Below are 96,600 nucleotides of genomic sequence, written 5' to 3' on the forward strand. Positions count from 1 at the left end.
CCTCCCTTGGGAAAAGATGTGACATGACCGCGCTTGACGGGGTAATGGATTCGATGCTGCAGGCCCCCTGCTTGTAGTGAAGCTCTTTCGCGCCATCCATTTCTCTCCGGGCGGTTGGAATCACAAACCTTTCGTTATATTTGGCAACAGCGAACAATCGGGTCATCTCTTCAATTTCCTCCACCGAAATTCCCGCCTCCTCCAAAAGCTGGCTGTGCCTGAGATCATCCATGCCACCGACGGCTTGCTCCCGTCTGTGTACACGCATGGCGGTCATTTTAAGCAAAACCCTGCGGACGACAGAGGTATCTCCTGCCGTAAGCAGAGATGCCAGATACTCCATCGGAATCCGCATCTGATCGACGGCGGGAATATAGTGATCGGTCTGAAGCTCGTCTTCTTCAATATGGTTCATAATCGGGCTAAGCGGCGGAACGTACCACACCATAGGAAGCGTACGGTATTCCGGATGAAGCGGCAGAGCAACCTTCCACTTCATGGCAAGCTTATAGATCGGCGAACGCTGTGCCGCATCGATCCAGGAATCGTTGATCCCGCTTCTTCTCGCCTCCTTGATCACTTCCGGCTCGAAGGGGTCAAGAAACACCGAAAGCTGGGATTCATACAAATCCTGCGGATTCTCCACGGAAGCGGCCGCCTTGGCCCGATCCGCGTCATAAAAGACGACGCCGATATAGCGGATCCGGCCCACACAGGTTTCCGAGCAAACCGTGGCCATGCCCGCTTCTGTCCGCGGGTAGCAGAAATTACATTTTTCCGCCTTGTGCGTATTCCAGTTGTAGTATACCTTGTGGTAGGGGCAGCCATTGGTACAGAATCTCCACCCCCGGCAGGCGTCTTGATCCACAAGTACGATGCCGTCCTCCTCCCGCTTGTACAGAGCTCCGGATGGACAGGAAGCCACGCAGGAAGGGTTCAGGCAGTGCTCGCAAATGCGGGGCAGGTACATCATGAACGTTTTCTCATACTCCATAGCGATGTGTTCCTGAAGCTGCTTGACATTCGGGTCCATCGGTACAATCTCGCTTCCACCGGCCAGGTCGTCATCCCAGTTCGGGCCCCAGTTCGGCTTGTCCATATATTCGCCGGTAATCAGTGATACAGGCCGCGCGACCGGAAGATGCTTCCGCTTGGGACTATGAATCAAGCTATCGTAATCATAGGTCCACGGCTCATAGAAGTTGTCCAGGCTGGCCATATTCGGATTGTAAAAAATATTCGCCAGCTTGGTGATCGGCCCCCCCGCCCGGAGTGCCAGCTTTCCGTTTCGCAGAACCCACCCGCCTTTAAATTTCCTCAGGTCTTCCCATTCCCGAGGATAGCCGGGACCCGGGCGGGTCTCCACATTGTTGTACCACATGTATTCCGTTCCGGGCCGATTGGTCCAGGTGTTCTTGCAGGTCACCGAACAGGTATGGCAGCCGATGCATTTGTCCAGGTTCATGACCATGGCGACTTGCGCTTTAATCCTCAAGCCAGTCAACCTCCTTCAGCGGTCGGATGATTGTCATCGTATCTCTCTGACTTCCCGTCGGCCCGTAATAATTGAACCCGTAGCTCAATTGGGCATATCCGCCGATCATATGTGTCGGCTTCATCGTAATCCGGGTCACACTGTTATGGGTACCGCCGCGCTGCTTGGTGATGGAGGTGCCCGGCACGCCAAGCGTGCGATCCTGAGCATGGTACATATAAGCGATTCCCTCCGGAATCCGGTAAGTCAGCACCGCTCTTGCAGCGATTACTCCATTCCGGTTGTATACCTCAATCCAATCGTTGTCTTTGATCCCGATCGAGGCCCCGTCTTTTTCGTTCAGCCAGACGACCTGCCATCCGCGGAACAGCGTCGACATTTGATTGGTGTCGGTAAACATCGTATGAATTCCCCATTTTTGGTGCGGGGTCAAATAACGGATCGTGATTGATTTCCCTTTCACCGGCACTTCTTTTTCACCCTTAAAAAAAGGAACGTGCTCCAGCGGCGGCAAATAAAGCGGCAGCCCTTCACCAAAATCCAAAATCATCTCATGGTCCAGATAGAAGCTCTGTCTGCCCGTTAAAGTACGCCACGGAATGCTGTACTCCGTATTTAAGGTAAAAGGCGAGTATCTCCGATTGTCCTTCTCCAAGCCGCTCCAGACCGGAGTTGAGATCGTATGCCGGGGCTGCGCAGTAATATCCAGTAGCGTGAAGGCCTCTTCTTCCCGCGGTTTGGAGATGTCCTCCAGCTTTTTGCCGGTTTTGGCCTCTATCGAACGCCAGCCTTCCACGGCCCGTTCCCCGTTCGTGGCGCCAGACATCAGCAAAATCGCTTCGATCACCTGTTTATCGCGGAACAAATCCGGCTGTCCTTTGCCGATCCCCTCATGTTTTGATACCCCCAGCCGCTTCATGAGCTGGTCGTACACCTTGTCACCGGGAATTTTAATCCCCTTTGTTCCATAGCCCTTTTTAATGTTCGGTCCGATGGTAATCATTTTTCCATACACGTTCGGATAGTCACGCTTCACCAATAAAAAATGGGGCATCGTTTTGCCGGGCACTGCCTCCGTCTCCCCCTTGCGCCAATCCCGGATTTTTCCGTGAACCTGGGCGATTTCATCCGGAGTGTCATGGCCGAGCGGTGTCATGAGAACATCTTCACAGGCTGGCAAATGTTTCTCTGCCAATTGGGAGAACGTTTTGGCGATTTCCCGAAAAGCGTCCCAATCGCTTTTGCTTTGCCAAGGCGGTTCAATCGCCGGATTAAACGGATGGACAAACGGATGCATATCCGTCGTGCTTAAATCGTATTTTTCGTACCAGGTCGCTGCTGGCAGCACGATATCCGAAAACAGCCCTGAACTCGTCATTCTGAAATCCATGCTGATGAACAAATCGGTTTTGCCTTCCGGCGGAACGTCATCCGTCTTCACCGTCTCCGGCCGCCACGAATGGCTCGGGTCCGTCAGCACCTGATTGTCCGCCCCGATCAAATGCTTGGCAAAGTACTCATGCCCTTTACCGCTATCGCCAAGCAGATTGGACCGCCAGTTGAAAAAGACACGCGGGAAATTATTCGGATCATTAGGGTGCTCTACCGCAAAATCCAGTTCTCCCTCTTTAACCATTCTCGCAATTTCCTGCACGGCTTCCTGGTCGTCCGAAAACCCTTTTTCCCGAACCTGTCTGGCCACATCGATGGAATTCTGGCTGAATTGCGGGAATGAAGGCAGCCACCCGAGCCTTACGGCCAGCGCATTGACATCCGCAGGATGCATATGGTTAAAACGCCCGCCCCAGGATGGTTTCTGCTCCTCATTGACCCTGGCCTCATAGCGGAACTGCTCCGTCGCGAAGTAGAAGAAGGATGTTCCGTTTTGTAACCGGGGAGGCTTGATCCAGTCTCCCGCAAATGCAATTTGCTGCCACCCCTCAACCGGCCTTACCTTTTCCTGACCCACATAATGGGCCCATCCGCCGCCGTTTACCCCCTGGGAGCCCGTGAGCAGCACTAGATTCAGAATGGACCGATAGATTTGATCGCTGTGGTACCAGTGATTCGTTCCCCCGCCCATAGCGATCATCGATTTTCCGCCCGTCTTGGCCGCATTTTCGGCAAACTCCCTCGCTACCTGAATGCAATGGGATTTCTTAACGCCTGTAATCGCCTCCTGCCAAGCGGGAGTGTAGGGCTTCAGGTCGTTATAATCAGCCGGATAATCGCCCGGCAGTTGCTGTCTAGGTACGCCCACATGAGCCATCATAAGGTCGTAAACCGTCACGACTTTGAGCGTCATGCCTTCCGCACTCGGCAAATGTTTTACCGGAACTCCACGCCGGACCGTCCCTCCTTCCGCTTCTGCAAAATAAGGAAAGTCAACGAGAGCCACTTCATCCGCTTCATCAATAAATGACAACAGAGGGTCCATCGCGGTCCCGTCGGGATTTTCGAGGTCCAGGTTCCACCTGCTGCCCTGATCCCAACGGAAGCCCTGACTGCCGCCCGGAACCGTCGGCGCTCCTGATGCGGCATCCCAGACTACCGTTTTCCATTCGGCCAGCTCCTGGGCATCGCCCAAGTCGGAGGCACGAAGGAAGCGGCCCGAGCGAAGCGCACCGGCATGTTCCTCCAGAATCACGAGAAAAGGCAGGTCGGTAAATTTTTTCACGTAATTCATAAAATAAGGGACTTGCTGATCCACGTAGAATTCTTTGAGAATGATGTGGGTCATGGCCATGGCAAGCGCGGCATCGGTCCCGGCTTTGGCCGGCAGCCAAATGTCCGCGAACTTTTCATATTCGGAATAATCTGGGCTGACCCCGACCACTTTGGTGCCGTTATAACGGGCTTCCACCATGAAATGCGCATCAGGAGATCGGGTTTGCGGAATGTTGGTCCCCCAGATAATGAAATACTTGGTGTTATACCAGTCGCCGCTTTCCGGCACATCTGTTTGTTCTCCCCAAACCTGCGGCGAGGCAGGAGGAAGGTCTGCATACCAATCATAAAAACTGAGGATGGTCCCGCCAATCAGCGACAGAAAGCGTGTCCCTGCCGAATAACTCACCATGGACATGGCCGGGATCGGGCTAAAGCCGACGACACGATCCGGACCGTATTGCTGAATGGTATGGATAATAGAGCTGGCAATCATCTGACAGACATCATCCCAATCCGCCCGGACAAAGCCGCCTTTCCCTCTGGCCTTGACATACCTGTCGCGCTTTTTGGGATCGCTGACAATGTTTTTCCAGGCCATAACCGGGTCCTCTACAACTGCCAGCTCCTCACGCCACATTTCGTACAAATCGCCGCGGATATAGGGATACTTCACCCGGATCGGACTATAGGTATACCAGGAAAAGCTTGCCCCGCGCGGGCAGCCCCGGGGTTCATACTCGGGGAAATCGACTCCCGTGGTCGGGTAGTCCGTTTTTTGTGTTTCCCAGGTGATAATGCCGTCCTTGACGAAAACATTCCAACTGCAGGACCCGGTACAGTTTACGCCATGTGTCGACCGAACGACCTTGTCATGCTGCCAGCGGCCACGGTATAGGCTTTCCCAATCCCGAGATCTGGGGCTCTCCTCGGTCCATCCCTCATTAATGGCCTCTCCGCGTTGCAAGTATTTCAACGCTTCAAGCAGCTTGTTTTTATGTTCAGCCATTGCACAGATGCTCCTTTCCCTGCTGGTTTACCGGGTTAAACCTTTCCCCCGTCAGTTTGAAGCTGTCTTGTCCCGACTGAAGTTCCTCCATAAACACTTCCCAATCCGCTGCGTTGCAAGCCGCGATAATCAGGCGCTGAAGCTCGTTCAGATCCTGCAGCTGACAGATTTGTTTTTGCACAGACTGCGGCATTCCGCCGAATCTCATCTCAAGCAAGGCAAGCAAATCATTCCGATCATCCCGGACAAACTGTTCTGTTTCCACCTGATTCATCTGGTTCGCCTTCTTTCGTAGCCATTTTTCCAACCCATTCCGCCGACCTTTGTTAGAATTTCATCATTTTAAAATAATCAGCAATCATCGATTTCTTAATCTTTTCCGCCGACTGTTTAAAAAAGGTCAAGACCTCCTCGTCGCCGTCTTCCATCAATGTCCAGGAAAATTTCCTGCTGGTGACCTGCCCCAATTCCTCTCCAAATCGGAGGTAGACGGTAATACCTTGATCATCGGTCCGGCCACCCGCCTTCACATCATAAGGATGGAGGTGGAGCATCTCAAGCTCTTGTACCAGTAGCCGGTACAGCCTCGGTTCCACGGATTGAAGCGGTTTGTCGGGAAGCATCGCCGCCAGAGTATAGGTCTCATTTTTCATGAAGAAGTCCCTCCACTTCTTTTTCCAGCATGTTCATTTCATCCCGGTTATGCAGCTCATCAACGACAATCAAAGCCTGAAAACGGGCAAGAAGCTCGCCTCCCACCTTGCCCTGCGCCAGCAGTTCCCTAATCTCACCGACAATTTCCCGCATTAATTGATGATCGCGAGTCAGGGAAATAATGACGTTCTTCAACTCCCGCTTGATGCCAACTGCCTCCACGTATAATCCTTCCTCTTCGCTGGCCGCGTGCTGAAGCGTACGCCCCTCCCAATGCTCCACCGTGATGTAGGCGATTTCCTCCGCCTTGTCCAATTCGCCTTTTTTTATACTTCTGTCCAACAGCTCGGTGAGCTCTCTTGCTTCGCCTAAGGCCGCCTCATGAATCATCGAATGACTGTCCACATGTCTCAGTGCGGGTCCTGACATTACTCCCCCGCCTCCTTTCCTGTTGCTTTTTTTGAGAATTGATTTTGCGATAGCCTGTCACCTTCACCTTCCCCGATTACGGAGTCAGCCTGCGAAAGGTCACTGAATATAGCCACATAATGGGTGGCATTCTGCTCGTTCGTGATTGCCGTTACGGAGAGCCATTCCCGAAAAACCTCCCCGCTTGCCTTGCGGTTGACGATCTTTCCCTGCCATTTTCCGGTGGTCAACAAAGTGTCCCAAAAGGCATTATAGAAAGAGCGATCATGGAAGCCGGAGCTGAGTATATTGGGAGTTTTGCCGATCACCGCTTCTTTCGGATATCCGGTGACCTCGGTGAAGGCGGCGTTTACGGTATGGATCACGCCCTTGGCATCAGTAACCATCACGGCATCGGCTGTGGACTTGATAATATCCGATGCAAACTCCAGCTTGTTGTTGAAAAATACCCACAGAACAAGTATCAGGCTGGCCAGCGAAGCCTCGGACAAGGCCATAAAGCCGATTGCGTAGTGGCCTGTCCACCCAAACAACAGGGTAAGCAGCAGTGGAGGAAAAAAACCGCCCAGACCGCCCGCGGCAGAGACGATCCCGCTGGCGATGCCCCCCTGCTTGGAAAAGTAAAGCGGGACCAGTTTGAACACCGCGCCATTCCCGATACCGGCGCACATGGCTACCATCAAACAGCCCAACGTAAAAAGAGGCATGGTCAATCCGAAAGAGAGTAAAACTCCTGACAAGGTTAGCCCGGAAAACACGAACATAAGAACTACAAAGGGGTTAGACTTGTCGGACAGTATCCCGCCTACCGGACGGAGAAAGGTCGCCAGGGCGATAAAACCCGCCGTCCTGAGTCCGGCATCCACCTTGCTTAATTCAAAATAGCTGACCAGAAAACCGGGGAGATAGATTGTAAAAGCTACGAAGGAGCCGAAGGTGATGAAGTAAAATATGCTGAAAAACCACAGCTTTTCGTTGCGATAAACCTGCTTGAGCTGATCCTTCCAGGAGCTTCGTACGCGTTCTTCGTGCTTATCCCCTAAAAACAGATTCAGCAGAGCGAAAAGGGCCAGCAAAATCAAAAAAAGCTGCAGGGCTCTTGACCAGCCGATCGCATCAGCCACCCACGGTGCGCCGAAGGTAGAGATGGCCGTACCCAGGTTCCCGATCCCGTATATCCCGTTGATGGTGCCCTGCTTTTCTTTGGGATAATATCTGGGCAGTGAGGTCACACCGACCGAGAACGTAGCTCCGCCTATCCCAAGAAAGAAGCCCCCGACCGCCAAATCCAGAAAAGTATTGGCCTGGCTCAAGTAATAGACGGGAACAAGCAGAATAAAGAAGCTGACCGTATTCATCAGCCTTGCCCCGAAGCGGTTGGTCAGAATCCCCGCCGGGATTCGCAGCAAAGAGCCCAGGATTACCGGGATCGCGGTGGACCACGCTCTTTGTCCAGCCGTCAACGGAATATCCTGACTTATGTAAGAAATCAGGGAAGAGATCAAGACCCAGGCCATAAAGGAGACAACCAGACTTAAGGTTTGCAATGGCAGTTGAATTTTTTTAACCATTTAGAGCTCCCCTTTGGAGATTATTCTCATCACAAACATAGGATATAGTACCCATTTTTGACAAACTACTCACCTTTCAAACATGCGATATGGGGAGATGCCAATCATGTGATCCAAACGTTTTACATGTTCGGCTATACTCGAAAAAGTATTTTCGGAAGATGCTGTAGCTGTCGAGGCATAAATCAGGTCAACTTTTTTGGAGACAAAAAAGGACTATTATGGCAGCATCTGACCATAATAGTCCCGTTTTATAGCAATTGATTTATATTTTTTAAAGTTGTATTCCGCTTTATTTTTTGTGGGCTAATAAGAGATTAACAATAGTGTCCAGTTGAAGCTCCAACGAATAAGGGTCCTCCATAACAAACTCATCGCCTTTATCACTGAAAGAACCGTACATATAAACCTGTCCTTTTTTTACTGCCGGCAGGCTCTTCCATAGCTCGCTATTAAGAACTTGATTGGCCCCTTCATCCTCTGAGCCATATACAAAGATATGATCCCCCATATACTCAGGCAAAACCTCAAGCGAAATATTTTCAAATCCCTCTTTCATATTCAGAGCTTTTTTCGCAGGAGGCAGCTTCAGCATCTGATAGATGGTTGAACTTCCGTAATTTCCGCCCTCTGCAGCTAAAACATAGATTGATTTATTCGCAACTTGCAGGATGGAAACCGTCTCACCCTCTTTAATTACACCTTTAATCTTTTTTCTGGCCTCGGAGACCTTCTTTTCATATTCCGTAATCCATTGTTCTGCTTCTGTCTGCTTCCCAAAGATTTCACTGATTCTGCGGAATTTATCCAACGGCCCCGCTGTAGATTGACCCTCCCAATATGGCAGGAATACAGTGGTGCCCACTTTTTGGTAACTATCAATATTCTTTTCTATCGAACCTATGATTAAATCCGGTTGGAGAACCGTCAGTTCCTCCAAATCCATGGGAAATTCGCCAAGATCCTTGATTCCAGCCAGCTTCTCTTTTGGAAAACCCGATTGGTCGATCCAAGCCTCATGCAGCATAAAACTCCTGACCCCTACCGGAATAATCCCCAGCTTCAAAAGATGACCCATATATTGATCAGAAGCAACTCGTTTCGGGTTAGCCGGTACTTCGACGTCCCCTTTTAAAGTCTTTACCGTTCTTGTTTTTGTTTGCACTGCCGCTTGTCCATTATCTTTAGATAGAGCCGATGTCTGGTTCGTCTCGGTTTGTTGGCCTCCATTGGTATTGGTCGGAGCTGAACAAGCTCCCAGCACCAACGATAAGCACAACATGATCATCATTGATGTTATTTTGACTCTTCTGTGCATGAATAGATCCCCTTCCGAATGATACCGATATTGATAATCAATATCAGTATAACGTGTGGAAGGTGTCTTCAGAAGGGCAGATTTTAGCACTGTTCGGGGCATATCCTGACCTTGATTCCTGTAATAATGTTCCCGCTCTTTTTTAAAGCGAACGGGGGATAGTCCCTTGTGTTTCTTGAAGCTTCGGCTTAATGAATGAGCATCTGGATACCCTACACTCTCCGCAATTTCTTGCAATGTGGCGTCTGTATGCAATAACAGTTCCACCGCTCGATCTGTCCGTACCTGACCCAGGTAATGAATCGGACTGGTATTCATTTTTCTCTTGAACAGTCTCGATAAATGCCCGGTACTGCACTCTAGCTCCTCGGCAATGGATTCAAGCGTTATAGATCGGTTGGAATACTCGCGAATATAGGCTACGGCCTGCGCTACCAAATCTGGCTTAATAGGCTGGACACCTTGTCGATGCAATTGCCATAACAGCTCATATACAAATTGATGAAATAAGGCCTTAACGCGCAGTTTACCGAGTCCAGATGCCTCGCGCCATGCTTGCTCCAACAGCTTCACATTATCATATAGCGGCAGCGAGTTATGCGGAGCAAAGGCATACTGAATCTGAAAAGGGTTTTCCTTCTCCAGCAATTGCACAATCTCCTTGCGACAGGGCAATGCCAAAGTTGCCTTGTACAGAATCATATAATATTCAAGTTCATCCTCCGTAATGATGCTCAAGCTCATTCCTTTTCCACCATGCAGTACATGGAAACGCTCTACCCTATGAATATTGTCATCCAACCGCACACGTGCGCTCCCACGCACGGCATATAAAAAAGTGCTGGCGGGAAGTCTATAGCTTCGCAGTTCCTCCCCTTTTTCCATCTTCTTATGGCGAACATCCATCACTTGTATAAATACTTGGTTCCAGAGCAAAATGTGATCGTTTAACTTCATTGCTTTTGTCCAGCCCCCGATCCAAACCATCCACGTACCTGATCGCATTCATATTCAAACTATAACCCATTATAGTTGATAATTATTCTCACAGGCAATGAAGTGATTTCGTACGGAACCTCTACTTTGTACTATCCATTTTTCGGACCGCGTTCTCCGCAGCTTCCATGATTACTTCTCCCAGTGTGGGATGTGGATGAATGGTTAGAGCCAAGTCCTCCACGGTTGCTCCCATCTCGATAGCCAGAGCAAGCTCTGAAATGAGCGTTGACGCTTCGACACCCACGATTTGCGCACCCAGTATGATTCCCGAGTCCTGCTTTGCTACGATTTTGATATACCCCTCTGCTGCCCTTAGTGCCAATGCTCTGCCGTTAATCGTAAAAGACGCTCTGCCAATGACAATCGGCATGGCTTTTTCCTTGGCTTCTGTTTCACTTAGGCCGACACTGGCCAACTCCGGTTCAGAAAAGACAACGAGCGGTATGGCTTTATAATCCACTTTAGCAGCTTGACCTGCAATCGCTTCTGCCGCAATCTTCGCTTCATAGGAAGCCTTATGGGCAAGCGCTGGACCCTCCGTAATATCTCCAATGGCAAAAATATGCGGAATAGCCGTTCTACACTGCTCGTCTGTCTCGATCAGTCCCCTGCTCGTTACTGGCAAGCCAATGTGCTCCAGTCCCAACCTCCCATCCGTATTGGGTTTTCTGCCTACAGTAACTAATACAAACTCTGCGGTAACATGATGCTGCTCCTGATCTTTTGAATAATGCAGCGTAATCGTATCCGCATCCTGCACGACTTTTTCGGCTGTCGCCCCGGTTACGATATTTACACCATCTATTTTCAGCTGCTTGACAACGGGGGCCACAAGATCCGCTTCAAATCCCGGCAGTATCCGCCCCCCTCCCTCCAGGATCGTTACCTTAGTTCCAAATTTGGCATACATCTGTCCAAGTTCAATGCCAATATATCCACCGCCTATCACGATCAGGCTGGACGGAACCCCGGGAAGTGAAAGCGCTTCTGTAGAGGACAAAATACGCCCGCCGAAGGGAAATGCTTTTAGCTCGATTGGACGGGAACCGGTTGCTAATATGGCATACTTAAAGGAAATGGTTTGTTCCGCTCCATTTTGCTTGATGATGGCTGTATGCTCGTCAACCAAGCTTGCCTCCCCTTCCAGAACACTCACACCTGCCGTTTTCATTAAATAGCCGACTCCGCCTGCCTGCTTATTCACAATCCCCTGTTTGAAAGCCTGAGCATTCACGAAGGACGCTGCTGCATCTGCCTGATTTAACTGCCTGAGTACCTCATAGCGATGTGCTTCGGCAATCAAAGCTTTGGATGGAATGCAGCCAACGTTCGTGCAGACTCCACCTAGCTGACTGCGTTCGACAATCGCTGTTTTCATTCCAAGCTGAGAAGAACGCAATGCCGCCACATAACCTCCCGGACCTGATCCAATGACCAGTGTATCTACAGATTCAAGCTTGCTCATAACTAATACCTCCTGTTAAAATAGCCTGATTTAAAATATGATGAATATAATATATTATATCCATCATATTTTAAATACGTCAATAGTCGTAATCAGCCATGCTGAAGTTGTCGTTACAGGAAAACAAATTGACACGTTTTATTATGATGAATATAATATTTTGATGTTAGCATTATGAACCCGTGGAGTGATTACAATGCCTTATCCAAAAGGCCATAAGATGAAAGTGCGGAGTAAGATCGTTGCAAGTGCTGCCCAGGCTTTTCGCGCCAACGGTATTCACGATGTAAGTGTGCCCTTTATTATGAAAGGGGCCGGATTAACTCACGGCGGGTTTTATTCACACTTTGACAACAAGGAACAGCTAGTCGCCGAAGCCTGTCGCTATGCCGTCAGTGACACCCTCGCACTGCTTCAGGAGGCCGTTGACCAAGAAAAGCAAGCTCCAAAAATCAGTGTTGTCATAGACTACTATTTAAGCACCCATCACCGTGATCGAACAGAAATTGGCTGTATTATTCCTGCCCTTTCCGTAGAAATAGCCCGTTCTTCCGAAGAAATCCGGCAAATATTCACGCAGGAGCTGGAACGAATGATTACGTTTATCTCCAATTTGACGGGAATGGATCTGTCAAAGGGTCGCGCATTGTTCAGCAGCATGGTTGGTTCTCTTGTGCTTGCACGTTCTGTTAATGATCCTGAACTGAGCGACAGCCTCCTCTCGGCAGGCAAACAACACGCCAAAGCGCTGGTTAATGCCTGAACAAATGCCTTTTTTATGAATAGCCGTAGCTAAATGTGAACCTGTTTTAGGTACACAAAAAGCCGCTAAACACCAATCACTCCTTGGTATTTAGCGGCATTTCCCTATGGGTCTAAGCTCAAAACGGGGATAGCGATTTATCAGAGATTCGAAGTCTGCACTCGCCAAATGTCCATTATGTTCCAAATCGTTTACGGTATCCACACTTCCGGCACAGCTCTTCCACCGCTTCTCTTCTGGAAAACCCGTAATACAAACGGTTTGCACGCTCCCCTTCCACAATATCGGTAAAAGATTGCTCGTGCACATTACCCAAATTAATAACGCCTTCGCCATCAAGACAGCATGGGACAACTGTTCCATCCACTAATACAGCCGCCTGGCTGCGAAGCGCATGGCAAAAGCCTTTGCCATCATCCTCCGGGGCACTCAGGCTAGGCCATTCAAATTCGTGATCCTGATTCAAATAAATATTGGGGGCAATTTTAATCCCGCTCCCAGGTATCACCTTTTCCTCAATCCGGTAATCCAGTCCAAACTCCTGCTCCAGCTGCTCAAGTGTCGCCCGGTTGCGCTGACGCTCCGCATTGGTCAAATTATCCGGCGTCAGGTTCCAGAGACGGAACGAAATAATGACATTATGCTTCACAGCTTCTCTGACAAACGTGAAAATATGGCCCAAATATCCTTCCCGGTCCACGGAGCCTTCATGCCCGTCAAAGCTGTGAAGAGAAAAGTTCATCTGCCGCAGTGCCGGTTGCCCAAGCAGCTTATGTCCGGTCTTGGGCAGCAAAGTACCATTGGTCGTAATATTGACCTTTAAGCCCTTCTCATGAGCACTTTCCAACAAAAGATCAATTTTCGGATGAAGCAGCGGCTCTCCTTTTACATGCAGATAAATGTAATCTGTATGCAGCTTGACCTGATCAAGCACGTTCCGAAAGACTTCCGGATCAATAAATTTTTTGACACGCTGTGTCTGAGGGCAAAAGCTGCATGCAAGATTGCAGATACTTGTGATCTCAATGTATACCTTTTTAAAATTTTTCAACATGATTTCCCCATTCTAACCTTCATCCTGAACATCTTGTTATGCTCATTCATCCAAGTCCTATGATTATAACGGGTTATTACGAACAGGTAAATCATTTATGCTCGCTCACTTACACAGCTTCTGCTGTCCTCCATTCGCTATTGACCTTAGGTCAGACCTAAGGTTTATAGTGAAGTTATTCAACTACACAGTAAGGAGTCCTGTCATTGAAAGAACACATTACGATTAGCCAGCTTTCACAGCTTATGAATGTTTCTGTGCATCAGCTGCGATATTTTGAAGAAAAAGGGATACTGTATCCGTCATACACAGAAAAAAATCAATATCGAATGTACGGACTTCATGAAATTTATCAGCTTTCCCATATTTTATTGCTGCGTAAATTAAATATCCCTGTCGGACAGATTGAAGAATGCCTGACTTCGTACGCTGCCGATGATTACAACCAGCTTTTAGAGAATTCGCTGCAGAGGGTACAGGATGAGATCGCTAGCTTGAAACAGCTCGAACAGTTTATTCACAAGGTGCTAAAAGAACATCATAACCTCACCCAGCAAGACAATGAGTATAATATCAGGCTATTAGGCACCCGACATTTAAAGCTATGGTTTGCATTTGAAAATGATCAAGAGCTCACTGCCAGGGATCTATTCGAACAACGGCCCGCACCACCTCAGTTATTTGAAAATGATCTGCATTATCTATCTGATTCTGGACAGGTGAAGCTATGTTATGAAACGACAGAAATGACAGATATGGCTGACTATATTCTGGAAGAAGGCAGCTATCTTTACAAGCATTTTTCCGTCACTGAAGACGCTGAGCTGGAGAATGAAATCCACCAACTAGAGCGCTATGCAGCTCAGCACCAATATGAATGCCAAAGTAAAATCATTTTAGTAGAAAAATCCTATCTCTCCATGTTCGGCAACAACAAGCTGCAATATGAGATTCAAGTCAAAGTAAAATAAACTTCTTGGAGGGCGGGAGGCCGTTACATGAATCCAGAATCAATTGACATTGTTCCTTATCAAAAGCAAGACTATGAAGCTGTATGCAAACTCTTAGTGGAATCATTTAAAGCGAAATTTCAAGCTCTTGTTACACTGGAGGATCAGGATATACAGCGGTTACTCATGAAGGTCTGGGTTCAAGACCCTAATCCTTCAACGATGAAGCAATTTGTAGTTAAAGAGAACCAGGAAGTCGTCGGTGTCCTCTCCCTCAAATGGAAAGCACCCTCCACTTCGCTCCCTAAAACAAAACCCATTTCTTGGACTCCACTCGTAAAACAGTTTGGCTACTTCAATGTGCTCAAGTTTTGGATAGGCATGCATGCGCTGGAATATACGCCCGCCGCAGATGAGTGTTATATTGATCATTTGGCCATTCGCTCAAGTCATCGCAATCAGGGAATAGGACGACGTTTTCTAGCTTTCGCACAGCAATTTACGATTGAATCCGGTTTCCATGTGTTGACGCTTCATGTAGCACATAAAAATCAAGGGGCTATCCGTTTGTACCACAAACTAGCCTTTGAAGTAGAACAATCCAAATATAATGCGCTGCGGCATTTTGGGTTCAAGGAGCCTGTATGGCATCTGATGAGTTGGAAAGGAACGAAACTGCATTCAAGGAGAGAGCATCATTGAAAAAGACATTTAAGCTTACACTTGCTATTACAGCAGGCTTGGCCGTTGCCTTAATATTGCTTGTTCTTTATCAAAATTCCTACAATATGACGGAAAAACAAATACAAATTGAGACTCCCAAAGGGATGTTAACGGGGACATTAGCTTTGCCCAAGGATTACGCTGGAAAGGTTGGATTGGTTGTTTTTGTCCATGGGGATGGTCCTATCAATGATACATATGATGATGGATACAAACCACTGTGGGAAAGGTTCGCTTCCAAGGGGTATGCCTCCTTATCACTGAACAAGCCCGGTATTAACGGCGCTCCTGGCAATTGGCTGGATCAAAGCATGGAGGACCGCGCACAAGAGATCAAGTATGCAATAGACTGGGCGAGGACCTTACCGATGATCGATAAGCAAAAAATCGGCCTATGGGGAGCCAGCCAAGCAGGATGGGTCATTCCGAAGATCGTTAAAGAGGAGCAAGACATTGCTTTCAGCATCCTTGTATCGCCCGCCGTGAACTGGATTACACAAGGGCAATTTAACACCAGAACAGAGATGGAACAAGCAGGGGCTACTCCGCAAGAAATTACAAAGAGATTGGACTACAATCAACAGATTTTGCAATTACTAAAAAAACAAGCTTCGTACAAGGAATACCTGAAAATAGCCGACCCCAACAATTTAATTTCCAAAGAAAGATGGCGTTTTATAGGCAAAAATTTCAGGTCTGATTCCACCGAAGAATTAGGCTACTTCCATTCTCCTGTACTATTGGTTCTGGCTGGAAAAGATATTAACGTTGATGTAAAAGATACCGAACGAGTATATCGACAGAAGGTGTCTTCAGAGCTGCTGTCCGTTATTCATTTGCCTGAAGCCGACCATTCCATGATAAATGAGAAAATCGCACATTCCAAATCTCTAACTTTTTTAACAGCCGTATTTGCCCCCAGAAAATTGGTGAATGATGAGTATTTAAAAATCCTCGCCGATTTTGTCGGTCAACGCTAGCACGATTATGTCCATTCAGCAAAAGGTAAAATAACATAATCCACGTAGGTACTCCCGCATTTCTCTCAGGGCTACACATGTGGATTATTGTTATGAATACCAAAGGGCTAACAGAGATTTCGTTTTATCTTGAGTATTCACTTACCTCAAATGTTAGGATACGATCGTACAGCATGTAGTCTTTTCGGCTGCTAAATGGGCCTTTGTTGTTATCGTGCTTATTGATCGCGTATGAAGCCGATCCTGTCCCAGCTTGCTTACCCTCATACCATGAAATGAAGTCATTAACTTCTTTCATGCTTAAGTCAAATTCCTTCTCCATACCAGTTGTCATAGTGACTACCAGCATTGCACGATCTCCCACCGGGTTATCGGGTTGAGAGGTGCCTGGATCTCCCGGTTGACTTGGAGAGGTTCCGTTATCAGCAGGCGTATATTTCTCAAAGACTGAAAAGTAATTGGAGCTATTGGATCCGCCCGCAACATATATCGCATTATTCAAGCTCACTGCCGACAAAAGCCCCCTTGCAGTTGGCATGCTAGGTACAGTAGACCAAGTGTCTGTCTTGGGATTGTATTTTTCAACTTCATCTGTTGCCGGTCCGCTTACTTTATCAGTTGCAGTATTACCTCCAATAACATATATTTCATTGTTTAAAACTGCAGCTGTTAATCCCGTGCGTTTGGTGGACATTGGTGACTTTGTTGTCCAAGTATTGGTCTGAGGATCATATTCTTCTACAGAAGAAAGCAATCCTGCTGAATCATTAACACCACCTATCGCATATACCTTTCCATTGATTAAAGCAGATGTGGTATATCTGCGTGGAGTAGATAAACTAGCCTTTGCAGTCCAGGTGTCGGTACTTGGATCATATTCGTAAACATCTGCTGATGCATTGTTATAAATATTGAATCCACCAATTACAAGCAGCTTTCCATTTACAAATTGAGAAGCATAACCAGCCAAATCTTTAGGAAATGATTCTCCTTGTTTCCATTCATTTGTCACTGTATCATAAATATCTAATCTTCTGTTTATAGGCTCGCCACCTGTAATGTATATCTTCCCATTATATACAGCAGCGCTTACCGTTCCTCTTGCCGTTGGCAGCTTCCCCTTTTGCGTCCATGTTTTAGTTTCAGGATCATAAACGTCAATTGTGTCATAGAATTTATTCGCATCATGTCCGCCTATTGAATATATTTTTCCATTAACAGTTACCAGGCTTACCCTGTCGATTTTTTTCGTTAAATTGGTCTCGCTCGTCCAACTTGTTTGCTCAGCAAATATTTGTGTTTCTGTTGAGAAAAAAGCTAAAAGAATTGTGAAAAATATAAGAATTCGTTTCAAATCCTATTCTCCCCTTTGTTTTTTGTATTCATAAGATTATCCGATTCCATCTAAAGAGTCTAAACATTAATTTACTAATATATATAAATAATGTATATATTTTCATTTTTATTTTTAATGACATACTTCTGTTATTCCTAAATTAGATCTATTAAACAAAAAAACGACATCGCTGTCGTTTTTTTAATAATGGATAATATAAAACTCAAACTATAGACTACCTAAGAGACAAACGCTCTATCAGCTTAGTCAATATTTTATAATATAAAATCGAAAAAAATATCTATATAGAGGAGTCTGCTCGGCTTTGCATTGGAACTACTTCCTAAGCAGCAAATAGGCGAAGTAAGGCACACCGATTAACGATACCATAATACCCGCGGGAATACCGTCGGGATCGACGAGATTGCGGCCAACGGTATCCGCCGCTAACAGCAGCCATCCGCCGAGCAGAACGGCGACGGGAATGAATAACTGATTGCGCGGACCAACCAGTGCCTTGGCAATATGCGGAGCCATTAGCCCGATAAACGCAATACCGCCCGTGACGGATACCGCCGATGCAGCCGCGGCGACTGCGGTCAGAATGAGAACAAGGCGTTCCCGTTCAATTTGTACACCGGCGCCAATCGCCGATGCCTCGCTTAAAGCAAGCAGATTGAGACGTTGAGACTTGTACAGGGTAAACGGGATCAGCAGGATCAACCAGGGAAGCAGAGCCCAAATGAATGGCCAGTCCGTCCCCCAAATATTGCCCGCAATCCATTTGGCGATAAAATCGACCTTTGAGCGTTCTGCCGAAGAGATAATCACGATCATAATCCCCGACAATGCGAGGGAGAATCCAACCCCGACCAACACCAGCCGGATGGGATCAAGCCCACTCGTTCGGCTATACGAAAAAATATAGATGAGCGCTGCCGTTACTAACGCCCCAATAAAGGCGACAAGCGGCAAAGCATACACGAACGATCCAACATCGATCGGAAAGTACAGGAAGAAGCACGCGATCGCTACGCCCGCACCGGAATTAATGCCGATAAGACCCGGGTCGGCCAAGTCGTTGCGGGTAATACTTTGCAAAATGGAGCCCGACAACGCAAGGGCCATGCCCGATAGTAATGTAATAAAAATCCGAGGCAGTCGGACGGAAAATAGGACAAATTCTTCCTTAAACGTACCTTGACCGAACAAAACAGGAATCAGCCTGTCAAGCGACAAAGACGAGTATCCCCAAGCCATGCTGGCTATGGCGGTAAGAACAATTAACACTAAACTGACCAACAGGACCAAACGTTGTTTTCGAACGAGCACGGACAGGATCATAAGAGAGCTTTACCTCCTCTACGCACGACGAGCAGAAAAAAAGGCAGGCCCAGCATGGCCACAATAGCTGCCACAGGTGTCTCGTAAGGTGCATTAATTGTGCGGCCCAGCGTATCTGCAAGCAGCATAAATGTAGCTCCCGCAAAAGCCGAGAAAGGCAGGATATATCGATAATCAATGCCAACCATTTTGCGGACGATATGAGGGATCATCAGCCCTACGAATGCCATGTTTCCGACAAGCGCGACAGATGCGCCAGTCATCACAATGACAAGAATAAACAGAATGGCTTTGATCCACACCAGATTTTGCCCCAATCCAGTCGCTACCTCATCGCTCAAGCTGAGAATACTCAGCTGGTTGGACAGAATCAGAGCTATTATAATTCCGAGTAAGATCACCGGTGCAATCGCCTGAAGTTGTCCCCATGTCGTTCCAATCAGCCCCCCGGCAGTCCACATGGATACGTCCTTGGAAATTTTGAAAGCGATGCTGACACCATCCGAGATGGCATACAAAAACGCAGAAACTGCCGCTCCGGCCAGCACGATTCGGATCGGGGACAGGTTGCCTCGGCGCATCGAACCCAATAAGATGACCAGACCCGCCCCTAAAGCGGCGCCGAGGAAGCAGGCCACCATGATGCCAAAGTAGCTTACGGACGGGATGAATACAAAAGCCAGTGCGAGCGCCATATTAGCGCCTGAAGTCAGACCCAGCAAGCCCGGATCGGCCAGTGGATTGCGGGTGACCCCCTGCATGATCGCCCCAGACACGGCAAACGCAGCACCGACCAGAATGGCAGCCAGCTCGCGGGGCAGCCGAATCTCGCGAAGGATGAGTATTTGTTCGTTCTTGGCATTGGAGGTCAGAGCAAGCCATAGATCGTGTAGTGTCGTTTCTGCTGCACCGAATATCATGGAAATGACAAAACACAAAATGAGCGCCAACGCGCTGCCAAGGAGCTTATACGAAAAAGGAAAAGCACGTCGTTTATTCTTCATGGACTCTCATCTTTTCTTTGGTGAAATATGCAAAGGAACTGGTGAATTACCAATTCCTCCGCATCGAAATGAAATGATCGGGAACAGGGATCAGCTCCTACTGACCGAGAAAGTGTTGAATGAAAAATTTCAACTGGTACTCCATGCTGAGCGGATCATTAAAGTAGAACGCCTTTGCATCAGCCTCAAAGACACGTTGATTCTTGACTGCTGGAATGTTCTTATACGTTTCAGTGTTCTGGAACGAATTGTCTTCATCTGCGTTTTTACTGAAAATGACGTAGTCACCAAGGTAATCCTTCATAACCTCTGACGATAAAGCAAAAAAGCCATCTTTCTGTGTCGCTTCCTTCACTTTTTTAGGCATAGCCAGCCCGAACTCCTGATAGAGAATTTCGGTACCGCGACCAAAGTTATCGCCATAGACATAAAGCTGCTTGTTGAACGTTTCAATGACCGAAACCGTTGCATTGGCTCCGATTTTCGCCTTGATTTCTTTTCCGGCTTTTTTGGCCCGAGCATCAAAATCATCAATCCAGGCTTGCGCTTCTTTTTCCTTGTTCAACAATTTTCCAATTTCCCGTTGCTGTGTCAAGAAATCCACTTTGCCATATGTATAAGTGACAGTAGGAGCGATTTGCTTGAGCTTATCGATATTTTTAATATCTGACAGTCCAATAATAAGATCCGGATTCAGCTCGATGATCTTCTCCAAGCTTTCGTCCGTAACAGCCTCGGTATCTTTTAGCTTTTCTTTAAAATTCGGATTCGTTTTGGACATTTCATCTACGCCGACCAGAGGTACATCAAGTGCCATCACATTACCCGTTAAAAATCGGGTAAGCACAACAACGCGCTGTGGATGGGCCGGTACCTCTACGGGTCCATTCTCGGATTGATAGGTAAATGTGGAGGATTTCGCTTCCGAAGAAGACGCAGGGGACGAACTTTTACCATTATCGGCATTGTTCGCTTGATTTCCGCCGCATGCACTTAATACAACCACAAGAACAAGTACCAGCGGAATAAAAAGCTTTTTCATAAGATGACTCTCTCCCTTTCCAAACGCTAGATTTCAATGAATAATCGTATCGTGCAAAGGATGCTAATAGCACCCTTTGATTGATTATGAAATTCATTCTCATTGGTATTAACTATTATATGGGCCAAATATATACCCAACCATGCCTTTTTGTTTGGAAAATCACTTGGACTATTGGTTGCTTGTAAATAAAGCTAGCGCGCGTTGAAGCTGCAAACGAATAGAAACCGGGTTGTAAGGCACCCATTCATCCCGGTCCAGCAGATGAACACAGTTCCTCTGTACGGCAGGAAGCCTGCTCCAATAAGGAGACTTGAATATCATTTCCGTATGTGCGGTCGAACCTTTTTCATCTGGAAACATGATAACTAATAATCGGGACCCCGCATAATCTGCGAGTTCTGATATTTCAATTGAAACGGAATGAAATTGATCCCCCAGCCTCTTCATTTCCTGCCCGATCAATTCAGGGGGCTGCAAGCCAAGCGATTGATAGATCACATATCCGACATTCCGCGCTCCATAAACGAACAGTCCTTCCGGCTTCATCACCACAATCGTTATGATTTCATTAACGATTGTGCTTTGCTGCACCAGTGAACGGGCTGCCCGTTCCTCTTCTTCAAAAGCAGCCAGCCACTGCTCCGCCTGCTCGCTCCTCTGAATAGCCTGGGCGATACGGCGCAGATGCTCCTTCCACCCCATTTCCATCCATGAAATTTCCACAATAGGCGCTGCTGCCCGCAAATGTTCAGAATTCAGCCCATATTCGTGCAAATGCTGTTGGGCCGCAATAATCAACTCGATGTTGGTATTGAGCAATACCGAGTTCACCTGATCACCAGAGCAATTTGTATCGATAAACATCATCGTTTGCGGCGGCTGCAAATCAGCAGCATTCACATATTCACTGCTCTCCGCAATGGTGACAGCGGGCTCCAAACCAAGCAACAAAAGATGGCTGGCGTAGGGTGTAAGCAATACAGCCACACGCTGAAATGATCCGCGGTTGTAGCTTGAAGGTGATGCTCCCGTATGCTGCTTAAAACGACGGCTCAGATAAAATTCATCCTTGTAGCCTACCTTCTGGGCAATTTCCCTGAGCGTGCCTGATCCGCTAATTAATAGCTCCTTGGCTCGGTGAACACGCAGCCTTGACAAGTATTCATTGGGAGAAAAGCCGGTAAGCTGCTTAAACTGGATAGAATAGTGGGATCGGCTTACGCCTGCAATCGCGGCTAGCTGCTCACGCGTTATTTTCTGGCTATAGTGGTGTTCCAAATAAGCAATGCTGCGTTCCATGGACGGCTGCTCATCAGCAGCATACTTGGCTTCCATTTGCTCTAACAATTGAAGAATGATTTGGTGAAACATAATTTGATTCTGCACATGGCGGGCCTCACTGGCCGGCGAACGATGGATATACAGTTCCTCCACATGGGTCACTATTACAGGTTCACAGGGAAAAAACTGAACATTGGGATTGGAGGCCACCTCGCTTTTACGTATCATTGTGCTTTCGGGCATAGGACTACCCTGCTCATGCGTACGTATTGAAAGCTTATAGGCATGGAGCGGCTGCAGGAGATTCGTAATTAAGGCCGCATGGCTATTCGCCGGTAGAAGGATGACGCTCCCTTCCATAAGCTCGTAAGTTTGATCATCGACCTGAAGAGTGCCCTTCCCGCTGGCAATTGCAATCAACATAGTTACACTTTCATGAATAGTGTACATCGGAAGATTCGAGGTACAGTACAGCGAATGAATGCTGTCAGCAGTATATAAAGGAAAGTGAGACTCTGCCCACTCCGAGACAACGTTATTCACAACTCAAGCCCCCATCATCATAAAAGTGAGAAACGTCTTCGTTCCTCTGTGTCTTATTAAGCAAAAAAACTAATGATTTAGCATAAAAATGATATCTATACTATAAATGATCAAACCTAAGCTGGGTATTTTTTTCTATCTCTTCATTTACTCAACAACATGAAGACATAACAAAAAAACGGCATCTCTGCCGTTTTTTCTAAAAGGATGGACCAACTGGACTAAAAGTCCATAATCAAAATTTTGGTGAAGCCTAGGGGATACCGACATAGCCACTGACTGCAGACATATTAATGTAACTGTTTTCACCTTAATATAACCCATTAATATAAGCAATGCTCTTGTCGATATCCTGTTCCTTTGTTTCTTCTAATAGAATATTGAGATAAGGTTTCTTATCTTTTAATAATTTCAGTAGAAAATTATAGTTTAATATCCCTTTTCCAACAGGCACGAACTTTATTGCATGATCCTCAATAATTAAATCTTTTGCATGCATAATCACGATTCTGTCGCCAAAAAGATCAAATGCTTCTTGGAAAACAGCTTCCTGGTTTTGATAATTATTCAGGGAAATAAAGTTAGCAGGGTCAAAGATGACTTGAAGATTATTAGACGGAACACGATCCAGCAATCTTCTCATTCGCTCCGGTGTATGAATAGGATGATTAATTCCTCCCTCAATTCCCACGATTACACCGAACTTTTCTGCTTCCGCTACAAGCTCTCTGACATTTTCCACTACATCCAAAAAAGGCTTTTCAGTAAAATTTTCTTCGGTATAGACAATCTCCGGGTTTACATTTCCCGTCTCGGTTCCAACAATGCTACAGCCAAAATCACGGGCAAACCGGATATGCTCCTTGAATCGATTCAATTCTTTTCTTCTTTGACTTGGGTCAGGGTGGATCATGTTGATGTAGCAACCTAAAACCGCTATTTGCACATCTTTTTTCCGAAAAATACTACTTATATAGTGAGCAATGCCAGGACTAAGACTTCCTAATTTGGTATTTACATCATGTAGCGATTTACTTACGGCCAACTGAACGGATGTAAGTCCTTTGCTTGATATGATATTCACTGCTTCTTGTAAAGAAACGTTTTCAATATCATGTGCCCGAATTCCTAAATTTGCATTCATACCCGTCCTCCATTCACCCATGTTCACACCTATACTAATGCTTCATGTTTGGTTTCATGATTATCTTTATATTTTACAAGATTTTCATACCCCACAGTGTTATTGCCCCATGTTTTTTCATATTCCCAACCTGTTAATTGTTCAAAAACTTGTCGGGCTTCCGGTGTAACCTCTTGTTTAGAGCCGCCATTTTTCAAGCGTTTAATTTCATCCAACAAAACGACATGATTTTCTTTAGTTAATTTGTAACGATAAGAGATAATCAAACCTCCCACCAAAAAGAAGAGCGTACCAAACAGCAAGATCGAAATAATAGCTGTTACAGCTGAAGCCGGTTGTGATGCTTGCCCGGATACAAAGCCTGCTTCTTGCAATGCAACACCTACTAAAAAGACTGCTAACGCCTGTGTCCCTTTTCTGATCAAACTCATTACACCGGCGAACACACCTTCACGTCTTTGACCCGTTAAAGCTTCATCTACGTCTGGAATAAATGCGTAGTTGTTCCATGGGATATAGTTCAATCCACCGCGTCCCAGCCCGCAAATTCCTATCATAGCAAACAATAAAATGGTATTATTTAGCGTTCCAGTGACCTTTAATATGATAAATCCAATAACTCCTGCGATAAAGAGAGAAATAGCAGTTCTAAATGCGGGGGCAGGATTCAATTTTATCGTTAAGGTAAGGGCAATCCATACGCCAAAAAGCTGCATGATATACATAAAGGTTAATAAGTTGGATGCGGCAACGGCATTTTGCAGGAGAGCAAAAACAACAAAATAAGTAAATACGGCGTTGAATACATCCTGACTTAAATATCCACCCAAATACATCCCCAGATGGTGGCGGAATGTTTTTACTCGTAAAGTCGAGAATAAATCCGCATAGATCTTATGCACATTTTGTAAAAAAGTTCTATTTTCAATCACTTTCTCTTCAGGTATTTCTTCGAGAGGACGTTCCCATGTATTTTTGTAAAGCAGTGACAATACCACTATGAATATGACCGTGAAAATAATACCTGAGTACAGGAATGTAAGAGGATCATCCTTACCCAATGCTTCCACAAGACGGCCAGGAATAAATGCAGCGAATACAGCTGAAGCCTGAGCAACAAACATTCTTGCACCTGTAAATTTTGAACGTATTTTATAATCGTTGCTCATTTCAGCGGCAAGTGTATCATAAGGAATTAAAATCATGGAGTACACAATTTCAAACAAGATATAGGTTATTAAGTAATACCAGTAAGAAAAACCGGAAACCCAAATTGCTGCATAGACAAGTACAAGTGGAATGGCGGCTAATATAAAGAATTTTCGTCTTCCAAAGCGTCGGCCAAGTTTTGTTTTATGAAAATTATCTGTAATATATCCCATCGTTGGTGCTGCAATCGCATCAACAATCCGAGCAATAGCGAAAATAGAACCTGCTTGAATGGCAGTTAAGCCACAAAAAGTTGTTAAAAAGAAAAGCAGCCATGCTGCTGTCAATGCAAACGCGCCTGCCCCTAAGAAATCACCTAACCCATAGGACAAATAATTAATAAATTTGGGTTGTTTAACCACTTTACTCTCCTCCATTTTGGGAATTTAGCAACCGGAGATTTAAATCAGGATTTTGCAAAATCCTCAGATATAAGTATGAAGATATTCGGATAGGCAAAGCACAGCTAACGATTGTCCATAAGGCATGGTCGTCTGTCTGATTTCCTTGTAAAATTCCAAAGTATCTCCCATACCTGTTCCTACAGATACCTTTTGCAATGCTCCTTCTTTATTAATCTCACTGATAATTCCGCGAATAGCCTTGTGGGCGACTTCTTTATAGTCCTGGCTGATATACCGCTTATGCACGGATTTTAAAATTCCATATGCAAATCCTGCTGAAGCCGAGGCTTCCAAATAAGAGGCTTGATCATTAATGAGTGTATGCCATAATCCGCTTACATCCTGAACGTTGGCAAGAGCTTCAATTTGTCTGTTCAATGTATCAATCAGGAATTCACGGAGAAAATCTCCCTTTTCCAATTCCAATATTTCAATAATCTCGGGAATCGCAATCGTAATCCAGCAATTTCCTCTTGCCCAAAGCGCTTCGGCATAATTATGGTTTTCTTCGAATGTCCAGCCGTGGAACCATAAGCCTGTCTTTTTGTCCGTTAAATATTTGATATGGATTAGAAACTGCTTTTTGGCTTCTTCCAGGTATTCAGGTTTGTTGAGCAGCTTACCGATTTTCGCCAAAGGCAGCACGGTCATCATCAAGGTATCGTCCCAAAGCTGATTTTTATTCTCTGGTCCATAGGTCATATGCTGTAACCCGTCTTCTTTGGTACGAGGCATATCATGCATTACCCATTCAGCCCAATCCTCCAAATAGGGCAGATATGTCTGGTTTCCGGTATCCTCATATAAAAATGCCAATGTTAATAGCGGCGCCATCGTATTGACGTTTTTCGGCGGTGCGCCCTCTTGGATTCTTGCATTGAACCATTCATGGACAATGTCCAAAGCTTTTTGGTCATTAGTCAATTTCCAATATTTATATATCCCATATAACCCCACACCCTGAGGCCAGTTCCAAACATTCCAGCTTTTATCATCCACAATTAACCCATCAAAATTAAGTAAAAATTCACCGCTTTGGTCTTTGATTTCTGTGAGATTATTCATTAATAAATGAATACGATCAATGACCTCTTTCTTTTCGAAAGCTTTTACCTCCAACACAGCAATCCCTCCAAATAATGATCTCTTTCTCTTGATTTGTCACCGCTTACACTTATACTGTTATTGTATTGAAAGTGCTTTCTTGAAACCATAAAAAAAACAGTGGATTACGTTTAAAAAACATACTTGTTTCAATGGGACTGATTGGCAACGCAAAAACACCTTCAAGGTTATCTCCATAGCTGACGATACAGAGGAATTCTCTTGAAGGTGTTCGGATTACTTATTTTTGCCTAAAATCCTTTCAGCTTGTTTCCTAAAGGACCTCGCCCCATCTTCCGGCGACATTTTCTTAAATAAAATCTGTTCGGATAAATTATCAAGCGCTTTCATTATTTCCGCGTTGCCTAGTGGTTCAATCGGATCCGTGGTGCGTACATTTTGAGACGCTTTTTCAACATAATCAAAGATTTTGGTTTCAACTTCGGTTAATTCTGGCTTGATTCCTTTGATCACCTTTGAAGATACCGGGACACCTCGATCACCTTTGATCAACTTATTGGCTTCCATATTATTTACAAAGAAATTAATGAACTTGGCCGCTTGTTCTTTTTGTTTTGAACTCTTAGGGATTGAAAAGAACATACTTGGTCTTAAAAATAAAGCCGTTTCGTTCGCATACTCAGGAGGCAGCTTGATGGATAAGGGTGCTTTAGCCGATTCAGCAAATCCTGAATATTGATTGGACCAGTTCCAACTCATTGCTGCCTTTCCTGTTACGATTAATTCATCATTAATTCCTGCTATATGTGCTCGAACGTCTGGAGTCGGGAATGCTTTTGCATCAACTAACCTAAGCTGCCTTTTAAAGTAATCAACAAATAATTGATCGTCTGTATAGCCAAGGCCTGTACCGTTTTCATTATAAAGACGCGAGCCTTGTGTTCTTAAATAGTAAGGGAAAAATACATCGGCAGGGTACATTCCATTTGTACCATACACGTCTGTAGCATTTTTGACTTTGATAGCTGCTTTTTCGAAGTCATCCCAAGTCCAGCTTTCATCTTCAATTTTAATATCGGCTTCTTTTAACAGATTATCATTTGTAATCACAGAAAGAACGTTCGATCCAAGTGTGAAGCCATATAATTTACCTGCAATCCTTCCACCGGAAATGGCGTTTTCATCAATGGAGCGAATATCAATCGTCCCATTTTTTATATACGGAGTTAAATCATCCAGTCGGCCTTTTTCACCATATTGAAACAGGTAGGCTCTATCCATTTGAATCACATCTGGCAATTGGCTAGCGGCAGCCATTGGAGCAAGCCTCTTCCAATAATCATCCCAGTTGGCATACTCCTCTACAATTTTTACATTTGGATTTTCTTTCTCATACATTTGAATCACTTTCAAGGTAGATTCATGTCTGGATTGGTCACCCCACCAGGCCACGCGCAGGGTCACTTTTTCACTTTCTTCTTCATGATTTCCTTTATTGTTTAAATCGCACGCAGCGACTGAAAAGAGCATTATAAAAGCCAATAATACCAAGCCAAACTTTTTCAAGCTTTAACCTCCCTTTTGCGAGTAAGCTTATGGATTCATGTACCTTTCCGGTATTCAGATGGTGTATAACCAGTATATTTTTTAAAAACCTGACTAAAGTATTGGGGGTTGTCACCAAAACCGATTATTTGGGCCAACGTTCCAACCTTCACATCGTCCATTGTTGAAATGTACTCCACTGCCTTTTCAATTCTTAATTTAGTAAGACAGGTTGAGAACCTCTGGCCAGTTTCCTGTTTGAACAGTTTTCCCAGATAATCCGCATTCATATATAGAATGTCATTAGCCACCATTTTTAGTGATAAATCAGGATTACCTAGATTCTCGACTAAAATTTCCATTACTCTGCTAATTACGGAAGACTGTTTTGACTTGAAACGATTATAGTACTCATTGGTCATTTTTCTGGCTGTTGCTTCGATATAATCTTTCATCTGCTGGACCGTTTCCATCTCTAACAGTGCAGATGTTCCCATGAGGTAATCTTGCATGCGATCTGTATCTACCGTCTGTACAATTGCCATATAGAGCTGTATACAATAGGATTTTGTCAAGTCAATCCCCAACCGTAAATCCGTCATTTTTTTAAAAATACTGGTAATTCCGTTGCATACATCCTGGACATGCCCGGATTTGATTTTTAGAACAAGTTGCTGCTCATCGATCATAAAATCATGGGGGACGGCTGTATTTGCCGGTAAAATATCTTTTCTCGTTATGATGCTTCCTTCCCCCAAATAAAAACGATGTTCCAAACACTCCATGGCCTCACGGTACAAATTCCTGGCGTTTCGGAAATAGTTTCCTTCACTTATGGCAACCGTGGTATCTCTTTTGAAATATTGATAAATGGTCTCTCTTATTTGTTTTATTTTTTGATGTAATTTTTCCAAGTCATGATCATCCTTGATCAGGAACAGTGCATATTCACCAATATTGGTAGTTACCAAGACAGAGTCAAGGATCTCAGCTCCAATATTTTTGATGGCAAACAAATGCTCATAAGAAGAATAACCTTCCATCATAAAAAGAACGATTCTTACCTGCTGATTATTTATATCAAAATCAAAAAGCTGCTCATAGAATGATAAATCATTGTCCAAGTAGCTTTTACTAGTTAAGAATTCGGTTAACAGATGTGATTTGATATAGGGCTGAGCATTTTGATATTTTTCCTGAAGCTCGCTAATAAAGGTTTCCTGAACCTTTTTTTCGTTTAGTTCATTAACGGTATCGTTAAGTGCAGCTGTGATTTTATCCTCATTGCATGGCTTTAACAAATAATTTTTAACATCATAGTGCATGGCGGTTCTCGCGTATTCAAACTCACCGTATCCGGACAGTAGGATAAATTTTATAGAAGGATATTTCTTATGTGCCTTTGAAACCAGACTAAGTCCGTCCATACCAGGCATTTTGATATCACTGATCACAATATCAGGTTGTAGTTCAACAATTTTCTCATACGCATCGATCCCGTTTCTCGCCGTTGCTACAAGTTCCGTATCCAATGCTGCCCAATCGACCACACTGGAAATACCTTCGACAATAATCCTTTCGTCATCTACCAATAACACTTTATATGACATTCTATCACCCCGTTTGAACAGGTAAAACTACCGTAATTGCGGTCCCTTTTCCCGAAAGATTTTCAATTCTTAAACCATACTGTTCGCCAGCATAAAGCTTGATCCGATCATCGATATTATTCAATCCTATTCCAGTACCTTTAGGATTTACTTTGCCTTCTTTTACTTTTTGAAGGATTAAGGGATCTATGCCAGGCCCATTATCTTCGATCCGAATAAAGAGCTTGTCCTCTTCCTGATAAACATGCAATTTAATAACTGACAAATAGACGGAAGGCTCAACTGCATGCTTGAACGAATTCTCCAGAAGCGGCTGCAATATTAATTTTGGAATCTTATATTCTGCAACATGGTAGGGGAAGTCCATTTGAAAATCAATCCGGTCGTCAAACCGGAATTTTTGGATGGTTAAATAGCTATTTAAAATGTCAAGTTCTTCTTCAAGTGTAATAATATCCCGGTTGAAATTTGTGGAGTATCTCATGAGATGACCAAGGGCTTCCACCATGCTTGAAATTTGCTTCTGTTTATTGGTTTTAGCCAACCAATTAACGGACTCCAGTGTATTGTATAAAAAGTGCGGGTTTATCTGAGCCTGCAGTGCTTTAAATTCAGTTTCCTTGATCAGCAGCTGCTTCGAAAAGTTTTCCTGGATCAACTCATCAATTCTTTGGATCATGGTTATAAAATTCCGATAAAGAATCCCTACCTCGTCCTCATGAATCATAGAGGGATTTAATAAATTTACGGCGTGAAAGTTCCCCTTTTGGACTTCCTGCATGGTAGATGCTAATTCCTGAATGGGATTCGTAAATTTTCTTAAAAATTTAAAACCAAGGGAAATAAGAAAAACAAACATTAACATAAAAACCAGCACCAAGGTATATTTCGCAGCAGTAATCTTGGAAAACATCATGTTAAATGGAATGATGCTCCAGTATGTCCAGTCTTTAAAACCGGTTGTAATATGGCTGACAAAGCTTCTTTCCCCATTAATATATTCAATACTGTAACCCTGATCATTTTTTGCATTGAAATGATATTCTTTTAAATCATCTATTCCTTTTTCCGAATAAAAAACCTCATCCTCTTTTGTAATCACAATATTTCCTGCTATTTCTCCATGAGGTTTTGGTAAACCGCTTACAATCTTGTCTAAATTAACACGAATAAGCAGCTTGCCGATGGTTTCAAAGTTCAAGTTCTCATAAGACTGGATAAGGCGAACAGAAATTAAATCCCCATTACTCCCTTCCAGCTCCATCCAATGGTTTTTACCCTCATCCTTATCCGCCTGACCAAGAGCAAGATCCTTATCTTTTTTCTTTATTGGTTTGCTGCTATCCCCGGCTAAAAACTCCCTTCCTGCTGAATCGTACAGATAAATGGAATGAACGTAATTTGCCGGATCCACATATTTCTCCAATTCATCTCCAATTTTCTGTTCAAGACGATAGAAATCATAGCCTTTTACATTTCCTTGAAGATCTAATAAAATTTTTTGAATATACGGGTCTACTGCTATGTTATAACTGACTTCTTCTATTCTTTCAAGCTTCTCTTCTACGTTGCTGGATGACATCATCAGCACTTGTGAGGATTTTGCATAGATTTGCTCATCATAGAGGGAAAAAGCATATTGAAGACCTCCTAATACAAATACTAGCGTTGTCATCATAATCAATGTAATCGTTAAGAAAAGCTTTACGTTTAGCTTTGAATTGATATAAATATTCGCAAAGTAAAACCATATCTTCTTCATATTTATTATTCCAAATAAAATACTTCCTTTAAATTTCTTGACACAGGACTGTTATCAGGATTTGTCTCCATTAAAGGCTCCATATAAGCCCACCATTTTTGGCAAATATCAGTTTGAGCAATTTGTTCCCATTTTTCTTCATCTTCAATTTCCAAGAAAGCAAATAAGCTCCCTGTTTCTTCATCAAGAAATATGGAATAGTTGTGTGCACCGTGCCTTTTTAGTACTTCAGCCATTTCCGGCCAAAGTTTGTCATGGCGGCGCTTGTACTCTTCATAATAATCAGGAAAAACATGCATAATACTTGCTTTTCTAATCACTTTTCAACACTCCAGACTTTTAAAACAATTTTGTTTTTTGCAGTATTTTAGGATGAATTGGTTCATCTTATTTATCTTAAATTACACTAAATTACGATAGATGCCCTATGACGCAATTCACATCGTTCTGCAATGCAGGCTTTGCCGCCATATACAATGTGAAATAAATCCCATACTTAATCAACGACAAAAAAGCCCGGCTGAAATAAACTCAACCGGGCTTGAATAATATCAAATTATCTCGAATGAAAATTAAAGTAAGTATTTACTTATTTACATGCGTACCCTTATACAAAACAGGTATTGCCGCTGCTATAAGGATCATACCCATAGAAGCGGGTGCGGCATGACCAAGTGATACATAGATTTGACCTCCAATGATAGGCCCAATTATTCTTGCTAAAGCCTGAATAGATTGGCTACCTCCTTGAATCCTTCCTTGTTCACTAGAATCGACAGACTTGGAGAGCATCCCATTGAATGAAGGCCCAAAGATCGAATCACCAAAACCAAATATAAACATTCCAGCGATAATAAGAGGATAGAATGAGAACAAAGCAGATAGCGCAATAAGACTGTAACCTATAATCTCCGAAACCATTCCAAGAATTGCTATCTGTGCATCACTGAGTTTCATCAAAAGCTTTGGCATTATGAAACCTTGTGAAATGATGTCTTGGACGCCCATAATTGAAAACATAAGTCCGATTAGTGCGGGCGCCCAATTGAAAGTATCTATTGTAAATTGTGAAAAAACTGCCTGTAGAGATCCGCCCGGTATCCAAAGTAAGAACGCTGAGACAAGTAGCCTTTTTAAGTTTTTCATGGAAAGTACGCTTACAAGCTGTATGAATGGATTCAGTCTTACAAAGGTAATCTTTTTCAGTCTATTATTCTTGTCAAGACTCTCAGGCATAAAAAAGAATCCATAAACAACATTTAATAAAGTTATTATTGCACCAAAATACATAGGTGCAGAATAACCAAACTTGGCAATCAACCCGCCTAGAGCTGGGCCAATGGCGGAGCCTACACCTGCAACCGCACTCACCCACCCAAAGTATTTGGTACGCTGTTCTCTAGGAGTGATGTCTGCAAAATATGCGAAGAGAGTGCTTATGCTCCCGCCTGCTATACCTTCTATTATGCGCCCAGCAAATAGTACCCATAGAGCTCCTCCCATGCCAAAAACGAAGTACCCGATTGCGGCACCCAAAAGGCATACTAAGAGTAATGGACGACGGCCATATCTGTCGCTCAAAGCTCCAAGTCCGGGGGCCGCAAAAAACACGCAGACTGCATAAACAGAGGTCAGCAGCGTAACAACTATAGCTTGATCTCCCGGATTGCTTATATAAGGCTGCACCAAGAATGGGACGACAGGTGTTATGATACTGAAGCCTATTCCGCAAAGAAACACAGACATAAGACCGAATATTAAAGCCTTTTTATCTACGGCTTGTTCTGTGTTCTGTTCATTGTGTGATCTAAATTTGAGCACTTAAATTCTCCCCTCAAAAGTTATGATTTCGTTTCCTCGGAAGCAAAATTATCGTATCATGATTTTGCTTCCTTGGCAACAAAATAATAGCAATAAAAATGCAGCCTGTTCTCAATAGAGCCCGGCTGCCTGTGGTTTGATTTTCATTATTCAAATTTATTCCGACTTCATATCTATACCCTGTTTCTTTATTTCTGCATCCAAATGCCTACTATACTTTTCTATGAAGCTAAGCATACTGTTAAATTGTTCCTCGGTTACCTGCTCAAATACGGCTTTATCACGCTCTTGAAACTCTTTGTGCAGTTCCTCATGGATTTTATAAATTACTTTCCCTTGCTCAGTAAGCCTAAAATAGATTTCTTTCTTGTTATCCGGCTTCTGGTAGCTTTCGATAATGCCTTTTTTTATGAGCTTTTTAGTTATTTTACTTATGGCACCGCTAGTCATATAAAGGGACTCCGCAAGTTTTGTCACGTTGGAATCTACATTTCTTTCAATGTATTCGATGCAATGTACTTCAGAAGGCTTATAACCCTTAAGACTGTCTTCCATCTTAGACTTATTAAGCCAAACCATCTTGTTGAATAAGTCCCTGAAACCCATTATGACCTGTTCTTTTTTGTTCATGGCCTGTCCTCCCACCTGATACCTCTACCTTACCAAAAACAAAAACAGAGTGGTAGTCCTGCTCCCACCCCGAAAATTTATAAATTCTATAATGTCAAAAAAAACGGCATTTCTGCCGTTTTTCTCAAGGATGGACTCTCAGGGACTCGAACCCTGGACCAATTGATTAAGAGTCAACTGCTCTACCAACTGAGCTAAGAGTCCATAATCAAAATTTGGTGGAGCCTAGGGGGATCGAACCCCTGACCTCATCGCTGCCAGCGATGCGCTCTCCCAGCTGAGCTAAGGCCCCATTATTTGTATTTAAAAAACGTTTCAAGCGACTTCTATATCATATAAAATATTGTACCCTTTGTCAATACTTTTATAAAAAAATTATAATCATCTCCCCACCATTATCCAAGATACAGTCAGCGATCAGTCGCTGGCTGTATCTTTGGATAACAGTGTTTTCAGTTCCTTCATAAACATGTTGATGTCTTTGAACTGCCGATAGACGGATGCAAAGCGTACGTAAGCGACTTCATCTACCGGGTAAAGCTGCTCCATGACCAGCTCACCGATCTGCTGGCTATCCACCTCGGTGGCGGCTGTATTGCGGATGGCATTTTCCACCTGAGATACAATCATATCCAGTTGCTCGACGGATACAGGACGCTTCTCACAGGCACGGATAAGACCACGCAGCATTTTATCGCGACTGAACTCTTCGCGGCTTCCATCCTTTTTGATAACCATAAGAGGGGTCTCCTCCACCATTTCAAAGGTGGTAAAACGCCTGGCACACTGCTCACATTCACGACGGCGGCGAATGGACTTGTTATCATTCGCAGGCCGCGAATCCAACACTTTCGTCCCATTGTAAGCACAATACGGACATTTCATAATATCATCACTTCCTTTTTCCAGTAAATTCCCGTTACTTTACAGTAATAATTTTGTCGAAACAGATCATAATATGTTTACCACATCGCGAGGAGGTGAACAACAAATGGCACAAGGAAACAATGGCAACTCCAACAACCTGGTAGTCAATAAAGCCTCCGGCGCTCTGGAGCAAATGAAATATGAAATCGCTCAAGAGCTGGGTATCAGCATTCCTCAAGATGGATACCAAGGTAACATGACTTCCTATGAGAACGGTTCGATCGGGGGCTACATCACAAAACGCCTCGTAACGATCGCCGAACAACAATTGGCAGGTCAATACCAATAATCTCGGTATCAACTTAGATGTTACAAAAAAAGTGTACGGATAGGCTGCTCAAATGCAGCCTGTCCTGCGCTTTTTTCATTTTAAAGGCAAAAGGCCCATATTGTCATTCACTTGTCACTCAAAACTCATTATATATTTTGGTATATTGCCTGTAATAGTAAATGACTCGCTGCACATAATGCCGTGTCTCGCCAAAAGGAATTTGTTTAATGGACTCTTCCTTTCCGTCCCACACTCCCTTGTTCAGCCACTCCTGAACTTTACCTGGTCCTGCATTGTAAGCAGCTACGACCGCTACCGGATTATCTTGAAATTTAGTAGACAGGTTATGCAAATACCAGGTTCCCAACTCAATGTTGGTCCCCGGCTCGTGCTTCACGTTGTCGAGCGGCACCTTCTGAACCTGAGCACTGTCCATAATCCAATTGGCGGTATCAGGCATAATCTGCATGAGCCCCAATGCGCCTTTGTTTGACTGTTTACTGGTTTTGAAGTTCGTTTCCACACGGATAATAGATGCCACCAAGAAAGGGTCTACTTTGTACGTCTGCGAATATTGCCGAATTTCATCCTTGTACTGAATCGGATAAAACCACGACATCCAATTGGAGCTAAAAAACAGAATCAAAACAAAACCGACAAATAAAGTGAGCAGGACTCTTTTTTTACGCAGTATGTTCATGCAAGTCCCTTTCGCTGCCAAAATTGATCAATTTGTCGTTCTGTTTCAGCCTGTGTTCCACTGTTGTCAATGACGATATCAGCCATACTTCTTTTTTGTTCGATATCCATTTGCGCAGACAATCGAAGTCCGGCTTGTTCCTCTGTCAGTCCATCTCTAAGCATCAGACGCTGGAGCTGAACTTCACGCGGTACATACACAACCATAATTTCCTCGTACAAGCTCTCCAGCCCGGACTCGTACAATAACGGGATATCCGCCAAAACAAGCTTGTCCGGCTGCTCACGTTCGTAAGCTTCCATGCGTAGACGCATCTCCTCACGTATGGCGGGATGAGTAATATTATTAAGCGCCTGTCGCTGGACAGGGTCTGCAAATACAATCTCGCCCAGCTTTTTGCGATGCAGAGTTCCGTCGCTGTTCATAACAGCTTGTCCAAAATGATGTATGACCGCCGCCAGCACCGGATGCCCCGGAAGCATGACTTCCCGGGCAATGGCATCTGCGTCGATCAGCAGCGCACCCTTGGCGACCAAAAGAGCCGACACGGTGCTTTTTCCGGTAGCAATCCCCCCGGTTAATCCGATATTCATGCTCTTTCACCTCATAACAGCTTCAATATGCCCATCATAATCAGTAATAATGCGGGTAACACACCCAGCGCCTTCATAAATCGGAATGCCGACAGGAAGAAGCCTGCCTTCATCCCTACGATCAAAAACGTCCCGCTGAATAACGTAATTGCCAGTGCGGTAGATAAGGGGTGGAAACCAAGCATGGCTGCGCCTAAACCTGCTCCAAACGCATCGACCGATAGGGCGATACCCAGCCAAACCGCTTCCATTGCAGATATACTGCCGGAACGGTCCGTATCTGCAGCAGACGGACTTCGAAGAATACGAATAACAAGGCCCCATTTGCGGAACTCCAGAGAAAATACGGTTTGTTCCTGCTGTATCTCTAAAGCTTCCAAAGGAGCTTCGGCTGTTTCTGTACCCTCTGCATTCTTTTTCTGGTTCAGAACAGATCCGCTCACAGGATCGTCCGTCAAATCTCCTTTGCGATGCAGGGCTTGAAGCAAAGAATAGCAGCCGATACAGATTAAAATAACAGCACCGAGAACAGTCGTATATACAGGAGACAGGACACGGGATAGTAATGCGCCGAGCTGCATCGACAAACCGATCACCAGACCTGAACATACAGAAATGATGGCAATCGACAACAGTGGAATTTTCATCTTGCGCAGACCATATGTAACACCGACTCCGAAACTGTCCAAACTTAGTGCAAATGCCAGTAACAGCAGGGCTCCCCAATGATTAGGCACTCCAATTCCCTCCCATTGCGAAGGAAGGGCCTTACAACAGCCGAAGCCCTTCGCAGTATTGGTACTTGGTACAATATATGAGAGGGATGGGCTTGGGGTGACTATGCCTGCTTAACGCAGAGGCTGGCAGACCGGACAATGATGCGTGCCACGTCCGGCCACGACAGATTTTTCGATCAATGTACCACAGTTTACACAAGGCTTTGCATTACGTCCGTAAATTTGCAGCTGATGCTGAAAGTCGCCCGTTTTACCCTGTCCATTAACGAACGATTTGATGGATGAGCCTCCAACCTGAATCGACGCGCCCAGCGTGGAGACAATAGCTTCATGCAGAACATGAAATTGACTATCCGTCAGGCTTTTTGCCGGCTGTGCCGGATGAATGCCCGCCTTAAACAACGATTCATCTACATAAATATTCCCGATACCTACAACATATGACTGATTTAACAGCGCGGCCTTGATCGAAGTCGAACGAGTTCCGACAGCGGCACGTAGCATTTCCGGTGTAAAGGACTCGTCCATCGGCTCCAAGCCGAGCTTGTTCAGCGGCTTTTCCAGCAAATCCTGTCCTGCCGGAAATAAGTGCATCGTACCAAACTGGCGCACATCCTGATAGCGCAGCTCCGTACCATCTTTAAAATGAAAGATGACATGGGTATGCTTTTCCACAGGATCATGCTGCGAATACAATCCATATCGTCCTTCCATTCTAAGATGGGAGACAAGCACCAGCCCGTCCAGCAAAATCCGCAGAAACTTCCCGCGTCTCTCCACGCCCGTAATCCGGTGACCGGCCAATTCCATCGCAAAAGCATGGATATCATCGGGACGTTGAATGATGCGCGGCAAATTTACGGTCACATGATCTATATGTTTATCAACGATAAGCTCGTTAAGTGTTCGTTTAATGGTTTCTACTTCCGGTAATTCCGGCATGATATCTTCACCTCACCCTATATTATAGCGGAAGTAGCGTCAAAATGGGACTATCTACTCATTGAAAAATCTTACTTCGCTTCATACCAATTGGAACCGTAGCTTACTTCTGCTTTAAGTGGCACAGACAGCTTCAATGCAGCCTCCATTGTAGCCGGGACAAGCTCTTTCATCGTCTCTATTTCTTCAGGCGGGACCTCGAACACAAGCTCATCATGCACTTGAAGCAGCATACGGCTGCGAAGACCGCGTTCTCGAAGCGCTGCGTCCATCTGCACCATCGCGAGTTTGATAATATCGGCGGCTGTACCCTGAATCGGCGTATTCATCGCTGTACGCTCCGCGAACGAACGCAGGTTGAAATTGCTAGCGTTAATTTCCGGCAAATAGCGTCTGCGCTCCAGCAGCGTTTTTACGTAACCGTCCCGCTTCGCATCCTTTACAATATCATCCATATAACGGCGAACGCCCTGGAACACATCAAAATACTGGTCAATAAAGCGAGCCGCTTCCTTGCGTGTAATATTCAGATTTTGCGACAGGCCGTAGTCGCTGATCCCGTAAACTATCCCAAAGTTGACCGCCTTGGCAGAACGCCGCATATTCGAGTCCACATCTTCCGCCGGAACACCGAACACATCGGATGCAGTTTTGGTATGGATGTCCATATCGTGGACAAAGGCTTCCTTCAAACGCTCATCATCCGAAATATCAGCCAGCACCCGCAGCTCAATCTGTGAGTAGTCTGCCGCCAAAATAGACCAGCCCGGCTCTGACGGCACAAATACTTTGCGAAGTTTGCGCCCTTCTTCGAGACGAATCGGAATGTTTTGCAAATTCGGAAATTGACTGCTCAAGCGTCCGGTTGCTGCAACCGTCTGCCGGAAATACGTATGCACTTTACCGGTTTTCTCCGAAATTTCCTTAAGCAATCCTTCGACATACGTCGATTGGAGTTTCGCAATTGTGCGGTACTGCAAAATGTTTTGCACAATATCATGGTAAGGGGCCAGCTTTTCCAGCACCTCCGCATCAGTCGAGTAACCGGTTTTCGTCTTTTTAATAACAGGCAAGCCCAGTTTATCAAACAAAATCTCACCCAACTGCTTGGGCGAATTCAGATTGAACTCTACACCGGCAATGCTATAAATCTCACTCACCAGCGTTGCAATCTGGGCTTCAAATTCTTTACCCAAAGCGCGCAGTTCCTCTACGTTCACCATAACCCCCTGCTTTTCCATATCTGCCAAAATGCGAGACAGCGGCATCTCCAGCTCATGGAACAGCTTGTGCATTTCTGTTTTTTCCAGCTCTGTCTGCTGCACGGGCACCAACGCTTCGATCACTGCCGCCTTACGGGCTACATGGTCGGACAGTACATCCACGTCAGGAACTTTGTATTTAGCGCCTTTACCGAACACTTCGTCGTCTGGACGAATGGAGGACAGACCGTATTTGGCTGCCAATCCGCTGAGCGTCTGGTTCGCATCGGTCGGGTCCAGCAAGTATCCGGCCAGCTGCACATCAAATTCGGCTCCGGCAAACTCAATTCCGTGCCAGTGCAGAGCCAAATCCGTACGATGCAGATCATGACCGCGTTTTTTGCGTTCAGCGTCAGCAAGCCATTCGCGAATAGGCGCTGCTGCATCACTTTGCAGTACGTCCAGTGTCATAAAAAACTGCCGTCCCGCTGCGGCAAATATCAGACCTACGATTTCAGCATGATGCGGATTGTCACCATGCGTCTCAACATGCAGCAGATCCACATGATCCAGTACTTCTATCAATTCGTTCATCCGCCGCTCATCCAGCACGGTCACGTCAGCTACGGCTTCCTCTACATCTACCCCCGCACTGCCAACCTCGCCCGAAAGGGATAAGCGTTCCAGCAAGGACTTGAATTCCAGCTTCGCCAGCGCAGGTCCGGCCGTTTCTGCCTTCAGTCCGCTGAAGACGACATCTTCCAGCTGCTTGTCCAGCGTTACATCTCGATAAATGGTCGCTAATTCCTTGCTCATTCGCGCATCGTCTGCATGCGTTTCAACGCGCTCTTTCATTTTGCCTTTCAGCTCATCCGTATGCGCCAGTACCTCTTCGACTGATCCATATTGGTGCAGCAACTTGAGCGCTGTTTTTTCCCCTACACCCGGAATTCCAGGGATATTGTCTGACGTATCGCCCATCAGACCCTTGAGGTCGATAATTTGCAGCGGCTTCAAGCCGTAGCGTTCCTGAATCTGTTCAGGTCCATACGTCTCCACCTCAGTAACCCCTTTGCGGGTCAAACCGACAGTAACATGCTCCGAAGCCAACTGGAGCATATCCTTATCCCCGGTCACGACGAGCACATGAACACCCGCTTCGTCCGCTGTTTTGGACAGTGTGCCTATAATATCGTCTGCTTCAAAGCCATCCAGTTCGAACTGGGCAATGCCGAAGGCGGTCAACAGCTCTTTGAGCAGAGGAAATTGCTGGGACAGCTCCGGCGGTGTTTTTTCCCGTCCACCCTTGTAATTCTCGTATCCTTTATGGCGAAAAGTTATTTTCCCGGCATCAAAGGCAACCAGGATATGTGTCGGTTTGTGCTCCTCCAGAAGCCGCAATAACATCGTTGTAAATCCGTACACCGCGTTCGTCTGCTGTCCGCTCGAATTCGTTAATGGCGGCATTGCAAAAAACGCCCGGTAAATAATACTGTTACCATCTATAAGCATGAGTTTATCCATTTTGCACCTCGCAAGTTCATCAATACATTTGAAACGTTCATACGTTTTACGCATTCCTCTTCTATCTTAACATACAAGCCCCCTTTTTCAGAAAAAAACGGCTGTTTCCTAACCAAATTCGCCTTTGCTCAAAGACAAGTCTGGGTCAGAAACAACCGCTATATACCCGATAGCTTTACTGGTTCAAATCTGGTCGCTCCCCTGTCACGAGATATACAGTGCTTTCACCGATATTCGTAGCATGGTCACCAATCCGCTCAATATATCGCCCTACGAGCAGTTGCAGCATGGCTTGTGAAGCCTCTGCCGGTTTTTCTACCATAAAGGCATACAAATCGCTGATCATGTTGCTGTACATGGAATCCACACGGTCATCCTCTTTGGCCATTTTATAGGCCAGATCCGTATTTTCATCCAAATACGATTGTATAGCATCGTCAATCATTTCTTTAACAATGGAAGCCATATGTGGAATATCTACCAACGGCTTTATCATCTGCTGCCCTTCCAGGCGCAGAGTGACCTTGGCAATATCAAGTGCCAAATCGCCCATCCGTTCCAAATCACTGGAAATTTTAAAAGCAACAATAATCCGGCGTAAATCCTTGGCTACCGGCTGCTGGGTAATGATGAGCTTGGAACCCATATCGAGAATGTTCTCTTCCAGCGCGTTCAGGGATGCATCATTTTTGACCACCTGCTGAGCCAATTCTGTATTTTTGGTCTGCAAGCATTCAACAGCCTGATCAAGCGCCTTCGAAACATGTGCACCCATTTCGCGCAGTACGGCTCTCAGCTCATCTAATCCCTCATCAAAACCTTTTCTACGTATCATTTCGAAGTCACCCCTTCTGGCATAATCATCTGGTTGGCTTTAGCCAAATCGCCCGGAAATATAATCTTCTGTGCGGGAATCCTGTGGCGTGGAAAACATCGCCTCTGTATCCGCCGCCTCCACCACGATACCATTCAAAAAGAACGCAGTTCGACCGGACACACGCGCCGCCTGATGCATGTTATGCGTCACCATGACGATGGTATACCTGTCCCGCAGTTCTTGAACCAGCTCTTCAATCTTGATCGTGGAGATCGGGTCCAGCGCAGATGTCGCCTCATCCATAAGCAAAATATCCGGCTGTACAGCAAGCGCTCTGGCAATACACAGTCGCTGCTGTTGTCCACCGGACAAGCTCAGGGCTGAACGCTTCAGAAAATCCTTGACTTCTTCCCAGAGTGCAGCCTGCCGCAAGCTTTGCTCGACCAGTTCGTCCAGCTTTTCCTTTTGCCGGATTCCATGCAGACGCGGTCCATAGGCCACGTTATCATAAATGGATTTGGGAAACGGGTTGGGCTGTTGAAAAACCATCCCTACCTGCTTGCGCAGGTTCTCTACCTCCATCGTATCGCCATATATATCCTGACCTGCGATACTCACGGTGCCTTCAATACGCGTTCCCGGTATCATATCATTCATCCGGTTTAGCGTACGAAGTAAAGTTGATTTGCCACAGCCGGATGGACCGATGAAGGCTGTTACCGTTTTTTCAGGAATATCCAGGTTTATATTTTTGAGCGCATGAAATTTCTCATAATACAAATTCAGCTTATCAATCCGGATTACGGAATCATTCATTGATTTATGATCTCCTTCGTGTTGCAGTTATGGTCCTCAAGCATTGCACCTGATTTGCACAATATGAAGATTATATAAGCTGTGTGTAAAATCAGTGTGATTGATTTGTTAACGGTATGTAAAATGATCAGGGATTCAGCATCAACTCAAGCTCCTGCGCAATTCCGGCTGCGTTCAAGGCCGCTTCCTCTGCGGAACGGGACATTTGGTTGTTTTTAGCCTCAATTTCCGTAACTGCCTGCACTAGTTTGGCAAAGGTTTGTGTTCCCGCTGATATATATTGAGAGCCCGTATGAATCTGCTGCAGGCTTGTATCCGTCAGTTCCACGGTATCACGCAGCATTTGTTCAATGTCCTCTAGCAAGCTGGTGATCTGTTCGGAAAAGGCTTTCGTCTGGAGTGACATATTCCGTACCTCCTGCGACACAATCTGAAAACCACGTCCATGTTCGCCAGCATGTGCGGCCTCAATGGATGCATTGATCGCCAGCAGTCCGCTGTGATCTGCCAGTGCGCGAATCGACGAGGTCATGCCTGCAATATCATTCAGCGATTGAGTTAGCGCCGTCATCTGCTCATGCTGGCGCTGCATTTGCTCAGTCACTGCACGATAGGAGAGCAGAACATCCTCCAGCTCTACTTTGCCACGGCGGGATAATTCACTCATCGAACGAGTGAGCCGCATACTGTCATCGGCTTCTTTGGCGGCATCCAGCACCGTCGTCTGAATACGGTGAACACCGTCATAGCTGTGCCGAACCACATTACCGCGGTGTTCGTCCGCTTCTTTTTGCATGCGCTGAACGACAGACAGGATATCACGAATCGTGAGCACACCGAGTAACCGTGTACCTTCTTTAAGAAGCAAGCAATCGTAAAAACGTTGATCATCGCGCAGCATCGCCAGTTCTACAATGTCCGATGCCGGGCTTTTCAGATCTACAATAAGTGTGTTGGGGTCCGCAAATATCGCCGCAGGCTTGTCATAAAAGAGGGCCGCAGCAAACCTGCCTGTAAAATGGCGATTATACGCATCCCTCATAATAATGCCCAAAGGAAGGCTATTTTTATCAACAACGATGACACAAGGGATGTCTTCCTGTGTTTTCATAAGGGCTAATAGTTCTTTACAGGACATGTCCGTACCAATAATGGGAACCTCCCGGCATGGCACGTAAGTTGTAATTGGCTTGTATATATCACGTTCAATCACGGCAGTGGAACTCGGCTGGGTCTTTGGTTCCGTTATCATCGTTCTGAAGTCCCCTTTTTTTAACTACTTGGAGTGACGGGAACATCATATCGGTCATTTATTGATTGTAACGTCTATGTTTGTTAACGGAGTGTAAAATCACAAATTGGACACAAAAAAAACGCTCCTCATTTATAGCAAATGAGAAGCGCTTCTTTTTTTATTTACAACCAGTTTGTACCCTACTCCGCGGATCGAATCAATATGAACGGAGTCGGGATCGAGCTCCAGCTTTTTGCGTAATGAGCTGACATGTACATCCACCGTCCGTTGACCGCCAATGTAGTCAAAGCCCCACACCGCGTTCATCAGATCATCCCGAGTGAGTACCACACCCGGCTTACGGGACAAATAGAGAAGCACCTCGAATTCCTTGGGCCTTAAGCTGATGGACTGACCTCCAAGAATGACTTCATATTTTTCAGGGTAAATCTCCAGCTCGCCCAACTGAATTTTGGAGCCGTCCTTCTGATCGGACAGCACACCTTCATCCCCACCGGATGTTCTTCGCAGCACAGCGGTTACACGGGCCAGCAGCTCAGAAACGCCGAAAGGCTTGGTGATGTAATCATCCGCACCCGACTTCAGACCCTGAACAACCTCGGCTTCACCATTTTTGGCTGTTAAAATAATGATTGGCGTCGTCAGTCCCTGATGGCGTAGTCTGCTCAGGATATCCAGTCCATTCATACCGGGCAGCATCAAATCCAGCAGAATCAAATCATAGGACTCTCTGGAGGCTTTTTCAAACCCTGCACTGCCATGATCCTCCGTATCCACTTCGAAACCTTCCTGTATCAAATTGTAGGATAGCAGTCTGGCAAGCGTTGGTTCATCCTCAATAACCAGCAAGCGTTGTCCCATAAAATAACTTCATCTCCTGTTTACCTGTTAAAGGCGCATTGGTCAAAATTCCGAAATCTTTTCCATACTCATGCGACACTCGTTTATTTTATCACGACATTGTTAACAGAATGTAAAAACAATTATAGTTCATTCTTCCTGTTGCAATAATGGCAATTCAATCGTAAATGTGGTACCCATGCCTAGCTCACTTTCCACCGAAAGCGTTCCATGATGCAGGTCAACCAGATGCTTGACAATGGACAATCCCAGCCCCGTTCCGCCCGAGTTGCGCGAGCGTCCTTTATCTACCCGGTAAAAGCGCTCAAAGATACGTGGCAAATCCTTTTTCGGAATCCCGATGCCTGTATCGCTGACCGTAAATACTACTTTTTCCGTGTTGTTCTCGCGCTGCACTGTCACAACCTTGACCTTCACCTTGCCGCCGTCCAGTGTATAATTGATGCCATTAGACAAAAGGTTCAGAAAAATCTGCTGGAGCTTATCTTCATCCGCCTCCATAAACAGTTCATCCGGAACATCCATATGCAGTGTAATTCGTTTTTTAGCAGCTACATTGTTCAGTTTCTCCAGCAATGATTCAACGAACGACGATACGTGCACTGGAGAGCAATCCAGCGGAGAACGCTTGGACTCGATTTTGGACAGGACCAGAATGTCGCCGATCAGCCGATTCAGCCGTTCACTTTCATCATAAATAATTTGTAAAAATGAACGGGCTGTCTCCTCATCCTTAACCCCGCCGCCAAGCAGCGTTTCGGCAAAGCCCTTGACCGCGGCAATCGGTGTTTTTAGCTCATGAGAAACATTCGCCACAAATTCGCTCCGCATATTTTCCAGTCGGCGAATCGCCGTAATATCCTGCAACAGAAACAGCATCCCGCGGTATCCGCCATCATCCTCGTACATAGGTACACCATCCAGCAAAATCAGTCGTTCCTCGGGATTGTACAAATGCACCTCACCATGCAGCCTCTCACGGCTTTGTATACTGCCCTCAATCAGCTTGGTGAGCTCGTAATGCTTCTTTAGCTCATGGTACGGTTTATCTGTCACCCGTTTACCCACGACACCAAGCATCCGCTCAGACTCACGGTTTACAAGCGCAATGTGCTCACTGGCATCAATCATCAGAATTCCACCGGTCATATTGCTCATGACGCTCTGGAGTAAATCCTCGTTATCACGGATTGTTTTCATTTGGTTTTGGAGACTGTCTGCCATGCGATTAATGGCTTCCCCCAGTTGTCCCACCTCATCCCTACGCTGTACGCCCACCCTGGCGTCATAATCCAGTCCGGAAATACGATTGGCAACACCCGTAATATGTTCAATGGGTGAGGTCAGGCTGCGGGCGATACGATAGCTGACCAGCCCGGCAGCGAGGAACAGCAGTACGAGCCCAATTCCAATGGCCGTCCAGCCGCGTTGTACCCCCTCCTCTACCGCTTGCAGGTTCATCGACAAACGGATATATCCGTCAAAGCCCTTATCCGACACCACAGGCTCTGCAACGTACAGCATGTTTCGCTGCAAGGTTTCGCTGTAGCGTATCGTGCGTCCAATTCCCTCTGTCGAGGCTTGCTGAATTTCTTCGCGGGATGCGTGGTTTTCCATCTTGCGCGGATCACTTAACGAATCGCCGACCACCGTCCCGTCCTTGCGAATGAAGGTCACCCGCGATTCCGTCAGACGGGCAATTTCCTTCGCCTTTTCGGAATAATAAGACACATAATCTGTGCTGGAAAGAGCGTCTGCATTGACAAAAGGAAATGTAGCGCGAAGCAGGTCGATCTCCCGCCCCATGTTCTCCTCAAGCACCTTCATGTTTGAATTTTTAAAAATTTGTCCCATCGTAATTCCCGCAGCAAGGACAGATACACCAATCAAAATCAGCATGATCAGGGTAAGCCTGAAACGAAACGATTTCATAACATATGCCCATCCTTTATGTAAGTTAAGTCCCATTCTACAGGCTACCTGCTTTTTGTTCCACTGCTAAAAAGAAAAAGGTCAGGGCATACACTGCCCCAACCGTTTGCTTATCCGTTAATGATTTCACCGCCGTTGATATGAATAACCTGTCCGCTTACATAAGAAGAGTCATCTGAAGCAAGGTACACATAGGCTGGCGCCAGTTCTTCCGGCTGACCCGGACGCTTCATCGGCTGCGCTCCACCAAACTCGCTGACGGTTTTGGCATCGAACGTGGACGGGATCAGTGGTGTCCAGATCGGACCGGGTGCTACAGCATTCACCCGAATGCCCTGTTCCACCAGATTGAGTGAAAGCGAGCGAGTGAATGTCGTAATCGCCCCTTTGGTGGATGAATAATCGATGAGCGTTTTGTTTCCGGCATACGCAGTAATCGACGTTGTGTTGACGATGGCGCTTCCTTTCTTCAAATGCGGCAATGCCGCTTGCGTGAGAAAGAACATGCCGAAAATATTCGTGCGGAAGGTGCGCTCCAGCTGTTCTTTGGTGATATCCTCCAGCTTCTGCTGCGGATGCTGCTCTGCCGCATTGTTCACGACGATGTCAAGCTTGCCCAGCTCGTTAACCGTCTGTTGAACCGCCTTTTTGGCAAATTGATCATCTCCGATATCACCGGGGATCAGCACGCATTTGCGTCCCTCCTGTTCTACCTGACGCTTCGTTTCTTCCGCATCCTTATGCTCATTCAGGTAGACGATGGCTACGTCAGCACCCTCTTTGGCATACGTCACGGCTACAGCCCGCCCAATTCCACTGTCTCCGCCAGTAATAATCGCAACTTGGCCTGTCAGTTTGCCAGCCGCTTTGTAAGTCGGCTTTTCAAATTGAGGTGCAGGCGACATTTTCGACTCGATTCCCGGTTGCTGTTCTTGATGCTGTGGAGGCAGGGTTTGCTGGGTTTGGTTGCTTTTTGTCATTATGAATTCTCCTTTCAAGATTGGATATCATTTAGAATGCAACATTTGCATCCACTCTACTCCTGATTTACCCATCAGCTTTCGGAATAAACGAAATAGATGGTTATGATTCGGAGAATATTTAAAAAATAAGGGGTATCCCATCAACTTCTGGTCTGCTAGACTATGGGTGGCACCGTGTATACGGATAGCAAAAAAGAGATTCAGAGAAAATAGCATAGGGGGTTTATTAAACAAAATGCTGGAAAAAAAAGTGACTTGGCTAGAGCTTTTTTATGACTTGCTCTTTGTGGCCGCTGTTTCCAAAGCCACTCATGTTTTACTGCATGTGGAGCACGGTAGTATTGCGATCGAGCATTTGGCCAAGTTCGTTCTAATTTTCATTCCCATTTGGTGGGCTTGGGTGGGACAGAGCGTTTATAACAACCGTTATGGTCAAGACACGACAACACATCGGATCTTCATGATCCTGGAACTATTTTTTGTTCTGATTATGACAGCCAGTCTGGATGCAGATTTTGACGCTAATTACGCACCATTTCTGATTGGATATATCGGGCTAAGGGGCTTAACTGCGATTCAATATTTGGTATCAGCTCAAAGAGAAAAGCATCACAGGCAGGAGACTGCACGCTTCTTTGGAACCTACTTCTGGCTTGGAATCATCATCTCATGCTGCTCCATCTTTTTTGATTCACCGCTTCGATATGTCATTTTATATGCAGGTATTGCGATTGACATCCTTGTTCCATTAATAGGCCGTAAAAACCTGGTGAAAACGCCAATCCATACAGCACATTTATTAGAGCGCTTTGCGTTATTCACTTTGATTTTACTGGGTGAATCTGTTGTCAGTATGTTATCTGTGTTAAAATCCGATAAATTCACCCCTGCATCCATTGGTTTCGCGGCTTTGGCCTTTGTATTGGTCATTGCGATTTGGTGGCAATACTTCGAAAATGTAGAAAAACGTATCGATAAGACAAAACAAACGGCAGGACAAACGATCATCTACGGCCATTTATTCATTTATTTCTCACTCAGCATGATTGCAGCTTCCATACAGCTCTTATTTCTGGAGCAATTGGCGTACCTGTTTATCCTTTGTTTTACTTTTGCCTCTGTTTTGATTTACTTCTTATCCGTCATGCTTGTATTCCATCAGTATCGGTTTCATCATCTCAAGCCAAGCTTCAAGAAAATGCTTTTATTATTGGGTCTGTTATGTATCTTGTTCATCTTCAATCTCGTTATTGTGGTCTCTCCTCACCTCATCGTAGCTGAACTCATGTTGTTTTTTATCATTTTTGCCAAAGCAACTGCATGATGTGACCGGGATTAGTGAAACTCGGCGATGCAGCTTGATATATCAAAATGGCCTGCGCTCAAGAGCACAGGCCATTTTATTGCAATTCAGGACTTCGTAAAATCCGTTCACTTATACTTTTAAATAATGTGACTGTACACCATTAAAAATGTGATCAGGATCAGGAATACTGCGAGCAATGTACTGAATGTACGCATTTTGCCAATATAGCCGTTAATCGGCTGATTATTGCGGAGTGCTTCCAGCGCCAAACGTAATGGCTTGCCCATAATACCACCAATGGCGGAAATAGCCAAAAACAGTACAAGCACGATGATGATCCATGCCACAGAATATGGACCGCCAATGGTCAAAAATATACCGCTAACCAGCAGTAGTATGAGCGCAAATTGGGCGATACGGTTCAAGAGCTGAACAGCCGACACCATACCTTCCTGCGCTGCGGGTGACAGGCTTCCGATCTTGCCCACTAAAAAGGGCAGCACCAGATAAAAGCCCAGTGCCAATGTTCCGATCATGTGTAGAAAAAACATTCCTCATTACCTCCGGTTTCTTGTTCAATTGTTCATTTAGTCTTTAAGTGAGGATTTTGCAAATCCTCAAGTGTTAATCGATATGCACAAAGCTATATGAAACTCAAATCTATTATATCGGGCAAAAGGGACAAAGAGAAGCGGGAAAGTTTCAGATTGGGGGGCTTGAGAGGCTCCGCGAACGAAACGTTGCTACCATCGCTGTTGTCTCCGGATTTTTTGAATATAGCTTTATGGTAAAAATCCGGAGACAAAGGCGAGCGCTTACGCTTGTCCGCAATCGTTCCGTCCGCTCCGCTGATGCCAGCAAACCCAATCTGAAATTTCAGTAAGCTGAAAAACTACTATATAAGCCGATCTTGAAAAATGAACATAAAAACGGAGTAGGCGGAATGGTGCTGTACAAGCGAAGCGGTGGCGATGGGAAGCACCATCCGCCTGCGGAGTGGCACGACAGGTAACTTTTAAAATCAAAAAAGGTGCCCCGTAGCCATGATTATGACTTGGAGCACCTTTTTCACAAATGTATACGATTTTAGTAGATAACCGTATTTAGACGTTGACTACTTTAACTACACTGCGTACCGCTTCAGCAGATTGATCCAGTGCAGCTTTCTCTTCGGCTGTCAATTCCAGCTCGAACACCTTTTCGATCCCATTGCCGCCGAGAAGGGTCGGTACACCGAGGAACAAGTCCTGATAGCCATACTCTCCCTGTAGATAGGCAATGACCGGAATGATCCGTTTTTTGTCTTTGACAATCGCTTCAGTCATCTGCGTTAAAGAAGCTGCCGGGGCATAATACGCGCTACCATTACCCAACAGGTTCACAATCTCACCACCGCCAACACGTGTCCGTTGTACGATCGCTTCGATACGTTCCTGCGGAATCAAAGTTTCGATAGGGATACCACCGACGCTGGAATAGCGTACCATCGGCACCATATCATCACCGTGTCCCCCCAAAACGAAGCCGCGCACGTCTTCAACGGATACGTTCAACTCCTGTGCGATAAAGGTACAGTACCGCGCTGTATCCAGCACACCCGATTGACCGATAACCCGATTTTTCGGGAAACCAAGCGTTTGGTATGCCGTATAGGTCATCGCATCGACCGGATTACTCAAAATGATGACGATGGAATCCGGTGCATACTTCTTAATGTTCTCGCACACGGATTTAACGATTCCTGCGTTGGTATTGACCAAATCGTCACGACTCATACCCGGCTTGCGTGCAATTCCGGCTGTAATGATAACAATGTCTGAATTGGCTGCATCCTCATAGTTGGAAGTACCTGTGACCAGGCTGTCAAAACCCTGTACCGGACCGGCCTCCAAAATATCGAGCGCCTTGCCCTTGGTCGGATTCTCAAGTTGCGGAATATCAATCAGCACGACATCGCCCAGCTCCTTTTGAGCCAGCATCAATGCAGTAGTGGCACCGGTAAAACCGGCGCCAACAATAGATATTTTTTTTCGTTGAATGGTCACGTGGCATTCCCCTTCCTACAGGTTACTAATAATAGTATCTGCAAATTCGGAGCATTTTACTTGTGTAGCGCCATCCATCAGACGGGCAAAGTCATACGTTACGATTTTCTGATTAATGGACGTTTCCAGCCCTTTATAGATCAGGTCAGCTGCTTCCTTCCAGCCCAAGTGCTCAAGCAGCATGACGCCGGACAAAATCACAGAACCAGGGTTCACAACATCTTTGTCTGCATATTTTGGCGCTGTGCCATGTGTAGCTTCAAAGATAGCATGCCCAGTTACATAGTTAATGTTCGCGCCTGGGGCAATACCGATTCCACCGACTTGAGCAGCCAAGGCATCGGACAAATAGTCCCCGTTCAGATTCAGCGTAGCGATCACATCAAATTCGGACGGACGTGTCAGCACTTGTTGCAGTGCAATGTCAGCAATCGCATCCTTGATGATGATTTTGCCTGCATCTTCAGCGGCTTTTTGAGCTGCATTAGCCGCATCTTCACCGTCTTTTTCCTTGATGGCATCATATTGAGCCCAAGTAAATACTTTGTCTGCAAATTCTTCCTCGGCTACTTCATAACCCCAGTTTTTGAAAGCACCTTCGGTAAATTTCATAATGTTGCCTTTGTGTACAAGCGTTACACTCTTGCGTCCGTGATCAACAGCGTACTGAATAGCTGCACGCACCAAACGCTTGGAACCTTCGGAGGAAACCGGCTTGATCCCGATACCGGAGGTTTCAGGGAAACGGATTTTGTTCACACCCAGCTCTTGCTGGAGGAACTGAATGACCTTTTTCACATCTTCGGAGCCTTCGGCATACTCGATACCTGCGTAGATATCTTCTGTGTTCTCACGGAAAATAACCATGTCTACCAGTTCAGGCCGTTTTACCGGAGAAGGCACACCGTCGAAGTAACGAACAGGACGCAGACATACGTACAGATCCAGCTCCTGGCGCAATGCCACGTTCAAGGAACGAATGCCACCGCCAATAGGTGTCGTCAGCGGGCCTTTAATAGCTACAATATACTCACGAATGGCTTCCAGGGTATCGTTAGGCAGCCACTCCCCGTAGGTATTGAAGGCTTTTTCGCCAGCAAATACTTCATACCAGGCAATCTTTTTGGTGCCGTTATATGCTTTATCTACAGCCGCATCCAGTACGCGCTTGGATGCTTTCCAAATGTCGCGTCCTGTGCCGTCACCTTCGATGAACGGGATAATCGGATGGTTCGGAACCTGTAGTTGACCGTTATCAATTGTAATCTTTTCACCTTCAGTTGGGAGCTCAAACTTTTCAAATTTCACCATAAGTTCCTTTTCCTCCTCAGATATAAATGGGTACAGGGCGAAAGACGTGATCGTTATCACAGACAAAAACGTTCATTTTTCGCCGTCCCCTTTATTGTACCTTATTTTTTAAATTCAGGATATACAGCCTCAATATTCCTTGGACATACGATTAGCGCAACTCTGGAGAAACATATTTTTGATCCATTGGTCCTGTATACTCGGCACGCGGACGGATCAGACGGTTATTTTCGTACTGCTCCAAAATGTGCGCGGTCCACCCGGATACACGGCTCACCGCAAAAATCGGCGTAAACAAGTCTCTCTTGATACCCAGCTGGGTATAAACAGACGCAGAATAAAAATCCACATTCGGTTTCAAGCCCTTTTGCCCTGTCACAATTTCCTCAATGCGAACCGACATATCGAACAGCGTGGTGTCACCGTTCATTTGGCCCAGTTCACGGGACATTTTGTGCAGGTGCTTGGCACGCGGATCACCGTTTTTATAGACACGGTGCCCAAAGCCCATGATTTTTTCGCGGTTATCCAGTTTGGCCTGGATATACGAGTCCACCTGATCCAAACCGCCAATTTCCTCCAGCGTTTTGGCAACAGCCTCATTGGCTCCGCCATGCAGCGGCCCTTTTAAAGCGCCAATGGCAGACGTAATCCCTGAATAAATATCCGACAATGTAGCTACCGTTACGCGCGCAGCAAAGGTCGAAGCATTTAATTCATGATCGGCATGCAGCACAAGGGCCTGATCGAACGCTTTGATAGCCGTCTCTTCCGGATCCTTGCCAGTGAGTTGATACAAAAAGTTTTCAGCGATGGAAACACCTTTTTTAGGCGCAATCGGCTCCAAGCCCTCGCGTATACGCGCTATGGCTGCCACAATGGTGGGTAATTGCGCCTGAAGCTTGACGGCTTTGGTCACATTGGACTCTCTCGACATATCATCCGCCTCTGGATCATACAAAGCGAGAGACGATACGGCTGACCTCAAGGCGGCCATCGTGCTCAAATCCTTCGGGTACAACTTTAATTGAGTAACAATTTCCTCCGGAATAGCTGCATATTCGCTTAATTGGTTGCGAAGCTCCTGCAATTGCGCTTGATCGGGAAGTTTTCCAAACCACAGCAAATAAGCTACCTCTTCAAAATTGGCGTTAACAGCCAAATCATCAATGTTATAACCCCGGTACGTGAGAACGCCATCTACGATAGAGCTTATGGAGGAAGTAGTTGCTACAATTCCTTCCAGACCTTTAGTCGCTGTCATCGTTACATCTCTCCTTTGTAAAAACATTGTGAGCGGACTTGCAATGTAAACATTTTCAAAAGTAAGATACGCCTCTTAAATAGCTAAGTAATGTTAACGCCATATGTCAATATTTAAATCTTCTTTTACTATACTGGATTTTGTCGTTTATGTGAACATTCAGGGCTATTCTGACACATTTAAATGTTTTATCGCTTCTATAAAGAATTTTTTGAAACCCCTTACATTTTTTAAAAGTTCATTTGCACTTTTTTACACAGGTCTTGTCTCCCCCCCTTTCGGCATATGTATAACAGAGTACTTATTTTGTGGAATACCATTGTAAAAGAAAGGAGCCGTGAGAGCTTGAGCCGATTGATCCTGAACCGCGTATTTCGTGCTCTGTGGGTCGCAATCGTAATAGTAGCTCTGGTGTTAGGCATATACGTGCTGTTCCCGCTCGTGTATCCTTTTCTGCTAGCCTGGCTTGTAGCCTATGCCATGAACCCGCTGGTTGGCTTTCTGCGTACAAAGATCCGCATGCCGCGTTGGATGGCTGTCACGGTCTCATTGTTTGTATATTTAGGCGGAATCGCAATTGTTATGTCTGCAGCGATAACCCGAATGGTTCGAGAGGTCATTAAGCTGACCATGACGTTTGATGGGCATATTGAGCATTTTAAAAGCCTGTTCATCGACTGGACTCAGAGTGATTTGATTCAAAATGTAATTAACGAAATCAACCACTTCATTCGCGATAATCCGGATTACCAGCATACTATTAATAGCAATATTGACAAAACGACTCAAACGGTCAGTTCGGCCGTCACTACGCTGGTCGCCCAATTTTTTAATGGCATTTTGAACTTGCTGACCTCTCTGCCTAATATGGGGGCGGTGCTCATGGTGATTGTATTAGCCGCCTTTTTTATCAGCAAGGACTGGAACCAACATAGCCGGATACTCTCCAATGCGATTCCAGATACGATTCGCAAGCCATTATCGGGTATATGGCACGATCTGCGCAAGGCACTGTTCGGCTATTTGCGAGCACAGTTTATTATGATCTCTATTACAGCATTAACAGTCATTGTTGGACTATTCATATTACGTGTGGAATCCGCCTTTACCATCGGTTTGATGATCGGACTGGTGGATTTGCTACCTTATTTGGGGGTAGGCATAGTAATGATTCCGTGGATACTGTATGCCTATATGTCAGGTAATTTGGCATTAGGGGTAGGATTATCGATCCTCTATATCATTCTGTTGGTTGGACGGCAGATTGTGGAGCCCAAGGTGCTAGCCAGCAGCGTGGGTTTGAACCCGCTTCCCACCCTCATCGGCATGTTCATCGGGCTCAAGCTGTTTGGCGTTTTGGGGCTGATTATCGGTCCTGTATCACTCATAATCGTCGATGCCCTGAATCGCGCGAACGTCATTCAGGACTTGCGCAACTATATTCTTGCCGGAAGAGTGCGCTAAACAGGTAGGAACAACAGTCGCTTACGTCAAAACCGCCGAAACGTTATACTGCCGTTTTTCATTTTTTTCTCCAGCCACTTCAATAAAAAGCGCCGGTACAGCGCACGTGTTAAAGGAAATACCAGCGTAAAACCAATAATATCGGTTAAGAATCCGGGGATAAGCAGTAAACTTCCGCCGAAAAAAACACATAACCCATCCAGCATTTTACGGCCGGGTACTTGCCCCCGGTTCATTTCATGTTTCGCATCGGCAATCACCTTGCGACCTTCAAATTGCATCATGGCTGCACCAATCAGGGTCGTCAGAATGATGAGCAGAATCGTTTTACCCGCTCCAATCCAGTGACTTACCCATATGAACCCGTACAACTCTGCCAAAGGAATGAGCAGCAGCAACAGCCACAGGCGCTTACGCATCATCATGATTTCTTTCCCTCCCCGCCTGTAAAAGCAAAGCTTAACGCGGTATACAGCTCAGGAAGCGCCTGATCCAGCCGTACGGGCTTCCATTCAGTATTTACCCATGCATGGCGTGTCGTCCCCGTGACGAGCAGCTCTCCCGGCAGCGTGTCTGCCTGTGTCCACACCTTTCCAACATTGTTTTGAAGCTCATCAGCCGCTACACGCCGAACCTCATAGGTATAATTTAGCCGCAGTCTGGAGAAGTCCGTAATGGCTGTATAAACAGTAATCATGTCATCATACCTGGCAGGGCTTCCATATTTCGCATTGATTTCAAGAACTGGCAGCAAAACTCCCCGTTCCTCCATGCTCCGATAGTTAAAGCCTGCCTGACGGATCATATCGGTACGCCCAATCTCAAACCAGTTCAAATAATTCGCATGATACACGACCCCCATCTGGTCTGTTTCCTGATAACGGACACGTAGCGGTGTACCATACCAGTGTAATTCCGTTTGCTTCTCCTGTTGAGTCATACTAGCTCTCCTAACTTGTGAATCTTTATCTCTATTTTGCCCTCTCTCCATTAAACCATATTTACAGCCCGGGAACAAAAAGAGGGCCGACCGAATGGTCTGCCCTCTCAACTATGGTTAAATGATCTCTTATTATTTAGGCAACGGCTTGGACAATTTGTAATATCCGCTTTCCGAAGCCGCAGCCAACAGACTTTTTGCCTGGCTTCCTGCCCAAGCATAACCGAGCCGTCTCTCCTCACTGATTTTCATGATATCTGTATACTTTTTGCCATCTCGGTCAGAGAAGAAGTACTTATTATCTTCCACATTGTAGAATCGATACCATATGACGCTTGATGCATCCTTTTTGAAAAAATCCGGACCTTTACGATTGTAGCTGATACCGTCGATCCGATTCGTGTCAAGCCATTTCAAGGCACTCTGTGCCGCCTTTTTCACCTCAGCCGTTTGCGGCTGGGACATCAAGAAGGCCGTAATGCCTACCGATTCCGTCGTTGTTTTGGATGGAAGCTCATATGCTCGGGCCCCAACAGATTCATAAGTAAACGGATCATGCTGTGCTCCCCAGATCGTTGGTGTGCCATTGTTTACAATTTGGGCTTTAACCGTATACTGTACGCCTTTATTAAGAGCCTGCTGGAGTCTGGAGCGATACGTATTATCAAGAATATCGCTATCAAACGGCTGCTTCTTGTTCACAATGTCATCAGCCAGTACCATAACTCTAACCATTGCATCATCGTTGAAGGTTGCGGCATCAGAATAATTACCACGTTTAGGGTATACTTGCGGCCAGGCGCCGGAGGAATATTGAGAGGTTAGAACGAAGTCAACTGCTTTTTGTACGCTGTTCTTAATGTCTTTATTTTTTGTTTTTTTGTATACATCCGCCAAGAAGCGAATTTCGGTTGTCGTGGCTTCATTATCAAATGTCCCGAGCTCGACACCATCCTTGCTCTTCCAGGTAGAGCGTGCAGTCTTGCCATTCCATTTGGATTTATAATTCTTTTCCATCGCTTTGAAGAATCCGCCGTGCGGCATTTGCCACGATACAATATTCAAGGCAAGTGTAGTATCCTTGGCTGTATTCCCCGTAGAAAATTTACTAAAATCACGATACTTGTCCAGCAAACTGCTTGCACTTACGCTAGCGAGTGGAGCAACAGCGCTTTTGTAAACGGCGGCTGTATCACCGTACACTTCTTGGGTAACATTCACTCCCGTATCAGCTGCATCCTGCTCCGCTGCCGCCCATGTAGGGTTAATAAGTCCCGTTGTTACTGTAATCGCTATTCCTGAAAGGGCGATCCATTTGACAGATTCTTTGACATTAAACCTCATTTCAAACCTCTCCTTTAATGTGATTGTAGTGCTTCAAAAACTATTAAACACATGTATTATATGAAAATATACCCAAATAATCAATATATTTTATTATATACAAATGTAAGAGTTTACTAAACTAATAAAAAAACATCTTACTAATACTAGATTAGTAAGATGTTTCTTCCTGTTTCATATATATAGCAAGTCGTCGAACTGCACGGCTTATTATCCAAAGCGGCCCATAATGTATTCCTGGGTCAGTTCATTTTCAGGGTTAGTGAAAATATCATTCGTTTTTCCATGCTCAACCAGGTTTCCGATATAAAAATAAGCAGTATAATCGGAAATTCGTGCGGCCTGCTGCATATTATGCGTCACAATAACGATGCGCAGCTCTTTTTTCAATTCAGTAATGAGCTCTTCGATCTTGCCTGTAGACACGGGGTCCAGTGCGGAGGCCGGTTCGTCAAGCAACAAAATTTTCGGCTGAACGGATAACGCACGTGCAATACAAAGCCGCTGCTGCTGCCCGCCAGACAGAGCCAGTGCGGAATCATGCAGGCGATCCTTAACCTCATCCCACAGCGCTGCCTTGCGCAGGCTGCTTTCCACGATTTCATCAAGCTGCTTCTTTTTGCGCACACCCCGGTATTTGGGACCGAAGGCAATATTATTGTAGATAGATTTATAAAAAGGATTGGGACGCTGCCACACCATGCCAATTTGCTGACGCAGCTTGATCACGTCTGTTCCCGGTGCGGTCAAATCTTGCCCATCCATCCAGATGTGTCCTGTTGTAGAGGAAGATGCAATCTCGTCATTCATGCGATTAAGTGAGCGCAAAAAGGTCGACTTGCCACAACCGGAAGGTCCGATCAGGGCGGTGACTGTTTGCTCGGGAAAAGCCAGATTCACTTTTTTTACAGCCTCAAAGCTGCCATAATAAATACTCAAATCCTCAGTACTGAACGGATGCGGCGGTTGCCCCGCAAGCTGTTCGGAACGCGTAGACTGAACGGATGTTGCTGTTGCGTCGGTTTTTGCCGTTCGCGAAATCACTTGTTCCATTTCTCCATCCCCTTTCTAATCCATACGTTTGGCAGCTGTCAGACGGCGATAGACGACTCTTCCGAACCATCTTGCACTCAGATTGAAGACAAGTACGAGCAGTACCAGTACTGCGGAAGCGCCTGCGGCGATATCCTTGGAGTCTGGGGCAATGCCCTCGCTATTTACCTTCCAAATATGCACAGCGAGCGTTTCGGCAGGTCGCATTGGATTAATAGGCGATCTGGCATGCAATGGATTCCAATCGGTAAAATCAAGCGGCGGTGTACTCATCCCTGCTGTAAACAGCAACGCGGCGGCTTCCCCGAAAATCCGGCCTGCGGCCAAAATCGTACCCGTAATCAAGCTTGGCAACGCAGCTGGCAGCAAAATAGAAGTAATGATTTTCCATTTGGATAATCCAAGCGCAAGCCCCGCTTCCTTTTGCTCCTTGGGTACTGCCCGGAAAGCCTGCTCTGTTGTACGAACCATCAGCGGCAGGTTGAATACTGCCAGGGCCAGGGCTCCTGATAACAGAGAAAAACCAAAATTAAACGTATTTACGATAAGTAAAAGTCCGAACAAACCGATGACGATGGACGGAAAGGAAGACAGTACTTCGACGACAAGTCGTATGAAGTCCGTAATTTTTCCCGGCTTTGCATAATGCGCCATGTAAATACCGGCACCCCAGCCAATCGGAATGGTAATAATCAAAGTTAGGATCAACAAAAATACAGAGTTAAACAACTGCGGGCCAATGCCTCCACCTGCGCGTAACGTTTGAGGTGCACTCGTTAAAAAGTCAAAGGAAATGTGACTTACTCCACGTGCCAAGATGAATCCCAATAATCCCACTAGTAGTGCGACAATGAACAAGGCGAAGAAACAGATTACAAATGTAGCGATCTTATCGGTTGTTTTAGCTCTCATCAAATCCGGTTTCTCCTTTCAAGCAGCCTTACCAGCAGCACAAAGATAAATGTCATGAGCAGAAGCACAAGCGCCATGCTCCAAAGAGCATTGTTATGAACCGAGCCCATGGCTGTATTGCCCATGCTAAGTGTAATAACGCTGGTCAAGGTCGAAGCGGATTCCAGCAAGGAGCTTGGTATGTGCGGTGCATTCCCGATCACCATCTGCACAGCCAACGCTTCCCCAAAGGCACGAGCCATGCCAAGAATAACTCCTGTCAAAAGTGCTGGCAGCAGCGTCGGAATAATGACGCGTGCAATCGTCTGCCAGCGGGTAGCCCCCAAAGCATAAGAGGATTCTCGCAGACCTCCTGGCAAGGAGGACAACGCATCCGCCATAATACTCGTAATGGTCGGCAAAATCATGACAGACAGCACAAGGCAGCCTGCCAGAATGCCAATGCCTTGTCCCCCGAACACATCCCGCAGCAACGGAACGATCACAGTCAAGCCGACAAAGCCATATACTACAGACGGAATACCGGACAATAGTTCAATCGCAGGCTGAAGAATACGTTTACCGGATTTCGGTACGATTTCCGTCATAAACAAAGCTGCGCACAAGCTAAGCGGACTGGCAATTAAGGCCGCCAATATAGTCACGGCAAAAGACCCCGTAATGAACGGAAGCGCGCCGAAAGACTTGGGTTCACCGTCCGGGCTCCATTTGGTGCCGAAGAAAAACTCACTTAGACTGACTCCATTCATCGCAAATGTAGCTACACCTTTGGAGGCAACAAAATATACGATGGAGACAATGACTGCAACTAAAAAAACGACACAAACCGACGTATAAATGCGGCCGGTCCATTCTTCCCAGTAATGTCTTTCTTTCATAACTCGGGAACGTTTATTCTGTTTCATGAATGCCTTCCCTTCAACTGGTTCCATACTGTAACTCCTTTAACCGAAGAATAGAGGCCGGACGTTAGTCCGCCTCTTCTTCATGAATATACTTCGCATTTGCTGCGTTCATCCGAACAGGAGGTGTATATCTCCTTATTTCGTAATGTTACCGTCAGCATCGCGTTTGATTTGCATACCTGATACTGGAATGTATCCCAGGTCTACAACATCGGATTTCTGGATTTCATCAGACAGGATGTAGTCCAGGAATGCTTTTACATGTTCTTTTGGCTCGCCTTTAGTGTACATGTGCTCGTAAGCCCATACCGGATACTTACCTTGCTCTACATTTTCCACATTGGCTTCAACACCGTCATATTTCAGAGCTGTTACTGTGTTGTCGATGTAGGACAGAGCCAGATAACCAATAGCACCCGGTGTTTCAGCAATCAGCTTTTTTACTGTACCAGAGGAATCTTCTTGAATGGAGCCAGGCAGATCTTCCGTTTTTTGTCCCAAAGCGTATTTTTCAAATGTTGCACGAGTACCGGAGCTGCTTGGACGGTTTACAATAACGATTTTTTGATCTGCACCACCAACTTGTTTCCAGTTCGTGATTTTACCTGTGAAAATTTGTACCAATTGATCTTTCTTCAGGTCAGTCACGCCAACCTTAGGGTTCGCTACTGCTGACATCGCTACAACAGCTACCTGGTGATCGACCAGCTCATCTGCGCCGCTCTCCAGTTTTTCTTTTGCAAACACGTCAGAGTTACCGATATCCGCTTGCCCGCCGGAAACCTGAGTCAAGCCAGTACCACTGCCGCCGCCCTGTACCTGAACTGCAATACCTTTATATTTATCGACAGCCATAAATTTTTGTCCTGCTTGCTCTACCAATGGTTGAAGTGCCGTGGAGCCAACAGCCAGAATATTACCTGTCAGTTCAGCAGCTGCTTTATCTTCTGTTCCTTTAGCAGCGTCTCCTTGTGGTGCAGCATTGTTGCCTGCTCCGCAAGCTGCAAGTGCAAATACCATGGTGAGAGTCATCAGAATGAACGGCCATTTTTTCAACATTTTTTATTGTCCTCCCCTTAGTTAAGTGACGGTTTTTTATTTATGACCATCAACACTTTTACATTGTAGGCCTGGAATGTTAGATGAACGGCGTGGTTTTGTAAAACAAATATAAAATATTGATAGATATATTATTTTAGGGTATATAATTAATCTATAGTGTAAACTTTACACATTAAGACACTTAAGGAGATCTGTTCGATTCCATGAATATTTTAAAATTACGTATTTTGATGCTGATCGATAAATTCCACAAGGCGACGGATGTAGCTGAAGCTTTGCAAGTCAAGCAGCCTACCGTTAGCTTTCATATGAAGAGCCTGGAGAAAGAAATGGGTGTTTCCCTATTCTCTCTTCAACAAGGTAGAATTATGCTAACTGAAGCCGGAAAAAGAATGCTGCCTTACGCAAAGCAGATCATCTCCCTTGAGCAAGAAGCAAGACAAGCTGTAGATGAACTCACAGAGGAATCGCAGTCTCAATTACGTCTGGGCGCAGAGTCGATATCAGGCACATACCTCCTGCCCTCTGTCCTTGCCAAGTTTGCTCAACAATACCCAGAGTGCCGAATTCGACTGGAGATTCAGCCCCCGGATATAATCAGACTGCTGCTAGAGCAGGGAGAACTTGATTTTGTTTTTCTAGACGATAAAGGTCCTCTACCGGAGCATACGGTGGCAGAAGTGGTGGCTTCGGATCGAATTGGAATTATTAGAAACAAAAATGTGCATACTTCCAAATCAGCAGATGTTGACAGATCTGATATATTGGACAAACATGCATGGGTGAGATATAGCGGGGCATCTGCTATCGATTTGTATTCCTCTCTGCTTAAGCCCTCTATGGAGACCAACTCATGGGAGGCGGTAAAGCAAATAGTAGGCGGCGGAGAAGCGCTAGCCTTTTTCCCTGCCTGCGGAGTTCATAGCGACATTAGCAGCGTTCCTACGGTGGAATGGCTTCCTTATACTGAGGTTACTGAGACTGATGAAGAAAGTGATTGCTACCATATAAATATCGTGTATCAACGTGATACACACCAGAGCATGATCCAACAGGCGTTTCTCGAATTCATGCGGCAAGAAGCACAGAAAATTAGAAACTAGAGAACATCAAAAAGAGCATCCAAGTCGCAATGACCTGAATGCTCTGCTTGCTGTATCCAAACGATACAGCCTGTTTGATATTCCGAAAAGGATAAAATTATGCTTGTGCAGGAACACAGCTAATTTTGATCAGGTTGGTAGAACCGGAATCGCCAAGCGGTACGCCAGCGGTGATCACAACCAAATCGCCCTCTTTAACGAGACCGGAATTGCGACCGCCTTCCAGCGCATTGTCAAACAGACTGTCTGTTGTGTCAACAATCGGTCTTCCTTGTACTGCATGTACACCCCAGATCAGAGCCAGACGGCGAACCGTTCTTTCCTGTGTTGTCACAGCGACAATCGGAGCTTCTGGGCGATATTTAGAAATCATGCGAGCCGTTGTTCCGCTTTGTGTGGACGTCAGGATTGCTTTGGCATGCAGGTCAAGCGCAGAAATGGAAACGGATTGGCTGATTGCCTCCGTAATACTGATTTCTTGTGCCGTTCTTTGTTTCTTGAACAAATCACGGTAGTTCAGAGAGGACTCTGCTTTTTCTGCAATACGTGACATCGTCAGTACGGATTCTACCGGATATTTACCCGCAGCTGTTTCGCCGGACAGCATAATTGCGTCTGTTCCGTCAAAAATAGCATTGGCTACGTCACTTGCTTCCGCACGAGTCGGACGCGGGTTACGTTGCATGGAATCCAGCATTTGTGTTGCCGTAATAACAGGCTTGCCGGCTACATTACATTTGTTAATCATCAGTTTTTGCGCCAAAGGTACTTCTTCAGCAGGGATTTCCACACCTAGGTCACCACGGGCAACCATCAGGCCGTCAGAGGCTTCCAAAATTTCGTCCAGGTTGTCCACACCTTGCTGATTTTCTATTTTGGAAATGATTTGAATGTGACCCGCGTTGTGCTTCGCCAGCAATTCACGGATTTCCAGTACATCACTTGCTTTACGAACAAAAGAAGCCGCGATGAAATCAATGTCCTGCTCAACACCGAAAATAATGTCGTTAGCATCCTTCTCCGTAATACCAGGCAGGGAAATGGCTACGCCTGGAACGTTAACGCCCTTCTTGCTTTTGATCGTTCCGCCATTGACAATGCGGCATTTGATTTCAGTGCCTGATACTTCAATAACGGTGAGTCCGATCAGACCGTCGTCGATCAGAATGGTGGAGCCGGGCTCCACGTCCGAGGGAAGGTCCTTGTACGTAATGGAGATACGGTCTTTCGTACCAAGAACTTCTTCCGTTGTCAGCGTAATGAACTCGTCCTGAACAAGCTCAATAGGTTCAACCTCGAGCTTTCCTGTCCGGATTTCCGGCCCCTTCGTATCGAGCAAAATAGCAACGTTTTTGTTAAGCTCCTTGCAAGCTTGACGGATATTTTTGATCCGGTTGCCATGCTCCTCGAAATCACCGTGAGAGAAATTCAGGCGGGCTACGTTCATACCAGCCAAAATCAATTTCTTCACATTTTCCAACGACTCACTGGAAGGACCGATAGTACATACAATCTTAGTTTTGCGCATTTGGGTTTTTCCTCCGTTTTCAAAGGTGTTACTTTATATCTTTTTCCAACAATTAAATCTACTACACTTTTTCCTATTTGTATAGGAAGTTCGTCATATTTATTGTTACCCGTTACCAGTGTATTACAACATATGCTCCGTTTCCGAAGGCTTCAAAAAGGTATATTGACCTATTTTCCGGAATTTTTGATAACGATCTTCCCTCAATTCATCGCAGCTCATATCCATCAGTTCGGCCAAATGGCGTTTCAGCAGCTCCTTGATTGCAGCAGCAGTCATTTCATAGTCGTGATGCGCGCCCCCTCTCGGCTCTGGCACAATGTCCTCGATAACCTCCAGGCGCAGAAGATCATTTGCCGTAATCTTCATAGCTTCAGCCGCCTGATCCGCCTTGGAAGCATCCTTCCATAAAATCGAGGCTGCCCCGTTTGGAGAAATAGCCGAATAGATGGCATGCTCCAGCATCAACACCCGGTTGCCGACGGCAAACGCAAGCGCACCGCCGCTTCCACCCTCGCCGATGACCACACAAATAACAGGCACCGAAAGCTTTGCCATCTCTCGCAAATTGCGGGCGATTGCTTCCGATTGACCTCTCTCCTCTGCCGTATTACCCGGATAAGCGCCCTTCGTATCAATAAATGTAATGATAGGGCGTTTGAATTTTTCAGCCTGCTGCATCAAACGCAGGCCTTTCCGGAATCCTTCCGGGTGCGCACTACCAAAAAAACGCGCAATGTTATCTTTCGTATCCTTACCGCGCTGCTGACCAATAACGGTCACCGGAATACCGTTCAGCTTGGCAATTCCACCCACGACCGCCAGATCGTCTCCAAACAAGCGGTCGCCATGCAATTCAATAAAATCCGTAAACACTTGTTCGATCAAATCAAGAGACGTTGGCCTTTGATGATGACGGGCCAAATGCATCTTTTGCGGTGCTGTAATGTTCGTATATATTTCTTCTTCCATCTGGAGATAACGTTCTTCCAGGCGGTTAATTTCGTCGGTAAAATCAATTTGCTTATCCTGTCCGAATTGCTTGAGTTCTTCGATCTTCTGTCGCATCTCGACCAGGGGCTTTTCATAAGGCAATTCGCCAGCCATCTATTCCCCCCCTTTCACACTGTGTAAATCAAGCAGTTGCCCAAGGGTATCACGCAATTCCTTGCGGTGTACTACCATATCCAATTGTCCGTGCTGCAAATTAAACTCGGAAGTTTGAAAATCATCCGGCAGCTTCTGTCTGATGGTCTGCTCGATTACGATACGGCCTGCAAAACCAAATACAGCACCCGGCTCTGCAATATTAATATCTCCAAGCGTAGCAAAGCTGGCGGAAACTCCACCTGTAGTCGGATCAGTGATAACGGAAATATAAAGCAAACCCTGCTCGTCCAGACGAGCGAGAGCAGCACTTGTTTTGGCCATCTGCATCAGACTCAGAATACTTTCCTGCATGCGTGCTCCACCGGATGTGGAGAAGATAATAAGCGGCAAACGCTTGTCAATCGCCTGCTCAATGGCGCGGGTAATTTTCTCTCCCACGACCGAGCCCATGCTGCCTGTAAAAAAGTCAAAGCTCATCACCGCTACGACAACAGGAAGCCCATGAATAAGGCCGTCGCCCGTAACGACAGCCTCTCGCAAGCCGGATTTCAGCGTCTGTTGCTCCAGCTTACTCGCATATCCCGGAAAGTCCAGCGGATCAACTGAAATCATATCAGCATCATATTCCGTAAACGTGTCTTCGTCGAGCACCATGCGAATACGCTCCATCGCATTGAGGCGCATATGGTATCCGCACACCGGACACACTTTTAAATTCTTTTCCAGCTCTTTGCTGTATTGAATGCTTCCGCACTTGCCGCATTTGGTCATAAGACCTTCGGGAATTTCCCGTTTGGGACGATCCGGCATGTCCGCTTGATCGCCGCTCAGCGCCCGTTCCGAAGGGATCGTCGCGTATTTACGCTTCTTTTGGAATAAATCTTTAAACACAACTACACCTCTCCAGCCGTTTATTTGTCAGCCGTAACCGATACAAGGTCCTCTGCCGTCTGTAGCGGCACCTCTAAGCATTATGTTCATACACACGTCAACGCTTGTCTGCAAAACATTACCGCCGATCGTGCATCCTTTGTTCCATTCATGCTGCTGTATCAACACTTCCGCCGTTCCGGACTCAAGGGCGCAAAATCGAATTAAGCACTTCCTGTATTTCTTCGACTTCACCCGAAGGCACAAGTATCTCAAACTGTTGCTTGGACGCGCTAATGGCCCGGGTCTGCACCATAAAACCTTCTTCAGACAGTTTGAGCTTAATCATGTCAGCCAGTCTGGCCGTCGGTGCAATATAAATCACCGTCCACATGCCTTGTTTCTACCCCCTAAGCCTCAAGTTTTGAGCCCATATAATAGACTCATGATAACATACCTTACTTTTTTCCCGCAACAAAAGCCCTCCTGCTGGTTCAGAATCCTTCGGAGGGCCTAGAAGTTTATCCATTCTGCTCACACAGGCGAATCAAGCGTCCAACGACGCAGGATAATGCTTGGCTAGAAGGCTCCGATGGGCGATACGCGAAGAAGCAGCAGCGGCTAAACCAGCGACGAGATCGTCCAAGAATACGTGAATACCGCTACCTTTTTGGTTCAACTGTTCAATAATTCCGGTCTTTTCCTTATCCAGATATCCAAAGCTGGTTAAGCCGATCATGCCATACACGCTCGTAATTCCAAGAGCCAGTGTCTCGTCCACCCCATACAACGGTTCGTCTGCCTCCATAATGGCTTGCAGCGGCTCAGGGAGAAGTCTTTTTTCGGCCAGCTCATCAATCGCAATGCCTGTGAACAACGTATATTGCACCTCGCGCTTTTGCAATACCGCTTTGACACTGTCTACACATTCTTCCATCGTCAAATGAGGATAATATTTTTGCTGCAGCTGAAAAACAATGTCCGCAATGGACTCGATACGAATGCCTCTGCGATTTAACAGAGTTTCAGCATATTCATAGGACATAATTTCCCTCCCGCCTTCACCGTACAGTTCTGTTCTTCCACCGTGCGGGACCTCATGTGTGCAGGACTCATGTGTGCAGGATAAGTATTGAAGCTGCTGTCCCGCCAGTTTTCCAAGTGTATGCGAGAGGGATGGAAATTGTTCATTAAAGCATGTCCATCATTTGACTTTCACCGTGCCTTCACCCAGCATAGACTCCATTCGATCAAAAAGCTGGGGCGAAGGCTTGATGCTGTAAGCATCGCTCAAGGCCAGCAAACGCTGGCTGCTCTCATAAAACAGTACGGTAGGCAACGCACCGGGATGCTCCTGCAGCAGCGCCTTGAGGCTGACCAGCAAGCTGGCGTCCTCCTCGGCCTGGCGGGTGATTTTGACAAACACCCGCTGACGAGTCGCTCGCTCCGGGCTGCGCGAAACCGGGGCTTCCCCGCCTTGAGCCGCTTCGGCGGCTGAGCGCGATGAAGCACCCGTGGCGGGGGGAATCGGCTTGGGCTGCGACGGAGCAGGCGTTGCGGCTGTCGACGGCACGCGCTGCGCTCCCCCGCCGGGGAAGCCAGCAGAAGAGCCAGCCGCTGGCACGGATGCTCCGGCTACGGCGGATGGACGCGTCCCGACACGTCGACGCTGAAGAAGCCGTGCCAGCGAATCCTCCGCTAGCGGTGCGGTCTCATCTGCGAGGAGCTTAAAGTGCTCGTCCTGCTGCTGCATTTTGGCACGCAGCGCCAGCAGCGCTCCCTTTTCAATCCACTGCTGGCTTCGCTTCCACACCTCAGGGAACAACACAACCTCGCAGCGCTCAATCTGATCCTCCAATTCAATGAAGGCCATGGCCTTGCCCTGCTTGGTCGTAATCGTCTTGAGCGACACAACCATGCCCGCGGTCACAACAACCGTTTCATCTGGTACATCGCCCAGCTCCATCAGACGATCCGCATGGCTGCTTTCCAGCAATGGCTCAAAATCATCCAGTGGATGCCCCGACAAATACAGGCCCAGCAGTTCACGTTCCAGCTCCAGCTGCTGGCCGGCGCTGAACCTCGGTACATCAGGATATTCAATATCCCAATTGGGCATTTCCACAAAACCAAACATATCAATTTGCAGGTCGTCGCGTTCCTTGCGCCATTTGACGGCTGCATCTACCGTTTCATCCAGCATGGCAAGCAGCTGCGCCCGGTGACCTGTCAGCGAGTCAAACGTCCCTGCCTGAATGAGCGATTCAATGACCCTCTTATTGCACACCCGCAGATCCACACGTCGGCAAAAATCGAGCAGGCTGTCAAATGGCCGTTCCTTGCGAACAGCGAGAATGCTTTCCATCGCCTGTGTGCCGACATTTTTAATGGCGGCCAGTCCGAAACGGATGTCGCCCTGCGGCAAGGGGGTGAACAGCACCCCGCTTTCGTTCACATCAGGCGGCAGCACCGCTATATTCATACGGCGGCATTCAACGACATATTCCGCCACTTTCCGGTGGCTACCTACCACGGCTGTCAGCATGGAAGCCATGAATTGCACCGGATAATGGGCCTTGAGATAAGCCGTCTGGAATGCCAGCACCCCATAAGCAGCCGCATGGGCACGCGGGAAGCCGTAGTCAGCAAAACGGACAATCATATCATATACCCTTCCGGCTTCCTCATCTGTGTAACCCTGCCTGATACTGCCTTTCACAAAATGACCGCGCTCCAAATCCAGCACTTCGCGCTTTTTCTTGGACACGGCGCGGCGCAGCAGATCGGCTTCTCCCAGGGAAAAGCCCGCCATGCGCGAAGCAATCTGCATGATTTGCTCCTGATACACAATAATGCCGTACGTATCCTTCAAGATCGGTTCAAGGTCAGGATGCGGATAAGTAATCTCAATCTGTCCATGCTTGGCCTGAATAAAGTTAGGAATAAAGCCCATTGGGCCCGGTCGATACAAAGCCAGTACAGAAATAATATCCTCGAAGACACTCGGCTTCAAATCCTTGAGTACCCGGCGTATCCCCGCCGACTCCAGTTGGAATACACCACCTGTGTCCCCTCTGCCCAGCAAATCATAGGTATGAGGATCATGATCAGGGATTTGGCTAAAATCAAGCGTTCCTCCATGCTCTTCCGCAATCCAGCGCATACATCTTTCAATAATCGAGAGCGTACGCAATCCGAGGAAATCCATTTTGAGCAAACCGATTCGCTCCAGATTTTCCATCGAGTATTGCGTCAAAGGAACCCCTTCGCTCCCCTCCTGAAGCGGAACCGCATCGGTCAATGGAGTCCGCGAAATGACGACACCTGCCGCATGGGTCGAAGCATGACGAGGCATTCCTTCTACTTTGATCGCCATATCCAGCAGCTCACGAGTCTTGGGCTTCGTTTCATATAGCGCCTTCAGCTCCGGGGTAATTTCCAGCGCATGACGGATATTAATTCCGAGCTGTGCCGGAATCAGCTTGGCTGCCTTGTCCACCTCTCCATACGGTACGTTCAGCACACGCCCGACGTCACGGACCGCGGCCCTTGCAGCCAGCGTTCCAAAGGTAATAATTTGCGCTACATGCTCATTTCCGTACTTTTGTACTACATAGTCGATAACCTCGTCACGCCGTTCATCACTAAAATCAATATCTATATCCGGCATGCTGATCCGCTCGGGGTTCAGAAACCGTTCAAAGAGCAGGTTATATTTCATCGGATCAACATTCGTGATATTAAGCACATAAGCAACCAAGCTGCCGGCTGAGGAGCCCCGCCCAGGTCCCGTTGCAATCTTCTGCTGATGAGCAAAAGCAATAAAATCCCATACGATCAGGAAATAATCGCTGAAGCCCATGCTGTCAATCGTATTTAATTCATAGTTTAGCCGTTGATCCAGCCTTTCCCGTTCCTCCGGCTGCTCCCATGCGGGATCGCCTCCGTAGCGACGCTCCAGTCCTTGCTCACACAGACTGCGCAAATAGGAAGAGGAATTCATGCCTTCCGGCAGCGGGCGATATTCAGGCAAAATGGATTGACCGAATTCCAGCTCCAGCTCGCATTGTTCAGCAATACGTACCGTATTGGCGATGGCTTCGGCCACATGCGGAAACAAACGGGCCATATCCTCCTGGCTTTTCAGATACAGCTGACGTGTGGGTATACGCAAGCGTTCCTCGTCGTCAACCGTCTTGCCTGTCCCGATACAGATCAGAACGTCTTGAACATCCGCATCCGGCTCGGTCAGATAATGCACATCATTCGTCGCCACCAGTGGAATACCCAATTCCTTTGCCAGCGCAATCAAAAGAGGATTTACACGCTTTTGCTCCGACAGACCGTGATCCTGAAGCTCCAGATAAAAATCATCACCGAAGATGCTCCGGTAACGTTCCGCCGCCCGCCTGGCCTCGGCTTCCCGGCCATGCAGCAAATGCTGCGGTACTTCACCGCCCAAGCACGCGCTCAGGCATATGATGCCTTCATGATGTGCAGCCAATGCTTCCATGTCGATGCGCGGCTTGTAGTGAAAGCCTTCCAAATGGCCGATGGAGCACAGCTTCATCAGATTTTGATAGCCTGTTTTATTTTTGGCGAGCAAAATTAAATGATATATGGGCTGGTCCTTTCGGCTGCCGCGTTCCTTGCGCGACCCTGCCGTTATGTAGGCCTCACACCCGATAATCGGCTTAATGCCGTTTTCCACACACGCTCTATAAAAGGGAATAGCGCCGTACATGACCCCATGATCTGTAAGGGCAAGCGCCTTCATCCCATAAGCTGAAGCCTGTTTGACCAACTCCGCGGTACGAGCCGCGCCGTCCAGTAGACTGTACTCACTGTGAACATGCAAATGCACAAATGAACTCATGCGCTTCTCTTCCTTTCACCGCTTGTTTTTCTTCAAACTATTTTATCATATCCGCGTTAGTAGCGCCCATACAATAAAAGTACAGACCCCGGGCGGACAAGCGCGGGTCTGATGTATACACTCAAGGAGGAAAAGAGCATGAGCACTTTTATATCCAAAGCGATACTCGATTTCTTCATCGCCTTCGGCATCGTGCTCGGGGGAGCCATGCTCGGCGGGATGGGAGCGGTGATAGCTCTTCAGCCGCCTACCCAGACGATGCTGGAGGTTGCCGGAAGAATAAAAATATGGGCGCTTGCCGCTGCTGTAGGAGGGACGATGGACCCAATCCGGGTCATTGAGAGCAATATGATAGATGGCAATCTATCACCAGCCATTAAGCAAATTCTGTATTTGATTTTCGCCTTTTTGGGCGCTCATATGGGTACAGAGCTGGTCAAATGGGTGTGCGGAAACGGACGTCCGTGAGGTGGAAAGATCATGAGAGTACCTCCCTTCGAGCGTCTGCGTCCTTTTATGCAACTATCCTCGGTTTTTGTAATCGGTATGATTGCCGGGGGGATAGTCTACAATGCCATCTGGCACGCCAGCTTCAATGAGCTGTGGAAAAACAATCAGGATCTCCAATTCCAGCTCCAGCAAGCTGAGGAGGACAACAAAACACTGCACAAATACAGCAAGCGCCAATCCGTGATCAAAGAGATCAAGCTAATAGCAGAGGAAACCTCGGCTGAAAAAATTGACTCTATTAACCTGAAAGAGCTTCTTCGCCGCGTCATTCGAGATTTGGAGGTGCTGCGCGGCAGAGATATGTTCGAGATCGACTCCGACAGCAAGCTGGTACGCATGCTCCTGCATCAAAAAAAATACACCGTTCGTGACAAGGAATATACGATCCAGGTCAAAACGATGCTTGTAATGGAAGGTGTGCTGCAAATTTGGCTGGAGGCGAAGGAAAGACTCCCTGAAAGTCACTAAGCCGTTCTTTTCCGCCTTGCCCCCGCTCCAATCCATTGGCGTTTATCCGTGTTCAATGGATTGAAGCGTCATTACCGCTTTGCATACCAAATGATTTTCCCGTGATATTGCAATTTCCAGCTTGCAGATACGGCGGCTCATCTCAAGCAGCAACGGACGCAGGACGACTGCATCCTCAATCTGTACGGGTCGGATAAAATAAGTCATCAAATTGTCAAGCACATAATCCTTGCCGCTCATGTCTCTGGCCACTCGATAACCCGCTTGTGTCATGACGTTAACCAGCACGCCTTCCGAGATCGTACCCAAATTGGTCGCCATCTGCGGAATGATAAAACCGCGAAAAAATAACGATCCATCCTCATTGCGCTCCTCGGCAAACCCGTTCCAAATCAATTGATCGAACGTCTCGCCAAGCTGTGGCTGCTTTTGGGCATTGCGCAGTGCCTCCAGCACCTCACGTCGTGTAACAGACCCTAACAGCTTGCGGTTGCGGTCCACAACGGGTAAGTAATCCACACCTTCCCACGCCATCATCTGCGCGGCTGAGGCCAGCGAAGTCTGATAGGTGACCGTTACCGGATTACGGATCAGACATTTGTCCATCGTATGCTCGGGCTGGAGCCCCTCCACATCTTTGCGGCTGACGATGCCTATTAAACGATTCCATTCATCCACGATGGCAAAATGATGATGCCCGGTTGCCTTCGAAAGCTCATCAAATTCAGTGAGCGTACTGTTGATTTTTAACGTCAGCGCCTTCGGTTTGCCTGCCGCTATGTCTTCAATCAGCATAATTTTCTTTTTGATCAAGCGGTCGAATATGGCTCTATTAATCATGGAAGCCACGGTAAAGGTATCGTGGCGCGAGGAAATAATCGGCAGACTGATCTGGTCGGCGAGCTGCTTGACCTCCCGGCTCGTACCAAAGCCCCCTGTAATCAGCACGCCTGCTCCCTGCTCCAGTGCAAGAGAATGCGCGTCCTCCCGGTTACCTACGATCAGCAAGCTGCCTGCATCAATATAACGGGCCATGGCCTCTTCGCGCATCGCCCCGATGACATATTTGTGCAAAGGCTTCTCCAGCCCCTCGCTTCCGCCCAGCACATGTCCTTCCACGATATTCACGACATCTGCAAAGGTCAGCTGCTCGGACAAACCGCGTGGACGCTTTTCCACCCGTACCGTTCCGATTCGTTCCTTGGTAATGACAATTCCCAGGTTTTCTGCTTCCTTTACAGCCCGATAAGCAGTCCCTTCACTGACGCTCATCTCTTTGGCCAGCCTGCGTACAGAAATTTTGGAGCCTATTTTCAACTGCTCGATATGCCGCAATAACTGCTCATGCTTCGTAACTGCTTCGTCTAGACCGTCCAACTCTGTTACACCCCCAACGTTCAATCTGTATCATTCTGTATCTATTATAGCACAAAATCCTTGTATATTAGACCTTTGTTCATTTCGATATCGCTACCTGTAAAATAGCAAAAAGCGATTCCCCTTTTTACAAGGGAACCGCTTCTTAACCGTGCTTGGAAAATTCACAGCATGCTGCCTTTGTCCGCTTTATCATCCCACTTCATCTTCCACTGCTGCATTTTGGCCCGTCGTACACGCTCCAGCGTTTTGCGCTTTTCCTCATCTACACCCAGCAAAAAATGCAGGTTCGCGCCGATGACAAGCAACGCAAAAAGTACCCATACGATACCAAAGCCGTTGACCCAGTTCAAACCGCCTGCAAGCGAGATGCGCGGCAACGCCACAAACACCATAGCCAGCGCAATCAGTGTGTACAAACCGTGTTTCCATTTTTTTAGAGAACCCAATCGTATCCCTTCCTCTCCCTGTGACTCTATGTATCTAGTCTATGAGAGGACAGGAAGGAATATGAGACAAACTTACATAGACGATCCGTACAAATGCTGAAGGCTGTCTGAAATAATTTTGTTGACATCCTCAATGATCACGCTCAAGCGGCGTTCGGCGTCGAACAGACGACGGATGTTGAGGTTCAGACTAAGGACCTCGAACAGCTTTTCCATCTTTTCCATCTCTTCCTGTGCCGGCATATCGCCGCTCATCATCCGCTGCTGAACTTCCATTTGGCGCTGACGGAAATCGTTGAGCATTTGCTTGGCTTCCGGGTCGGTTTCAATCAGCTTCATCGCTGCCGTAATTTCCTCTACCTCTTTGCTTTCCTTCAATGCTTTTGCTAAATCATGGGCTTTGTCATAGATATTCATGATTGTTCATTCCTCCAATACAAGTATAGTGTTAACATTTCACATTGTCCGTCAATCACCAAGGAATATATGTCCTCATATGATGAATCAGTGCTATTACAGCCCATTTACGTTTCCCGTTACTTTCAAGACATCAAGTTGCTGCCCGGAAGGAGATCCACGATGTCCATCAAAAAAACAACGATTCAAATCATCGGATCGGGCATCTTGCAGGATGACGTACTCATGGTCGGCGAGTCCTTGCTTCGCAAATGGAAAATATCCGCAGGCCACCCCGTTCAGCTCGCCTTCGGTTCGTTCCGCCAAGAGGTTACCGTCATTTCGGTACCCCGCTACAGCGGCCTACGTGTAGGAAGCGTGTTGGCCCGTAAAATGGGGATTCATGCCAATTGCAAGCTGCGAGTAACCTACAGCCGAGGCCGCCGGACACTTCGAGTGGGCCCGCTTATTAGCGTGCTGGTCAGCCGGGACTATCCCGAACAGCCTGATAAGCCTTTCGGGTCGATCACCCTGTTCTGCCATGAACTGGTCGGGGAATGTCGTAGACAAGGAGCATATGTGTATTTTTTTACCCCGGAGCATATCGGAAGCCAGCCCGGTCGGGTTCAGGGATGGGTGTACGACGGAAGCTGGAAAAAGGCTGTCATGCCCGCTGGCGATGTCGTCAATAACCGGCTTACCTCCCGTAAACTCGAGAACAGAACTAGCGTACAGCATTTCATGAAAGAAGTAAAATCGCAGTACGGTACGGCCATTTTCAATGAAAAGTTCTTGGATAAGAATGAAGTGTTTGATGCGCTTAAATCTAATTCTTCCCTGCGCAAGTATTTACCCGAATCCCACTTGCTGCAAACCTTTGACGTATTCAAAAAAATGTGCAACCAGTATCCCGCTGTTTTTCTTAAGCCGGTTCGCGGGAGCCTGGGCAAAGGCATCATGCGCATTAACAAGCAAACGGACAGTACCTTTTCCGTGCTGTCCACGACAGCGGGGGCACCCCAAAAGAAAACGTATGCCAATGTCGACAAGCTGTACAAAAGCTTGGCGGGGAAAATGAAAACAACACGCTTTCAGCTCCAGCAGGGACTCACCCTGATTGATCACGGTAAGCGCCCGGTCGACTTTCGTGCGCTTGTGCAGAAGAATGCAACCGGGGCCTGGACGGTGACATCCATTGTCGCCCGGATTGCCGGAGGGAGCCACTTTGTGTCCAATCTGGCGCGAGGCGGTACGCTGAGCACGGTCAAAGAAGCGCTGGCTAAAACGACACTGCCCGCGACCATCAAATCAAACGGCCTCCTCTCTCTCAAGACAGCAGCACTGAATATCGCAAGCGGAGTTGAGAAGGCCATTCCCGCCCATTTCGCGGAACTTGGCATTGATCTGGCCATTGACAGCACGGGGCGCATCTGGCTGCTGGAAGTCAACTCTAAGCCGTCGAAAAATGACAATACACCATTAAATGATCAGAAAACCCGTCCATCCGTGAAAAAAATGATTGATTACTGCTGTTATTCAGCCGGTTTCAAATGAATCCCTCTCTTTCAGGGTCCGGCTGCCAAAGGAGCTGTTATCGGTGTCTCTTGTCGTGCCAGGCACGCTGGGCGTGCTCGTTAGCCGGAATCAGGCCGCCATCCCACCCATTACCGAGGCCGATTTTTGCCGTAGGCTAAGTTTGTTGGGCAGGCGTTCTGGTCTCAGCGTAATGGCGTTTACCGCCGAAGGAGTTTCACCTGAAAAGCATTCCATACGAGGTTATGCTTATCATGACGGAGTGTGGACATCCGGTCGCTTTCCCCTGCCGGATATTGTGTATAACCGCTGTCTCCATGTCCATGAGAGCCAGAATGTCGGACACATACTGGAAGAAATAGCGGTGCAGAAATCGCGCAAGCTTCTCTACTGGTCGCGCAACTTGCCTGGCAAATGGCAGGTGTACCGCACTCTGCACAAGGTAGATGAAGTGCGTCCCTTTGTGCCGCCTACGACTCCTTACCGGGACACGGCCCAGCTTATGGAGTGGCTGCGACGCCATTCGGGGCTGTTTATGAAGCCGCAGGCCGGAACGCACGGCAAGGGTACACTGTATCTCCGCCTAGCGGAAGGAGACCGGGGACTGCTCATACAAGGCAGAGACTCCCAAAATCGCACGTTCCGGCGTTTGTTTTCCAATCTGGATGCAGGCTTGTCATGGATCAACGGAATTACAGACAAACGTGCCTACATCGTGCAGCCTTATTTGAAATTAACGAGTCAAAGCGGGCGTCCCTTTGATGTCCGCGCACTTATGCAAAAGGATGGCCACGGCTGTTGGTGCCTGACGGGCTTTGCCGTGAGAGAAGGCAGGAAAGGAACGCTGACCTCCAATCTGCACGGCGGAGGCGAAGCGCATCCGACAGAGCCTTACCTTCGTGAACAATTTGGCGCGGACAGCACGCCTCTCATCATCGGACAGATGATGAAGCTGTCCCTGACCATTACCGGGGCGCTGGAGGAACGATATGGTCGCCTTGGTGAGCTGGGAATTGATTATGGTATTGATCGGGACGGGAACATCTGGCTATTGGAGGTGAATTCCCGGCCTGGTCGGGCTTCCTTTTTTCAGATCCGCCAGCCAAAGTGCGCTTTCCGGGCGATCAACCGCCCGCTCGAGTATGCCCGATATTTAATAACCCAATCCAAAACGACGGGGCTACAGGGCATGGGCGCCTCCCTTGAACATACGGTATAGGAGGATAAACAGATGAGTTTAACGCATTGCAATGTGCATTTCTCACAGCAGCCCGACAAGGTGGCTTATATATCCACTGCCTTGTTGAAAAGCCTTAAATTATCCGGAGCCAAGTCCATTCGTCTGCGGCTTGGTAAGGATCAGATTCCCGCCACTGTGAAACCGATTCAGAAGGCGGGGCGTCATCTATACTTGACCTCCGGCTTGCGTAATGCAATCCGTGTTCCCAAAAGCGGGTCCATCTATTTGCGAAATCTGGACGGTGATGTACAGCTAGGACCGCTGATTGGAGTATTGTCTGACGGCACCCCCTCCACCACCCGGCCTTTTGGATCACGCACAGGCTTTATTAAGCAGCTGCTGAAGGAAGGCAGCAATAAATCTTATATTTTTGCCTTCACTCCTCGGGATATCAACTGGCAAAATGATACGATTAATGGCTATTTTCTATCATCCAGCGGGGATTTCACACGTAAAATCATACCTCTGCCGGATGTGATTTATAATCGTTTACCGAGCCGTCGCGCTGATTTCTCCCCGGCGATCAATCAGCTACGCGAGCGGTTTTCCCGCAAACGAATTCCCTTCTTTAACTGGAGCTTTTTCAATAAATCAGATATCTATCATCTGCTGGAAAGTAATCCGGAAGTCAACCGCTATGTCCCTGAATCGTATATGAATCCCAGCTCTGAACGAATCCGAGGCATGCTGGAGCGTCATCAATTTGCTTATTACAAGCCAAGTGGAGGCAGTCTCGGCAAAGGGATTTACCGTCTTTCCCATGTTCCCAAACAAGGCTATTTTGTGAGGTATCGCAAAAAAAATAGCAATGTATTATTGCGCTTCACATCTTTCAACTCGATGCTCCGTATGCTTCATTCCAATCAAGGCCAGACGTTAAAAGGCTACCTCATTCAGCAAGGAATTCAGCTGATCGAGATTGACAATTGCCCGATTGATTTCCGGTTTCATATGCACAAGAACGGCAATAACCAATGGGTCGTCGTCGGAATTGGAGCCAAAAAATCCGGACGTGGCAGTGTCACGACTCATATTAAAAACGGTGGCTCCCTGATGACACCGGAGCAAGCGCTGGACCGGGTATTCGGCGACCGGGCGGGCGAGGTGCTACAACGTGCCAAGAATGTAGCGGTTACGCTCGCAGAAGCCATTGAGAACCATCATCAACATCTGCTGGGTGAAATCGGCTTCGATCTGGGCATTGATCAGGATGAAAAGGTATGGATGTTTGAAGCCAACTCCAAGCCCGGTCGATCCATTTTCCAACATCCATCGTTGCGTGCGGAGGGTAAAGCATCCGTGGAGCATATTTTGGACCACTGTCTTTACCTTAGTAAATTCCGCAGAAAAGAGGAACTATGAATATCCGGGCGGAGCAAAAACCAGTCGTTGCTGTATTGACCGTGCACGACGACGGACAATTTTTCAAGGGGAATCAGCGTAATTTCAGGGATATCCTTGAAACGGGAACACGGATGGGCTATCAGGTGTACATCGTTACCGTCAGGGACCTGAAGCTGGCAGCTGAAACGGTCAAGGGCTATATCTTCAACAAAAGCTTACAGGCTTGGGAGGAACAAGATTTCCCGCTTCCGCAGGTCATTTATAATCGTATCCCAAACCGCAATTATGAACTTAAAGCCTCTGTGCGCACAAAGCTGGATGAAATTTCACACACTTCTGGCATTGAGCTATACAATCCAGGTTTTTTTAACAAGTGGGAACTGTTCAAATGGCTCCGCACCTCAGAATCCACACGGCAACTCGTTCCCGCAACCAAACGGTTAAGCGACCTGTCTGCCTTGGGGAAGATGCTATCTGCGTTTCCGTACCTGTACCTCAAGCCGGAAAATGGCAAGGCCGGAAAGGGAATTATGATTCTTAAATTCCGGCCAGAGCATCTAATGGCCTACAGGCTGACGATTCAGCATGACAAAAAAAGCGTGACCTACAGATCCGTGTCGCTGTCCCGGCTGTGGGGACGTATCCGCCGGGAAGCAGGTAATTCGCCTTATATCATTCAGCAGGGGATTGATCTGGCAACTTATCAGAAAAAGCCTTTCGACCTGCGTATCCTGGTACAAAAAAATGCCCGCGGTTCGTGGAGCATTACCGGAGTCGGCGCCAGACTGGCGGGGAAAGGAAGCATTACGACACATGTTCCGCGCGGTGGAAGTGTGGAGGACCCGTTCCAGCTTCTCTCCTCCCTGTTCGGACCTGAGGACAGCACGGAATTGCTGAACAAAATTAAAAGCACGGCCCTTCAGATTGCACGTCAAATTGAGCGCGCATCCGGCCTTTCCCACGGCGAAATGTCCATGGATTTGGGTGTGGATACAAATGGAACTCTCTGGTTTTTTGAAGCCAATGCCAAACCAATGAAATTCGACGAGCCGGAAATCCGTCAAAAATCGCTGAGACGCATATTCCAGTACAGCTCCTTTTTGGCCGGGCGAATGAAATCATGATCAAGGAAGTGGAATCATGCCGCAAATTAGTGATGTTCATCATATGCCCACCCGAAGCTGGCTGCTGAGACGACGACAGTTACTGTTTCTCGCCCGTAGTTCAGGCGGCATGCGCATTACTCGCAATGCTCTGCGGCAATTGGCCGTTTTAACACCGGAGCAATTGAACAATCCCGGCTCCTCTCTCCTGTGCGCTTATGTGCGCACAGAGAAGGGCTTGCGGATTGCGGGATTTTCCCTCGCTTTGAATTACGGGAAGGATGCATGCATCGTGATCGTTCGTCCGCTTTACCGGGGCCGCAGACTGGGCGCTAGACTGCTGTCCGCCCAGCTCAAACAGTTGCACCGCCTGACGTGCAGCGTAGCCGCCGACAATATAGCCAGTCTCAAAACCTGTTTTCGAGCCGGACTTGTTGCGAATGAAATGACGACTGGACCGACCGGAAAACCCACGCTGATATTTCGCGGGGAGCTATCTGAAGATAAGCAGACGGCAGAGGAAGGTGGAATGCTGTGCCAAAACCTGTCCTAGGCATCATGACCTTGTATTTGAACAACAAGAAGCATTTGGAGGAGCGCGACATATATGAGCGCATGATTGCAGAAGGCAAAAGACTGGGACTGGATACGTATGTATTCACTCCTGCGGATGTCCATAAGGATCGCAAGCTGCTCCTTGCCCAAATCTATGATCCACACAGCGGGAAATGGACCCTAAAATGGCGGGAATTCCCTGATATGATTTTCGACCGCTGCCGGGTACAGCGTAGTGAGCGGTATCTTCAATTGAAGCAGTTTCGATTGAAATATACAGACCTTGTCTATTTAAACCGACCGCTGAGTAACAAATGGGCCATTCATCAGCAGCTTGCGAGAAGGGCTGCCTTTCGTCCCCATCTGCCTGCAACAGAGCTATTCGATGGATTTCATAGTGTAAAGCGAATGCTCAAACAGAATTCACTGGTGTACCTCAAACCGATTAACGGTACGGGGGGACGTGGTATTTTACGCATTGAGCCTGTTAACAGGCAAGGGAACCTGTATCTGGTTGAGGGCCGCAATCTCAAGCGTCGCATTATTCCCCAGCAACGGGTACGCCTGGACCGTCTGGAGCCACGTTTAAGCAGATGGAACATGGATAACTACATCGTTCAGGAAGGCATTCCTGTACAGCTGCCGAATGGCAGGGTCCATGATTACCGCATGCTGGTACAGAAAAATAGCCAAGGAGTATGGGAATTAACCGGATGCGCCGGACGGATCGGGGCACATCGAAGCGTCACTTCCAACCTCCATGGCGGAGGCAAGGCGGTACCGATGAACCAACTGCTGACTCAATGGATTCGTGATGAAGACCATAGAGAGAAAATTATCAAGCAAGGGGAAAAGCTCGGGCTGGATATTGCTGCTTACCTGGAGAAGAGCTACGGAGCATTGTGTGAGCTTGCGCTTGATCTGGCAATCAACAAGGACGGTCAAATTTACGTGCTGGAGGTCAATCCAAAGCCAGCCCGCGAGGTATTTTCACGTATTGGTGAAAAAGAGACCTATCGCCGTGCCATCGCCAGGCCCATGGAATACGCCTTGTGGGTCTACCACACACAGATTAATCCAAAGCCGCAGACGGATCACAAAACAGAAGATAAAGCAGAGAATAAAGCAGAGAATAAAACAGAAAATAAAACAGAGAATAAAACAGAGAATAAGGCAAAGGAAGGCTCCGCGTAAAGTGGCTGCCTTCCTTTTTTTGTTGTCTGCCCGACATTGCTTGCATTGTGTGTATCTTATATATATGACGCGTCAAGCGTATCTAGAAGCAGTAATTTGTGGTACGTAATTACTTAGCGTTTTTATAAAGCGTAAGCAACTGCGTGAAATCCGTAATAATCGCATCGGAGCCCTGCAACTCGTCGTTTACGCCAAATCCGGCATAAGCGCAGCCGATGACCGTCTGTCCGTTCTTTTTACCCGCTTCCACATCAGAGGAGCGGTCTCCAACCATCCATATGTTCGAAATATCATGCTTGCTCAACAAAATTTTCAGCAAATCCACTTTGGAAAGCGTGCTGTACTCCCCGGCACTGTACAAACCTTCAAAAATGGGAGCCATTTCATAGGCAGCAGCGATTCCCTTTACATAATCCTCCAGCCCGTTACTTGCTACAAATAGTCGGACACCCTGCTCATGGAGGGCCTGAAGTGTTTCTTTTACATGTGGATACAGCGCATGACTTCCGTTCTTCAATCCTTCCAGCTCTAGCTGAAGCAGCAGCTCGTCCGCTCTTCTGTGGGCTGCTTCACTGGCTTCTGGCATCACTCTTCTCCAGATTTCGTCCAGCAGCATGCCCAAGCTATTCAGAATAAGCTCCTCGGGAGGAGTCGCTCCTTCATAAAGCCCCTCGGCGCGCAGCGTATCAAACAGTTTGTGGTACGCAGGTAGCAGCAGCGTTTCCGTCTGAAAAAGTGTACCGTCCATATCAAATACCATAGCCTCAGGTTTCTTCAACACAGTTGCATTGTTCATGTAGTTATCAGTCATTCCTTTCCTATGTAGGTTTACAACTTCAACCCCTCTCATGATAAGCAATAAGAGAGGTCTGTGTAAACCTCATAGCGCATACTGATAACCCTAATATTTTTTTAAAACAGCCCTAAAACAATGCAAACCGCCCCACATGATGCTCCAGCACCGAAATACATACAATTTTATTAAAGCTGGCATCCTCATAAGGCAGAGCGGTCAAATTTGAATGGATGCAGCCTCCTGTTCAAATGATCAAATTGCCCTTGCGACACAGCAGAGTTCATGCCCCCGTCTCTCACCTTGAAGTTTGGCCAGCAGCCCCATTCGTTCCGTAAAATCAAGCTCACCGTACAACGGATGGGCTTCCAGCAAGGCATCCAAACCGGAGGAAAGCTGACGGGTGAACAAAGCTACCGGGCGTAAGCCGGACTTGGCCAGTAGCAGCGCCAACGTATGCTCCGAATAATGATACAAATGATCTTCCTCCGTGAATAAAGGTGAATAAGCGCCGTAAGCTTCATTGGTAAACGAGTTTTTATTGGGAACTGTAATATATAACGTCCCGTCAGGCTGAAGCTGTTCGCGTAAATCCGTCAAAAAGGCAATCGGGTCCGCAATATGCTCCAGCACATGCCAGCATGCAACGGCCTCGTATTGGTTATCCAAGGATAAGTCAGTATCCTCCTCCGTTTTTGGTGTTTCATTCACTTCCTGTGTTTCATTGATGTTTTCCGTTTTTTCCGGTTCTTGTACAAGATCGGCTATTTCAATTTTTCCGTTCCAGTAGCCTGGCAACAAATCTACATCATATTTGTCTTTGGCATAGGCACGCGAGTCAATAGAAGGCTCAATCCCCACTGCATTCCATCCGCTTTGAAGCGCGGCATGGATAAATTCTCCGGTCCCCGATCCGATCTCGAGCAAATTTCCTTTGCCCGGGCTGAACATATCCAGTAGCATAAGTCCAAAAAGGGCATGCTCTCCGTAGGTTGAAGCCGCAGCGCTATCCCGCATGGCAACCCATTTGGCATTATAAATCTCTGCAATCATATCCTCAGGCTGTATACGATCCACATCATTACGGAAAACCAATCCACAGGAGCCGCACCCCAGCAATGTAAAATGCTCATATCGATGAAATACGCCTGTTTCAGATGAGCCGCATAATTTGCATTTCACGCCCTGCTCTGCTCCTTTTTCTTGCGCTTCTCCCTGTTCAAAAAATGTGTCCTTAGCTTCCTCGTTGATTTCCGGCTCCGGATTATCAACAACCTGAACACTGGCAATCTTGGCGACATCCGAAGTGGTATTGTAATGGATATCTTCATGTTCAGAGGCCGGTTCGTCCCTTACATTTTTGCTATCTTGATCTACCCAAAGCGTGAGCCGGGGATTCGGATCCAAAATCGATTCATATTGCTCTTTCCAGCCATAACGAGCATTCGGGTCCAACAGCTGGTACCATTCAAATTTGGCTGCCCGAATAGCAGGTGTATACCATCCCCAATGCTGGATACGGTAGTTGCTGATCTCACTGGGAAGGTCAAGCACATTATCGGGAAATCTCCCGCAGTGCAAGGATTGCTCCTTCCATTTATAGGAAAACCCTTCCTTGTATCGAATTAAAAATGGGCGATAATACCGATGGGCCTGCCAATAGTCATCATCGCGATAATGCGTGGAAGACCACATATCATACAGCCTGAAGCAAATCGTATCGGCTTTCGTTCCCGCTAACAAAGAATGTACCCCTTGAGCAAATCGGGATTCGAACATTTCGTCAGCATCCATATTCAAAATCCATTCCGGGGAGGAGGCCACAGTCTCTCTCCACTGCTGCTTCCGCAGTTCAACTTCATTGGTAAAGGAGGCTGTTTCATTCCGAATCAAATGCAGTGGAATTCCCTTCAGCAGCTCCCGGCACAATTCACCGCTACCGTCATGACTGCCATCATCAATAATGACCGCTTCATCAATGTATTCCAGATGACTTCGGAGCACATCTCTGAGCTTGCGATCCACCTCATTGGATACCGTCATACTCAGCGTCAGTTTGGGCTTGGAGGCAACTGGTGTATGAAGCTCACTTTGACGTGGTCCGGAGAAGGCTTGCGGCACTACAAAAGAATCCGTAGTGTACTTGGCAAAAACAGCAGACTCACGGAGATGGTCAGGTATACCGGGCTCAGAGAACTTAGGGGTTCTTGATGGAGTAGAACGATTGTAGGACGGAGAATGATTAGAAGCATCTAGGTGTTCTGCATGAGCTAAATGTTCTGGATGGTCCGTATTAGCAGCACTCGAAGTAAAATAGTTTAGGGTAGATAGTAACTGCTCTGCCTTGATCCGATCCGCTTCCCGGTACAGATGCATCGCCGGATAGTGCGTATCTACAAAAAGCGGAAATCCATACGCTGCCGCCCGGATACAAAAATGCCGATCTTCCCCCCAATAGGAAACGTTTTTAATCTTACCAAAGTGAACCCCTGCTTCCAGCGCCCGTCTGCGGATTAAGGTACAAGCTCCCAGACCGCCCACCTCATACAAGCCCGGAATATGCAGCTGGTGTATAAAATGCAGCTCGCGATGTGCTCGCTCCTCTGCTGACAATACCTCGCCTTCATCACGATGAAACAAATTATATTCGTCACTGACCCACACCTGAGGCAACAGTGCCCCATCCGGCTGCCATCGTGTCCAGAAAATCTCGGATACGATATCCTTCTCCGTCTCTATCAGCCTGCGCAGGGTACGGGAATGGAGAACCAGGTCTGAATCAACCAAAAATAGCGCGTCATAATGATGCTGAAGCGCATACTCAATGAGACGATTTTTAAAGCCGGCCACTTTCCAGACGAGAGCAGGCGGCCAATAGTGGGTGTTCTCATCACTGCGGTTCTCCGCTTGCTGCAAGTCTGTCAACAAGGGCAAAACCCGCCCTGGCAGCCGATTGGCAAAATCAACAAGCCACCTGCTTGAGATCGGATTGTCATTATCATCGACAAACAAATAATCCGGCAGCACGTCAGGTGAGTCCAATCGCTCCAATGCTTGAAGAAACAAACTCAAAATTTCGGGCTTCTGATGTACCGGACTGCCGATTAGTATACGCATGAGCAACGCCTCCATCAGGCGAAAGCCTCATAACCGTCCCCCTCCATGCCCTAGCGCATACCATAATTGCGCTCAAGTAATAAGAGAGCGAGCGTGATATGAATGGACTTTCACCTGGAAATATCAATGAAAACACATCAATCCAAAAATACAATCTTCCCATTCAGCTATAGAATTCATTCCTGGCCGCACACGCTAATCCCGAATTTCATGCATCTGCAAAGTTGCAATCATACAGAGTGAAATGAACGGTCTATCCATGCCCTCCCCTCTTGCATCAGACTTTGATCTTCTAATTTATTAGTGCAGGATTGAATTTATGATCATGATACAGGCTTCACTCGTCCAATTGGGATGACTACATAATGAGCAAGCTTTCTCAATAAAATGGAGAGTATACCAAGTTTGTTGGGAGGGACAAAGGGCATGGTAACCGTCAGCTTATGTATGATTGTCAAAAATGAAGAAGAAGCACTTCATACCTGTCTTAAATCAGTCCATGACCTGGTGGATGAAATCATTATCGTCGATACAGGCTCTACCGACCGCACTCAAGAGGTGGCTGCGTTGTTCAACGCCAAGATATATCGTTTTGAATGGTGTGATGACTTTTCTGCAGCCCGCAACTATGCATTTGATCAGGCAACCCAGGACTATCAATTTTGGCTGGATGCGGACGACATACTGGAAGAAAAAGACCGTATCTCCTTTCTCAACTGGAAAACACAAGCCACCCTCTCCTATGACAGCATTACGATGGATTATGTATTATCCGTAGATGAACGGGGACAACCGCTGCATAAGCTGAAAAGAAATCGGATTGTGCGCCGGGAGTGTAAATTCAGATGGATCGGATTTGTACATGAATTCCTGAATGTGACGGGCAGCACCCTCCACAGCAATATGGCGGTGACTCACAAAAAGACACGCGCATATAGCGACCGCAATTTGCACATCTATCTTAAGCATCTGGAGCAGGGAACCGTATTTTCTGAACGAGATCACTACTACTTTGCCAATGAACTGTATGACAACGGACGGACGCAAGAAGCCATTCAGCAGTATAAATACTATTTGGGGCTAAATCAGGGATGGATTGAGGACCGGATTGCTGCTTGCTTCAAGCTTGCAGATTGCTACGGTAGCCAAGGTCAAAAACAGGAGCAGCGTATGGCCCTGCTTCGCACACTGAACCTCGATGCACCGCGCGCCCAGTTCTGCTGTGTCTTTGGCAATTTACTGATTGAAGACGAGCAATATACTCAAGCCATTTATTGGTTCAGGCAGGCGACGCTGATTGAGCCACCACAAGATGCAATGGCCTTAACTAATTCGTCGTACTATACCTGGCTTCCACACTTGCAATTATGCCTGTGCTATGACCGAATCGGTGACATCGACAAGGCAAAATTGCATCATCGCATGGCCCAGCGACACCATCCTACTCATCCGAGTGTCGTATATAACGAGCAGTATTTTTCACAACTAGAATATGGAGAATAAATTCATTATTCCAAACAATTAATTTTACTCTAACAAAAGTAAGGCCACCTGCACTTGATGCTTGCAGATGGCCATCTCTATTAGCTGTTACAAAAACTCCCTCAAAACACTTTCTTCCGGTCCCGTTCTCCCTTCAAAATTTCCACAGACTCGCGGAAGCGGAGCGAATGGATTATTTCGCGTTCACGCAAAAACTTCAAACTATCCTGCAAATCCACATCATCTGTCAAATCAATCAGCCACTGGTATGTAGCTCTCGCCTTTTCCTCTGCCGCAATATCCTCATACAAGTCTGCGATGGGATCGCCCTTGGCTTGAATATAAGTCGCTGTAAAAGGAACTCCGCCTGCGCTTTGGTAAAATAAAGCACGGTCATGCGCCGCATAATGTTCGCCCAGACCGGCCGCTTTCAATTGCTCCACAGTCGCATCCTTCGTCAGCTTGTAAATCATCGTGGCAATCATCTCAAGGTGAGCAAATTCCTCCGTGCCTATATCATTTAATACACCGATGACCTTATCGGGAATTGTATAACGCTGATTCAGGTAACGCAAAGCTGCGGCGAGCTCACCATCCGCTCCACCATACTGCTCCATGAGCAGCTTGGCCATGTGAGGGTCACATTTACTAACACGTACAGGATATTGCAGCTTTTTCTCATATACCCACATTCATGTTCCTCCTTTATAAAAAGTTGTACCTGCCTATACCTGCCACGGCCAAGGGGACTGGCTCCACTCCCAAGGATATTTGGAATAGGCACGGCCAAAGTTTTGCAAAGGCCCATAGAGAAGCTGGTACTCGTTAGCAATCGCTGTTCTTTCCTGTGTGAGCTTGTTGAACTGTTCGATGGCCTGCAAATCATCCGGGTGCGTATTGAGATACAAATTCAGCTCCACCAGCACAAAATCCACCGCTTGGAGCTTCTCCAACAACGCATAAAACTGTTTATCCCCCGGTTTGGTTTGGGGCGTATAGCCCGGCGCCGAGTTTCTGGCTTGATTGTATTCCTGAGCTTGGCTCTGGTACTGGTTCGGGTTTTGGTATTGATTTTGATACTGGTACTGATACGGATTTGAATAGGGGGTATGGTATTGATTCTGCTGTTGATGCTGACTTTCTTGCTCGTTTGGCTGTTGAGACTGGTTGTGGGGCTGACCCTGATTTGGATTTGGATGCTCCATGTTACTCGTCTCCCCCCTGGTTTCTCATAGGCTGGTAAGGGCTGAAAAGCAATGGCCATAGCGTTCCTCTCGTCAGCGCCTCTTCCGGGCTGAATTGTGGCAGACCGGGGGGCTGAAATTGTACAAACAAATTTGGCGGTAGCACATAAGTCTTGCACAGTACGGGCGGGCACGGATCGAACGGACCGACAAACGGTGCATACTCACCTTGCTGGGGAAATTTCACGGGCCGGGACCTCCTTTAATTGATCCATCTGCTTTACTATTCAACATATGCCGCATCGCCCAAGTCTCGAACAAAAAATTGCAGATAAAAAAAGAACCTTCAAAACCACGATAACGTGGATTCAAAGGCTCCTTCTCTATTCCTCTATAATAACTTCATACCTGAACTGACCGCACCTATCTATTGGGATCAGGATTCATCGGTAGAAAGCTCATCTTCAATCACAGGTTCAGGCTTGCGATGAATCTTAACCCTCATAATGCGAAGCCTGGTTGCTTCCTCCACCTCAAAGGTCAGGTTATAAAACTCAATTTTCTTCCCCTTCACCGGGCTGCCTTCCAATTCCTTGAACAACCAGCCTCCGATGGAATCCACCTCGTCGTCTTCAATGCTCACACCAGTCAAATCATTGACATCCTCAATGAGCATACGGCCATCTACAGAGATAAAGTTTTCCTTTATTTCCACGCTCGGACGCTCATCCTCAAACTCATCATAGAGGTCCCCGACGATTTCCTCCAATATTTCCTCAGCTGTTAGCAATCCGGCCGTTCCGCCGTATTCATCCACCACGAGGGTCATTTGGGAATGCTTTTTCTGCATAAGACGGAGCACATGACTCACTTCCATAGACTCCGGTACATTCAAAATAGGACGTACTACCGAGGCCAGATCCAGCTGCTCCCCTTGCTCAGCTAACAGAAGATCCGTAATATGAACAAAACCGATAATCTGATCTTTGTCCTCGACCGCTACCGGGTAGCGAGAATGCTTGGTATCACTGATGATTTTCAGATTTTCCTTGAACGATAAGTTTGTGTACAAACAGTCCATATCCGTACGGGGTAGCATAATTTCACGGGCAAGCAAGTCGGAAAAATCAAAAATATTATCCATCAGCTTGATTTCGTCCTTATCAATCACACCGCTTTTGGCGCTCTGATTCATTAATATCCGAATTTCTTCCTCCGAGTGCGCCGCTTCAGCTTCACTTGCCGGCTGAATGCCAAATGTTCGCAGCAGTAAATTCGCAGCCGCATTCAACACCCAGATCACGGGCAGAAAAATCTTGTAGAAGAGCAGCAAAGGAGCCGATAAAAATAACGCCACCCCTTCGGTTTTCTGAATCGCCAGAGACTTCGGAGCCAGCTCGCCCAATACAATATGCAAAAAGGTAATTACGCAAAATCCGACAACTACGGATACTGTTGTAATCAGTGTAGCGTCAGTTACACCGAGTTTGTGCATGAGTGGCTCTATCAGGTAGCCGGATATTGCTGGCTCACCGATCCAGCCCAAGCCGAGTGAAGCCAGCGTAATGCCCAGTTGGGTGGCGGACAGATAAGCATCCAGCTTTTGGTTCACCTTCAGCGCATAGCCTGCCAGGCGATGACCCTCGCTTTGGAGCTGCGTCAATCGGGATTGGCGCATTTTGACCAGCGAAAACTCTGCGGCCACAAATACACCGTTAAGAAAGACAAGCAGCAGTACCAAGAGGAGATTCACAACTAGCAATCCCCAATGAAACTCGGTATGACCTTCCAATACGAACTCCCCATTTCTTATAGATAGCATTTTGCATCATTTGACTTGCAGCACTCATCGTGAACTATCTAGACGAATTGAAAATTGCGAATGACATCATGCAACATGCTTATAGTTGTAATGCTTTTCTTGATTTAAAATCTACTCCCTTGTAATACATGTCCGCGACAAGCAGATTCGGTCCGCAGCAGGCAGCGGCATCACAATGGCAGTTGACGGTCTGGTTTAGCGGATGCTCATTCAGCCATTCACCAAAAATTTCGTCCAAACCCTGCTCCTGAATGTTTCCAAAAGCAGGAATGTCTGCGAAATCCGTCACGTACACGCTACCCGTGAACATATTCACATTAACGCGGTTTCTACCATCCGGATCATTACGAACTGTAATATTCGGTTCCTGAAGCAGTCGGCGAAGCAGCTTGCGATCCTCCTCCCGATCGGAGCATGCAAAGAACGGCAGGGTGCCAAATAACATCCACATATCCTGATTACGTACATCCAGCAGCTTATGGATTGCACTGCGCATGTCGCCCAGTGAGAGCACAGGCAGGGCAGAGGCAAAATTGGATGCGTACATCGGATGAACCTCATGCCGTCGGCATCCCATTTCATTGATTAACTGATGAATGCCGTCCAGCTTCGTGTGAGTCCGATAATTAATCATGGATTCAGCTGAAATGAACATGCCCATCTCGCTTAGCTTGTGAGCATTCTCTACCATTTTCTCATAAAGGCGAACAGCACCCGCGCGTGGAGTCGGACGTCCGGTATTCGCAAAACCCACTTCATAAAAATCGTCAGCATTCAAATAATTAAACGATATATGCATAACATCCAGATAAGGAAGCATCTTCTCATATCTGCGGATATCCAATGTCAGGTTGGAGTTAATTTGCGAGCGAATGCCGCGCTCCTTGGCATATTTCAGCAGCGGTACGATCACTTCGTCAACCGTTTTATCGAGCAAAGCAGGTTCTCCGCCAGTAATACTGATCGTCTCCAGATGCTCAACCTCATCCAACCGCTTCAACATCAGATCTAGCGGTAGGAAAGGAGCCTCCTTCATGACCAGCATATCGCCAACAGCGCAATGCTCACAACGCATATTGCACAGATGCGTTACGGTCATTTCCACACTTGTCAGTAAATGGCGACCATGTGTACGCAGCGAGACAATCGGGTCCCACGGATCATACGCTGGCGATATGGGGAGAAGTGAGTTGTTTTGTAGAACTGTCATTATGTTTTCACCTTATTTCTGTTATTAACCTCAAAAGACGTATAATTATCATATCATGATGTGTAAAGCGTCTGCATGCTTTCTTCCACATCTTCTGCTAATCTACATGTACTTCGCCGAAAGGGACTACGGTCGCACCCAGTGTGTTCGTAATCATAACCGAAAGGGATACGGACAGATCCACATCGTAAGGTGCTTTCAGTTCCTGCCCATCCCGGTCTCTCACAATGCGAATGACAGGCCGTTGCGGAATTTTGGGGTGTATACGCACTACAACCCCTTCTTCCCCTGTATTGAGCACTACAGAGAGCCCCAGGGGGTAAATTGCTACACAGTCACGGAAGGCTTCCAGCATCCGCTGCTCATACAGCGTGCCTGCACCGGCGTACAGCACCTCCATCGCTTCATAAGGCAACAACGCCTGCTTATATATCCGGCTTGCTGTCATGGCGTCGTATGAATCCACCAAACCGATCCATTTCGCATATTCGTGGATTTGGTCCTTCTTCCAAGCGTTTGGATATCCGCTGCCGTCGATACGCTCATGATGCTGCAATGCACAGTGAGCTGACAACAAGGGAATCCCCGGTTCATCTTTAAGCAGCTTGTAGCCAATTACCGCGTGTGTTTTCATATGCTCGTATTCTTCGTCTGTCAATTTGCCCGGCTTATAGAGCACTTGAGGTGAAATTTTCATTTTTCCAATATCGTGCAATAATGAACCTATTCCCAGTTCCATAAGCTGGTTGTGATCGTAGCCATTGGCTATTCCCAGTACAAGCGTATACAGACATACGTTTAATGAATGATGATACAAATCCTGGTCCGCAGCCCCAATATCCATCAGCATAATGATGGCATCCTGGCGGCTTCCGATATCGTCCAGAATGGACTCCATCACCTTATAAAAGGACTTTCCAAAATATTTGTTCCTATGATCTACGGAATAGGATGACAGATCCTGAAACTGCTTTTTGATCTCCTGTAGCGCCGCCGCCCTTGTCTGTTCATGGATCATTTCAGGAATCACGATATCTTCGGTCACCGCATCCTCAATGTATACATATCCAATACCGACTTGGCCTAGACGTTCAATCAATCGCGGAGTAAGCTCAACACCCTCAGAGAGCAGCACCATTCCGTTTTCATTGAATATTTTTTTGCCCAGCTTCATGCCGGCTCTCAATAATGTAACAGGTACCAGTCGCAGCTTAATCCTCTCCCGATTGTTTTGATACCTGAAGCCACCTAGCTGCAAAACACTCTTCCATCGCGCCCGGACGCTTCAACTCCATTTCAATCAAATCCCGTAAAAATTCTGGAAGCATAAATCGGAGATCCGTTCCGTTCGCAAGCACCTCATAACCTGCTCTGAAAGTGAACATATCCAGCGTACCCACCGTATATTCCTCTTGCTCTTCCAAGATACCACCCGCTACACGAATGTGCGTGACTTTATCATAAGGAGCGCGATCCGGGTCATACTCTATCTCCAAACCTTCCACACACATCGTGCCAAGCACTTTACCTCTGAAGCCAAATCCCATCATTGGCTTGTCCGCAAATTCAGGCAATAAGGACTGCTCCAGTGCCAGTCGAATGTCCCTTCCCTGCAACTTCATAACACAGGCATTTATCGGCGAAGGACATAAGGAATGCAGCATTCCTTTGCTGATATCCCCTTGAGGCAACGAACCAAGCAGTTGTCCCGCATTAACCAGAGCAATTGCTGTTCCTGTAAAATGTGACACCGATTGTGCCAGCAAATTCCCGAAAGGGGACTCCTGATCGTATGCAATCCCCAGTTCCCGATCCGTCACAGCTACGGTGCTCTCCAAAGCACGCTCTGCTTGTCTGCGATGCAGAGCGATGACCGATGTCACATTTTCGTCCAAAAGCGTCTGATCCACAGGAATTACGCCGCCTGACGTCACCCGAAATGGTTCATGACTGCTGCTACGTGTTAGTGTCACTTCACCCAGCAGTGTTCCGAACTTACCCGCCCCACATAAAGCAGTGTTCCCGATCCGAAGCGGTTTTTCCAGCACATGATGGGTGTGGCCTCCGAGAATAACATCAATTTCAGGAAACTGTGACGCTAATTTCTCATCGGAAGGCAAACCCAGATGAGACATCACGACCAAAACATCAACCTGCTTCCTCAGTGCTGCGATCTGCTCACCCAGTACCTCGAACGGATCGAGAGCATTCCAGCCCAGCAGTTGATAAAACTCTGTAAAAGGAGCCGTCACGCCGAGCAAACCGACCTTGATCCCTGCCTTGTCCAAAATCAGAGATTCCTTCATCCACGAAGGTCTTACCCCCGTAGCACTTTCTATCATATTGCCACATACGACCGGACAGTGAATTCCCGCATAGGCCTGTTCAATAATATCCGGGGTAAACGTCAGTCCTTCGTTGTTACCGATCGTAATCGCATCGTATCCTGTTAGATTGATCACATCCACATTTGCCCTACCCAGCGTCCCTTCTGTTTCGGGGGCCATCCGGTCCATGTGGTCTCCTATATCCAGTACGAGCAGCGCATCTCCTAATGCGGCTCTTTGTTCATCAATCATTGCGGCTATCGAAGGCATACTGCCAAAATGACTATGTATATCATTCGTATGCAAAATGGTCAACATTTGCCGAGTCGTCATATCCATAACCGCCTCCTCTTTTTATATCGACTTTGAAGCTTCTAATGTTTAAGGATACCATTTTCTTTATCATTATGGTACATATGAGTGGGGAGAGCCTCAAGTCATCGATACAGTGAATAACATTAACACTTACCTTCGTATGCATCTGAGACGAGAGGGTTCCTCGTACCTATTTTACAACTCGGAATAATAGTAAATTAGTCGTTGTCATCCCATATAATTCTTGATATATTAGGGTTGTTTCGTATTTTCGACACATTTACGACAATAAGGAGGTTAGCACATGAGAGTTCACGTTACCGATGCCAAGCCCGGAGATCGCCTCAAATCCGATACATACAACGGGCACGGTGTACCTGTCTTGGTTCAGGGCACCGAGCTTCAGCATGAAGATATCTCCAAGCTTATCATGCACGGTGTCGATTATATCGACATTGATGCTGGTTCAGCGAGCATTCCGGTTGACTTTGCCCCCGATGTTCCAGCTTCCCCCGAATCCCTCAAACGCGCCGTCCCCCTCATGGAGCAGACTATACATGGCTTTGAGAGCATGTTTCTCGAAGCTTCCGCAACTGGCAAATTTGATGAATCTCGAGTTGATGAGCTATTCGCCCCCCTTGTTTCAGAACTGGCTCATCAAAAAGATGTCGTATCAATGCTGTTAATTATGGAACGGGGAGATCAGTATACGTATAATCATTCTCTCCAGGTAGGTGTACTCTCATATTACATTGCCACATGGCTGGGATATACAGAGGAAGAGGCTTATGCCGCGGGTAAAGCCGGATACTTGCACGATATAGGCAAGTCCATGATACCAGATGAAATATTGAATAAGCCAGATAAACTAACGCCTGAGGAATTTCAGGAAATGAAGAAGCACCCCCTCTATGGCTTTGATATTATTCGCAATTCGACCAGTGATGAGATTTCAGCAATCGTCGCCTTGCAACATCACGAGCGCGAAGATGGAAGCGGTTATCCGCATGGACTCTTCAAGGAAGAGATCCACCCTTTCGCCAGCATAACGGCTATTGCCGACGTGTATAGCGCTATGATTTCCAATCGTGTGTATCAGACAAAGCAAGAATTGCTCGCCGTGTTGCGCCAGCTGCATAGCATGAGCTTTGGGCATCTGAACCCTGAAGCTACCCAGGTTTTCATCCGCCATATGCTTCCGAATTTTATTAATAAGCAGGTCCTTCTGACTACAGGTCAGACAGGAACGATTATTCTGAATAATCCAATTGACTACTTCAGACCCTTGGTGAAGATTAGCGATAATGAGTATGTAGATTTGTCCAAAGAACGCCATGTATCCATTGATGAAGTTTATCTGGAATCCTGATCTGCAACTGCTGCCCGGCGTTACTTTGGTAGAACGAAATACTTTACCGAAAGCACAGGCTGCACGAATAAAAAGAGGCTGTCCTTGATCCGTAGGTTTCTCCTACAAGGGACTGCCTCTTTTTATGTTATAGATAAATGCAACTCAATATCCTTTACAAGCCATTTCTAAAACGTATTAAACAAGAGGTTGCTGAATCAAGGTTGCGAAATTAAATTGGTGTACATGACCATCATTTAATGTAGTTTGGCCTGTAACAAAATGTACATGCTTGCCATTTCCAACCGGAATAGCGGGTCCTGTTCTAATCCTTCTCAGGTTATGAAAATGGTTTAAGAAATCAGTATTCGTAAGTTCAATTTCATGGATATGGCTTCTTCCTTGTCGAATCGCTTGCCCCGTCACACCTGCAAAGCGATGGTTATGTCGGTCTGCGCCTTCTTCAGCCAGTTTGGTACTACCTTCAAATTCATGTACATGTCTCTGTGTCTGTGTAGAAGTGAGAGTTTTCTTCTTCACTGTAGTTTTCTTCTTCTGCATCCGTTGGTATGCCTCCTTATGTTTATGTCACTCACAACATCCTATTAAGCAAACATAAATAAGTGATGGGCAACTATCTGCAGTTCTAACAATAATTTTACCTCACCATCTTCTCCCCTCTCCGGTGCCCATCTTCACTTAACTATATTATTTTGGAATACGCTCTTACGGTCTCAGATCACGTTTTTTTAGGTAAAACATAAGGTAATCTATATTATGTTAAGGAGTGGGAATATGGACAGATTATTACCCGGACAGATGCTTCTAAAAGGACAGAGTCTGCAATCGGCAAATGGGGCATACACACTTATTCTTCAAGAGGATGGCAATCTTGTATTATACAGTCGAGGAATAGCTCTATGGAGTAGTAAAACTAACGGCAGAGCAGTTAACTATGCAGTCATGCAAACAGACGGTAATTTTGTAATTTACGGATATCCAAATCCTATATGGGCTACAGACACGAACGGCTGGGGCAATGCATTTCTTGTTGTACAGGACGATGGTAATGTAGTTATTTATGGTACAAAAGCAGCATGGGCAACCGGTACCAATAGGCTTCACAGCACCTATCCATCCTCTCGATAGCCAAGCGTTTTGTATCATAGTTCTAGGGCTCAGTATGTAAAGTGCTGGCGAAACGTTCGACTTGACATCCTGCCATGTCTGTGCAAATTGAAAACGTTCCTTACTCCTTATGAACGCTATATCCAATAATAAGAAAAAGGAGGAAAGGCACTAACCGATACTGCCTCCATCTCGAACCTGATTAAAAGTGCTTAAAACGGCATGAAATGCTTTATTCCAAGGGTGAAAACTGAGAAACTCACAGGCTACAATTTGTGAGTTCTTTTCATGTATTCAAGAAATCAAACTAAAAATGGCTGAATTTTACTTGGTTCAAACTCAGCAACGCAAGAAGAAACAATTGACCAATCTCGGATAACACTTTTACTGTTGTTTATCAAAAATCAGAACTCTTCCAAGCGTCTAAGTATAAGTTAGGTATAATACGAAGTTAAGGAGAGATTAATGTGAACAATCATAATAATTCGTTTATTAATGAAACTCGGGATAATATTCAACTGCCTATTCCAAGTATTTGGAGATCAGAGTTCATTGTTGGTAACATTGTTTTACCAGGTGTGCTGAGGTTGAATGAAATGACAGAAGGCGGAGTTGAGGACAATTCTATAGGTCTGCTTACTGGTTCGCTGAATGAGATTCCGTTAGGACCAGTTAGTAACTTTAGGCAAGGTGTACCAGGTGAGGGTGGCGGTCTTTTTCCTGTTATAAGACTTCTTTGGGAAAATCATCAACTTATTGGTTATCTAACGCGTGAAGTAGTTAATATCCCTGTACCCGGACGGCCCGGTCTAATTGTATATCGATTTGATGGGTCTTTATATTCGAATGGAACAGCGGCAGTCATTCCTTGGCGAGCAAGTATGACTAAAATCTTTTAACCCAATTCCTATTTATTTAAGTTTGCTCTTTTTGAATAAAACCCCATATTTATCCAGGTATTAGGATTTTCGCAGAATGAAGGTGAAGAAGACGAACTTCAAAAGTTCGCCTCCTACACTAAAAGATAAAATCAAATCGGCAAGCCGACAATTTTGCAATTTATAACAATCCCTCAAACCCTTGATATACAAAGGTTTTTTCTTTGTTATCCAATAGACCCTTCCATTTCGAACTTGATTCTTTTACGATATCATAACCTATTATAATAGGAAGAAACCCGGTTTTTTTTGAAGGACACTCTCTTGGTTTGTCACTGCATTTCATTATGCAGG

85 protein-coding genes and 2 tRNA genes (1 of these 87 running past the window's edge) are annotated in these 96,600 nt (G+C 46.6%); 20 read left to right on the forward strand and 67 right to left on the reverse strand.

Annotation, left to right across the window (positions count from 1 at the left end):
• The 8 genes from narH to lpdA all read right to left on the reverse strand — a co-directional run.
• A protein-coding gene (gene narH, locus BAZ21_RS02910) for a nitrate reductase subunit beta (protein WP_068496867.1) crosses the window boundary here: on the reverse strand, window positions 1-1,495 show its 5' portion. 8 nt of this gene lie to the left of the window's left edge; only the first 1,495 of its 1,503 coding nucleotides appear in the window; its start codon is at window positions 1,493-1,495; its stop codon lies beyond the left edge, outside the window.
• Window positions 1,485-5,171: a nitrate reductase subunit alpha gene (locus BAZ21_RS02915; RefSeq protein ID WP_068496869.1), complete on the reverse strand. Its 3,687-nt coding sequence runs from the start codon at window positions 5,169-5,171 to the stop codon at window positions 1,485-1,487. The genes narH and BAZ21_RS02915 overlap by 11 nt, the downstream gene beginning before the upstream one ends.
• On the reverse strand, window positions 5,164-5,445 hold the full coding sequence (locus BAZ21_RS02920; RefSeq protein WP_068496874.1) for a hypothetical protein: 282 nt from the start codon (window positions 5,443-5,445) through the stop codon (window positions 5,164-5,166). The genes BAZ21_RS02915 and BAZ21_RS02920 overlap by 8 nt, the downstream gene beginning before the upstream one ends.
• Window positions 5,446-5,497: 52 nt before the next feature.
• Window positions 5,498-5,824 (reverse strand): hypothetical protein, encoded by a 327-nt coding sequence (locus BAZ21_RS02925; RefSeq protein WP_068496875.1) that lies wholly within the window; start codon window positions 5,822-5,824, stop codon window positions 5,498-5,500.
• Window positions 5,814-6,254, reverse strand: coding sequence for a hypothetical protein (locus tag BAZ21_RS02930; RefSeq protein WP_068496878.1), 441 nt, complete (start codon window positions 6,252-6,254; stop codon window positions 5,814-5,816). The genes BAZ21_RS02925 and BAZ21_RS02930 overlap by 11 nt, the downstream gene beginning before the upstream one ends.
• Window positions 6,254-7,825, reverse strand: coding sequence for a nitrate/nitrite transporter (locus tag BAZ21_RS02935; RefSeq protein WP_068496880.1), 1,572 nt, complete (start codon window positions 7,823-7,825; stop codon window positions 6,254-6,256). Before BAZ21_RS02935 ends, BAZ21_RS02930 begins: the two co-directional genes overlap by 1 nt.
• A 292-nt stretch (window positions 7,826-8,117) precedes the next feature.
• The gene (locus BAZ21_RS02940; protein ID WP_256019512.1) at window positions 8,118-10,079 is read right to left on the reverse strand and encodes an AraC family transcriptional regulator; all 1,962 of its coding nucleotides are present in this window, start codon (window positions 10,077-10,079) and stop codon (window positions 8,118-8,120) included.
• 142 nt (window positions 10,080-10,221) lie between these two features.
• A complete protein-coding gene (gene lpdA / locus BAZ21_RS02945; protein WP_068496884.1) occupies window positions 10,222-11,607 on the reverse strand; it encodes a dihydrolipoyl dehydrogenase in 1,386 nt (461 codons plus the stop codon).
• Window positions 11,608-11,803: 196 nt separating this feature from the next.
• Here lpdA and BAZ21_RS02950 point away from each other — a divergent pair, with 196 nt between their 5' ends.
• On the forward strand, window positions 11,804-12,370 hold the full coding sequence (locus tag BAZ21_RS02950; RefSeq protein WP_068496886.1) for a TetR/AcrR family transcriptional regulator: 567 nt from the start codon (window positions 11,804-11,806) through the stop codon (window positions 12,368-12,370).
• A gap of 175 nt (window positions 12,371-12,545) precedes the next feature.
• Here BAZ21_RS02950 and BAZ21_RS02955 read toward each other — a convergent pair whose 3' ends face one another.
• Window positions 12,546-13,424: a radical SAM/SPASM domain-containing protein gene (locus tag BAZ21_RS02955; RefSeq protein ID WP_068496888.1), complete on the reverse strand. Its 879-nt coding sequence runs from the start codon at window positions 13,422-13,424 to the stop codon at window positions 12,546-12,548.
• A gap of 206 nt (window positions 13,425-13,630) precedes the next feature.
• On the opposite strand from BAZ21_RS02955, the gene BAZ21_RS02960 reads away from it, so the two are divergent.
• The 3 genes from BAZ21_RS02960 to BAZ21_RS02970 are packed head-to-tail and all read left to right on the forward strand — an operon-like array spanning window position 13,631 to window position 16,077.
• Complete coding sequence (locus tag BAZ21_RS02960) at window positions 13,631-14,395, forward strand: helix-turn-helix domain-containing protein (protein WP_068496890.1); 765 nt, start codon at window positions 13,631-13,633, stop codon at window positions 14,393-14,395.
• Window positions 14,396-14,422: 27 nt separating this feature from the next.
• The gene (locus tag BAZ21_RS02965) at window positions 14,423-15,076 is read left to right on the forward strand and encodes a GNAT family N-acetyltransferase (RefSeq protein ID WP_068496891.1); all 654 of its coding nucleotides are present in this window, start codon (window positions 14,423-14,425) and stop codon (window positions 15,074-15,076) included.
• Window positions 15,073-16,077: an alpha/beta hydrolase family protein gene (locus BAZ21_RS02970; protein WP_068496893.1), complete on the forward strand. Its 1,005-nt coding sequence runs from the start codon at window positions 15,073-15,075 to the stop codon at window positions 16,075-16,077. The genes BAZ21_RS02965 and BAZ21_RS02970 overlap by 4 nt, the downstream gene beginning before the upstream one ends.
• Before the next feature lie 124 nt (window positions 16,078-16,201).
• On the opposite strand, the gene BAZ21_RS02975 is transcribed toward BAZ21_RS02970, so the two are convergent.
• The 17 genes from BAZ21_RS02975 to nrdR all read right to left on the reverse strand — a co-directional run bounded on the left by BAZ21_RS02975 (window position 16,202) and on the right by nrdR (window position 34,705).
• Complete coding sequence (locus BAZ21_RS02975) at window positions 16,202-17,431, reverse strand: Kelch repeat-containing protein (protein WP_068496894.1); 1,230 nt, start codon at window positions 17,429-17,431, stop codon at window positions 16,202-16,204.
• A gap of 318 nt (window positions 17,432-17,749) precedes the next feature.
• Window positions 17,750-18,757: a FecCD family ABC transporter permease gene (locus BAZ21_RS02980; protein WP_068496896.1), complete on the reverse strand. Its 1,008-nt coding sequence runs from the start codon at window positions 18,755-18,757 to the stop codon at window positions 17,750-17,752.
• Entirely contained in the window at window positions 18,754-19,761 is a 1,008-nt protein-coding gene (locus BAZ21_RS02985) for a FecCD family ABC transporter permease (protein WP_068496898.1), read from the reverse strand. Before BAZ21_RS02985 ends, BAZ21_RS02980 begins: the two co-directional genes overlap by 4 nt.
• Before the next feature lie 97 nt (window positions 19,762-19,858).
• Window positions 19,859-20,803, reverse strand: coding sequence for an iron-hydroxamate ABC transporter substrate-binding protein (locus BAZ21_RS02990; protein WP_068496901.1), 945 nt, complete (start codon window positions 20,801-20,803; stop codon window positions 19,859-19,861).
• A 171-nt stretch (window positions 20,804-20,974) separates the two neighbouring features.
• Window positions 20,975-22,630, reverse strand: coding sequence for an AraC family transcriptional regulator (locus tag BAZ21_RS02995; RefSeq protein ID WP_068496903.1), 1,656 nt, complete (start codon window positions 22,628-22,630; stop codon window positions 20,975-20,977).
• 310 nt (window positions 22,631-22,940) lie between these two features.
• Window positions 22,941-23,774 carry a sugar phosphate isomerase/epimerase family protein gene (locus tag BAZ21_RS03000; protein WP_068496905.1) on the reverse strand — a complete coding sequence of 278 codons (834 nt, stop codon included), beginning with the start codon at window positions 23,772-23,774 and terminating at the stop codon, window positions 22,941-22,943.
• A gap of 29 nt (window positions 23,775-23,803) precedes the next feature.
• Entirely contained in the window at window positions 23,804-25,345 is a 1,542-nt protein-coding gene (locus tag BAZ21_RS03005) for an MFS transporter (protein ID WP_068496907.1), read from the reverse strand.
• Between the two features lie 63 nt (window positions 25,346-25,408).
• A complete protein-coding gene (gene bglB, locus BAZ21_RS03010; RefSeq protein WP_141694934.1) occupies window positions 25,409-26,509 on the reverse strand; it encodes a beta-galactosidase BglB in 1,101 nt (366 codons plus the stop codon).
• 219 nt (window positions 26,510-26,728) lie between these two features.
• Window positions 26,729-28,018: an ABC transporter substrate-binding protein gene (locus BAZ21_RS03015; RefSeq protein ID WP_068496909.1), complete on the reverse strand. Its 1,290-nt coding sequence runs from the start codon at window positions 28,016-28,018 to the stop codon at window positions 26,729-26,731.
• Window positions 28,019-28,053: 35 nt separating this feature from the next.
• The gene (locus BAZ21_RS03020) at window positions 28,054-29,607 is read right to left on the reverse strand and encodes a response regulator transcription factor (protein ID WP_068496912.1); all 1,554 of its coding nucleotides are present in this window, start codon (window positions 29,605-29,607) and stop codon (window positions 28,054-28,056) included.
• A gap of 4 nt (window positions 29,608-29,611) precedes the next feature.
• Window positions 29,612-31,369: a cache domain-containing sensor histidine kinase gene (locus tag BAZ21_RS03025; protein ID WP_068496914.1), complete on the reverse strand. Its 1,758-nt coding sequence runs from the start codon at window positions 31,367-31,369 to the stop codon at window positions 29,612-29,614.
• A 5-nt stretch (window positions 31,370-31,374) separates the two neighbouring features.
• A complete protein-coding gene (gene rhaM / locus BAZ21_RS03030) occupies window positions 31,375-31,689 on the reverse strand; it encodes an L-rhamnose mutarotase (protein ID WP_007429712.1) in 315 nt (104 codons plus the stop codon).
• Between the two features lie 265 nt (window positions 31,690-31,954).
• Entirely contained in the window at window positions 31,955-33,190 is a 1,236-nt protein-coding gene (locus tag BAZ21_RS03035; RefSeq protein WP_068496917.1) for an MFS transporter, read from the reverse strand.
• A 156-nt stretch (window positions 33,191-33,346) separates the two neighbouring features.
• The gene (locus tag BAZ21_RS03040; RefSeq protein ID WP_068496919.1) at window positions 33,347-33,820 is read right to left on the reverse strand and encodes a MarR family transcriptional regulator; all 474 of its coding nucleotides are present in this window, start codon (window positions 33,818-33,820) and stop codon (window positions 33,347-33,349) included.
• 131 nt (window positions 33,821-33,951) lie between these two features.
• Window positions 33,952-34,024 (reverse strand) — tRNA-Lys (locus BAZ21_RS03045).
• A gap of 12 nt (window positions 34,025-34,036) precedes the next feature.
• A tRNA-Ala gene (locus tag BAZ21_RS03050) sits at window positions 34,037-34,112 on the reverse strand.
• Between the two features lie 125 nt (window positions 34,113-34,237).
• Window positions 34,238-34,705, reverse strand: a complete 468-nt coding sequence (nrdR, locus tag BAZ21_RS03055) for a transcriptional regulator NrdR (RefSeq protein WP_013309614.1) — start codon at window positions 34,703-34,705, stop codon at window positions 34,238-34,240.
• Window positions 34,706-34,811: 106 nt separating this feature from the next.
• On the opposite strand from nrdR, the gene BAZ21_RS03060 reads away from it, so the two are divergent.
• Window positions 34,812-35,036, forward strand: a complete 225-nt coding sequence (locus BAZ21_RS03060; RefSeq protein WP_068496921.1) for an alpha/beta-type small acid-soluble spore protein — start codon at window positions 34,812-34,814, stop codon at window positions 35,034-35,036.
• Window positions 35,037-35,154: 118 nt separating this feature from the next.
• Here the strand turns inward: BAZ21_RS03060 and BAZ21_RS03065 are convergent, their stop codons facing one another.
• The 11 genes from BAZ21_RS03065 to BAZ21_RS03115 form a co-directional block, all read right to left on the reverse strand.
• Complete coding sequence (locus BAZ21_RS03065) at window positions 35,155-35,718, reverse strand: lytic transglycosylase domain-containing protein (RefSeq protein ID WP_068496923.1); 564 nt, start codon at window positions 35,716-35,718, stop codon at window positions 35,155-35,157.
• Complete coding sequence (gene coaE / locus BAZ21_RS03070) at window positions 35,715-36,311, reverse strand: dephospho-CoA kinase (protein WP_068496924.1); 597 nt, start codon at window positions 36,309-36,311, stop codon at window positions 35,715-35,717. Before coaE ends, BAZ21_RS03065 begins: the two co-directional genes overlap by 4 nt.
• A gap of 11 nt (window positions 36,312-36,322) precedes the next feature.
• A complete protein-coding gene (locus tag BAZ21_RS03075; RefSeq protein ID WP_068496925.1) occupies window positions 36,323-37,048 on the reverse strand; it encodes an MntP/YtaF family protein in 726 nt (241 codons plus the stop codon).
• A 111-nt stretch (window positions 37,049-37,159) separates the two neighbouring features.
• Entirely contained in the window at window positions 37,160-37,990 is an 831-nt protein-coding gene (gene mutM, locus BAZ21_RS03080; RefSeq protein WP_068496933.1) for a DNA-formamidopyrimidine glycosylase, read from the reverse strand.
• Window positions 37,991-38,061: 71 nt separating this feature from the next.
• Window positions 38,062-40,716, reverse strand: coding sequence for a DNA polymerase I (gene polA / locus BAZ21_RS03085; protein WP_068497083.1), 2,655 nt, complete (start codon window positions 40,714-40,716; stop codon window positions 38,062-38,064).
• A 175-nt stretch (window positions 40,717-40,891) separates the two neighbouring features.
• Complete coding sequence (gene phoU, locus BAZ21_RS03090) at window positions 40,892-41,551, reverse strand: phosphate signaling complex protein PhoU (RefSeq protein ID WP_068496934.1); 660 nt, start codon at window positions 41,549-41,551, stop codon at window positions 40,892-40,894.
• Window positions 41,552-41,590: 39 nt separating this feature from the next.
• Entirely contained in the window at window positions 41,591-42,349 is a 759-nt protein-coding gene (gene pstB, locus BAZ21_RS03095; RefSeq protein ID WP_068496935.1) for a phosphate ABC transporter ATP-binding protein PstB, read from the reverse strand.
• A gap of 127 nt (window positions 42,350-42,476) precedes the next feature.
• Window positions 42,477-43,601: a methyl-accepting chemotaxis protein gene (locus BAZ21_RS03100; RefSeq protein ID WP_068496937.1), complete on the reverse strand. Its 1,125-nt coding sequence runs from the start codon at window positions 43,599-43,601 to the stop codon at window positions 42,477-42,479.
• Window positions 43,602-43,733: 132 nt separating this feature from the next.
• The gene (locus tag BAZ21_RS03105; protein ID WP_010349065.1) at window positions 43,734-44,465 is read right to left on the reverse strand and encodes a response regulator transcription factor; all 732 of its coding nucleotides are present in this window, start codon (window positions 44,463-44,465) and stop codon (window positions 43,734-43,736) included.
• Between the two features lie 129 nt (window positions 44,466-44,594).
• Window positions 44,595-46,397: a two-component system histidine kinase PnpS gene (gene pnpS / locus BAZ21_RS03110; protein WP_068496940.1), complete on the reverse strand. Its 1,803-nt coding sequence runs from the start codon at window positions 46,395-46,397 to the stop codon at window positions 44,595-44,597.
• A 110-nt stretch (window positions 46,398-46,507) separates the two neighbouring features.
• Window positions 46,508-47,377 carry an SDR family oxidoreductase gene (locus BAZ21_RS03115; protein WP_068496942.1) on the reverse strand — a complete coding sequence of 290 codons (870 nt, stop codon included), beginning with the start codon at window positions 47,375-47,377 and terminating at the stop codon, window positions 46,508-46,510.
• Window positions 47,378-47,615: 238 nt separating this feature from the next.
• Here BAZ21_RS03115 and BAZ21_RS03120 point away from each other — a divergent pair, with 238 nt between their 5' ends.
• Window positions 47,616-48,704, forward strand: coding sequence for a low temperature requirement protein A (locus BAZ21_RS03120; RefSeq protein WP_068496944.1), 1,089 nt, complete (start codon window positions 47,616-47,618; stop codon window positions 48,702-48,704).
• Window positions 48,705-48,823: 119 nt separating this feature from the next.
• On the opposite strand, the gene BAZ21_RS03125 is transcribed toward BAZ21_RS03120, so the two are convergent.
• The 4 genes from BAZ21_RS03125 to citZ all read right to left on the reverse strand — a co-directional run bounded on the left by BAZ21_RS03125 (window position 48,824) and on the right by citZ (window position 53,306).
• Complete coding sequence (locus BAZ21_RS03125) at window positions 48,824-49,237, reverse strand: hypothetical protein (RefSeq protein ID WP_068496946.1); 414 nt, start codon at window positions 49,235-49,237, stop codon at window positions 48,824-48,826.
• A 552-nt stretch (window positions 49,238-49,789) separates the two neighbouring features.
• The gene (gene mdh, locus BAZ21_RS03130; protein ID WP_068496948.1) at window positions 49,790-50,731 is read right to left on the reverse strand and encodes a malate dehydrogenase; all 942 of its coding nucleotides are present in this window, start codon (window positions 50,729-50,731) and stop codon (window positions 49,790-49,792) included.
• Window positions 50,732-50,746: 15 nt separating this feature from the next.
• A complete protein-coding gene (gene icd, locus BAZ21_RS03135; RefSeq protein ID WP_068496950.1) occupies window positions 50,747-52,042 on the reverse strand; it encodes an NADP-dependent isocitrate dehydrogenase in 1,296 nt (431 codons plus the stop codon).
• A 151-nt stretch (window positions 52,043-52,193) separates the two neighbouring features.
• Window positions 52,194-53,306 (reverse strand): citrate synthase, encoded by a 1,113-nt coding sequence (gene citZ, locus BAZ21_RS03140; RefSeq protein WP_068496953.1) that lies wholly within the window; start codon window positions 53,304-53,306, stop codon window positions 52,194-52,196.
• A gap of 345 nt (window positions 53,307-53,651) precedes the next feature.
• Between citZ and ytvI the strand changes: the two genes are divergently transcribed.
• The gene (ytvI, locus tag BAZ21_RS03145; protein ID WP_068496955.1) at window positions 53,652-54,770 is read left to right on the forward strand and encodes a sporulation integral membrane protein YtvI; all 1,119 of its coding nucleotides are present in this window, start codon (window positions 53,652-53,654) and stop codon (window positions 54,768-54,770) included.
• A gap of 26 nt (window positions 54,771-54,796) precedes the next feature.
• Here the strand turns inward: ytvI and BAZ21_RS03150 are convergent, their stop codons facing one another.
• From BAZ21_RS03150 to BAZ21_RS03180, 7 genes are all read right to left on the reverse strand, one after another.
• The gene (locus BAZ21_RS03150; protein WP_010349074.1) at window positions 54,797-55,195 is read right to left on the reverse strand and encodes an FxsA family protein; all 399 of its coding nucleotides are present in this window, start codon (window positions 55,193-55,195) and stop codon (window positions 54,797-54,799) included.
• Window positions 55,192-55,710: an acyl-CoA thioesterase gene (locus BAZ21_RS03155; protein ID WP_068496957.1), complete on the reverse strand. Its 519-nt coding sequence runs from the start codon at window positions 55,708-55,710 to the stop codon at window positions 55,192-55,194. Before BAZ21_RS03155 ends, BAZ21_RS03150 begins: the two co-directional genes overlap by 4 nt.
• Before the next feature lie 132 nt (window positions 55,711-55,842).
• Window positions 55,843-57,054 carry a pectate lyase gene (gene pelA, locus BAZ21_RS03160; protein WP_068496959.1) on the reverse strand — a complete coding sequence of 404 codons (1,212 nt, stop codon included), beginning with the start codon at window positions 57,052-57,054 and terminating at the stop codon, window positions 55,843-55,845.
• 210 nt (window positions 57,055-57,264) lie between these two features.
• Window positions 57,265-58,107: a phosphate ABC transporter ATP-binding protein PstB gene (gene pstB, locus BAZ21_RS03165; protein ID WP_068496961.1), complete on the reverse strand. Its 843-nt coding sequence runs from the start codon at window positions 58,105-58,107 to the stop codon at window positions 57,265-57,267.
• A gap of 15 nt (window positions 58,108-58,122) precedes the next feature.
• Window positions 58,123-59,019, reverse strand: a complete 897-nt coding sequence (gene pstA, locus BAZ21_RS03170) for a phosphate ABC transporter permease PstA (protein ID WP_007429687.1) — start codon at window positions 59,017-59,019, stop codon at window positions 58,123-58,125.
• Window positions 59,019-59,951: a phosphate ABC transporter permease subunit PstC gene (pstC, locus tag BAZ21_RS03175; protein WP_068496963.1), complete on the reverse strand. Its 933-nt coding sequence runs from the start codon at window positions 59,949-59,951 to the stop codon at window positions 59,019-59,021. Before pstC ends, pstA begins: the two co-directional genes overlap by 1 nt.
• A 108-nt stretch (window positions 59,952-60,059) precedes the next feature.
• Window positions 60,060-60,983: a phosphate ABC transporter substrate-binding protein gene (locus BAZ21_RS03180; RefSeq protein WP_068496966.1), complete on the reverse strand. Its 924-nt coding sequence runs from the start codon at window positions 60,981-60,983 to the stop codon at window positions 60,060-60,062.
• Window positions 60,984-61,189: 206 nt separating this feature from the next.
• On the opposite strand from BAZ21_RS03180, the gene BAZ21_RS03185 reads away from it, so the two are divergent.
• The gene (locus tag BAZ21_RS03185) at window positions 61,190-62,089 is read left to right on the forward strand and encodes a LysR family transcriptional regulator (protein WP_068496968.1); all 900 of its coding nucleotides are present in this window, start codon (window positions 61,190-61,192) and stop codon (window positions 62,087-62,089) included.
• A 97-nt stretch (window positions 62,090-62,186) separates the two neighbouring features.
• On the opposite strand, the gene pyk is transcribed toward BAZ21_RS03185, so the two are convergent.
• From pyk to BAZ21_RS03215, 6 genes are all read right to left on the reverse strand, one after another.
• The gene (gene pyk / locus BAZ21_RS03190; protein WP_068496969.1) at window positions 62,187-63,617 is read right to left on the reverse strand and encodes a pyruvate kinase; all 1,431 of its coding nucleotides are present in this window, start codon (window positions 63,615-63,617) and stop codon (window positions 62,187-62,189) included.
• A 123-nt stretch (window positions 63,618-63,740) separates the two neighbouring features.
• Entirely contained in the window at window positions 63,741-64,724 is a 984-nt protein-coding gene (locus tag BAZ21_RS03195; RefSeq protein ID WP_068496971.1) for an acetyl-CoA carboxylase carboxyltransferase subunit alpha, read from the reverse strand.
• On the reverse strand, window positions 64,725-65,618 hold the full coding sequence (gene accD / locus BAZ21_RS03200; RefSeq protein ID WP_068496974.1) for an acetyl-CoA carboxylase, carboxyltransferase subunit beta: 894 nt from the start codon (window positions 65,616-65,618) through the stop codon (window positions 64,725-64,727).
• 184 nt (window positions 65,619-65,802) lie between these two features.
• Window positions 65,803-65,991 carry a hypothetical protein gene (locus BAZ21_RS03205; protein WP_007429680.1) on the reverse strand — a complete coding sequence of 63 codons (189 nt, stop codon included), beginning with the start codon at window positions 65,989-65,991 and terminating at the stop codon, window positions 65,803-65,805.
• A 153-nt stretch (window positions 65,992-66,144) separates the two neighbouring features.
• Window positions 66,145-66,642, reverse strand: a complete 498-nt coding sequence (locus tag BAZ21_RS03210) for a phosphatidylglycerophosphatase A family protein (RefSeq protein ID WP_068496976.1) — start codon at window positions 66,640-66,642, stop codon at window positions 66,145-66,147.
• A 159-nt stretch (window positions 66,643-66,801) separates the two neighbouring features.
• Window positions 66,802-70,473, reverse strand: a complete 3,672-nt coding sequence (locus tag BAZ21_RS03215; RefSeq protein ID WP_068496978.1) for a DNA polymerase III subunit alpha — start codon at window positions 70,471-70,473, stop codon at window positions 66,802-66,804.
• A 138-nt stretch (window positions 70,474-70,611) separates the two neighbouring features.
• Here BAZ21_RS03215 and BAZ21_RS03220 point away from each other — a divergent pair, with 138 nt between their 5' ends.
• Complete coding sequence (locus BAZ21_RS03220) at window positions 70,612-70,941, forward strand: YtrH family sporulation protein (RefSeq protein WP_007429676.1); 330 nt, start codon at window positions 70,612-70,614, stop codon at window positions 70,939-70,941.
• Between the two features lie 12 nt (window positions 70,942-70,953).
• Window positions 70,954-71,451 (forward strand): hypothetical protein, encoded by a 498-nt coding sequence (locus tag BAZ21_RS03225; protein WP_068496980.1) that lies wholly within the window; start codon window positions 70,954-70,956, stop codon window positions 71,449-71,451.
• 42 nt (window positions 71,452-71,493) lie between these two features.
• On the opposite strand, the gene BAZ21_RS03230 is transcribed toward BAZ21_RS03225, so the two are convergent.
• From BAZ21_RS03230 to BAZ21_RS03240, 3 genes are all read right to left on the reverse strand, one after another.
• Entirely contained in the window at window positions 71,494-72,828 is a 1,335-nt protein-coding gene (locus BAZ21_RS03230) for a DRTGG domain-containing protein (RefSeq protein ID WP_068496982.1), read from the reverse strand.
• 164 nt (window positions 72,829-72,992) lie between these two features.
• Window positions 72,993-73,277, reverse strand: a complete 285-nt coding sequence (locus BAZ21_RS03235; protein WP_068496984.1) for a hypothetical protein — start codon at window positions 73,275-73,277, stop codon at window positions 72,993-72,995.
• A gap of 72 nt (window positions 73,278-73,349) precedes the next feature.
• Window positions 73,350-73,694, reverse strand: coding sequence for a YlbF family regulator (locus BAZ21_RS03240; RefSeq protein ID WP_068496986.1), 345 nt, complete (start codon window positions 73,692-73,694; stop codon window positions 73,350-73,352).
• A 162-nt stretch (window positions 73,695-73,856) separates the two neighbouring features.
• Between BAZ21_RS03240 and BAZ21_RS03245 the strand changes: the two genes are divergently transcribed.
• From BAZ21_RS03245 to BAZ21_RS03270, 6 genes are read left to right on the forward strand one after another with little or no spacing between them, the layout of a single operon-like run.
• On the forward strand, window positions 73,857-75,227 hold the full coding sequence (locus tag BAZ21_RS03245; RefSeq protein WP_068496988.1) for a YheC/YheD family endospore coat-associated protein: 1,371 nt from the start codon (window positions 73,857-73,859) through the stop codon (window positions 75,225-75,227).
• Between the two features lie 43 nt (window positions 75,228-75,270).
• Window positions 75,271-76,425, forward strand: coding sequence for a YheC/YheD family endospore coat-associated protein (locus tag BAZ21_RS03250; RefSeq protein WP_068496990.1), 1,155 nt, complete (start codon window positions 75,271-75,273; stop codon window positions 76,423-76,425).
• A 12-nt stretch (window positions 76,426-76,437) separates the two neighbouring features.
• Entirely contained in the window at window positions 76,438-77,808 is a 1,371-nt protein-coding gene (locus BAZ21_RS03255) for a YheC/YheD family endospore coat-associated protein (protein WP_068496992.1), read from the forward strand.
• A complete protein-coding gene (locus BAZ21_RS03260; protein WP_068496994.1) occupies window positions 77,805-78,914 on the forward strand; it encodes a YheC/YheD family endospore coat-associated protein in 1,110 nt (369 codons plus the stop codon). The genes BAZ21_RS03255 and BAZ21_RS03260 overlap by 4 nt, the downstream gene beginning before the upstream one ends.
• 16 nt (window positions 78,915-78,930) lie before the next feature.
• A complete protein-coding gene (locus BAZ21_RS03265) occupies window positions 78,931-79,446 on the forward strand; it encodes a GNAT family N-acetyltransferase (RefSeq protein WP_010349099.1) in 516 nt (171 codons plus the stop codon).
• Window positions 79,428-80,642: a YheC/YheD family endospore coat-associated protein gene (locus BAZ21_RS03270; RefSeq protein ID WP_068496996.1), complete on the forward strand. Its 1,215-nt coding sequence runs from the start codon at window positions 79,428-79,430 to the stop codon at window positions 80,640-80,642. The genes BAZ21_RS03265 and BAZ21_RS03270 overlap by 19 nt, the downstream gene beginning before the upstream one ends.
• A gap of 109 nt (window positions 80,643-80,751) precedes the next feature.
• On the opposite strand, the gene BAZ21_RS03275 is transcribed toward BAZ21_RS03270, so the two are convergent.
• Both BAZ21_RS03275 and BAZ21_RS03280 read right to left on the reverse strand, forming a co-directional pair.
• Window positions 80,752-81,453, reverse strand: a complete 702-nt coding sequence (locus BAZ21_RS03275) for an HAD family hydrolase (RefSeq protein WP_084011496.1) — start codon at window positions 81,451-81,453, stop codon at window positions 80,752-80,754.
• Between the two features lie 237 nt (window positions 81,454-81,690).
• Window positions 81,691-84,552, reverse strand: coding sequence for a methyltransferase domain-containing protein (locus BAZ21_RS03280; protein ID WP_068497000.1), 2,862 nt, complete (start codon window positions 84,550-84,552; stop codon window positions 81,691-81,693).
• A gap of 426 nt (window positions 84,553-84,978) precedes the next feature.
• Between BAZ21_RS03280 and BAZ21_RS03285 the strand changes: the two genes are divergently transcribed.
• Window positions 84,979-86,055 carry a glycosyltransferase gene (locus tag BAZ21_RS03285; RefSeq protein ID WP_068497001.1) on the forward strand — a complete coding sequence of 359 codons (1,077 nt, stop codon included), beginning with the start codon at window positions 84,979-84,981 and terminating at the stop codon, window positions 86,053-86,055.
• A 101-nt stretch (window positions 86,056-86,156) separates the two neighbouring features.
• Here the strand turns inward: BAZ21_RS03285 and BAZ21_RS03290 are convergent, their stop codons facing one another.
• The 7 genes from BAZ21_RS03290 to BAZ21_RS03320 form a co-directional block, all read right to left on the reverse strand.
• Window positions 86,157-86,726: a manganese catalase family protein gene (locus BAZ21_RS03290; protein WP_068497003.1), complete on the reverse strand. Its 570-nt coding sequence runs from the start codon at window positions 86,724-86,726 to the stop codon at window positions 86,157-86,159.
• 33 nt (window positions 86,727-86,759) lie between these two features.
• Window positions 86,760-87,239 (reverse strand): spore coat protein CotJB, encoded by a 480-nt coding sequence (locus BAZ21_RS29480; protein WP_084011497.1) that lies wholly within the window; start codon window positions 87,237-87,239, stop codon window positions 86,760-86,762.
• 1 nt (window position 87,240) lies between these two features.
• Entirely contained in the window at window positions 87,241-87,465 is a 225-nt protein-coding gene (locus BAZ21_RS03300; RefSeq protein ID WP_068497006.1) for a spore coat associated protein CotJA, read from the reverse strand.
• Window positions 87,466-87,654: 189 nt separating this feature from the next.
• The gene (locus BAZ21_RS03305) at window positions 87,655-89,010 is read right to left on the reverse strand and encodes a hemolysin family protein (RefSeq protein WP_068497009.1); all 1,356 of its coding nucleotides are present in this window, start codon (window positions 89,008-89,010) and stop codon (window positions 87,655-87,657) included.
• Window positions 89,011-89,119: 109 nt separating this feature from the next.
• The gene (yfkAB, locus tag BAZ21_RS03310; protein ID WP_068497011.1) at window positions 89,120-90,250 is read right to left on the reverse strand and encodes a radical SAM/CxCxxxxC motif protein YfkAB; all 1,131 of its coding nucleotides are present in this window, start codon (window positions 90,248-90,250) and stop codon (window positions 89,120-89,122) included.
• Between the two features lie 97 nt (window positions 90,251-90,347).
• Window positions 90,348-91,508 (reverse strand): HD-GYP domain-containing protein, encoded by a 1,161-nt coding sequence (locus BAZ21_RS03315; RefSeq protein ID WP_084011498.1) that lies wholly within the window; start codon window positions 91,506-91,508, stop codon window positions 90,348-90,350.
• Window positions 91,462-92,916, reverse strand: a complete 1,455-nt coding sequence (locus BAZ21_RS03320) for a bifunctional metallophosphatase/5'-nucleotidase (RefSeq protein WP_068497013.1) — start codon at window positions 92,914-92,916, stop codon at window positions 91,462-91,464. Before BAZ21_RS03320 ends, BAZ21_RS03315 begins: the two co-directional genes overlap by 47 nt.
• Window positions 92,917-93,196: 280 nt before the next feature.
• Here BAZ21_RS03320 and BAZ21_RS03325 point away from each other — a divergent pair, with 280 nt between their 5' ends.
• On the forward strand, window positions 93,197-94,261 hold the full coding sequence (locus BAZ21_RS03325; RefSeq protein WP_068497015.1) for an HD-GYP domain-containing protein: 1,065 nt from the start codon (window positions 93,197-93,199) through the stop codon (window positions 94,259-94,261).
• A 177-nt stretch (window positions 94,262-94,438) separates the two neighbouring features.
• Here BAZ21_RS03325 and BAZ21_RS03330 read toward each other — a convergent pair whose 3' ends face one another.
• Window positions 94,439-94,801 (reverse strand): YmaF family protein, encoded by a 363-nt coding sequence (locus BAZ21_RS03330; protein WP_068497018.1) that lies wholly within the window; start codon window positions 94,799-94,801, stop codon window positions 94,439-94,441.
• 234 nt (window positions 94,802-95,035) lie between these two features.
• Here BAZ21_RS03330 and BAZ21_RS03335 point away from each other — a divergent pair, with 234 nt between their 5' ends.
• A complete protein-coding gene (locus tag BAZ21_RS03335) occupies window positions 95,036-95,389 on the forward strand; it encodes a lectin (protein WP_068497020.1) in 354 nt (117 codons plus the stop codon).
• Between the two features lie 446 nt (window positions 95,390-95,835).
• Complete coding sequence (locus tag BAZ21_RS03340) at window positions 95,836-96,267, forward strand: hypothetical protein (RefSeq protein WP_068497022.1); 432 nt, start codon at window positions 95,836-95,838, stop codon at window positions 96,265-96,267.
• Window positions 96,268-96,600 lie beyond the last annotated feature (333 nt).

The organism is Paenibacillus kribbensis (assembly GCF_001705305.1).
GTDB lineage: Bacteria > Bacillota > Bacilli > Paenibacillales > Paenibacillaceae > Paenibacillus > Paenibacillus kribbensis_B.

Bases quoted from the DNA above. Each gene is read 5' to 3' on its own strand.
- BAZ21_RS02935 (WP_068496880.1), bottom strand. From the start codon at position 7,825: ATGGTTAAAAAAATTCAACTGCCATTGCAAACCTTAAGTCTGGTTGTC.
- BAZ21_RS03065 (WP_068496923.1), bottom strand. From the start codon at position 35,718: ATGAACATACTGCGTAAAAAAAGAGTCCTGCTCACTTTATTTGTCGGT.
- citZ (WP_068496953.1), bottom strand. From the start codon at position 53,306: ATGACAGCGACTAAAGGTCTGGAAGGAATTGTAGCAACTACTTCCTCC.
- BAZ21_RS02990 (WP_068496901.1), bottom strand. From the start codon at position 20,803: ATGAAAAAGCTTTTTATTCCGCTGGTACTTGTTCTTGTGGTTGTATTA.
- BAZ21_RS29480 (WP_084011497.1), bottom strand. From the start codon at position 87,239: ATGGAGCATCCAAATCCAAATCAGGGTCAGCCCCACAACCAGTCTCAA.
- BAZ21_RS03205 (WP_007429680.1), bottom strand. From the start codon at position 65,991: ATGTGGACGGTGATTTATATTGCACCGACGGCCAGACTGGCTGACATG.
- BAZ21_RS03100 (WP_068496937.1), bottom strand. From the start codon at position 43,601: ATGATAACGGAACCAAAGACCCAGCCGAGTTCCACTGCCGTGATTGAA.
- BAZ21_RS03225 (WP_068496980.1), top strand. From the start codon at position 70,954: ATGAGAGTACCTCCCTTCGAGCGTCTGCGTCCTTTTATGCAACTATCC.
- BAZ21_RS03260 (WP_068496994.1), top strand. From the start codon at position 77,805: ATGAATATCCGGGCGGAGCAAAAACCAGTCGTTGCTGTATTGACCGTG.
- BAZ21_RS02920 (WP_068496874.1), bottom strand. From the start codon at position 5,445: ATGAATCAGGTGGAAACAGAACAGTTTGTCCGGGATGATCGGAATGAT.
- BAZ21_RS03330 (WP_068497018.1), bottom strand. From the start codon at position 94,801: ATGCAGAAGAAGAAAACTACAGTGAAGAAGAAAACTCTCACTTCTACA.
- BAZ21_RS03150 (WP_010349074.1), bottom strand. From the start codon at position 55,195: ATGATGATGCGTAAGCGCCTGTGGCTGTTGCTGCTGCTCATTCCTTTG.
- BAZ21_RS03220 (WP_007429676.1), top strand. From the start codon at position 70,612: ATGAGCACTTTTATATCCAAAGCGATACTCGATTTCTTCATCGCCTTC.
- BAZ21_RS03185 (WP_068496968.1), top strand. From the start codon at position 61,190: ATGAATATTTTAAAATTACGTATTTTGATGCTGATCGATAAATTCCAC.
- coaE (WP_068496924.1), bottom strand. From the start codon at position 36,311: ATGAATATCGGATTAACCGGGGGGATTGCTACCGGAAAAAGCACCGTG.
- pstA (WP_007429687.1), bottom strand. From the start codon at position 59,019: ATGAGAGCTAAAACAACCGATAAGATCGCTACATTTGTAATCTGTTTC.
- BAZ21_RS03180 (WP_068496966.1), bottom strand. From the start codon at position 60,983: ATGTTGAAAAAATGGCCGTTCATTCTGATGACTCTCACCATGGTATTT.
- BAZ21_RS03120 (WP_068496944.1), top strand. From the start codon at position 47,616: ATGCTGGAAAAAAAAGTGACTTGGCTAGAGCTTTTTTATGACTTGCTC.
- BAZ21_RS03105 (WP_010349065.1), bottom strand. From the start codon at position 44,465: ATGGGACAACGCTTGCTGGTTATTGAGGATGAACCAACGCTTGCCAGA.
- pnpS (WP_068496940.1), bottom strand. From the start codon at position 46,397: ATGAAATCGTTTCGTTTCAGGCTTACCCTGATCATGCTGATTTTGATT.
- BAZ21_RS03060 (WP_068496921.1), top strand. From the start codon at position 34,812: ATGGCACAAGGAAACAATGGCAACTCCAACAACCTGGTAGTCAATAAA.
- BAZ21_RS03155 (WP_068496957.1), bottom strand. From the start codon at position 55,710: ATGACTCAACAGGAGAAGCAAACGGAATTACACTGGTATGGTACACCG.
- BAZ21_RS02930 (WP_068496878.1), bottom strand. From the start codon at position 6,254: ATGTCAGGACCCGCACTGAGACATGTGGACAGTCATTCGATGATTCAT.
- mutM (WP_068496933.1), bottom strand. From the start codon at position 37,990: ATGCCGGAATTACCGGAAGTAGAAACCATTAAACGAACACTTAACGAG.
- pelA (WP_068496959.1), bottom strand. From the start codon at position 57,054: ATGAGGTTTAATGTCAAAGAATCTGTCAAATGGATCGCCCTTTCAGGA.
- BAZ21_RS03000 (WP_068496905.1), bottom strand. From the start codon at position 23,774: ATGAATGCAAATTTAGGAATTCGGGCACATGATATTGAAAACGTTTCT.
- BAZ21_RS03245 (WP_068496988.1), top strand. From the start codon at position 73,857: ATGTCCATCAAAAAAACAACGATTCAAATCATCGGATCGGGCATCTTG.
- BAZ21_RS03320 (WP_068497013.1), bottom strand. From the start codon at position 92,916: ATGGATATGACGACTCGGCAAATGTTGACCATTTTGCATACGAATGAT.
- BAZ21_RS03195 (WP_068496971.1), bottom strand. From the start codon at position 64,724: ATGGCTGGCGAATTGCCTTATGAAAAGCCCCTGGTCGAGATGCGACAG.
- BAZ21_RS03210 (WP_068496976.1), bottom strand. From the start codon at position 66,642: ATGTCCTATGAATATGCTGAAACTCTGTTAAATCGCAGAGGCATTCGT.
- BAZ21_RS02985 (WP_068496898.1), bottom strand. From the start codon at position 19,761: ATGAAGAATAAACGACGTGCTTTTCCTTTTTCGTATAAGCTCCTTGGC.
- BAZ21_RS03240 (WP_068496986.1), bottom strand. From the start codon at position 73,694: ATGAATATCTATGACAAAGCCCATGATTTAGCAAAAGCATTGAAGGAA.
- BAZ21_RS02980 (WP_068496896.1), bottom strand. From the start codon at position 18,757: ATGATCCTGTCCGTGCTCGTTCGAAAACAACGTTTGGTCCTGTTGGTC.
- nrdR (WP_013309614.1), bottom strand. From the start codon at position 34,705: ATGAAATGTCCGTATTGTGCTTACAATGGGACGAAAGTGTTGGATTCG.
- pstC (WP_068496963.1), bottom strand. From the start codon at position 59,951: ATGGAACCAGTTGAAGGGAAGGCATTCATGAAACAGAATAAACGTTCC.
- BAZ21_RS03290 (WP_068497003.1), bottom strand. From the start codon at position 86,726: ATGTGGGTATATGAGAAAAAGCTGCAATATCCTGTACGTGTTAGTAAA.
- BAZ21_RS02915 (WP_068496869.1), bottom strand. From the start codon at position 5,171: ATGGCTGAACATAAAAACAAGCTGCTTGAAGCGTTGAAATACTTGCAA.
- BAZ21_RS03335 (WP_068497020.1), top strand. From the start codon at position 95,036: ATGGACAGATTATTACCCGGACAGATGCTTCTAAAAGGACAGAGTCTG.
- BAZ21_RS03215 (WP_068496978.1), bottom strand. From the start codon at position 70,473: ATGAGTTCATTTGTGCATTTGCATGTTCACAGTGAGTACAGTCTACTG.
- BAZ21_RS02925 (WP_068496875.1), bottom strand. From the start codon at position 5,824: ATGAAAAATGAGACCTATACTCTGGCGGCGATGCTTCCCGACAAACCG.
- phoU (WP_068496934.1), bottom strand. From the start codon at position 41,551: ATGATACGTAGAAAAGGTTTTGATGAGGGATTAGATGAGCTGAGAGCC.
- polA (WP_068497083.1), bottom strand. From the start codon at position 40,716: ATGGATAAACTCATGCTTATAGATGGTAACAGTATTATTTACCGGGCG.
- BAZ21_RS03025 (WP_068496914.1), bottom strand. From the start codon at position 31,369: ATGAAGAAGATATGGTTTTACTTTGCGAATATTTATATCAATTCAAAG.
- yfkAB (WP_068497011.1), bottom strand. From the start codon at position 90,250: ATGACAGTTCTACAAAACAACTCACTTCTCCCCATATCGCCAGCGTAT.
- icd (WP_068496950.1), bottom strand. From the start codon at position 52,042: ATGGTGAAATTTGAAAAGTTTGAGCTCCCAACTGAAGGTGAAAAGATT.
- pstB (WP_068496935.1), bottom strand. From the start codon at position 42,349: ATGAATGATTCCGTAATCCGGATTGATAAGCTGAATTTGTATTATGAG.
- lpdA (WP_068496884.1), bottom strand. From the start codon at position 11,607: ATGAGCAAGCTTGAATCTGTAGATACACTGGTCATTGGATCAGGTCCG.
- pstB (WP_068496961.1), bottom strand. From the start codon at position 58,107: ATGGAACAAGTGATTTCGCGAACGGCAAAAACCGACGCAACAGCAACA.
- BAZ21_RS03285 (WP_068497001.1), top strand. From the start codon at position 84,979: ATGGTAACCGTCAGCTTATGTATGATTGTCAAAAATGAAGAAGAAGCA.
- BAZ21_RS03265 (WP_010349099.1), top strand. From the start codon at position 78,931: ATGCCGCAAATTAGTGATGTTCATCATATGCCCACCCGAAGCTGGCTG.
- BAZ21_RS02965 (WP_068496891.1), top strand. From the start codon at position 14,423: ATGAATCCAGAATCAATTGACATTGTTCCTTATCAAAAGCAAGACTAT.
- BAZ21_RS03280 (WP_068497000.1), bottom strand. From the start codon at position 84,552: ATGCGTATACTAATCGGCAGTCCGGTACATCAGAAGCCCGAAATTTTG.
- BAZ21_RS03325 (WP_068497015.1), top strand. From the start codon at position 93,197: ATGAGAGTTCACGTTACCGATGCCAAGCCCGGAGATCGCCTCAAATCC.
- BAZ21_RS02950 (WP_068496886.1), top strand. From the start codon at position 11,804: ATGCCTTATCCAAAAGGCCATAAGATGAAAGTGCGGAGTAAGATCGTT.
- BAZ21_RS03275 (WP_084011496.1), bottom strand. From the start codon at position 81,453: ATGACTGATAACTACATGAACAATGCAACTGTGTTGAAGAAACCTGAG.
- BAZ21_RS03040 (WP_068496919.1), bottom strand. From the start codon at position 33,820: ATGAACAAAAAAGAACAGGTCATAATGGGTTTCAGGGACTTATTCAAC.
- BAZ21_RS03020 (WP_068496912.1), bottom strand. From the start codon at position 29,607: ATGTCATATAAAGTGTTATTGGTAGATGACGAAAGGATTATTGTCGAA.
- BAZ21_RS03125 (WP_068496946.1), bottom strand. From the start codon at position 49,237: ATGTTTTTTCTACACATGATCGGAACATTGGCACTGGGCTTTTATCTG.
- pyk (WP_068496969.1), bottom strand. From the start codon at position 63,617: ATGCGCAAAACTAAGATTGTATGTACTATCGGTCCTTCCAGTGAGTCG.
- BAZ21_RS03255 (WP_068496992.1), top strand. From the start codon at position 76,438: ATGAGTTTAACGCATTGCAATGTGCATTTCTCACAGCAGCCCGACAAG.
- BAZ21_RS03115 (WP_068496942.1), bottom strand. From the start codon at position 47,377: ATGACAAAAAGCAACCAAACCCAGCAAACCCTGCCTCCACAGCATCAA.
- BAZ21_RS02955 (WP_068496888.1), bottom strand. From the start codon at position 13,424: ATGTTGAAAAATTTTAAAAAGGTATACATTGAGATCACAAGTATCTGC.